General features: G+C 48.4%; 95 protein-coding genes and 8 tRNA genes (2 of these 103 running past the window's edge). 65 read left to right on the top strand and 38 right to left on the bottom strand.

From position 1 onward, the window contains the following. Nucleotides 1-630, top strand: partial view of a putative bifunctional diguanylate cyclase/phosphodiesterase gene (locus tag L2713_RS07050; RefSeq protein WP_248967399.1) — the 3' portion only. The gene continues 897 nt to the left of window position 1, outside the view; 630 of the gene's 1,527 nt are visible here — the last part of the coding sequence; its start codon lies beyond the left edge, outside the window; its stop codon occupies nt 628-630. Nucleotides 631-698: 68 nt separating this feature from the next. Here the strand turns inward: L2713_RS07050 and L2713_RS07045 are convergent, their stop codons facing one another. Then, nucleotides 699-1,112, bottom strand: coding sequence for a thioesterase family protein (locus L2713_RS07045; RefSeq protein WP_011625531.1), 414 nt, complete (start codon nt 1,110-1,112; stop codon nt 699-701). A gap of 187 nt (nt 1,113-1,299) precedes the next feature. Next, complete coding sequence (locus L2713_RS07040; protein ID WP_011716179.1) at nt 1,300-2,556, bottom strand: adenylosuccinate synthase; 1,257 nt, start codon at nt 2,554-2,556, stop codon at nt 1,300-1,302. Nucleotides 2,557-2,688: 132 nt separating this feature from the next. Between L2713_RS07040 and L2713_RS07035 the strand changes: the two genes are divergently transcribed. Beyond that, a complete protein-coding gene (locus tag L2713_RS07035) occupies nt 2,689-3,582 on the top strand; it encodes a LysR family transcriptional regulator (RefSeq protein ID WP_041408992.1) in 894 nt (297 codons plus the stop codon). A 15-nt stretch (nt 3,583-3,597) separates the two neighbouring features. Here L2713_RS07035 and L2713_RS07030 read toward each other — a convergent pair whose 3' ends face one another. Further along, nucleotides 3,598-4,416: a substrate-binding periplasmic protein gene (locus tag L2713_RS07030; RefSeq protein ID WP_109287381.1), complete on the bottom strand. Its 819-nt coding sequence runs from the start codon at nt 4,414-4,416 to the stop codon at nt 3,598-3,600. A 203-nt stretch (nt 4,417-4,619) separates the two neighbouring features. On the opposite strand from L2713_RS07030, the gene L2713_RS07025 reads away from it, so the two are divergent. Then, a complete protein-coding gene (locus L2713_RS07025; RefSeq protein ID WP_248967397.1) occupies nt 4,620-5,048 on the top strand; it encodes an OsmC family protein in 429 nt (142 codons plus the stop codon). Between the two features lie 88 nt (nt 5,049-5,136). Here the strand turns inward: L2713_RS07025 and L2713_RS07020 are convergent, their stop codons facing one another. Beyond that, nucleotides 5,137-5,757, bottom strand: a complete 621-nt coding sequence (locus tag L2713_RS07020) for a TetR/AcrR family transcriptional regulator (RefSeq protein WP_011716182.1) — start codon at nt 5,755-5,757, stop codon at nt 5,137-5,139. A gap of 360 nt (nt 5,758-6,117) precedes the next feature. Between L2713_RS07020 and L2713_RS07015 the strand changes: the two genes are divergently transcribed. The 7 genes from L2713_RS07015 (at nt 6,118) to L2713_RS06985 (ending at nt 16,564) form a co-directional block, all read left to right on the top strand. After that, nucleotides 6,118-7,356 (top strand): efflux RND transporter periplasmic adaptor subunit, encoded by a 1,239-nt coding sequence (locus tag L2713_RS07015; RefSeq protein WP_011716183.1) that lies wholly within the window; start codon nt 6,118-6,120, stop codon nt 7,354-7,356. Between the two features lie 13 nt (nt 7,357-7,369). Next, entirely contained in the window at nt 7,370-10,519 is a 3,150-nt protein-coding gene (locus L2713_RS07010; RefSeq protein WP_011716184.1) for an efflux RND transporter permease subunit, read from the top strand. Nucleotides 10,520-10,642: 123 nt separating this feature from the next. After that, the gene (locus L2713_RS07005; RefSeq protein WP_248967396.1) at nt 10,643-11,920 is read left to right on the top strand and encodes an HD-GYP domain-containing protein; all 1,278 of its coding nucleotides are present in this window, start codon (nt 10,643-10,645) and stop codon (nt 11,918-11,920) included. A gap of 269 nt (nt 11,921-12,189) precedes the next feature. After that, on the top strand, nt 12,190-12,837 hold the full coding sequence (locus L2713_RS07000; RefSeq protein WP_248967395.1) for a methylamine utilization protein: 648 nt from the start codon (nt 12,190-12,192) through the stop codon (nt 12,835-12,837). After that, nucleotides 12,827-15,124, top strand: a complete 2,298-nt coding sequence (locus tag L2713_RS06995) for a bifunctional diguanylate cyclase/phosphodiesterase (protein WP_248967394.1) — start codon at nt 12,827-12,829, stop codon at nt 15,122-15,124. The genes L2713_RS07000 and L2713_RS06995 overlap by 11 nt, the downstream gene beginning before the upstream one ends. A 73-nt stretch (nt 15,125-15,197) precedes the next feature. Then, nucleotides 15,198-16,076, top strand: coding sequence for a DUF3034 family protein (locus L2713_RS06990; protein WP_248967393.1), 879 nt, complete (start codon nt 15,198-15,200; stop codon nt 16,074-16,076). After that, complete coding sequence (locus L2713_RS06985; protein ID WP_248967392.1) at nt 16,073-16,564, top strand: group I truncated hemoglobin; 492 nt, start codon at nt 16,073-16,075, stop codon at nt 16,562-16,564. Before L2713_RS06990 ends, L2713_RS06985 begins: the two co-directional genes overlap by 4 nt. 55 nt (nt 16,565-16,619) lie before the next feature. Here L2713_RS06985 and L2713_RS06980 read toward each other — a convergent pair whose 3' ends face one another. Then, nucleotides 16,620-17,093 carry a LabA-like NYN domain-containing protein gene (locus L2713_RS06980; protein ID WP_248967413.1) on the bottom strand — a complete coding sequence of 158 codons (474 nt, stop codon included), beginning with the start codon at nt 17,091-17,093 and terminating at the stop codon, nt 16,620-16,622. A gap of 148 nt (nt 17,094-17,241) precedes the next feature. Further along, complete coding sequence (locus tag L2713_RS06975) at nt 17,242-18,009, bottom strand: AraC family transcriptional regulator (RefSeq protein ID WP_248967391.1); 768 nt, start codon at nt 18,007-18,009, stop codon at nt 17,242-17,244. A gap of 144 nt (nt 18,010-18,153) precedes the next feature. Between L2713_RS06975 and L2713_RS06970 the strand changes: the two genes are divergently transcribed. Next, a complete protein-coding gene (locus L2713_RS06970) occupies nt 18,154-19,350 on the top strand; it encodes a multidrug effflux MFS transporter (RefSeq protein ID WP_248967390.1) in 1,197 nt (398 codons plus the stop codon). 82 nt (nt 19,351-19,432) lie between these two features. Here the strand turns inward: L2713_RS06970 and L2713_RS06965 are convergent, their stop codons facing one another. The 4 genes from L2713_RS06965 to L2713_RS06950 form a co-directional block, all read right to left on the bottom strand. Then, nucleotides 19,433-22,588, bottom strand: coding sequence for a multidrug efflux RND transporter permease subunit (locus L2713_RS06965; RefSeq protein ID WP_248967389.1), 3,156 nt, complete (start codon nt 22,586-22,588; stop codon nt 19,433-19,435). Further along, complete coding sequence (locus L2713_RS06960; RefSeq protein WP_248967388.1) at nt 22,588-23,700, bottom strand: efflux RND transporter periplasmic adaptor subunit; 1,113 nt, start codon at nt 23,698-23,700, stop codon at nt 22,588-22,590. Before L2713_RS06960 ends, L2713_RS06965 begins: the two co-directional genes overlap by 1 nt. A 199-nt stretch (nt 23,701-23,899) precedes the next feature. After that, nucleotides 23,900-24,694, bottom strand: coding sequence for a substrate-binding periplasmic protein (locus tag L2713_RS06955; RefSeq protein ID WP_109287371.1), 795 nt, complete (start codon nt 24,692-24,694; stop codon nt 23,900-23,902). A 293-nt stretch (nt 24,695-24,987) separates the two neighbouring features. Then, nucleotides 24,988-26,145 (bottom strand): metallophosphoesterase, encoded by a 1,158-nt coding sequence (locus L2713_RS06950; RefSeq protein ID WP_248967387.1) that lies wholly within the window; start codon nt 26,143-26,145, stop codon nt 24,988-24,990. A gap of 560 nt (nt 26,146-26,705) precedes the next feature. Between L2713_RS06950 and L2713_RS06945 the strand changes: the two genes are divergently transcribed. Next, a complete protein-coding gene (locus L2713_RS06945) occupies nt 26,706-30,377 on the top strand; it encodes a pilus assembly protein (protein WP_248967386.1) in 3,672 nt (1,223 codons plus the stop codon). Between the two features lie 22 nt (nt 30,378-30,399). Next, complete coding sequence (locus tag L2713_RS06940; RefSeq protein WP_086904354.1) at nt 30,400-30,735, top strand: TapY2 family type IVa secretion system protein; 336 nt, start codon at nt 30,400-30,402, stop codon at nt 30,733-30,735. 128 nt (nt 30,736-30,863) lie between these two features. Here L2713_RS06940 and L2713_RS06935 read toward each other — a convergent pair whose 3' ends face one another. Beyond that, nucleotides 30,864-31,517, bottom strand: a complete 654-nt coding sequence (locus tag L2713_RS06935; protein ID WP_248967385.1) for a DsbA family protein — start codon at nt 31,515-31,517, stop codon at nt 30,864-30,866. 127 nt (nt 31,518-31,644) lie between these two features. Then, nucleotides 31,645-32,544, bottom strand: a complete 900-nt coding sequence (locus tag L2713_RS06930) for an MBL fold metallo-hydrolase (protein WP_248967384.1) — start codon at nt 32,542-32,544, stop codon at nt 31,645-31,647. Between the two features lie 189 nt (nt 32,545-32,733). Here L2713_RS06930 and L2713_RS06925 point away from each other — a divergent pair, with 189 nt between their 5' ends. Together L2713_RS06925 and L2713_RS06920 are read left to right on the top strand one after the other, a co-directional pair. Continuing rightward, nucleotides 32,734-33,657 carry a LysR family transcriptional regulator gene (locus L2713_RS06925; protein WP_248967383.1) on the top strand — a complete coding sequence of 308 codons (924 nt, stop codon included), beginning with the start codon at nt 32,734-32,736 and terminating at the stop codon, nt 33,655-33,657. Nucleotides 33,658-33,916: 259 nt separating this feature from the next. Next, nucleotides 33,917-34,924 (top strand): TIGR00341 family protein, encoded by a 1,008-nt coding sequence (locus tag L2713_RS06920; protein WP_248967382.1) that lies wholly within the window; start codon nt 33,917-33,919, stop codon nt 34,922-34,924. Between the two features lie 76 nt (nt 34,925-35,000). Here the strand turns inward: L2713_RS06920 and ettA are convergent, their stop codons facing one another. Then, entirely contained in the window at nt 35,001-36,668 is a 1,668-nt protein-coding gene (gene ettA, locus L2713_RS06915) for an energy-dependent translational throttle protein EttA (RefSeq protein ID WP_011621884.1), read from the bottom strand. Between the two features lie 190 nt (nt 36,669-36,858). Between ettA and glyA the strand changes: the two genes are divergently transcribed. The 9 genes from glyA (at nt 36,859) to L2713_RS06870 (ending at nt 44,417) form a co-directional block, all read left to right on the top strand. Then, nucleotides 36,859-38,112, top strand: coding sequence for a serine hydroxymethyltransferase (glyA, locus tag L2713_RS06910; RefSeq protein ID WP_069454448.1), 1,254 nt, complete (start codon nt 36,859-36,861; stop codon nt 38,110-38,112). Between the two features lie 210 nt (nt 38,113-38,322). Beyond that, nucleotides 38,323-38,772 (top strand): transcriptional regulator NrdR, encoded by a 450-nt coding sequence (gene nrdR, locus L2713_RS06905; protein ID WP_011073317.1) that lies wholly within the window; start codon nt 38,323-38,325, stop codon nt 38,770-38,772. Nucleotides 38,773-38,871: 99 nt separating this feature from the next. Continuing rightward, nucleotides 38,872-40,017, top strand: coding sequence for a bifunctional diaminohydroxyphosphoribosylaminopyrimidine deaminase/5-amino-6-(5-phosphoribosylamino)uracil reductase RibD (ribD, locus tag L2713_RS06900; protein WP_248967381.1), 1,146 nt, complete (start codon nt 38,872-38,874; stop codon nt 40,015-40,017). Nucleotides 40,018-40,024: 7 nt separating this feature from the next. Then, the gene (locus tag L2713_RS06895) at nt 40,025-40,681 is read left to right on the top strand and encodes a riboflavin synthase (protein ID WP_011621887.1); all 657 of its coding nucleotides are present in this window, start codon (nt 40,025-40,027) and stop codon (nt 40,679-40,681) included. A 67-nt stretch (nt 40,682-40,748) separates the two neighbouring features. After that, nucleotides 40,749-41,852, top strand: a complete 1,104-nt coding sequence (ribBA, locus tag L2713_RS06890; protein ID WP_011621888.1) for a bifunctional 3,4-dihydroxy-2-butanone-4-phosphate synthase/GTP cyclohydrolase II — start codon at nt 40,749-40,751, stop codon at nt 41,850-41,852. A 140-nt stretch (nt 41,853-41,992) separates the two neighbouring features. Beyond that, nucleotides 41,993-42,469: a 6,7-dimethyl-8-ribityllumazine synthase gene (gene ribH, locus L2713_RS06885; RefSeq protein WP_011073313.1), complete on the top strand. Its 477-nt coding sequence runs from the start codon at nt 41,993-41,995 to the stop codon at nt 42,467-42,469. 14 nt (nt 42,470-42,483) lie between these two features. After that, nucleotides 42,484-42,888, top strand: coding sequence for a transcription antitermination factor NusB (gene nusB, locus L2713_RS06880; protein WP_011621889.1), 405 nt, complete (start codon nt 42,484-42,486; stop codon nt 42,886-42,888). 78 nt (nt 42,889-42,966) lie between these two features. Next, entirely contained in the window at nt 42,967-43,923 is a 957-nt protein-coding gene (gene thiL, locus L2713_RS06875) for a thiamine-phosphate kinase (RefSeq protein ID WP_248967380.1), read from the top strand. Further along, nucleotides 43,923-44,417, top strand: a complete 495-nt coding sequence (locus L2713_RS06870) for a phosphatidylglycerophosphatase A family protein (protein ID WP_248967379.1) — start codon at nt 43,923-43,925, stop codon at nt 44,415-44,417. The genes thiL and L2713_RS06870 overlap by 1 nt, the downstream gene beginning before the upstream one ends. A gap of 83 nt (nt 44,418-44,500) precedes the next feature. Here L2713_RS06870 and L2713_RS06865 read toward each other — a convergent pair whose 3' ends face one another. The 3 genes from L2713_RS06865 to L2713_RS06855 form a co-directional block, all read right to left on the bottom strand. After that, complete coding sequence (locus tag L2713_RS06865) at nt 44,501-45,376, bottom strand: universal stress protein (RefSeq protein WP_248967378.1); 876 nt, start codon at nt 45,374-45,376, stop codon at nt 44,501-44,503. A 447-nt stretch (nt 45,377-45,823) separates the two neighbouring features. Then, a complete protein-coding gene (gene recN, locus L2713_RS06860; RefSeq protein WP_248967377.1) occupies nt 45,824-47,482 on the bottom strand; it encodes a DNA repair protein RecN in 1,659 nt (552 codons plus the stop codon). Between the two features lie 129 nt (nt 47,483-47,611). Further along, nucleotides 47,612-48,574, bottom strand: a complete 963-nt coding sequence (locus tag L2713_RS06855; protein WP_248967376.1) for an AEC family transporter — start codon at nt 48,572-48,574, stop codon at nt 47,612-47,614. Between the two features lie 233 nt (nt 48,575-48,807). On the opposite strand from L2713_RS06855, the gene lldR reads away from it, so the two are divergent. Continuing rightward, entirely contained in the window at nt 48,808-49,707 is a 900-nt protein-coding gene (gene lldR, locus L2713_RS06850) for a LysR family transcriptional regulator LldR (RefSeq protein WP_248967375.1), read from the top strand. A 5-nt stretch (nt 49,708-49,712) separates the two neighbouring features. On the opposite strand, the gene L2713_RS06845 is transcribed toward lldR, so the two are convergent. The 3 genes from L2713_RS06845 to barA form a co-directional block, all read right to left on the bottom strand. Continuing rightward, on the bottom strand, nt 49,713-49,946 hold the full coding sequence (locus L2713_RS06845) for a DUF3319 domain-containing protein (protein ID WP_011625558.1): 234 nt from the start codon (nt 49,944-49,946) through the stop codon (nt 49,713-49,715). Between the two features lie 98 nt (nt 49,947-50,044). Continuing rightward, a complete protein-coding gene (locus tag L2713_RS06840) occupies nt 50,045-50,644 on the bottom strand; it encodes a YjaG family protein (protein WP_011625559.1) in 600 nt (199 codons plus the stop codon). After that, entirely contained in the window at nt 50,619-53,426 is a 2,808-nt protein-coding gene (gene barA / locus L2713_RS06835) for a two-component sensor histidine kinase BarA (protein WP_248967374.1), read from the bottom strand. Before barA ends, L2713_RS06840 begins: the two co-directional genes overlap by 26 nt. Nucleotides 53,427-53,527: 101 nt before the next feature. Here barA and rlmD point away from each other — a divergent pair, with 101 nt between their 5' ends. Both rlmD and relA read left to right on the top strand, forming a co-directional pair. Further along, the gene (rlmD, locus tag L2713_RS06830; RefSeq protein ID WP_248967373.1) at nt 53,528-54,877 is read left to right on the top strand and encodes a 23S rRNA (uracil(1939)-C(5))-methyltransferase RlmD; all 1,350 of its coding nucleotides are present in this window, start codon (nt 53,528-53,530) and stop codon (nt 54,875-54,877) included. A 189-nt stretch (nt 54,878-55,066) separates the two neighbouring features. Continuing rightward, nucleotides 55,067-57,274, top strand: coding sequence for a GTP diphosphokinase (relA, locus tag L2713_RS06825; protein ID WP_248967372.1), 2,208 nt, complete (start codon nt 55,067-55,069; stop codon nt 57,272-57,274). Between the two features lie 129 nt (nt 57,275-57,403). Here the strand turns inward: relA and L2713_RS06820 are convergent, their stop codons facing one another. Further along, nucleotides 57,404-58,345, bottom strand: coding sequence for a leucine-rich repeat domain-containing protein (locus L2713_RS06820; protein WP_248967371.1), 942 nt, complete (start codon nt 58,343-58,345; stop codon nt 57,404-57,406). Nucleotides 58,346-58,409: 64 nt separating this feature from the next. After that, a complete protein-coding gene (locus L2713_RS06815) occupies nt 58,410-59,033 on the bottom strand; it encodes a suppressor of fused domain protein (RefSeq protein ID WP_248967370.1) in 624 nt (207 codons plus the stop codon). Between the two features lie 379 nt (nt 59,034-59,412). On the opposite strand from L2713_RS06815, the gene mazG reads away from it, so the two are divergent. The 11 genes from mazG to rpoS all read left to right on the top strand — a co-directional run bounded on the left by mazG (nt 59,413) and on the right by rpoS (nt 69,900). Continuing rightward, entirely contained in the window at nt 59,413-60,351 is a 939-nt protein-coding gene (gene mazG, locus L2713_RS06810; protein ID WP_248967369.1) for a nucleoside triphosphate pyrophosphohydrolase, read from the top strand. Between the two features lie 116 nt (nt 60,352-60,467). Next, the gene (pyrG, locus tag L2713_RS06805) at nt 60,468-62,108 is read left to right on the top strand and encodes a CTP synthase (protein ID WP_248967368.1); all 1,641 of its coding nucleotides are present in this window, start codon (nt 60,468-60,470) and stop codon (nt 62,106-62,108) included. A 213-nt stretch (nt 62,109-62,321) separates the two neighbouring features. Beyond that, nucleotides 62,322-63,617, top strand: coding sequence for a phosphopyruvate hydratase (gene eno / locus L2713_RS06800; protein ID WP_248967367.1), 1,296 nt, complete (start codon nt 62,322-62,324; stop codon nt 63,615-63,617). Nucleotides 63,618-63,717: 100 nt separating this feature from the next. Further along, complete coding sequence (gene ftsB, locus L2713_RS06795) at nt 63,718-64,017, top strand: cell division protein FtsB (RefSeq protein WP_011625569.1); 300 nt, start codon at nt 63,718-63,720, stop codon at nt 64,015-64,017. Nucleotides 64,018-64,027: 10 nt separating this feature from the next. Beyond that, on the top strand, nt 64,028-64,777 hold the full coding sequence (gene ispD, locus L2713_RS06790; protein WP_088210809.1) for a 2-C-methyl-D-erythritol 4-phosphate cytidylyltransferase: 750 nt from the start codon (nt 64,028-64,030) through the stop codon (nt 64,775-64,777). Between the two features lie 51 nt (nt 64,778-64,828). After that, complete coding sequence (gene ispF / locus L2713_RS06785; RefSeq protein ID WP_248967366.1) at nt 64,829-65,308, top strand: 2-C-methyl-D-erythritol 2,4-cyclodiphosphate synthase; 480 nt, start codon at nt 64,829-64,831, stop codon at nt 65,306-65,308. A gap of 29 nt (nt 65,309-65,337) precedes the next feature. Then, nucleotides 65,338-66,465 carry a tRNA pseudouridine(13) synthase TruD gene (truD, locus tag L2713_RS06780; protein ID WP_248967365.1) on the top strand — a complete coding sequence of 376 codons (1,128 nt, stop codon included), beginning with the start codon at nt 65,338-65,340 and terminating at the stop codon, nt 66,463-66,465. Beyond that, a complete protein-coding gene (surE, locus tag L2713_RS06775) occupies nt 66,462-67,211 on the top strand; it encodes a 5'/3'-nucleotidase SurE (protein WP_248967364.1) in 750 nt (249 codons plus the stop codon). Before truD ends, surE begins: the two co-directional genes overlap by 4 nt. Further along, nucleotides 67,208-67,843: a protein-L-isoaspartate(D-aspartate) O-methyltransferase gene (locus tag L2713_RS06770; protein ID WP_011621910.1), complete on the top strand. Its 636-nt coding sequence runs from the start codon at nt 67,208-67,210 to the stop codon at nt 67,841-67,843. Before surE ends, L2713_RS06770 begins: the two co-directional genes overlap by 4 nt. A 99-nt stretch (nt 67,844-67,942) precedes the next feature. Next, nucleotides 67,943-68,839 carry a peptidoglycan DD-metalloendopeptidase family protein gene (locus L2713_RS06765; protein WP_248967363.1) on the top strand — a complete coding sequence of 299 codons (897 nt, stop codon included), beginning with the start codon at nt 67,943-67,945 and terminating at the stop codon, nt 68,837-68,839. Nucleotides 68,840-68,919: 80 nt separating this feature from the next. Then, nucleotides 68,920-69,900 carry an RNA polymerase sigma factor RpoS gene (gene rpoS, locus L2713_RS06760; protein WP_011621912.1) on the top strand — a complete coding sequence of 327 codons (981 nt, stop codon included), beginning with the start codon at nt 68,920-68,922 and terminating at the stop codon, nt 69,898-69,900. Between the two features lie 154 nt (nt 69,901-70,054). On the opposite strand, the gene mutS is transcribed toward rpoS, so the two are convergent. Next, nucleotides 70,055-72,640: a DNA mismatch repair protein MutS gene (gene mutS / locus L2713_RS06755; protein ID WP_248967362.1), complete on the bottom strand. Its 2,586-nt coding sequence runs from the start codon at nt 72,638-72,640 to the stop codon at nt 70,055-70,057. Between the two features lie 382 nt (nt 72,641-73,022). Between mutS and recA the strand changes: the two genes are divergently transcribed. The 13 genes from recA (at nt 73,023) to L2713_RS06690 (ending at nt 80,256) form a co-directional block, all read left to right on the top strand. Next, on the top strand, nt 73,023-74,096 hold the full coding sequence (recA, locus tag L2713_RS06750) for a recombinase RecA (protein WP_011621914.1): 1,074 nt from the start codon (nt 73,023-73,025) through the stop codon (nt 74,094-74,096). Between the two features lie 17 nt (nt 74,097-74,113). Continuing rightward, nucleotides 74,114-74,581 (top strand): regulatory protein RecX, encoded by a 468-nt coding sequence (locus L2713_RS06745; protein WP_380823165.1) that lies wholly within the window; start codon nt 74,114-74,116, stop codon nt 74,579-74,581. 275 nt (nt 74,582-74,856) lie between these two features. After that, a complete protein-coding gene (gene alaS, locus L2713_RS06740; RefSeq protein WP_248967361.1) occupies nt 74,857-77,481 on the top strand; it encodes an alanine--tRNA ligase in 2,625 nt (874 codons plus the stop codon). Between the two features lie 9 nt (nt 77,482-77,490). Then, nucleotides 77,491-78,747 carry an aspartate kinase gene (locus L2713_RS06735; RefSeq protein ID WP_109287347.1) on the top strand — a complete coding sequence of 419 codons (1,257 nt, stop codon included), beginning with the start codon at nt 77,491-77,493 and terminating at the stop codon, nt 78,745-78,747. 118 nt (nt 78,748-78,865) lie between these two features. Continuing rightward, the gene (gene csrA, locus L2713_RS06730; protein ID WP_006082602.1) at nt 78,866-79,063 is read left to right on the top strand and encodes a carbon storage regulator CsrA; all 198 of its coding nucleotides are present in this window, start codon (nt 78,866-78,868) and stop codon (nt 79,061-79,063) included. A gap of 203 nt (nt 79,064-79,266) precedes the next feature. Further along, nucleotides 79,267-79,358: transfer RNA gene (locus L2713_RS06725), tRNA-Ser, on the top strand. Nucleotides 79,359-79,376: 18 nt separating this feature from the next. Beyond that, nucleotides 79,377-79,453, top strand: a tRNA-Arg gene (locus L2713_RS06720). A gap of 28 nt (nt 79,454-79,481) precedes the next feature. Then, nucleotides 79,482-79,558: transfer RNA gene (locus tag L2713_RS06715), tRNA-Arg, on the top strand. A gap of 82 nt (nt 79,559-79,640) precedes the next feature. Beyond that, nucleotides 79,641-79,717, top strand: a tRNA-Arg gene (locus L2713_RS06710). A gap of 43 nt (nt 79,718-79,760) precedes the next feature. Continuing rightward, a tRNA-Arg gene (locus L2713_RS06705) sits at nt 79,761-79,837 on the top strand. 43 nt (nt 79,838-79,880) lie between these two features. Then, nucleotides 79,881-79,957, top strand: a tRNA-Arg gene (locus L2713_RS06700). A 36-nt stretch (nt 79,958-79,993) separates the two neighbouring features. After that, nucleotides 79,994-80,085: transfer RNA gene (locus L2713_RS06695), tRNA-Ser, on the top strand. A 94-nt stretch (nt 80,086-80,179) separates the two neighbouring features. After that, nucleotides 80,180-80,256 (top strand) — tRNA-Arg (locus L2713_RS06690). 403 nt (nt 80,257-80,659) lie between these two features. Here the strand turns inward: L2713_RS06690 and L2713_RS06685 are convergent. The 3 genes from L2713_RS06685 to hpf (L2713_RS06675) form a co-directional block, all read right to left on the bottom strand. Beyond that, on the bottom strand, nt 80,660-83,536 hold the full coding sequence (locus L2713_RS06685; protein ID WP_248967360.1) for a valine--tRNA ligase: 2,877 nt from the start codon (nt 83,534-83,536) through the stop codon (nt 80,660-80,662). 15 nt (nt 83,537-83,551) lie between these two features. Next, the gene (locus L2713_RS06680; RefSeq protein WP_248967359.1) at nt 83,552-84,016 is read right to left on the bottom strand and encodes a DNA polymerase III subunit chi; all 465 of its coding nucleotides are present in this window, start codon (nt 84,014-84,016) and stop codon (nt 83,552-83,554) included. 1,205 nt (nt 84,017-85,221) lie between these two features. After that, entirely contained in the window at nt 85,222-85,578 is a 357-nt protein-coding gene (gene hpf, locus L2713_RS06675) for a ribosome hibernation-promoting factor, HPF/YfiA family (RefSeq protein WP_248967358.1), read from the bottom strand. Nucleotides 85,579-85,875: 297 nt separating this feature from the next. Here hpf (L2713_RS06675) and L2713_RS06670 point away from each other — a divergent pair, with 297 nt between their 5' ends. Next, nucleotides 85,876-86,565 carry a cytochrome b/b6 domain-containing protein gene (locus L2713_RS06670; RefSeq protein WP_248967357.1) on the top strand — a complete coding sequence of 230 codons (690 nt, stop codon included), beginning with the start codon at nt 85,876-85,878 and terminating at the stop codon, nt 86,563-86,565. A 65-nt stretch (nt 86,566-86,630) separates the two neighbouring features. On the opposite strand, the gene L2713_RS06665 is transcribed toward L2713_RS06670, so the two are convergent. Next, on the bottom strand, nt 86,631-87,080 hold the full coding sequence (locus tag L2713_RS06665; RefSeq protein WP_011625579.1) for a c-type cytochrome: 450 nt from the start codon (nt 87,078-87,080) through the stop codon (nt 86,631-86,633). A gap of 189 nt (nt 87,081-87,269) precedes the next feature. Here L2713_RS06665 and trpR point away from each other — a divergent pair, with 189 nt between their 5' ends. Continuing rightward, the gene (gene trpR, locus L2713_RS06660) at nt 87,270-87,545 is read left to right on the top strand and encodes a trp operon repressor (RefSeq protein WP_011621923.1); all 276 of its coding nucleotides are present in this window, start codon (nt 87,270-87,272) and stop codon (nt 87,543-87,545) included. 30 nt (nt 87,546-87,575) lie between these two features. Here trpR and L2713_RS06655 read toward each other — a convergent pair whose 3' ends face one another. Both L2713_RS06655 and slyD read right to left on the bottom strand, forming a co-directional pair. Beyond that, on the bottom strand, nt 87,576-87,953 hold the full coding sequence (locus L2713_RS06655) for a hypothetical protein (RefSeq protein ID WP_248967356.1): 378 nt from the start codon (nt 87,951-87,953) through the stop codon (nt 87,576-87,578). A 192-nt stretch (nt 87,954-88,145) separates the two neighbouring features. Beyond that, on the bottom strand, nt 88,146-88,808 hold the full coding sequence (slyD, locus tag L2713_RS06650; RefSeq protein WP_248967355.1) for a peptidylprolyl isomerase: 663 nt from the start codon (nt 88,806-88,808) through the stop codon (nt 88,146-88,148). A 642-nt stretch (nt 88,809-89,450) separates the two neighbouring features. Between slyD and thrA the strand changes: the two genes are divergently transcribed. The 6 genes from thrA (at nt 89,451) to L2713_RS06620 (ending at nt 99,297) form a co-directional block, all read left to right on the top strand. Then, nucleotides 89,451-91,919 carry a bifunctional aspartate kinase/homoserine dehydrogenase I gene (gene thrA / locus L2713_RS06645; RefSeq protein WP_248967354.1) on the top strand — a complete coding sequence of 823 codons (2,469 nt, stop codon included), beginning with the start codon at nt 89,451-89,453 and terminating at the stop codon, nt 91,917-91,919. Next, a complete protein-coding gene (gene thrB / locus L2713_RS06640; protein WP_248967353.1) occupies nt 91,916-92,854 on the top strand; it encodes a homoserine kinase in 939 nt (312 codons plus the stop codon). Before thrA ends, thrB begins: the two co-directional genes overlap by 4 nt. A 65-nt stretch (nt 92,855-92,919) precedes the next feature. Continuing rightward, a complete protein-coding gene (thrC, locus tag L2713_RS06635) occupies nt 92,920-94,203 on the top strand; it encodes a threonine synthase (protein WP_109287881.1) in 1,284 nt (427 codons plus the stop codon). A gap of 290 nt (nt 94,204-94,493) precedes the next feature. Further along, the gene (locus L2713_RS06630) at nt 94,494-94,763 is read left to right on the top strand and encodes a hypothetical protein (protein ID WP_041412956.1); all 270 of its coding nucleotides are present in this window, start codon (nt 94,494-94,496) and stop codon (nt 94,761-94,763) included. Between the two features lie 133 nt (nt 94,764-94,896). Further along, the gene (locus tag L2713_RS06625) at nt 94,897-95,808 is read left to right on the top strand and encodes a substrate-binding periplasmic protein (RefSeq protein WP_283105232.1); all 912 of its coding nucleotides are present in this window, start codon (nt 94,897-94,899) and stop codon (nt 95,806-95,808) included. A 207-nt stretch (nt 95,809-96,015) separates the two neighbouring features. Next, nucleotides 96,016-99,297, top strand: a complete 3,282-nt coding sequence (locus tag L2713_RS06620; RefSeq protein WP_248967352.1) for a S41 family peptidase — start codon at nt 96,016-96,018, stop codon at nt 99,295-99,297. Nucleotides 99,298-99,672: 375 nt separating this feature from the next. On the opposite strand, the gene L2713_RS06615 is transcribed toward L2713_RS06620, so the two are convergent. The 5 genes from L2713_RS06615 to L2713_RS06595 all read right to left on the bottom strand — a co-directional run bounded on the left by L2713_RS06615 (nt 99,673) and on the right by L2713_RS06595 (nt 103,164). Further along, complete coding sequence (locus tag L2713_RS06615; RefSeq protein WP_248967351.1) at nt 99,673-100,098, bottom strand: hypothetical protein; 426 nt, start codon at nt 100,096-100,098, stop codon at nt 99,673-99,675. 129 nt (nt 100,099-100,227) lie between these two features. Beyond that, complete coding sequence (locus tag L2713_RS06610) at nt 100,228-100,665, bottom strand: OsmC family protein (protein WP_011621933.1); 438 nt, start codon at nt 100,663-100,665, stop codon at nt 100,228-100,230. A 99-nt stretch (nt 100,666-100,764) separates the two neighbouring features. Beyond that, nucleotides 100,765-101,115, bottom strand: coding sequence for a DUF3325 domain-containing protein (locus tag L2713_RS06605; protein WP_011621934.1), 351 nt, complete (start codon nt 101,113-101,115; stop codon nt 100,765-100,767). Beyond that, nucleotides 101,112-102,794, bottom strand: coding sequence for a PepSY-associated TM helix domain-containing protein (locus L2713_RS06600; RefSeq protein WP_248967350.1), 1,683 nt, complete (start codon nt 102,792-102,794; stop codon nt 101,112-101,114). Before L2713_RS06600 ends, L2713_RS06605 begins: the two co-directional genes overlap by 4 nt. 1 nt (nt 102,795) lies before the next feature. Next, on the bottom strand, nt 102,796-103,164 hold the full coding sequence (locus L2713_RS06595) for a DUF3649 domain-containing protein (protein ID WP_089068215.1): 369 nt from the start codon (nt 103,162-103,164) through the stop codon (nt 102,796-102,798). A gap of 423 nt (nt 103,165-103,587) precedes the next feature. Here L2713_RS06595 and L2713_RS06590 point away from each other — a divergent pair, with 423 nt between their 5' ends. Together L2713_RS06590 and hpf (L2713_RS06585) are read left to right on the top strand one after the other, a co-directional pair. Continuing rightward, entirely contained in the window at nt 103,588-105,156 is a 1,569-nt protein-coding gene (locus L2713_RS06590) for a methyl-accepting chemotaxis protein (protein ID WP_248967349.1), read from the top strand. Between the two features lie 231 nt (nt 105,157-105,387). Continuing rightward, a complete protein-coding gene (hpf, locus tag L2713_RS06585) occupies nt 105,388-105,744 on the top strand; it encodes a ribosome hibernation-promoting factor, HPF/YfiA family (RefSeq protein ID WP_011716246.1) in 357 nt (118 codons plus the stop codon). A gap of 139 nt (nt 105,745-105,883) precedes the next feature. On the opposite strand, the gene L2713_RS06580 is transcribed toward hpf (L2713_RS06585), so the two are convergent. Continuing rightward, nucleotides 105,884-106,561 (bottom strand): response regulator transcription factor, encoded by a 678-nt coding sequence (locus L2713_RS06580; protein ID WP_248967348.1) that lies wholly within the window; start codon nt 106,559-106,561, stop codon nt 105,884-105,886. A gap of 44 nt (nt 106,562-106,605) precedes the next feature. Beyond that, nucleotides 106,606-107,766 (bottom strand): sensor histidine kinase, encoded by a 1,161-nt coding sequence (locus tag L2713_RS06575; protein WP_248967347.1) that lies wholly within the window; start codon nt 107,764-107,766, stop codon nt 106,606-106,608. 341 nt (nt 107,767-108,107) lie between these two features. Here L2713_RS06575 and L2713_RS06570 point away from each other — a divergent pair, with 341 nt between their 5' ends. Next, complete coding sequence (locus L2713_RS06570) at nt 108,108-108,653, top strand: cysteine hydrolase family protein (RefSeq protein WP_248967346.1); 546 nt, start codon at nt 108,108-108,110, stop codon at nt 108,651-108,653. 55 nt (nt 108,654-108,708) lie between these two features. Here L2713_RS06570 and L2713_RS06565 read toward each other — a convergent pair whose 3' ends face one another. Further along, the gene (locus L2713_RS06565) at nt 108,709-109,431 is read right to left on the bottom strand and encodes a YebC/PmpR family DNA-binding transcriptional regulator (protein WP_248967345.1); all 723 of its coding nucleotides are present in this window, start codon (nt 109,429-109,431) and stop codon (nt 108,709-108,711) included. Between the two features lie 390 nt (nt 109,432-109,821). On the opposite strand from L2713_RS06565, the gene L2713_RS06560 reads away from it, so the two are divergent. Both L2713_RS06560 and L2713_RS06555 read left to right on the top strand, forming a co-directional pair. Continuing rightward, the gene (locus tag L2713_RS06560; RefSeq protein WP_248967344.1) at nt 109,822-111,393 is read left to right on the top strand and encodes a methyl-accepting chemotaxis protein; all 1,572 of its coding nucleotides are present in this window, start codon (nt 109,822-109,824) and stop codon (nt 111,391-111,393) included. A gap of 315 nt (nt 111,394-111,708) precedes the next feature. Then, nucleotides 111,709-111,933, top strand: a complete 225-nt coding sequence (locus L2713_RS06555; protein WP_011621944.1) for a TIGR02922 family protein — start codon at nt 111,709-111,711, stop codon at nt 111,931-111,933. Between the two features lie 104 nt (nt 111,934-112,037). On the opposite strand, the gene L2713_RS06550 is transcribed toward L2713_RS06555, so the two are convergent. Beyond that, a complete protein-coding gene (locus L2713_RS06550) occupies nt 112,038-112,619 on the bottom strand; it encodes a TetR/AcrR family transcriptional regulator (RefSeq protein WP_248967343.1) in 582 nt (193 codons plus the stop codon). Nucleotides 112,620-112,748: 129 nt separating this feature from the next. Here L2713_RS06550 and L2713_RS06545 point away from each other — a divergent pair, with 129 nt between their 5' ends. Further along, a complete protein-coding gene (locus L2713_RS06545; protein ID WP_248967342.1) occupies nt 112,749-113,816 on the top strand; it encodes an alkene reductase in 1,068 nt (355 codons plus the stop codon). A 67-nt stretch (nt 113,817-113,883) separates the two neighbouring features. On the opposite strand, the gene L2713_RS06540 is transcribed toward L2713_RS06545, so the two are convergent. Then, a protein-coding gene (locus L2713_RS06540) for a Lon protease family protein (RefSeq protein WP_248967341.1) crosses the window boundary here: on the bottom strand, nt 113,884-115,343 show its 3' portion. The gene runs 958 nt beyond the window's last position; 1,460 of the gene's 2,418 nt are visible here — the last part of the coding sequence; its start codon lies beyond the right edge, outside the window — the gene reads right to left on this strand; the stop codon is at nt 113,884-113,886.

Genomic DNA, 115,343 nt, shown 5'->3' with positions numbered 1-115,343 from the left:
GAGTGCGCCGGGATGATCGATTTAGTGAGCCATTGGGCGCTGGAGCAAGTGTTACAGCAGCAGGTAAAGTGGCGTGCGGCGGGCGTGTCTGTGTGCGTGGCGCTTAATCTCTCGACTCGAGATCTCGACAGTGAAACCTTGCCCCATGATATCGCGGCTCGCCTCGAGCATTATAAATTACCGCCAGAATGCTTGATGATTGAGATCACCGAGAGCACTCTGATGGCCGATTTAAACAAGGCCGTGGATACCTTAGAACAGATCCGTCGTCTTGGGGTGAAATTGGCAATCGATGACTTTGGTACGGGCCATTCATCGCTGGCGTATTTAAAGCATTTACCCGCCAATGAAGTCAAAATCGATAAAGCCTTTCTTCGGGATCTAGAGCCGAATCAGCCTTCAGAATATATCCTTGAGGCCAGCATTAATATTGCGAAAAAGCTCGGCTATGAGGTGACGGTCGAAGGTGTTGAGACTGTAAATATCCACGAAATGTTAGTGAAGATGGGCGTCGACCGTATTCAAGGGATTTTTTATGCCAAGCCGATGCGGGCCGCAGAGCTTGAAATGAACTGGAACCAGCTAAGACCCAGACCCGAAATGCTCTGCGTTAATGGTTCACATTCTTAGACTTGGCTTTACATCCTTAGGCTTGGCTTTACATCCTTAGGCTTGGCTTTACATCCCTTGGCTTAGCTTCACATCCCTAGGCTTAATTGGGCGATTAAGTCGGCGGGCATGGGCGCAAGTTGGCGCGCCTGATTCATGCACACCATTTCAATGGTGGCGGTGACCGCGGGTTTTTTACCATTTGGGCGCCAAATTTCCTGATGCCAGACGGTACGATATTTACTCTCAAAGTAGAACTTAGTGCGGATATCGATGATATCGGCAAACTCCACCCCTTCGTGGCACAACATGTCGCTGCGATACACCGCAAAACCCAATTGCTGCTGTTGCCAGAGGTCGCGTAAGCGCTCGGCGCCAATCACATGCTCACGGGCGCGCTCGAAGTATTTCAAAAAGTTCGGGTGATACACCACGCCAGAAAAATCGGTATCTTCATAGTAAATTTGCACAGGGAAAGAATAGCTTGGGCTAAATTGCGGCATGGCATTGTCGATATGAAGTGTGTTGAGTGAGCGCAGTCTAGCGGTTTATCGGGCTAAACAAAACCCAAGGTGCGGGTAAATTCGGTGGTTAGGATTGAGAATATCTAGACGACACAAAGTAAAAAGCCATATTCGCCGAAACGAATATGGCTTTTTTGTAGGGTAATCGGTGGCTAAAGCCTAGCGCTTAGCGAATGATCATCTGGTCGCGTTCAGGTCCCACAGACACCATGCTCACACGCACGCCCATTAAGGCTTCGATGCGCTCAACATAATGTTGCGCCGCCTTTGGCAGGCTTTCGAAGGTGCGACAGCCAGTGATGTCTTCGCTCCAGCTTTCCATTTGTTCATACACTGGGCTTAATGCCGCAGTTTGAGGCCAAATGGGGTTTTCAGTGTGCTCACCTTCGTAGGCAACACAAATCTTAAGATCTTTCATGCCAGTCAGGCAGTCAATCTTGGTCAGGGCGATTTCAGTCGCTGCTTGCAGTTCAACACCGTTACGAGTTGCAACCGCATCGAAGTAACCCATATCACGTGGACGACCCGTAGTAGCACCAAACTCGTTGGCGTTTTTACGGAAATCATCCTGCTCTTCCATCGCAGTCACTAAGGTGCCAGTACCGACAGATGAGCTGAAGGCTTTCGCTACCGCAATCACACGCTCTGGGCGCAGAGCTGGTAAACCACTACCCAGACCTGCGAAAGCCGCCGTCACGTTAGAAGAGGTTGTGTAAGGATACTCACCGTAAATCAAGTCACGACCCGCGCCTAATTGCGCTTCAAATAACAAGTTAGCATCTTGTTTTTGTAAGGCTTTTAATGGCTCTGTCACGTTGCAAATAAATGGACGCCATGGGGCGGTCACATCCAACAACCATTGGGTCATTTCGGCAGCCGTTTGGCTAAAGTCACAGCTTGGGTACAGTGCTTTTAACTGGGGCAGTTTCCAGTCGAGCATAAATTGAATGCGTTCTTGCAGCACTTCGGGTTGGTTTAACCAGCCAACCAGAATACCTTTCTTCATCACGCGGTCGCCATAGGCTGGGGCAATCCCTTGACGGGTTGAACCATAGGCCAGATCGCCTAAACGTTGTTCTTCTAAGGTATCTTCCAGTGCATGGATAGGTAAGCACAGGGTCGCACGGTCAGAAATGCACAGTTTAACTTCAATGCCTGCCGCTTCGACTTCAGCGATTTCAACACTGAGTTTTTCAGGGCTGATCACCATGCCAGGGCCAAGTACTGCAACGCAGTTTGGATTGAAAATACCGCTAGGTAATTGGTGTAATTTAAAGGTGCCAAAGTCGTTAACGACCGTATGGCCTGCGTTGTTACCGCCTTGGAAGCGGACACTCGCTGCAGCATCTGCGGCTAAATAATCTACGATTCGGCCTTTGCCTTCATCACCCCAATTTGCACCAACAACTACGATAGACGGCATAACATCATCTCCACAGGAATTAAGCGATTATGCTAGACCTGCTTAATGAATAAGAGAAATTAATTATAGTTATCGTCGTGATAAGGAAATCATATATCATAGGGCGAGCTGATATGGATGGAGATGAATGCGATGCTGGAACTTCATTGGTTAAAGACCTTCGTAACCTTAGCCGAGTGTAAGCACTTCGGAAAGGCGGCAGCGGCGCTGCATATGACGCAGCCCAATGTCAGCTTGCATATCAAACAACTGGAGCAGAATACTCGAGTTAAGTTGATTGAGCGCAATCCGTTTAGGCTAACTCAGGCGGGGTTTCGTTTGCTCGAGAGCAGCCAGAAGACCTTGATGGAACTGCAAGTGTGTCAGGCGGATCTCAATGCTATCAACGATCTCAGTCAAGGCACCTTGACCATAGCGGCCAGCGATATCATTTCGCGTTTGCTGCTTATTCAGCCATTTCAGTTATTTAAAGCGGAATTCCCCGGGATTGATTTTTCCCTACTTAATACTACGTCTTCCCAAGCCTCTGAATTGGTGACTAATGCCGAGGCGGATTTAGGCTTTGTGATCGCGCAAAAGGAGAGTCAGCCGCTGCATTTTACCGAGTTACAGCAAATCAAATGGTGTGCCCTTGGGGATAATTTGCAGCTGTGGCAGCAAAGCCAAGCCAGCCATGATATGCCCCACGCGGAGCGGCCGACTTTGATTCTGCTCGGCCATGATACCCGTACCCGTGAGTTGCTCGATCCCGCATTACCGACCTTAAATTTACCCCGTTATCGGATCATGGAAGTCGGCAGTGTGGATGCGCAAATCGATTGGGCCGAGGCGGGCTTTGGGGTGGCGATTGTGCCTGAGTTTTCGATTTACACTAAGACGCACTTAAAGAGTAAAGTCACGCCATTGCCACAGTTTCCGAGCACCAGTTTGGGTTACATAGTGCGGCAAAATCAGATCCTATCGAAAGCGATTAAGCAGCTGCTACATTGGGTGAACCAAGAGATTATCCGTACCCAAGGCAGCTAATGGCGGTTTGAAGGGTTACTTAGTGCTAAGCAGTTGTTGATACTGTCCATTGGCTTTTAACTGGGTTAAGCCCAGATCCAGCTCTTTAGCGAGTTGTGCGGCTTTGGGGTTTTCCTTCGAAAAGGCTAGATAAATCTCGCTGCTGTGGTTGTTAAATGCGGGGATCACATCGTCACTGACGCCCATTTTTTGCAGGTTTTCCTGTGCGACTAAATCGAACATGACCGCCGCATCGACTCGGCCAATCATCAACAGATTAATCAGTTGCTGTTGGTTGGCGACCGTGATGACATTCAGTTGGCGCTGTTTCACCAGTTCGGGAAACTCATCGCCATACTCATAACTTTTTATGACCCCGACTATGCTGCCTTTGGGAATTTCCCATTTATTGGCGGCGATGAGCGGGCGTTGTTTACGTTGATAAAAAGAGGCTTTCGCCACAAATAGCGGCGTGTTACCAAACACAAAACGTTGCTCGGTACTCGCTTCGCGGGTCACGTTAAAGACTCCATCGACGGCACCTTTTTCGGCCATCATAAGGGCGCGGCTATAGGGTACGACTAGGCTGTTGACTTCCACTCGAGATTGTTTGAATGCCGCTGCGATAAGGCGATGGGAGATCCCTTGGCCAAACTGATTGGCAAACGGCGGCCAGCTGTCTTCGGCGGCTAAGGTGATGCTATGGCCTACGGCTTGTGGGCTACTTTGGCTTTCTTGGGCAAAGGAGGAGTGGCTTGTGGCAGAGAACAAAAATAAGCAAGCCGCAGTCAACAACGTCAACGGGTTATTTATTACTCGCTGAAATTCATTCCTTGTTGGGCTGCAAACACGCATCTTATTTCCGTATCATCCTATTCCTAATCGGAAATTTATATCATAAGTGCCTATAACGAACCTAATGATTTTGCGATTTGTGATGTGGCCGAGATTGTTTATGACAAAACGAGTTAGGCCATAAAACTGTGATCTTAAGTTGTGACTTTTGGTTTTTTAATTATTAGAATAATCTGATTGAAAAAAAACTAATGGAGTAAGTCATGGCGGATAAAGTCGTTGAAGTCACCACACATATGGGAAGCGGTTGGAAGGTTACGGCGCAGGTACGTGAGCATTTGCTGATTATCGATCAACCCAGCGCGTCCAATGAAGGCGCTAATCCCTTAGAGACCTTTTTATTTTCGCTCGGAGGCTGTATTTCGGCGATTGCTAAGATGGTTGCGCGTGAACGCAATATCACCATTCACCAGTTTGATGTGCATGTCAGAGCCGTGATGAATTCGGCGGGATTACTAGGCCAGCCTTCGGATGATCCTGTGGGATTTAAAGAAATTGCCATCAATGCCAGCATTGATGCTGACTTAACCGATGCACAAAAGAGCGAGTTTTTAGATACTGTGTGTAACCGTTGTCCTGTCCACGACAATCTGCTGCGTCCAAGCTTAGTCACTCACCAAGTTCAGCACTAATCTCAAGATTAATTTCGATAGCGGCTTAAAAGCATAAACCCCAGTGTTTGCTGGGGTTTATGTCAATGGGTATCAGCTAGTCGCACTATCACGCATTATTTTTCGGAAAGTTGGCTAACACTAGCTCGGCGACTTTGCGTAATTCTCCGGGGCATATGCCATTGGTGGCTTGCACTGCCATGCCTTGCAGCACTGTGCCTATATATCGAGACAGCAGCAGCGGATCGGCATCTGCGGGTAAATCGCCTTCATCCTTTGCCCGTTGCAGGCGTTGGCATAGTGCCTGTTCACCATCACGGCGGCGGGTAATTAAAGTATCTTTGATCGCTTGTCCGGCTTCGCTACAGGCGAGGGCGCCTTGAACAATCAAGCAGCCTTGGGGGTGACTCTCATCCACTAAAGATGATGCTGCGCCATAGAGCATGGCCTCAACCACTTGATAGGCGGTTTCTTTTTCAAGCGAAGGATAGAAAAATGCACAGGGTCGCTGCTCGTATAACTCGATCGCTTTCAGAAACAGCTGCTCTTTGTTACCAAAGGCGGCATATAGGCTGGGTTTGTTGATGCCCATGGCCTGAGTCAGATCGGTTAACGATGTACCTTCAAAACCTTTTTGCCAGAAGACTTCCAAGGCTTTAGCTAATGCATCGTCGGCGTCGAAGGCTCGTGGGCGACCTACGCAGGGCGTCTGGGTGACGGTTGACATCATTAGGCTCCTCAATTCTCAATTGCCCCTAGGATAGACATGGGTTTAGTTCATGTCCAGCCACTCTTGCCTGCTGTCTGCGGGTTAGGTGAGTAACTCACCAAAATATATCGTCCATTCAAGCCCACATAGCACGCTATCGGCGGCTAATCACCTCAAAGGCTTAACTAGCTATTTATTAAGCTGTCACAAAAATTAAATACTCATCGGTACAAAAAGCTGTTGACAGGGTCATTTTACACTATATATTACCGCTCAGTACATAATATTTTTTACCAATCGGTATTTATTGATTTTGACTGAGTGCCCATCACTGATGTCTGTCTTAAACGAGATAAATGCCTGCCACATGAGGATTGTAAGATGAAAAGTAACCAACCTTTACGGATATTGATGTTGACTGCCGTGGCGGCTTTTGTCCTTTCGGCCTGTGGTGAACCCGAAGCCCAGCAGGGGCAAGCACCGGGTGCACCTAAGGTCGATGTTGCGCAGGTATTGCATGAGCGCGTTACCGAGTGGGATGAATTTACCGGCCGTTTGCAGGCGCCAGAGAGTGTGACCTTAGTGCCACGCGTATCTGGCTATATCGCGTCGGTAAACTTTAAAGAAGGCGCCTTAGTGAAAAAAGGCGATGTGCTCTTCCATATCGATGCGAGTGTGTTCGAAGCGGAAGTGGCCCGGTTAAGAGCAGATCTTGCTAGCGCGCTCTCTGCTGAGCAACTGGCCACTAACGACTTAGAACGCGCCCGCAAACTCTTTGCCCAAAAGGCGGTATCTGCAGAATTACTCGATACCCGTGAGTCTAACAAACGTCAAACCACGGCGGCCGTAGCCTCTGTGAAAGCGGCGCTGCTGCGCGCCGAGTTGGACTTAGATTACACCCAAGTGCGCGCGCCGATTGATGGCCGAGCCTCCTACGCCAATGTCACCGCGGGTAACTATGTGTCTGCGGGGCAGAGTGTATTAACCAGCTTAGTGTCGACCGCCAGCATGTATGCCTACTTCGATGTGGATGAGCAAACCTATCTGAAATACGTCAAGTTAACCGCCGAGAAAAAGCGTAAAGACCCTCGTGCCGGCGACAATCCCGTGTATATGGCGCTGGCTAACGAGCGCGAATATCAACACATAGGTCTAGTGGACTTTGTCGATAATTCTATGGACAGACAGACGGGCACTATTCGAGTACGCGCCACGTTTAGCAATGAAGACAACAGCTTGCTCCCTGGTCTGTTCGCCAGATTACGTACCGCTGGTAGCGGCGCCTATGACGGCATCTTAATTGACGATAAAGCCGTGGGCACGGATCTGAACAACAAGTTCGTCTTAGTGGTGGCAAACGATGGCACTGTTGAGTATCGCGGCGTCACCCTAGGTGAAAAAGTTCAAGGTTTACGCATTGTTAAGCAAGGTTTAGCGGCAGACGACAAAATCGTCGTCAATGGCATGCAAAGGGTTCGTCCTAAGATGCAAATTGAGCCACATCTGGTTGATATGGCCGACAGCGAACAGCTAGAGGCGCTTCGTCAAGCTCAATTACTGCTTGATAAACATCAAGAAAATATCACCACCCCAGACGTTGAAGTAGCGAGCCGCGGTTAAGGAATCCAACAGAATGTTGTCGCAGTTTTTTATTAAAAGACCGATATTTGCAGCCGTTCTCTCGCTGCTGTTTTTTATCACAGGGGCGATTGCCGTCTGGCAATTACCCATTACCGAATACCCAGAAGTGGTGCCTCCGACGGTCGTGGTAACCGCCAACTACCCTGGCGCTAACCCTAAAGTCATCGCCGAAACGGTTGCCTCGCCCTTAGAGCAGGAAATCAACGGCGTCGAAGACATGCTGTATATGTCATCGCAGGCGACGTCCGATGGACGCATGACCTTGACCATCACCTTCGCCATTGGCACCGATGTGGACAGGGCGCAAACCCAAGTACAGAGCCGGGTTGACCGTGCTATGCCACGTTTGCCGCAGGAGGTTCAACGCCTTGGGATTGTGACCGAAAAATCCTCGCCAGACTTAACCATGGTGGTGCATTTACTGTCGCCGGATAACCGTTATGACATGCTGTATTTGTCTAACTACGCGGCGCTCAACGTAAAAGATGAGTTAGCACGCATCAAAGGCGTGGGCGCGGTGCGTTTATTCGGTGCGGGCGAATATAGTCTGCGGATCTGGCTTGACCCCAATAAAGTCTCGGCGCTTGGCATGTCACCAGCTGAGATTATCGCCGCGGTACGTGAGCAAAATCAGCAAGCGGCAGCGGGCAGTTTAGGGGCGCAGCCTAGTGGTAATGCCGACTTCCAACTCTTGATCAACGTTAAGGGTCGTCTGACTGAACTGTCAGAATTCGAAGACATTATCATCAAGGTTGGTCAAAACGGTGAGGTTATCCGTCTTAAGGATGTGGCGCGTGTTGAACTCGGTGCAACCAGCTATGCGCTGCGTTCATTGCTGGATAACAAGGACGCGGTAGCAATTCCAGTGTTCCAAGCATCAGGCTCGAATGCGATTCAAATCTCCGACGATGTGCGCGCCGAAATGGCAAGACTGGCGAAGTCTTTCCCCGAAGGGCTGCAATACGAGATTGTGTACGATCCGACCGTGTTTGTGCGTGGCTCTATCCATGCGGTGGTGAAAACCCTGCTCGAAGCCGTGCTCTTAGTGGTGCTCGTGGTGGTGCTATTCCTGCAGACTTGGCGCGCCTCGATTATTCCGCTGGTGGCCGTGCCTGTGTCTTTGGTGGGTACCTTCGCCTTTATGCACTTGATGGGCTTCTCGCTCAATGCGTTGTCGCTGTTTGGTTTGGTGCTGGCCATCGGGATTGTGGTGGACGATGCCATCGTAGTGGTAGAAAACGTGGAGCGAAATATCGCCTCGGGTTTAAGCCCCATTGCCGCAACACAAAAAGCCATGAAGGAAGTGACTGGGCCGATTGTGGCAACCACCTTAGTGTTGGCCGCGGTGTTTATTCCGACCGCCTTTATGAGCGGATTAACGGGGCAGTTTTATAAGCAGTTTGCACTGACTATCACGATTTCGACCTTTATTTCGGCCATTAACTCGCTCACCTTGAGCCCAGCGTTATCGGCGTTGTTACTCAAGGGCCATGATGCGCCTAAAGATGCGCTCACTCGGTTAATGGATAAGCTGTTTGGTGGTTGGTTATTTACGCCATTCAATCGCTTATTCAACCGTGCATCAGAGGGTTATGGCTATTTAGTGCGTAAAGTGATCCGTTTTGGCGGCATTATCGGACTGGTGTATCTGGGCATGGTTGCGCTGACGGGCGTGCAATTTGTAAATACCCCAACGGGCTATGTGCCAGGACAGGATAAGCAGTATTTAGTGGCATTTGCCCAATTACCGGATGCGGCCTCACTCGAGCGTACCGATGCGGTGATCAAGAAAATGTCCGACATCGCCTTGAATCACCCCGGTGTGGCGCACTCTATTGCCTTCCCCGGTCTGAGTATCAACGGTTTTACCAATAGTCCTAACTCGGGCGTGGTGTTTGTTGCCCTAGATGATTTTGAGTTACGTAAGAGTCCTGAACTGTCGGCGAATGCGATTGCCGGCCAATTAAATCAGCAATTTGCTGGTATTCAGGATGCGTTTATTGCCATCTTCCCGCCGCCACCTGTGCAAGGCCTCGGCACTATTGGAGGGTTCCGTCTGCAAATTCAAGACAGAGCCAACCTTGGTTATGAGGCCTTGTATCAGGTGACCCAACAAGTAATGTACAAGGCGTGGGCCGATCCACAATTAGCGGGGATTTTCTCTAGCTATCAAGTGAACGTGCCACAACTTGAACTGGATATCGATCGGACTAAAGCGAAACAGCAGGCAGTGTCGCTCGATCAAATTTTCCAGACATTACAAACCTATATGGGCTCGACCTATGTCAACGACTTTAATCGTTTCGGTCGAACCTATCAGGTGAATATGCAGGCCGACGAAGCATTCCGTCAAAGCCCGCAGCAAATTAGCCAGCTAAAAGTGCCTAATGTGAATGGCGATATGATCCCACTTGGCTCCTTTATTAATGTGAGTCAGAGCGCGGGACCCGATCGTGTGATGCACTATAACGGTTTCACCACGGCTGAGATTAACGGTGGCCCAGCACCCGGTGTGAGTTCGGGCCAAGCGCAGGCAGCGATTGAGAAAATCCTCGCCGAGACTTTGCCGATAGGCATGACCTACGAGTGGACTGAGCTGACCTATCAGCAGATCCTCGCCGGTAACACAGGCTTGTTAGTGTTCCCTCTGGTGATACTGCTGGTGTTTATGGTGCTGGCGGCGCAGTACGAGAGTTTGAGTTTACCATTGGCGATTATCTTAATTATCCCAATGACCTTACTCTCAGCGCTCAGTGGTGTGCTTATCTATGGCGGCGATAATAATATTTTCACCCAGATTGGTCTTATCGTCCTTGTGGGCTTAGCGACCAAGAACGCGATTCTGATTGTCGAATTTGCCAAGGAAAAACAAGACCATGGTATGGAAGTCATGGAGTCGATTCTCGAGGCGGCGCGCTTACGTTTACGCCCCATCTTGATGACCTCTATCGCCTTCATCATGGGGGTGGTACCTATGGTGTTCTCAACGGGCGCGGGCGCCGAGATGCGCCAGGCCATGGGGGTTGCGGTATTTGCAGGCATGATAGGGGTGACACTGTTTGGGTTAATCCTGACACCGCTATTTTACTATGCCCTCGCTAAACGCGGTCGCCGTAAAGCGGAAGCGCTAACGGCACAATAATTAAACCAGTTCAATCTGTTATCTCCTTAAAAGACCTGCAAATGCAGGTCTTTTTTTATTTTTGCGGGTAAATATCGACGAAGTAACTATAGTTAGATTAGTGCGTTAAATTAGGAAAATGCGATGAATGCTTTTCAGCCCCAGGAAATCAGCATCAAAATTGATGTGCGGCATGCGCTGTTAGCCGTGGCGACGGCATTGGATTTTGTCGGCGTGGATGATTTACACCACGGTCATCGAGTGGCCTATATGGCCTACGAATGCGCCAATGTGCTGGGCTGGTCAGATGAAAAGAAGCAGTTTGCCTATTTTGCGGGGCTTATCCATGACTGCGGCGTGTCTTCCTCCGAGGAGCATCTACGCCTACTCAAATTAATGCAGCCAGAAGATGCCACTTCCCACAGTCGCCGTGGGTATGAGGCATTAATGAAGTGTCCTATCCTAGATGTCTTTGCCCTCACTGTGTTTTATCACCATACACCTTGGCTAGAGTTGCAAACCGCGGCAATCTCTGAGTTTGACCGTGACCTTGCTGCGTTGGTGTTTCTGGCCGATCGGACCGATTTTCTGCGGGCGCGCTATACCCATGGTTGTCATCAAGAGCTAATCACCCTCCATGAGGGGTTAGTTGCGAATAATTTGCTAGCCCACAGTGGCGTGCTCTTCGAGCCGAATATGGTGGCGGCCATGTGCCAATTAGTCAGCAAAGACGGTTTTTGGTACAACATGGAGGCTGCCCATATCGAGCAAATGGCCCTCGAGTTTGAGGCGAATCAACTGTACGACAAACAGCTGGATCTCGAAGGCGTTAAGCAGATATCAAGATTTCTGGCGCGGATTGTCGATGCCAAGAGTCCCTTTACTTTTCATCATTCGGACAAGGTTGCACTGCTGGCAAAACTGGTTGCTAAGGATTGTGGCATATCGGATACCGATGCCGAGTTATTGTATGTGGCTGGGCTGTTACACGATGTTGGTAAGCTCAAAACCCCCGATTTATTACTCCATAAGGAAGGCAAGCTGACTAGGGAGGAATACTCGATTATGAAGCGCCACACCGTCGATACCGACCACACCTTAAAGAGCTTTTTTCCAAAGTCTGTGATTGGTGAGTGGGCGTCAAACCACCATGAGCGTCTCGATGGCTCGGGCTATCCCTTTAGAAAAAGACAAGAACAGTTAGATTTACCTTCGCGTATCCTTGCTCTCGTCGATGTATTTCAAGCCTTAACCCAACATCGGCCTTATCGAGGTTCAATGTCCTTAAGTGAGGTGCTGGAGATTATGTTGCCTATGGTTCAACAAGGTAAGTTGGACTCGAACGTTTATGATGTGTTGCTAGCCGATGCCGATAATTTTTACCAACTCTCGACACAAGAGTATGAGGACATTAAGTTATAAAGCGGAGCAAATGGTGACTCTAGATTAGTCACTGTCGGTGCTTCAGCAGTATTTAAGTGTGGTGTTTTCATTTTTCTGCTGCCTGTTAGCACAACGGCCGTTGGGCGATAAGCCTTGCTTCTGTTTTAATTCTGCTAGATTGGGGCGGATTTTCGGTAAATGAATGATTTTCAACACCACACAGATCCAAATCCTATACTGATATCGTATGACTAGATATGCCTATGTCTTGCTGCACTCTTGCCGTCACCTTTCGTTTGGGGTAACCAATGATATTAAATCGCGCTGTATTTACCTTGTTTGTCTGTATGGTGCTGCCCATGAGTATGGCCGCAGACCTCCAGATTCAGGTGGTAGACTCGCAACAAGTGGCGCTGGCCGATGCGGTTGTGGAACTTATCCCTGATGTGATGCCCGATAAAACGACCATTACTGATCATTATGAAATGTCACAAAAAAACCGTACCTTTATCCCCTTTGTGCTGGCAGTTCCTAGAGGATCAAAAGTAGATTTTCCTAATCTGGATCGTACCCGCCACCATGTGTATTCCTTTTCCGAGGCCAAACCGTTCGAGTTGAAACTCTATGTGGGTAAAGCCGAAGCGCCTATTATGTTTGATAAACCTGGCCTAGTGGCGCTTGGCTGCAATATTCACGATTATATGCAAGCCTTTATTTATGTTGCAGATAGCCCCATTGTGGCGGTGGCGAACGAAAAAGGAGAGATCCAATTCAAGGCACTTACGGCCGGTCATTATAAAGTCAAACTTTGGCATCCATGGCAGAAGGCCATTTCTGAGCCTAAGGACCTCAATTTGGCTGCAGAGACTCAAACACTCACGCTGGCATTAGATGTCGAGCGTCAGGCAAAACCTTCGGCTCCGCCATCGGGGTTTGGATCCTTTGATGCTAAATAGTTTCCGTGCTCGACTGATTTTAGTTTTCTTTACTGTGCTGACCCTAGTGCAGTTAGCCACGGCATTTTCAGTGTTGACGGCAACACAGAGAGATAACTTTTTACAGCAACAAAAGAGCCTTGAAATCGGCGCGAATGTGTTTCTCGAAGTGTTGTCTAATCGCGGTACTCAACTCAGTCAAAGCTTATCTGTGCTCAGCGCCGATTTTGGTTTTAAGCGTGCGATTGCGACAAGAGAGCAAGAAACGATAGAGTCGGTATTATCCAATCATGGTGCCCGTATCGGTGCTGATGCAGCCATATTATTGTCACCCAAGGGGGAACTGTTAACCTCAAGCCTGCCAGGGCTTACGCAGGATGATATTCAATCCCTATTTGAACTGGCCACCAGCAATACCAATGCCTTGGCGATTCTCGATTTTGACCATGCGAGTTATCAGTTTGTCCTTCAACCAGTCAAGGCGCCAACTCTGATAGCCTGGGTTGGTATGGGCTTTTTGTTAGATGAAAAAGTGGCTAGCCAAGCCAAAGCCATCACTGGGATTGATGTTAGCTTTGTTAATAAGACCAATGGCCGGACTGAAATCGCCTCCACCTTATCCAGCGCCGAACAACAGAGTGTGCTTGCGCAGAAAAACCGATTCCCCAGCCTGTTAACTATGCCCAGCGAGTATATTCCTGCGGACTACTTATCCATGGCAATCAAGCTGTATGAGCATAATGGTCGCCAGTTGGCGCTGCTGCACCAGTCAAACCTCAAGTGGCAGCAAAGTTATCTGCATTTACGCAATAACATGCTGCTGATCTTTGCGTTGACGCTGGCATTGGCGATTGCCATTGCCATTTGGTTGTCGGGCAGTTTGACCGAGCCCGTTCATCGATTGGTGCAATATGCCCGTAAAATTGGTCAGGGGCTGCAGCCTGAGAGCATTCAGGGGGCGCCTGCGGAATTGCGGGTATTGGCCAACAGTTTGTCTTTGATGCGGGAGGATATTGAGGCGCGCGAAAAGGATTTACTGTATCAGTCGCGCCACGACAGTTTGACAGGCTTGCTGAATCGTTTCGCGGCAAAACAGCATTTAACCGATCTTAACCAAGATCTCTCCGGCACTATCGTATTGCTGGATATCAAGCATTTTCGCCATATCAACGACATTATCGGTTTTGCTAACGCCGATAGCTTATTGCTGCTGTTTGCCCGCCGTTTGGAGCAGCTGGCGCCCACAGCCGATATGCTGGCGCGATTGGATGGCGATTCGTTTTTGCTCTTGTATCGCCAAGGGATTGGGGGCGATCAATTACTGAAATCCTTGGATATGCTAGAAGCTCCCTTTCCTATCCAAGGTTCCAATATTTCGCTGACGGTGCGAGCAGGGCTGCTCGAAATTGATGGCAATGGTGCCGACATTGATGTGTTGCTGCGCCGCGCCGAAATTGCCCTCAACCAGGCCTGCCTTCAGGAACTGCGAATCGTTAGTTATCGTGAGGGCGACGATGAAAAGTACCAGCGAGAACTCACTCTTATCCGTGATTTGCCTATCGGTTTGGCGCTGGACCAGCTCTATTTGGTGTTTCAGCCCAAGGTTAATTTGCCGCTCAATCAATGTACTGGCGCCGAAGCACTTATCCGCTGGCAACATCCTACTCTGGGTTTTATCCCGCCGGATGAATTTATTCAACTCGCTGAAAACTCAGGCAACATTGATATTGTCAGCCAATGGGTATTGAAGCAGGCCATCAAACAGTTGGTGACATGGCAGCAGCAGGGCCTAGCGCTGAAGTTGGCGATTAACCTGTCTGCCCACGATTTACTGGATACACGTTTACCAAATCAAATTGCCAACCTGTTAAAGGACAATCATCTGCAACCCGGCGCACTCTGCATCGAGGTCACTGAAGGCGCCGTGATGAAAGATGCGCAAACCGTTGTGGGGGTCTTGCAACGATTCCGCGATATGGGCGTCTCGGTTGCGATTGATGATTTTGGCACCGGACATTCATCACTGGCGTATTTGAAACTATTACCCGTTGATGAAGTGAAGATTGATCGTAGCTTTATCCAGAATATGCACTTGAACAGTCAGGATGCCATGATAGTCAATACCAGCATTCAATTGATCCATGGCCTCGGCTTTAGCGTTGTGGCTGAAGGTGTTGAAGAGCGAGAAGGTGTTGATATTCTTCGTCATCTCAACTGCGATCTGATCCAGGGCTATGTGTATTCCAAGCCGTTAAAAGCGGCTGAGTTTGACCAATGGTTTGAAGCATTTAACAGTAGCAGCAAATAAGAAAACACCGAATGGCGTCTGGCGTCATCATCGCCCTCTAATGCAATCAATCGCGTATTGAGTGAGTATGTCCATGAACACAATGAAGTTGAGCTTATCGACTCGGCGCTATACTAGGGCGCTGCTTTGTCTGTTTTGCCCGCTTTGGTTAGGGGGCATTGCGCCAGTTGTGGCTGAGGGTAGCCGTGTGATCGCCACTGGCGGCGCGTCAATGACTGAGGGCAGTGCTGGCGGTGGTATAGTGCCTTGGGCCGTGATCAACGGTTATGGCAGTAGTGAAGAGTGGTCGGCAACGGCCATGGCCACGGGTGTTTATGTCGATGATTTTACGCTAAAAGTGATGGGCGTCTCGTTAAGTTATGACAATCGGTTTGAGCTCAGTTTGGCAAGGCAAACCTTTGATTTGGATACTCTTGGCGGCGAGCTTGGCCAGGATATCGTCGGGTTCAAATACAAGCTTGCCGGCGAGTTGTTATATACCGCCATGCCACAAATCACCTTGGGCGCACAGTATAAAAAAGTGGATGACTTTAGCCTTCCTCAGGCGGTTGGCGCGCGGGATGATTGGGGTTTAGATATATATGTCGCTGCCAGTAAAGTGTTTTTTGATACGGTAGCGGGTCGTAATTTGTTACTCAATGCCACAGTGCGCGCGACCAAAGCCAATCAAACTGGCTTATTAGGGTTTGGCACTGAGGCCAGTAACGATTACCACTTTATGTTGGAAGCCTCGGCTGCGTTACTGCTCACCGATAATCTGGCACTGGGTATTGAATATCGTCAAAAACCGAACGAACTGGGATTTGCTCGAGAGGATGATTGGCAGGACATATTTTTAGCTTGGTTTATCAATAAGCATCTGTCAGTGGTCACAGCCTATGCCGATTTAGGCAGCATTGCGGGTTTTGAGCATCAACGGGGCTGGTATCTGTCGTTGGAGGGCGCGCTATGAGTCATTTTCGCAAGTTTCTCGCACACTTAACCACGGCACTTTTAATCACAGCACTTCCAATCTCGACAGTTTTACTTGCTGGCTGCGCCCTATCTGATCCTGACACCCCAGTATCTAGTGCGAACGCCAGTCCTACAACCCTGTATCAGGCCCTCGGTGGTGATTCGGGCGTTTCGGCTATCGTTGATGGCTTGCTTGCGCATATCGCGCGGGATCCCCGCATTGTCCACCACTTCGATGAAACGGATATTGCCATCTTTCGCGAGCGTCTTATCGAACATTTGTGCGCTGTCACGGATGGAGGCTGCGTCTATCAAGGCGAAAATATGGCAGACAGCCATAAAGGTTTGAATATCACTCAGGCCGATTTTGATGCTTTAGTCGGGCATTTGATTGAATCGATGAAGGAACTGCATATTTCAACATCGACCCGCAATGCGCTGCTGAAGCGCCTTGCGCCCATGTATTCCGAGGTGACGTATCAGTAACGGCTCGCTAACTCGTGCGTGTGGGTGATGCAGTTAGGCTGGGGATATACTGGCATTAACGTAACAATGACTCTTCTATCGGATTAAAGCAGCTAGCCGCCTCCATCAGAGATTTTGCCGTGAGGGAGGGCACGCCATACACCTCAGCCTCGATGGCGTATTTTTGCCTTATCTTATCGAGCAAGAGGGCAAAGTCCCCATCGCCAGACAGCAAGATCACTGTATCCACCTCGGGCGCCATCTCCAGCACATCTATGGTGATGCCCACATCCCAATCACCCTTTGCCGAACCATCACTGCGCTGAATAAAGGGCTTAAGTTTTAGCTCAAAACCAATATGTCTCAGCGCATCTTGAAACTTTAATTGACCATCGTCCCCGCGATGAATGGCGTAGGCGATGGCGCTGACAATCTCACCCTGCGCGCTTAACTGTTGCCAGAGTTTGCGATAGTTAAACTGGCGCTGATAAGCCTCACGGCAGGTGTAGTAGATGTTTTGCACGTCGACAAACAGGGCGATTTTTTTCAAGGGATTATGGCTATCAGTTGGGTGACTCTGCGCACTATAGCACAGCAAGGCGGCGAATGGCGCGAGCAGGCAAAACTGCAATGGGTCTAATCGGGAATTGCCGTGTGTAGCTGCGCTTAATGGATTTTTAGCTAGGTTAACGGATTGATTATCTAAAGTATTGCGCCGGGGTGATGCCAGTATATTGTTTAAAAAAGCTGATAAAGGCGCTGTCGCTGGAAAACTGTAAGTTAAATCCTACCTGCGCCACCGAGGCGCCCGCAGCTAATTGCTCAATAGCTGAGAGCAAGCGCCATTGCTGCCGCCACGCCTGATAAGCCATGCCCGTTTCGTTGCTAAAGATACGGCTGATGGTGCGTTCGCTGGCGCCGATTTCAATGGCCATGTCCTGCAAGCTGGCAGGTTTTTTTTGCTGTTGTTGCAATTGCTTAAGCCAAGTTTGTAGCCGTTTGTCCTTGGGCAGGGGTAAGCTTAAATTCTGTGCATCTGCATGGAGTAACTCTTCAATCAGCAGGGCAAAGGCATTGTGCTGGCTGTCTCTGGGTTTGTCCCAAGGCCAAAAGGACATAGTGTCGATTAACGCTTTGAGTAATGGATTCACATGGAAAATCGTGACTTTATCCGGCAAAGACGCCACGGTTTCAGGCTCAAAGTAGAGTGAACGATAGGCGACAACATCACGCATTGTGACTTGGTGTACGACGCCAGCGGGCAGCCAAGCTGCACGGGTTGGCGGCAATACGACTTGAGTATCGGCTAAGGTAAACCGCATACATCCCGCCGATGAGTAGAGCAGCTGAGCCTTGCGATGCTGATGTACGCCTGAGTCATGTTCGCCAATTTCGGCGGCAATGCCTATCACTAGGTTGTCTAAGGCATCGGGATTAAATTGCTGCTCGGGTTGAATAAAGGCCATATTGTCTTATTTTTGATGTTTTTTGTCTAAGTGTCGTTAATTGTCACTTAGGTATCCTATCTATACTGCGCCCTCTTTGACAAGTATGGAGCGCCGTTTTGGTTTATCGGTTAACACTGAAAGGCTAAAACGTACCTAAAAATCATGAAAATAAAACCACCACTCTGGCTGTGCGTGCTGTTGATGATGTTTCCGCAAATTATGGAAACCATCTATAGCCCGGCTTTGCCTAATATTGCGGAAAACTTTGCGGTGTCTGTTGCCAGCGCCTCGCAAACCTTATCCGTGTACTTTATCGCCTTTGCTGTGGGCGTATTTTGCTGGGGGCGTTTAGCCGACATCATTGGTCGCCGCAACGCCATGCTTGCGGGATTAGTCTGTTATGCCATTGGTTCAGCCTTCGCGTTGATGATTAGTGACTTTACCCTATTGTTGCTGGCGCGCGTATTATCGGCCTTTGGTGCGGCAGTGGGGTCTGTCATTACTCAAACCATGATGCGTGACAGTTACAGCGGGGAGGAATTGGCCAAAGTCTTTTCGGTGATGGGCATGTCTCTTGGGATCAGTCCCATTATCGGATTGCTATTGGGGAGTCTCCTCAGTGCTTATTGGGGGTATCAAGGTGTGTTTGTCGCCCTGATGGCTTCGGCAATTGTGTTGTTGTTTTTGTCGTTAAAGTCTTTGCCCGAAACGAGGCCTGCACATACCCAAAAAATCGCGATAGTTGAGTTAGCTATCAAGATGCTTACCGACAGCGGGATAATTAAAAACACCTTGCTGGTGGCCTCATTTAACTTGATGTGGTTTAGCTACTTTTCATTAGCGCCATTTATGTTTGAGGCGCAAGGGTTGTCGACGCTTGCCTTCGGGATGAGTGGGTTGTTATTGGGCTTTGGCGCATTCCTTGGCAGTTATTTTAATAAACTATTACTAGGCAGAGGTTACTCCAGTGCGCTATTAGTGCGGTTAGCAAGCTTTATTGCACTATTCGGAGGACTCGGTATTTGGCTCATCCAACCGACTGACATTGGCGTGAATAATGTTTACTTCTTACTACCCATGCTGTTGATTGTGATTGCTTATGGGATAGCGATTCCGAACATACTCAGCTCGGCGCTGGCAAACTACCGCGCTTATGCAGGTTCTGCGGGTGCGCTGTTTGGACTGTTTTATTACATTCTGTTGGGGCTAGGTTTAGGCGCTGCAGGCATGGTAAGCCATCTTGGGGGCGTGATTAGCTTCGCGGCGCTGCTTTGTGTGGGGCTTGGTTTGACGAGCTTGACTAACTTGACTAACTTGACGAGCTTGACTGGGCGCAGAGGGAGCGGTTCTCAGACTTAAATAAAAAAGCCAAGGGGCAATGACTCCCTTGGCTTTATGGTTTTAACAAACATCCTATGCCGTTTAGTTTTACTGTATCGCGCTAGGCTTTGGCTGTTTGTTCCTGTTGTTTAGCCGCCTCTTGCGCTGCTAATTCTTGAGCCGCTAATTCTTGCGCTTTGATGGCCGCCTCGAGTTTCGCCTCAACATAACCCGGTGAATGGGTCGCGGCCGAGATTAAGCGGTACATAGCCGGGATCACGAACAGGGTCACAAAGGTGGCAAAGGCCATACCGAAGAACACTACAGTACCTACGGCAATCCGGCTTTCAGAGCCTGCGCCCGATGAGAAGATCAGCGGCACAGCACCTACTAAGGTGGTGAAAGCTGTCATCAGAATGGGGCGTAAGCGACGAGTCGAAGCGTCGATAATGGCTTTGTCTAAGGCTAAACCTCGGTCACGCAATTGGTTGGCAAACTCGACGATTAAGATACCGTTTTTAGTCACCATACCAATCAACATGATCATCCCAATCTGGCTATAGATGTTAATGCCTTGACTGGTAATCAACAGGCCAAGGAAGCCACCGAATACCCCCATAGGCACGGTAAACATCACCACTAAGGGGTTGATAAAGCTTTCAAATTGCGCCGCCAAAACCAGATAAGCCACTAGGAGCGCTAAACCGAACACGATTAAGATGCTGCTCTGGTTTTCTTTAAAGTCCTTAGATTCGCCGGTATAACCGATGGAAATATCCTTAGGTAATAGCTCAATCGCCTTATTATCTAAAAACTTCAAGGCTTCACCCAAAGTGTAGCCTTTACTGATGTTGGCCTTAAGGGTGATCGATTTTTGCTTATTGGTATGGCTAAGTTTTTGTGCCGATGCGACTTCTTCGATATGGGTTAGGGTATCGAGCGTCACTAATTCGCCCTTGGCCGAGCGCATATAGATTTGGCTTAAATCGCCGACGTTGTTAAAGCTGTTTTCATCGCCGCGCAGATACACATCGTACTCTTCACCTCGGTCGACATAGGTTGTTTCTTTACGACCGCCGAGCATCACTTCTAAGGTTTGCGAGACTTCATCGACGCTGATCCCAAGCTCCGCCGCCCGTTCTTTATCGACGGTGACGATAAGCTCTGGCGTGGTTTCGGCATAATCTAAGTCCGCGCCTTCCATCATAGGACTGGCATTGGCTTCTTCTTTTAATACCTGCGCCCATTTAAACAGCTCGGCGTAATCTGAGCCGCCGAGGACGAATTGTACTGGCTCACTCGATTGGCCCCTAAAGCCTGGCATCATAGGGCGAACCATCACGTCGGGAATATCTTTTAAGGCGTTGCTGATAATGCCAAGGGCTTGCTGCGCCGTGACATGGCGATGTTCCCAGTCCTCTAACTGCATGATCACAAAGCCAGTTTGATCGCCAGCGCGGCCACCGAAGGCTGGGGCTTGAACGCTAAAAGAACGTAACACGCCTTGGCCGAGCAGGGGCATCAGTCGGTCTTCGACTATGTCCATGTTCGCCGTCATACGGTTATAGCTGGTGCCTTCGGCGCCTTTTACGAAGGCGAACAGTACGCCGCGGTCTTCCTGCGGTGCTAACTGTGAGGGCACTTGTTGCATTAACCAGGCACTGCCGCCAACGCAGGCGAGGATCACCAGTGGCGCCAACCATTTAAAACGGATCGCCTGAGTCACGCCAACACGGTAAACCTTTTCCATGCGGGCAAAACCACTGTCGACGAAACGGTTAAAACGGTTCGGTTTAACATTGGCTTTAAGCAGTTTGCTACTCAGTACTGGCGTCAGCGTCAGGGCGATAAGTGAAGAAAACAGCACGGATACTGCCAGCATCACCGAGAACTCGGTAAAGAGTAAACCGACCATGCCCTCCATAAAGGAAATCGGCAGGAACACCATGACTAACACGGCTGTGGTGGCCACAACCGCAAAGCCCACTTCCCGCGTGCCTTTGTAAGCGGCGAGTAGTGGCTCTTCACCGCGCTCAATATGGTGGAAGATGTTCTCTACCACGACGATGGCATCGTCAACGACAAGACCGATGGCGAGAATTAATGCCATCAGCGTCAATAGGTTAATCGAGTAGCCGAACATGTTGGCGGCAATAAAGGCCGAAATGAGCGACACAGGTACTGTCACCGCAGGGATGAGGGTCGCTCTGGCTTGGCCGATAAAGATGTACAGCACTAATACCACAAGGGCGCCAGTCACATAGAGGGTGTTGTATACCTCGTTAATTGAGCGGTCGATAAAGACGGTCGAGTCAAAGTCCACCACAAGGCTTGTGCCTTCGGGGAGAAAATCTTGAATTCTATCGACTTCTTTATGGACTTCCTGCGCCACAATCAAAGGGTTCGCATCGGACTGAGTGATAACGCCTAAGCTTAAGTTAACGATACCATCGCTCTTAAAGGTGGAGTTTTCGTTCTGGGCACCAACGGCCACATCCGCCACATCCTTTAGATAGATAGGCGTGCCATCGCTGGCGGTGCGAACCACTAAATAGTCAAAATCCTTCGGGGTGTAATAGAGTCGCTTAGTGCGCACCGACATCACAGTGGTATCGTTACGTACTTGACCGCCTGGGGTTTCGACGTTTTCTTTACGCAGTGCGTTAATAATGTCGGTGACTGTGACATTGCGTCCCGCCATTTGCTCGGGTCTGAGCTTAACGTACATCACCTTGTACAAACCGCCCGAGATGCTGATGGAACTCACGCCGCTGATGAGGCTAAATCTGTCTTCTAATACGCGCTGGGCGTAATCGGTCAGCTGAGTTCTGTCCATTACGCTGGAGCTTAAGTTGACATAGACAGAGGGTTCGCCAGAGCCATTGTCCTTAGAGACCACTGGATCGTTGGCATCTTCAGGCAGGCGGCGCTGGGCACGGGCCACGGCGTCACGCACATCACTCACGCCTTCGGTTAAGTTCCAACCGAGGAGGAATTTTACTGTGATCCGCGAGCTGCCATTACGGGTGGTTGAGGTGATTTCATCGATGCCGCTGATCCCCGTGAGTTCATCCTCGAGGGTCTTAGTGATTTGGCTCTCCATAATCGCGGCCGAAGCACCAGAGTAGCTGGTACTGACGGTCACCACTGGGCTTTCGACATCGGGCATTTCCCGTACCGACAGTTTAGTGAAGGACACTAAACCAAAGACGCACAACAATAAGCTTAAAACGATCGCGACGACGGGGCGCTTAACGGAAACATCGGACAGCCACATTATTTCGTCTCCGCGGTGTTGACGTCTGATTTAGCGGCAGGACCTTGAGTCTTGTTATTGGCTTCGAGCACGACTTCATTGATCTTTAAGCCATCGCGCATGTTCACTAGCCCTTGCACTACCACTTTGTCGCCAATCTTGAGGCCAGAATCGATAAGCACTTGATCACCCACGCGGGCGCCTAAAACCACTTCGGTGCGATGGGCGATTTTATCCTCGCCAACCACATACACGTAGCGCTTAGTGCCTGAATATTCTAAGGCTTGTACTGGCACAATTGGGGCGGAAATCGGTGGGAAGGTGATGGTCGATGACATCATCATGCCGGGCTTTAAGCGGTTTTTCGCGTTTTCAAATTGCACGCGGATCTTCAAGTTTAAGGTTTCTTCATTGACGCGGGGATCGATGGCAACCACTTTGCCGATAAAGGTTTCCCCCGGCCAGGCGCGGCTGGTTGCCGATACTGGCATACCAATGCTCAGCTGTGACAGAAAATGTTCGGGGACTTGCAGGTCGAGTCGCATGCTGGATAAATCATCCAAGGTCATCAGCTCAGTGCCTATGCTGACCATTTTACCTTCGCTGAAATTAATCAGACCGGTTTTGCCAGCAAAGGGGGCAATCAGCGAATGGTAATGTAAATCCGCCTGCGCCGAGGCGAGTCGTGCTCTGGCGATATCGACGCTGGCCTTTTGCGCATCGATTTCGGTTTGGGTGATGGCATTGCGGCTGATGAGTTTTTCAAATTCCCTGAGTTTACGGGTTTCATCATTTAAAAAGGCATTGGCTTCGGCCACTGCGGCTTGGGCTTTCATATCGTCGAGTTCGATAAGTAGCTGGCCCTTTTTGACCGCTTGGTTTGATGTCACTGCGATTTGCTTAATTTTTCCTGTGACTTGCGGCGCAATGACCACAGCGCGATCGGCGGCGAGTTTACCTATGAGTGAAATCGATTGTGCCAGCGGATGTTCAATCACTTCTCCGGTTACCACAGGTACAGTGCGCATTAAATGGGGTGCGCTTTCGGGTTTGGCCGCTTGCAGTACATCACTAAAACTCACAGCGGCGGCAACCGCAGCGACTAAGGCAATGGCTATTATGGTTTTTTTCATTGGAATGATTATCTCGCACAAAGACGGTTAACAGGCGTACGCACTAATGGCGCTATTCTAGTGAATAACCGTCATCAGGTGGGTAAAAGTTTGTAAAGTTAAGCACTCGAAAGTGAAAGAAATTGTGTTTTGTGTCGAGATACCCCATGGCAATCTCATCCGTCCCGTTCGAAGTGGCTAAGATAGCCGAGTTATCTTGCTAAGGATGTGCTTGTGTTCGTATTTTCTCTATCGGATCTAAGCTGGATTGAATTTGCGGATATTGGCTTAAAATCGCGTCAAGGCGGCCATCCTGGGCCATGCTTTCAAGGCCTTTATTAAACTCATCGACTAAGGTGGCCTGATCGGCAACCGCTAACGATACCCCTAAATGGAATACCTCAGTTGCTATGGGGTCGCCAACTTGTTCAAGGGCATTAAGATACTCATCGCCATGTTGCTTGATTAAATATTGGGCAAGATTGTAACCAATCAGCACTAAGTCGATGCGTTTTAGAAACAATTTCTTAAGATTCATCTCATCGGAATTGCCTTCCTCTGTGGTTAGCCCAGCTGCGGCAATCTCGGGCGGATTGGCGTAGCCGCGACCAATGCCTATGGTGAAGGGCTTAAGCTCACTCAATTGACTAAAATGTAAGGGGTTATCTTTACGTTTAAAGAAAACTATCTGTACGGCTTGTATGGGATCGGAATAGTGCGCCCATTGCTCACGTTCTTTGCGATACCAAAGGCCAATAATGCCATCGGCTTGGCCGGTTTTGACTAGCAAGGCTGCCCGCGCGAAGGGATAGAATTTTACACTGGCATGGTAGCCGCGACGTTTAAAGGCTTCTTTGACGACGAGAGCGACGCCGCCTTGATCGGCTAACTCACTGGTATAAAAGGGAGGATAGTTAGTTGCGACCAGTGTTAACTCTCGCCCCGCTAAACTGGGTGCGGATAATCCTAAGAGCTGTAATACAAGGCTAATCTTGATTAGCGACTTGAAACCCATACTTATCCTTTAAATATACAGAGCCACTTTGCTGAGTATAGGGGCAGTTTAGGCCTTGAGCGGGAATTTTGTGTAATGGTTCCGCTGTGTTGAAAACGGTGGAAGCGAATGGTGGCAACAGCGATGACTAAACTGGATGTGGCTCTTTAACTAAAGGGGAAGTGAAGTTATTGCTTTGACCAATAAATAGGGCTTATGGGGAAAGCCCATAAGCCCTTAATCATCTTGCTCTGTGCTTATCTTCGAGTTGTGCTTATTTTAAAGTTTGCTCTTGTTTAACGCGCTACTGGTATTTAAAGCTTTACCTGTTCACCTTGGTACAGACCACGGGTGAGCTTGTCTTGATCTATCAGTAATAGCTCGCCAGATTGACCATTCTTAATGCTGCTATCAATCGCAATGATTTTATTATGATAAAGCCCAAGAACCCGATCCTGCGAGGTGTGGCCAACTATGATGTGGTCAACCTTAAAGTAGTTAAGGATCTGGTCAATCTCTTGTTCGTTAAGCGCGTCTTTAAAATAGCCACGGTACCAAGTCGGGCCGTTGGTGAAGAACAGGAAATTCAGCAGATCGTTTTGTTTTAAATCTTCTTTTTTATCGTCTAAATGTTGGCGGAATAACTGATTGGCATCACTGATATTGAGTTTACGCTCGACCCATTCAGGGCTTATTCCGCCGTGCATAAACAGCAGATTATTGATTTTCACCAGCGTGTTTTTACTGCGAAGCCAACGGCCGATTTCGGTGTCTTTGTTGTAGAGCGCATCATAGCTGCGATTGAGTAATTCCGCCGAGGTTTGATAGCGCTCATTCACATAACGTAAGTCGCCGCGAAACACCATTTGCTCGTGGTTGCCCATGAGTAAATGTAATCGACCACCGGCGGCTTGGGCTTGCTTATCTAACTCATATAAAAACCACAGAACTTCGTTAACTTGATGACCGCGGTCGAACATATCGCCCGTCATCACCATATGGCCATCACCAAAGGCCCAACGATTTTGGTCATCGATAATTTTGTGCGCCTTGAGCAAGTTAATCATCACATCAAATTGGCCATGCACATCGCTCAGGGCCACAATTTTACCCGCGTGGGTATAAGTGTCGGCTTCAACTTGAGGCGCTTCGCTATGACGTAAGGGCTGTGGCAAGTTGCCGCAATCATTTGGGCGAGCCAATTGATTGTTTGCGATAGGGGTTTGTTTTAACTGACTCTGGCAGATCCAATAGGCGGTATTTTCTTGCCCTTGATTGAGAAACACATAGGGGCCATCTGTGACCGGGGAGCTTGGCTCTGCACTATAACTGGCAACGGAAAATAAGCTGAGCAGGGAGAATAAGACTCCCTGAGCGGCGAGCGTGAGACGTTTTGGGGTTGATTCGGACGAATACACATCCTGCGATGGGCTGTTGGCATGGGGGAGGCCAGATTCAGAGACTAAGTGCATTCGATGTTCCTTATATCGTTTTACGCCGCCTATTTAGGGGTGGTTAGCATAATGTTAATAATTAGATGCAGCAAGGGGCATAAAGATGGGATATTTTCATGATGGACTCACTGAATGCCCAAAATACCGCTAAAGGGATAGCGATAATTGAGCATCGAAATCGGATAGCAAGATAGAGAGTTGAAATGGCCTGATCATATTTTACGCATATTTAAATGCGTTATTTTGGAATTGATTTTAAACGGGAGGTATACGGTTACTTTTAAATAAATTATTTCTGAAACCTTTTAAATGATGACTTTTAAGTGATTATTTTTAGTGCGCATCATTGTGATCTTGTTGATACATATTTATCAGTTTAAATAGTTTTGTTTATTTATTGCCAAAGAAGTGTTGATAATGGTAAAAGTCAGTTCGTGTTACCTAATGCTATGATTTTACTGGTTTCCATTCGGTAATGGTGTTGGTCGTTATGGCATCGGCTTTATTGTTAATCTGTGGATTAATAATAAGGCGCTAGGTGAAAGTGTTTTTATCTAAATAACAGATATGCGTACTGTATGATTCCGTCTTTATTAACATGCCAGCCTAATAATAGGGTGGCGTCCTCCCTTGCTCGTGTTTCTTCACTGATATCCCTGAACGCTCGACCACAAAACGTTCGCCATACGTTAACGTCAGTCATTTCTCTTATTCTGTCGAGTGTAATTGTGAGTGCGGCCAGTTTATTTATGGCGCCGACTCACGCCGATGACACAGAGCTTTATGTTTTCGAAGCGTCCGCCCGTAATGGCTCGCGTCCGCAGGTGCTGATTATTTTCGACAACTCGGGCAGCATGAGCAGTCTCGCCTATGATGTCGAGGCGCCCTACGAGAATAAGCGCGATGTAAATTATGCCCAATCGGGTAATTTATTCTATAGCCGAGGCTCATCGGAAAACGAGGCTGCGCCCAACCCTAATTCAGGGCGGGAAAAACGTAAGTTCAAAGGAAATCTCAATGGCTGCGAAAGCTCATGGGAATATCTGAATCGTTACGGCACCTTTACGGGGTTCTTTAGGGAATATGGTTTTTCGGGAAGCTCGGGGTCTTGGAGAGAGTTTTCAGAGCTTAACGGCAGTTCCATTTCAGCCGTCGACTGTTTTGAGGATATTCAGGAAAACAAGTTCGGTAACGCTACAGGCGAAGCTCAAGGTTTACCCGTGGATAGCCTAGGGACGGCGAGCAAACCGGTTCGTTACACTAAAGCCAGTATTAACTCGTCAGACAGTGTAAAGTCCGCGGCCAAGGCGAAGGCGGAAAAGACCGCGTTTGGTACTGGTAAAGTGGTTACCGTCTATACCGAAGATTACTTAAACTGGCTGCATGGTCCTAAAACTAGGGTCAATAAAACGCGACTGGCCTTGGCTAAAGATGCGATTGAAAGTGTGATTTTAACCACGCCGGGTGTGGATTTTGGTCTAGCGATTTTCAATATGAATGGCCCCTATGATGGGCAGCGTGACGGTGGGCGGATTATCTCTGGAATTAAGCCGATGTCCGCTGCAGCTAAAATTGATCTGCTCAAAGGGGTTAATGGCATTAACTATGCTCAAAATACTCCCTTATGCGAAACCCTCTATGAGGCGTACCGCTATTTCGGCGGGCAGAGTCAGTATTTTGGTGACGACGACAGCGATTACCATTATTACGACCGCTGGGGGCGCTATCAGGGGACTTACCAAGCGAACGTCAACCCTTTTACCGATCCCAATGCATTGGTAAAGTTTACAAATAACTATAACTCGCCCTTCAAACCTTGCCAAAACGACGCCTATATCATCTATATCACCGATGGTGAACCCACCTTGGATAACGCGGCCGATGGTTTGGTGGAGCAGTTAACCAAAGGTGAGGGAAAACATACCTCAAGCCTCGTCAGTTACCTCAGTGCACTTTCGGGCTGGATGAGAAACGAAGACGTCAATCCTAATTCAGCGGGTAAACAAACCGTTAGAACCTTTACCATTGGTTTTAGTGAAGGTGCTGCAAGTGCCGAACATTTGCTGAAACAGACCGCCGAAAATGGCGGCGGTAAGTATTTCGATGCGACCGATGCCAGTAAATTACGCTCTTCATTACAAACGGCCCTGAACAATATCCTCGAAAAAAATGCCAGCTTTACCTCTCCCTCGGTGGCAAGTAATAACTTTAACCGAACACAAACCTTTGATTCCGCTTATTACTCTATGTTTTTGCCGAACAAAGGACCGAGATGGTTAGGCAATATCAAGAAATTCAAAGTCACCAGTAGTGGTGATGTTGTCGATAGTAAAGGCAACAATGCGATAGGCGAAGATGGCAACATCAAAGCCGAGGCCTGTTCCTATTGGACCTCGGCCGAAGAGTGCGGTGCGAGTGGCGATGGTAACGATGTGAAGCGGGGTGGTGTGCTAGGAGCAATGCAGCAGGCGAGCAGTCGCACCTTGTACAGTAATTTAGGCACGGGATTAAGTCCGTTTACCCTGTCGAATGCTTCTCGCAAAGCGGGGGGCGATGCACATTTGGCCTTGTATATGGGGGTCGATGAAACTGAGCTTAGCGAGCATTTTGATTGGGCCAAGGGCATCGATGTCGATAATGACAAGAATCAGGACCTCAGTGCCGCGAGTGGCGCAACCCCCAATTGGCGCGCCGATATTATGGGGGATGCTTTACATTCCAAACCCTTAGCACTCAATTTTGGCTCTGAAGACAAGCCCGATATTCGGATTATCGTGGGGACTAACCATGGGTTCCTGCATATGTTCAAGGATGAAGGCGATAGCGTGTCTGAGACTTGGGGTTTTATCCCCTATGAGTTACTGCCGAATTTCCGCGATCTGAAGGCAAACGCGCCAACGGGCGTGCACTCGGTATACGGTATTGATGGCTCGCCAGTCGCTTACACCAAAATGCAGGGCAAACGTATTGAAAAAGCATGGCTCTTTGTGGGGATGCGCCGTGGGGGAAATGCTTATTATGCCCTCGATATCACCTCCCCTGATAATCCTACTTTTATGTGGAGGATTGATGCTAGTTCTCCGGGAATGGGCGAGTTGGGTCAATCCTGGTCGACGCCTGTCGTCACCACGATTCCGAGTGCCACTGGGGATAAACCTGTGCTCATCTTCGGTGCGGGATATACCCCCGCGACCAAGGATGGCGCCGAGATTGGCAGCGACGATAGCCAAGGCCGAGGTGTGTTTATTGTCGATGCCGAAACGGGCGCATTAATCCATCAATTTGGTGGCAGTGGCGCAAACACCCAACTGCCGGGGATTGCCAACAGTATTCCGAGCAGCGTTGCCGTGTTAGACGGTAATGGCGATGGCCGAACGGATAGGATCTATGCCACAGACACACAAGGGAATGTGTGGCGAATGGATATGCCTTCTGCAAATACCTCGACCTGGTCGGGATTTAAATTTGCCGCATTAGGGGATAGGAGTTCGGTGGCAAGTGACAGACGATTCTTCTCCGGCCCCACGGTCGCGCAGACCATTATCACCAATACCTTCGAGTTGACTCAGGTGGTCAACGGAAAATCGACCAAGACAGTGACGAAGCAGAATATTCCCTACGATGCCGTAGTGGTGGGTAGTGGTCACAGGGCAAAACCTAACGATGTGTCCCGTTCGGATATGTTTTTTGCCTTGCAAGATAGGAATGTTGTGACCCAATCATTCCAAGGTAAGTCTAATCAAAAGCCAGTGCCGAGTGCCTTAACCTTAAGTGATTTATACGATGTGACTACGGCGGCGCCAAGCAACCAAGCTAGTGAAATCGCCTTTGGCAAAAAACGGGGTTGGTACTATCAGTTCCCTCTGAAAGGTCAAAAGAGCCTTTCGTCTGCAATTATTGTTGGCGGTGCTGTCCAGTTTACTAGCTTTGCGCCTGGCAGTGATGCTTCGGAGGACCAATGTTTAAGTTCGGGTAGGGGATTTCTTCATAAGAGAAATTTACAGAAGGGAACAAATGGTTACAGAACCGATTTTTTATATGCCGGTGAACTGGTTTTGGATACGCCACAATTGGTCATCCCCCCCGCTGCGCCGTCCGATGACCCGAATGCTAAAGCTCCTACGCAGGATATGTTTTTGATTGGGATTGGTAATGCGGTGCCTGAGGAGGCGACCTGCGAGAGTGGTAATCCTAAGTGTATCGGCAGTTGGCCAAAGGCTCGTAAGATTTACTATTACGTAGATCAATGATGCAAAGCCTTAATAAATCAAGATGAGTGATAGCTTAATGATGAAATATGGTGCCATTTTTTTGTTGCTGTTATGGGGGCTTCAATGGCCTGCAATGGCGGCAGAAAAAGAGAAACGACAGGATTACAAATGCTATTTAGAAACGAATCAAGGAGCTAAGTTGATGCGTTTCTCCTGGTTTGAATCTAAAGCTGAGCAGTATCAACTGTCTTTACCCGGAACAAAATTACCCCGTTTACCACAGGATAAGCCGATAGCACTCTATGTTAAGACGGTGCTGGAATGCGTGAAAAAGACGGAGAGTTTTACCCTTGAAGAGGCCAAACAGGCCGAGCTTGCTCCTGAAAATCAAGGTTAACCGATTATCTAAGTCTTTAAAAAGATTTAGATAATCGCTTTGTGCTCAGGACTAAAATATTACGCCTTAGGTAGTAAACTTCCTAAGGCGTATGCTTTTAAGCACCAACTTGATAAGAAAGCTGCCGATTAGGATAGCTGCTCATTCAGATATTCAAGCCACTTCGAGGGTTGACCGTAAAAGCGGCTGTGATTGAGAAGCTTTAAGTGACCTTCACTGGTCTCTAGCGCCACGGAGGGAAAACCTTGTGCGCCGAGCTGATTCATTAATGCCCGCGAAGCAACGATATGTTGATAAAGGGCTTCTTCATTTTCGGCGTATTCTTGGGCAAAGGCGGCGCTATCTATGCCCAATTTTTCCGCTAAAAGATGCAGGTTATTTTCATCGCTTGCGCACTGGCCATCACGATAATGGCCGAGCTGCATCGCATGTAAGTAGGCTAAATCATTGCCACCTAAGGCAGTCACTGCGAGTAACGCCCTGATGGGCAGCGCCGAATCCAATAGGATACTCGTGTCACGCAATAGGCCTTCGTAGTAGTTTTCACCAAAGACTTGTCCGGTTAGTGCGGCAATACGTTGATCATGGGGCATGACATAGTCGCGCCATTGATTATCAATCTGTTTGCGTCTTGGCCCTGTGAGCATGCCGCCTGCGTGGAGTTTGATGCTAAATCCGGCAGCGGCTGCGGCATCAAACAGTGGTGCGGCGGCATAACACCAACCGCACAGAGGGTCGATAATGGCGTGTAAAACGGCCTGTGGATCTTCATTGGTATTCATGGGGACTTCCTATAAAACGGGCTGAACTGAACTGAACTGAACTGAACTGAGCTTTGGCTTTTGCTTGAGTGCTAAGCAAGGCTTACATCAGAGTGAATGGGGCAGGGAATACCGTGCCCCGATGCGCTTACATGGGCCAGCGCATTTCGCCCATAATCACTTTGGCGCTGATCTCAAGGCCCACATCGCTAGGGATTGGTGGGTAGAGTGCGAGCATCTTGGCAATTAAGTCCGTAGAATTTTTTGCTGTTTTTGCCGCATTTTCAAAGGCATGAATATAGTCGCGGGTAAAGCTAATCGCGCGCTGATCAAATCTTGCCTTGCCAAGATAATGGCCAGGGATCACTGTTTCGGGGGAGAGGGCGCTCATTTTATCCAAATGGGCTAACCAAGCCTGGCGAGACTCGATACTTTGGGTATCAGCTATCCAAACATGGGTATTATCAAATACTTCAACTCCGCCAGTGATGGTCTTAGCCGAAGGTACCCACAGGAAGGTATGCTTAGGATGAGCATCCTCTAGACCTTCAATCAGCACTTGTTCGCCGTCGATACTAAAGCTATTGGTTGTCACCACCTTTGGCAACACTAATTGGCTCGGCGCATTGTCCTTTAAAATCGGTCCCCAGTAGGCGAGTTTGCCTTCCATCGAGGCTTTAATATCATCGACCGTGGTTTGGGTGGCGACGATTTCTACCTCGGGGAAGTTTTGCTTAATCACATCCAACCCAAAGTAAAAGTCTGGATCGCTGTGGCTGATATAAACCAAGGTGAGTTTTTTACCGCTGGCCTTAATGGTATCCACTAAGGTCTGGGCATCATTTTTTTGGAACTGAGCATCGACCAGCATCATTTCATGCTCGCCACTGATAAAGCTGGAGGACACGGCAAAGATGCTGTTTTCACCCGGATTAAAATGGCTCACTTGCAAAGGTGCGGCCTGCGCCGTAGCCATTCCTGCCACAAGCATTGCAGCGGCGAATTGGGGTTTGAAGCTGGCTAAGCTTAGGTTATTCAATAGTGTCATTTCAGTTCTCACTTATTCATTCAAATAGGCATTCGGTGATTTGCACTGCTGCAAAAGTGAGCTTAGTTTAGGTTGCAAAAAACGTTAGATAAACACGGAAAATTGCGCTTATTTGTTGCATAATTCGGATGAAGTGGCGTTGAAAGCCGGGAATCTAGTGCAAGCTAATCAACAAGGGGCGAATAAACCATGGATAGACTCGAAGCGGCAAAGGTGTTTGTGACTATTGTCGAACGAGGGAGCATGATTGGCGCCGCCGAGGCGTTAGATATGTCGCGCTCCATGGTGACCCGTTACTTGGCCGAGATGGAAGAATGGTCAGGCGCCCGTTTATTGCACCGCTCTACGAGACGTTTGAGCCTGACCGATGCGGGTGAACAGGTGCTCGATTATTGTCAGCGTTTACTTGAGTTGGCGCAGGAAGTCCCCGCCGTCAGTCATGCTCAGAGTGCCCAGCCCCGAGGGCTACTGCGGATCAGCTGCTCGCAATTTATGGCGCATTTACTCCTCCCCAGCGTCGTACGTCCTTATTTAGCCCAATACCCGCAGGCGAGTGTGAACTTTCATGTGACGAGTCAAACCGTTGATTTAGTGGCTGAACGTATCGATCTTGCCATTCGTATCACCAACGAACTCGACCCTACGCTTATCGCCAGACGTTTAGGCGAGTGTGAGTCTGTGGTGTGCTCGGCACCGAGTTATCTTGCCAGCCATTCGGCCATCACGCATCCCGAGGATTTAACTCGGCATAACTGCCTAACCTATTCCTACTTTGGCGATGTGATGTGGCGATTCACTCAAACGCCTATCGCCGCGAAGGCAACGTCAACGCAGGAAGTCGGGCAGATATTCAATATTCCGGTGAAGGGCAACCTAAGTGCCAATGACTCTATGGTGGTGCTAAATGCCACCTTGGCGGGGGAGGGAATTGCCATGCAGCCCCTGTGGGCGGCTAAACCGCACCTCGATTCGGGGGCATTAGTGCCATTGCTGCGGGAATTTAAACCTCAATCCCTAGGCGTGTACGGGGTGTATCAATCCCGCAAACATATGCAGCCCGCATTAAGGGTGATGATGGATATGCTAGTGCAGCATTTTAATGGGGCAATTTAAGGGTGTGATCTTGAATGCGCAACTTGCGCTTGCATCTCTATGAGATAACGGTGACAGGGTTGCGTTGTTCGTTCGACTTTGTCCCTCGGTTTACGTCACTTTGTAATCGTTAATCAACCCAAGCTCCTTCCTTCGATTTATATTTTGCGCCAGACGCTTAAACCCCATTGCGGCGATTTTCTGTTCAGCTATATTGGTTGGGATATTTTTGTTTTAAATGTGCAACTTAGGTCCCATCCTCCCTTGCTGAGCAGACGATATGAGCGAAGATATTAAAGATCACAAAGAAATTACCCGCGCGAATATTCGCGTCAATGCCCAGCTCGATGTGCCCTTTTTGGCGATGAACACCCTAGCGGCCATCATCGCCAGCTACGGACTCTTGGCCAACAGCGCTGCGGTGGTCATTGGCGCCATGATTGTCGCTATGTTGTTTTCCCCCATTTTAGGCTTGGCATTAGGACTGGTTGAAGGGGAAAAGTTGCTAGTTCGCCATGCCATTAAAAGTTTGATTGTGGGGAGTATTCTGGTTTATTTCACCGCCTTTTTAATTGGCTTTCTGCATTCCGATATTCCCATCACGCCGGAGATCATGGCGAGAACGGCGCCGAACTTTCTCGATTTAATGGTCGCGTTTGCGGGCGGTGCAGCGGGCGCCTATGCGACTATTTCGCCGCGGTTAAGTACTTCCTTTGTGGGGGTAGCGATTGCTACCGCATTAGTGCCGCCCCTGTGTGCATCGGCGATATTGCTAGGTCATGGGAATTTTGAACTCGCCCGTGGTGCCTTCTTACTGACGTTTACCAACATAGTCGCCATCCAATTTGTGTCCTCCGTGGTGCTGTGGTTGAACGGTTTCCACGGATTTTATTTTTGGCAAAAAAGCTCGCTGTGGGAGTTGCTGAAACGTAACTTCATAACATTGATTCTGTTGGTTATTTTGGTTATTGCCCTCAGCGTGAATCTGCATAATGTGGTGGCAAGGCAATTGTATGAGAGCAAAGTGACTCGCATTGTGAGTGAGCAGCTACTCAAGTTCCCCAATATGCGGTTGATTAAAGTCGGCATTGAGGAAGAGGCGAGTCAATGGATAGTGCGGGTCACGGTTGGCGGCATTAAAAAACCAGATGCCAGCTTTGTACGACTACTTGAGAGTGAGTTGACGCAGACGGGGCAAGTAAAACCGGCGACCGTGCGCGTACGTTACTTTCCGGTCGATGTGATTGACCGCGATGGTGATGTAAAAGCGATTCAGGAACAGGATTAGTCGGCATAACCTTTTGTGCATAAAAGAAAAGCCCCACAATTGCGGGGCTTTTTATGTAGCTGTAAACGCATCGCGCTTATTTAGTCATACGCTTGTATTTTAAGCGGTGTGGCTCAACCACATCGGCACCATAGGTGTTCTTCAACCACGCCGAGTATTCGGTGTAGTTACCTTCGTAGAAGTTCACTTGGCCTTCGTCGCGGTAGTCCAGAATATGGGTCGCGATACGGTCTAAGAACCAACGGTCGTGCGAGATCACCATAGCGCAACCTGGGAATTCGAGAATCGCTTCTTCCAGTGCGCGCAGGGTTTCAACGTCTAAGTCGTTGGTAGGTTCGTCGAGGAGCAGTACGTTACCGCCAGCCTGTAGCAGTTTAGCTAAGTGAACACGGTTGCGCTCACCGCCCGACAGTGTGCCAATCACCTTTTGCTGATCCGCACCACGGAAGTTGAAGCGGCCCACATAGGCTCGGCTTGGGATTTCCATGTTGTTGATACGCATGATGTCTTGACCACCGGAAATTTCTTGCCAAATGGTGTTCTTGTCATTCATCGAGTCACGGAACTGTTCAACCGACGCCAGTTGCACGGTTTCACCCAGTTCGATGGTGCCGCTATCAGGCTGCTCGCTGCCAGACAGCATGCGGAACAGGGTCGATTTACCTGCACCGTTGGCACCGATAATACCGACGATCGCGCCCTTAGGAATGGAGAACGACAGGTTATCGATCAGAACGCGGTCACCGTAGGATTTGGTTAAGTTCTTCACTTCGATGACTTTATCACCTAAACGCGGTCCGGGCGGAATAAACAGCTCGTTGGTTTCGTTACGTTTTTGGTAATCAGTGGTGTTCAGCTCTTCGAAGCGCGCCATACGGGCTTTGCCCTTAGACTGACGACCTTTCGCGCCTTGGCGAACCCATTCTAATTCTTTCGCAATGGTCTTTTGACGCGCGCTTTCTGCGGCAGATTCCTGCTTCAAGCGGGCATCTTTTTGCTCAAGCCATGAAGAGTAGTTGCCTTCCCATGGGATACCCTCACCACGGTCAAGTTCTAAAATCCAGCCAGCAGCATTGTCGAGGAAGTAACGGTCGTGGGTAATCGCCACTACGGTACCCGAGTATTCCTGCAGGAAGTGCTCGAGCCAAGCGACTGATTCGGCGTCCAAGTGGTTGGTGGGTTCGTCGAGTAGCAGCATTTCTGGCTTTTCCAGCAGCAGACGACAAATTGCCACACGGCGGCGCTCACCACCCGATAAGACTTCAATCTTTTCATCCCAATCTGGCAGACGCAGCGCATTCGCCGCACGCTCAAGGATGTTGTCCAGATTATGGGCGTCCTGTGCCTGAATGATGGCTTCGAGTTCACCTTGCTCTTTGGCAAGTGCGTCGAAGTCTGCATCGGGATCGGCGTAAGCCGCATAGACTTCGTCTAAGCGTTTGAGGGCATTTTTGGCTTCAGAAACCGCTTCTTCAATCGCTTCACGCACGGTTTGCGTCGGATCGAGTTTCGGTTCTTGCGGCAGATAACCAATCTTCAGCCCTGGCATTGGGCGCGCTTCACCCTCAATCTCGGTATCGATACCGGCCATGATGCGCAGTAGGGTGGATTTACCTGAACCGTTAAGACCTAACACACCGATCTTAGCGCCGGGGAAAAAGCTTAAGGAAATGTCTTTAAGGATCTGCTTCTTAGGAGGAACAACCTTGCCCACCCGCAGCATGCTGTAAACAAACTGAGCCATTTTTCTGCATCTATAAGTGACTAATGATGCGGCTAATTCTACTCGATTGCGCGCCGAACTCAACTCGGCATTGAGGCGAGTTCAAGGTAAAACTGTAGGATTTTCATGTTTCAGAGACTGGGATTGTCGGCTCGTTACGAGTAGAATACCGCGCAACCCTACCTACAAGAATTGGCAGCTGGAGTAAGCAATGCTGAAAAAAGATATGAATATCGCAGATTATGATCCGGAACTGTTCAACGCAATTCAGAACGAAACTCTGCGTCAAGAAGAGCATATTGAGCTGATTGCTTCTGAAAACTACACCAGTCCACGCGTGATGCAAGCGCAAGGTTCACAATTAACCAACAAGTACGCCGAAGGTTACCCTGGCAAGCGTTACTACGGTGGTTGTGAGTATGTGGACGTAGTTGAAACCTTAGCGATTGAGCGTGCAAAACAACTGTTTGGTGCGACTTACGCAAACGTACAACCTCACTCAGGTTCTCAAGCAAACAGCGCCGTTTACATGGCATTGTTAAAACCAGGCGATACCGTTTTAGGTATGAACCTCGCTCACGGTGGTCACTTGACCCACGGTTCGCCAGTAAACTTCTCCGGTAGACTGTACAACATCATTCCTTACGGCATCGATGAATCAGGTAAGATCGACTATGACGAAATGGAACGTCTGGCGGTTGAACATAAGCCTAAGATGATGATCGGTGGTTTCTCTGCTTACTCAGGCATCGTTGACTGGGCAAGAATGCGTGAAATCGCAGACAAAATCGGTGCTTACCTGTTTGTCGACATGGCGCACGTTGCGGGTCTTATCGCCGCGGGTGTGTATCCAAACCCTGTGCCACACGCGCACGTTGTGACCTCAACTACTCACAAGACCTTAGCCGGTCCTCGTGGCGGTATCATTCTGTCTGCTGCAGATGATGAAGAGTTATACAAAAAGCTGAACTCTGCGGTATTCCCAGGCGGTCAAGGCGGTCCTTTGATGCACGTTATCGCGGGTAAAGCGGTAGCCTTCAAAGAAGCTTTAGAGCCAGAGTTCAAAGCTTACCAACAACAAGTGGTTAAGAACGCTAAAGCCATGGTTGAAGTGTTCTTAGAGCGCGGTTACAAGATCGTTTCTGGCGGTACTGACAACCACTTAATGCTAGTGGACTTAATCGGTCGCGACCTGACGGGTAAAGAAGCCGACGCCGCTTTAGGTAGCGCGAACATCACAGTAAACAAAAACTCTGTGCCAAATGACCCACGTTCTCCATTCGTGACCTCTGGCGTGCGTATCGGTACGCCTGCGATTACTCGCCGCGGCTTTAAAGAAGCTGAAGCGAAAGAGTTAACCAGTTGGATCTGTGACATCCTCGACGATGCTCACAACCCAGCGGTTATCGAGCGCGTAAAAGGCCAAGTATTGGCACTGTGCGCCCGTTTCCCTGTTTACGGTTAATTCGTTAATTTATCTGAATATGACGGCTGAGTTCACAACTGCTTAGGGTGTTACTCTCAGGTGGTTAACCTCAGCCGATAAATAGGATAAAATCCCATGGCCGCATTAAGCGGCCATTTTTATTGCTAAAATCTTAGACTTAAACCCGCTCGGTTTAAGCGAGAAACAGCGAAAGCCATAGGCTTTATTCCATTCACGGCAGGAGGCTCAATGCATTGTCCATTTTGCAGCGCGACAGATACTAAGGTGATCGATTCCCGATTAGTGGCGGAAGGCCATCAAGTGCGTCGTCGCCGAGAATGCACCGAATGCCACGAAAGATTTACTACCTTCGAAGGGGCCGAATTAGTGATGCCACGGGTGATTAAACGCGATGGCACGCGCCAACCCTTTGATGAAGAAAAGCTGCAGGCAGGTATGTTACGCGCGGTCGAAAAGCGCCCCGTGTCTATGGATGAAATCGAGCAGGCCTTAAGTAAAATCAAGTCAACGCTGCGGGCTACCGGCGAGCGCGAAGTGCCATCCGAGATGATAGGTAACTTGATGATGGAGCAGTTAATGAGCCTAGATAAGGTTGCCTATATTCGTTTTGCCTCGGTTTATCGCGCCTTTGAAGACGTCTCCGAATTCGGTGAGGCGATTGCGAAACTGCAAAAGTAATGTGGGTTATCTTAAGTTAGTGCTTAGGTTAGTGCTTAGGTTAGCGCCTCGTTATGCGCCGCATTCGGGCATGCTTTCTAAAGATTTCATAGGGTTTATATGAATTGGTCAGAACTCGATAGCCAGATGATGAGCCGAGCCATACAACTGGCTCGCAAAGGATTTTATACCACTCGCCCCAATCCCTGTGTGGGCTGCGTTATCGTAAAAGATAATCAGATTGTCGGTGAAGGTTATCATCAAAAAGCCGGCGAGCCACATGCCGAGGTGCATGCACTGCGCATGGCTGGCGAGCTTGCCCGTGGCGCGACCGCCTATGTCACCTTAGAACCTTGTAGCCATTATGGCCGCACACCGCCGTGTGCCTTGGCACTGATCAATATTGGTGTAAAACGAGTCGTGGTGGCGGTTGAAGATCCCAATCCGCAGGTCGGTGGCCGAGGTATTCAAATGCTGCGCGATGCGGGTATTCAAGTGGATGTTGGCTTGCACCGCGACGAAGCTTACGCTTTAAATCTTGGTTTTATGAAGCGCATGGAATCAGGCCTACCTTGGGTGACGGTAAAGCTTGCCGCGAGTCTCGATGGTAAAACCGCGTTATCAAACGGTGTGTCCAAATGGATCACAGGCCCCGAAGCTCGCCGCGATGTGCAGCGCTTACGTTTACGCGCCTGCGCACTAGTGACAGGGATTGACACTGTGCTAGCCGATGACCCTTCGCTCAATGTGCGTTACTCAGAGCTTGGCAGTCTTAGCTCACAATTGAGTGAAGCGCAGATTTTACAACCGTTGCGGGTGATTTTAGACAGTCGTTGCAGGATGCCGATTACGGCAGCCTTGCTTGCGATTGAATCGCCGATATTATTAGTTTCAACTGAGCCTTACTCGCCAGCCTTTATGGCGCAGTTGCCCGCCCATGTGACTTGTCTTCAATTACCGGCCATCGAAGGTCGAATCTCGCTGCCTGCACTCTTAAGCTATTTAGGCAAAAGCTGTAATCAGGTGCTTATCGAAGCGGGCGCGACCTTAGCCGGCGCCTTTATCGGTGACGGATTAGCCGATGAATTAGTGTTATATCAAGCGATGAAAATCCTTGGCGCACAAGGACGTAATCTACTCGAATTACCCGATTATCAAATGATGGCAGATATTCCGATCCTCAAACTGGTCGATGAGCGTAAAGTGGGCGCGGATACGCGTTTCACCTTGAGACTCTCGTCCAATCCATCTTTAGCGAATAAGTGAGTTAACCATGTTTACTGGGATTATTGAGGCCGTTGGCACGCTGCGAAAGCTTGAACGTAAAGGCGATGATATTCGTTTGACGGTCGCCAGTGGCAAACTGGATTTAAGCGATGTGCGTTTAGGCGACAGTATCGCCACCAATGGGGTGTGTTTGACTGTGGTTCAGCAATTAGCCGATGGCTATGTGGCGGATGTGTCGGCTGAAACTGTCAGTCTCACAGGCTTTGCTAACTATAAAGTCGGCACTAAGGTTAATCTTGAAAAAGCCGTTACCCCGACAACTCGCCTCGGCGGGCATATGGTCAGCGGCCATGTGGATGGCATTGCCACCGTAGAGCAGCGTCTTGCTCGTGGGCAAGCAATCGAATTTTGGTTAGCGGCGCCTGCTGAGCTGGCTCGCTATATCGCCCATAAAGGTTCTATCACCATCGATGGCGTGAGCCTGACGGTAAACGAAGTCGATGGACACCGTTTCCGATTAACTATAGTGCCCCATACTGCGGGTGAAACCACGCTGGTAGATTTGAAAGCCGGCGATAAGGTGAATATTGAAGTGGATTTAATCGCCCGCTATTTAGAGCGTTTAATGCGCTTTGATACTAAAGAAACTCAAGGCGGTGGGGTGACCATGGAAATGTTAGCCCGTGCTGGCTTTGTGCGTTAGGGCACTGGCACTTAGCTCACTTAGGTATAGAATTTCATAACAACAGTAAAATCATAAAGGTCCTACAATGGCGCTGCACAGTATAGAAGAGATCATCGAGGATATTCGTCAAGGCAAAATGGTTATTTTGATGGATGACGAAGACAGAGAAAACGAAGGCGACCTGATTATGGCGGCCGAGCTGGTCACGCCTGAAGCGATTAACTTTATGGCGAAATACGGTCGTGGACTCATCTGTCAAACGATGACTAAAGCCCGTTGCCAGCAGTTAAACCTGCCCTTGATGGTGACTAATAACAATGCGCAGTTCTCGACTAACTTTACGGTATCGATTGAAGCGGCAGAAGGCGTAACCACAGGGATTTCGGCCCACGATCGCGCCGTAACGGTAAAAGCTGCCGTGGCTAAAGATGCCAAGGCGTCGGATTTAGTGCAGCCGGGTCATATCTTCCCATTAATGGCGCAGGACGGCGGCGTGTTAACCCGCGCAGGTCACACGGAAGCGGGTTGTGATTTAGCCCGTTTAGCAGGGCTTGAGCCATCGGGAGTGATAGTTGAGATCCTCAATGAAGACGGCACTATGGCCCGTCGTCCTGATTTAGAGATTTTCTCTGAATTACATGGGATTAAAATCGGCACTATTGCGGCGCTCATCGAATACCGCAACACCAAAGAAACCACAGTCGTGCGCGAAGCCAAATGTAAACTGCCGACCCGCTTTGGCGAGTTCGACATGGTGACCTTTAGGGACACTATCGACAATCAACTACACTTTGCCTTAGTGAAGGGCGAGGTGAAGCCAGATTGTTTAGTGCGCGTACACTTACAAAATACCTTCAACGATTTACTCCACTCAGAGCGCGATCAGCAGCGCAGCTGGCCGCTTGAAAAAGCCATGGAGCGTATTTCTGCCGAAGGTGGTGTGTTGGTGTTGCTGGGCAATCAAGAGCATCCTTGTGAAATCCTCTCTAAAGTCAAAGCCTTTGAGGCGGAAGATCAAGGTCAAGCGCCAGCCTCTGCAAAATGGCAAGGCACTTCACGCCGCGTGGGTGTGGGCTCGCAAATCCTTGCCAGCCTTGGGGTGACCAAAATGCGCCTCTTGAGCTCACCTAAGCGTTATCACTCGCTCTCGGGCTTTGGTCTTGAAGTGACTGAATATGTGGCGGAGTAACAGGCTGAGCTTGTTAGACGTTGTACTAAGGTAAAATTAATTATTTGTATAATTTGCATAGGGCTGTGGGCGATTGACTGTGATATCATGTCGCCACTTTTCGCCCAGAGCCGGGTGCTTTAGCTAAATTAGGTAAGAAAATGAACGTAGTTCAAGGTAATATCGAAGCGAAGAATGCCAAAGTTGCGATTGTAATTTCGCGTTTTAACAGCTTTTTAGTTGAGAGCCTGCTTGAAGGTGCACTTGACACGCTGAAACGTTTTGGCCAAGTCAGTGACGAAAACATCACTGTCGTCCGTGTACCTGGTGCGGTTGAGTTACCGCTGGCTGCACGTCGTGTTGCCGCAAGTGGTAAGTTTGACGGTATCATCGCACTCGGTGCAGTGATCCGTGGTGGTACCCCTCATTTCGATTTTGTTGCAGGTGAATGTAACAAAGGTCTAGCTCAAATCGCATTAGAGTTCGATCTGCCCGTTGCTTTCGGTGTATTGACTACAGATACCATTGAACAAGCCATTGAGCGTTCAGGTACTAAAGCGGGTAACAAGGGCGGCGAAGCTGCACTTAGCTTGCTAGAAATGGTCAACGTTCTGCAGCAGCTAGAACAACAGTTGTAATAGTAGGAAAAATAATGAAGCCTTCTGAGCGCCGCAAGGCCCGCCGTTTAGCCGTACAAGCCATCTATTCATGGCAACTAAGCGGGAATAATATTGCCGATGTCGAGCATGAGTTTTTAACTGAACAGAGTCTCGATGGTGTAGACGTAGCTTATTTTCGTGAGCTATTTGCAGGCGTAGCAACTAAGAAAACCCAACTGGATGAGTTGTTCATTCCACACTTGGACCGCCCCATTGATGAGGTGTCGCCAGTGGAGAAGGCCATAGTTCGCTTAGCGGCCTATGAGCTGACTTTCCGTAAAGATGTGCCGTTCAAAGTCGCGATTAACGAGGCGATTGAACTGGCTAAAGCTTTCGGTGCGGATGAAAGCCATAAGTTTGTTAATGGATTACTCGACAAACTGGTTGCACGTAAGTAATAAGGACAAACGGTATCTTAGGATACCGTTTTTCATTGCTAACAAAGGTGGCCGATGTGAGTCGCGCCAAACTGTACAGTGAAAGAATTCCAACTTATTGAATGTTATTTCAATCACCGCGGCCCCACGCGCCGTGATGTCAAACTGAGTATTGGCGACGATTGCGCCCTAGTGCAGCCCGCCGAAAACAAGTCGATCGCCATCTCCTGCGATACCTTAGTCGAAAACGTTCACTTCTTCCCCGATATTCCCCCTCAAGCCTTAGGTTACAAAGCCTTAGCAGTGAATCTTTCAGATTTAGCCGCCATGGGGGCAGAGCCTGCGTGGATGACGCTTGCGCTTACCTTACCAGAGGTTAACGAAGCGTGGCTGAGTGGGTTTAGTGAGGGACTCTTCGAAGCGGCTGAATACTATGGTATTGCCCTCATTGGCGGCGATACCACCCGCGGCCCTAGAGCCATTAACATTACCGTGCATGGACAAGTGCCACAGGGTAAGGCATTGACTCGTCACGGTGCAAAAGCGGGTGACTGGATTTATGTGACCGGTACGCTCGGCGATTCAGCATTAGGACTGGATTTGATCCGCGGCGTGCAGCATGCGCGTACGGAGCATAAAGAGTTCTTAATCAATCGCCATTATCGTCCAACACCTCGAGTGTTAGCGGGTCAGTCGTTACGGTCTTTAGCATCCAGCGCTATCGACTTATCCGACGGTTTTATCTCGGACATTGGCCATATCCTCAAAGCATCGCAGGTAGGCGCGGTTGTGGATGTAGGCTCGATTCCGTTGTCCCGCGCCATGCAGGATACCGTGAGCGAAGAGCATGCCTTAGGTTATGCGCTAACGGGGGGCGAGGATTATGAGCTGCTCTTTACCGTGCCTGAGGCGCAAAAAGGTGCGTTAGAAACAGCACTGAGCCACGCGGGGACTAAGTTTGTGCGGGTTGGACAAATCTGTGCGGGCAGTAAACTTAAGTTGCAACTCAATGGTGAGCCGTTTACGCCGCCATATCATGGTTTTGAGCACTTTTAATGAAGTTGTTATCCCAAGATCAGGCGCTGTCGCGCCTGTCTCTTAAAAATCCAGTCCATTTTTTAGCATTAGGCTTTGGCAGTGGTTTAGCGGCTAAGGCGCCCGGCACCTTTGGCACCTTGGCGGCCGTGCCGCTCTATTTGTTATTGGCCCAATTGCCCTTGAGTTGGTACTTAGCTGTAACCTTAGTATGCGTACTCGCGGGGATTTATATCTGCGATAAAGCTGCTAGGGATATGGGTGTACATGATCATGGTGCAATCGTTTGGGATGAAGTGGCAGGCCTATTAATCACAATGATTGCCGCGCCTGCCGGAGTGCTCTGGTTAGTCGTTGGTTTTGTGCTGTTTCGTCTCTTTGACATTATCAAGCCTTGGCCAATCCGTTGGCTCGATGCCAAGGTCGAAGGTGGCTTTGGGATTATGATCGACGATGTATTAGCAGGCATTTTCGCGCTTATTGGTGTGCAGGCTCTCGCAGCTTTTATCCATTAACGAAACCGATTTGTGATAATCAAGCAGCCTTTAGTGAATGCTAAAGGCTGTTTTTATTTGCGAGATTGTTGAGTGCTGAGCTATTAGTGCGGATGCCGCGGTTTGACAATAAAGAGATCGGTTCGTAGCTTGTTAATAATATTTCGCGCCGCATTACCTTTGAATGCGCTCAACATGCCTTTGCGTTCGGCGCTGCCCATCACCAGCATATTGACGTTGAGCCTACGGGCCTCATTGGAAATCGTATCTTCGGGCAAGCCTTCTTCTACGTGTAGGTTGCGGGTATTGAGATTGTGCTGCCGTGCCACAGTGCTGAGCTTCGCTTTATATTTTTCCCGCTCTGAAACGGATTCTTGCTGCTGATGATTAAAGCTCATGTAAAAGGGATCGGGTAAGTAGCTATTAATTAAATGCAAATCGTTTGAGAGCAAGCTCGCTATCCGCTTACTTTCTTCTATTAGGGTTTCATTAAACTCGAGGTGAGTCATATTTTCATTATCGAGTTCCAATGCGGTGAGAACATGGCCGTTCTCATGCCAATCCTCAAGATCCACAAACATCACTGGAATATGGGGTAATCGTAGCAATTGCCATTCATCTGCAATTAAAAATTCATTGAAGAAAGGTGGATAGAATTTGTGACTGACGATGATGAGATCATAGTCAAACTGATTACATTCGTTGACGATAGCATTGTGTATTGAGTGGGATAGGCATTCTTTTATGTGGATTGGATATTGTTTATCTGGATAAGCCAAGATGGGCTTTCGTCTTTCATCTGGCATCTGCTTAGATTTATCTCTATGAAATAAAAGGTTGAGATTAAAATTGTGGGTACGTTTTACCTTGAGAACGGTTAAGGACGCATGGCATTTTCTAGCCAAGACAACGGACTTTTTGAGTACGGCATTGGGCGGAACTGAATCATCTACTGCTGCGAGAATGTGCTGGAAAGGCATGATCAACTCCTATTGACCAGAGAGGTAATTAAGTCTAGGAGAGCGGGTGTTATTCGATAATATTAAATATCACTATCAAATTTGCAATCTAGCCAATAATAATCTAACTGAAATTAATATTTAAATTTCATTAGGTTATTGAAAATGGTGACAGGACTATTGATTATTTTTTTATAAATATGGCGATTAATATAAAAAATTATTCATTCATCCTTCACGGAGGGCGATTGTTATCGTTATCAGTTATTTTGCATTCCGCGAGTCAGTATCTGGGGATATCAATATTCTAACGTCTTAAAATGTCTAATATTGTGAATGCCTCTGCTTAGGTTTATCCCTTGTAAATAAGATTAAAGGCTCCCTTGGAGCCTTTAATCTGTGTACGACTTTATTTACAGCGGGGTAGCGTGAGTGACTACTGTAATAATTACCTAGTGCAATAGCTCCCTACTGCAATAACTCCCGCGCATTGGCTAAGGTGTTGGTGGTAATAGTGTCGCCACCGAGTAATCTGGCGAGCTCTTGGATACGTTGATCCCTATCTAAAGGTGTCATAGTGGTTTCAGTGCTTCCGGCCTTGTTGAATTTATTCACAAACATATGTTGATGGCCATTACCGGCAACTTGCGGCAAGTGGGTCACACACAGTACTTGGGTCGATTCGCCAAGGCTACGCAGCATGCGTCCAACGACGGCTGCTGTGGGGCCTGAGATCCCAACATCCACCTCGTCGAAAATCAGGGTAGGGGTAGCAACCTTTTTCGCGGTAATGACTTGGATACCTAAGCCAATACGTGACAATTCGCCGCCTGAGGCAACCCTTGATATAGGTTGTAATGGTTGGCCTGGGTTGGTGGTGACCATAAACTCTATATTATCGCTGCCGTTCATCGACATGATTTCTGGATTGAAATTCACTTCAATGGTGAACTTACCCTTGGGCATGTTGAGCTCATGGATGGATTGAGTCACCAGCTTGTCCAGCTCTTTCGCATAACGGGCGCGGCTTTGACTTAGCTTTTGCGCGTTAGCGAGGTAGGCTACTTTACTGGCCTCCACTTGGCGTTGGATATCTTCTAGCTTATTTTCATCATCATCTAGGGTCGTGAGTTCGGCTCTGAGGGCGAGATGATGTTCGGCTAATTTGTCAGGGCTGACATGGTGCTTACGGGCCAGTTGCATGGCTTTAGAGAGCCTTTCCTCTAAATAGGCAAAATGTGCGGGATCGAGCTCAAGTTTACTCAGGTAGTGCTGCAATTCGCCGGCGCTCTCTTGCACTTGAATAAGCGCCTCGTTCAGCATAGTGCTGACATTGGTTAGTGCTGGGTCATAACTTTGCAGATTTTCGGCAAGGCCGACGGCTTTGTTCAGCAATGACTCGATATTGCTCTCTTCACCATCCGTGAGTAAAAACAGGCTGGCTTGGCAGCTATCTACCAACTCGGTGCCATTAGCCAGGCGTTTATGTTCCTGTTCAATCTCTTCAAATTCACCAACCTTGAGATCAAACTCATCTAACTCTTCAACTTGATATTGCACCAGCTGTTTACGGGCAATACGTTCCTGCTGGGAGGCTTCTAATTGTTTGAGTTCGGCTTCAATTTGTTTACAGCGCTGATAGCTTGCCGCGACAGTGTCTATCAGTAGTCTGTGATTGGCGTAGCTATCGAGCAAGGTGAGCTGATGCTCACTCTTTAACATGGCATGGTGGGCGTGCTGGCCATGGATCCCCACAAGTAATTGCCCCAGTAATTTTAACTGAGTCAAAGGGACGGGATTGCCATTGATATAGGCGCGTGAGCGGCCGTCACTGCCAATGGTTCGACGCAGAATGCACTCATCATCGAGTTCGAGATCGTTATCTTCGAGCCAGCGTTTTGCCAGAGGCACATCCTCGAGCGAAAATCGGGCACTGACTTCGGTTTTGTTCGCGCCAGGGCGAATACTGCTGGCATCGGCACGGTTACCTAGGCATAAGCCTAGCGCGTCAATGGCGATGGATTTTCCCGCGCCAGTCTCACCGGTAATGCTGGTCATACCGGGGCGAAAGTCCAGTTCAAGGAAACGTACGATAGCGAAATTGTTGATGCTGAGTTGGCAAAGCATAGTGAGTTCCTGTCGAAAAACTTACCAAATCACTGTATTGATAAACAGTATATACTGAATTTATATACAGTAAAGTGGCTTTGGGTGAATATTCGACATATCGCGATAATCTAAAGTCTAATTATTTGTTTATGAATAGGTTTTAACGAGCTGTTCCAAAATGGGCAAGCTGAAAAAGGTCACTATAGTGCCAAAGAGTATCCCTTGAGCACTGGTGGAGGCCTGAGTGTTATAGCGCTGCGCCAACAGATAGACGCTTGCCGCCGTGGGCAAGGCACTAAGAATGACACCCATAACGAGGTAGTCGCCCGTGACACCTACGCCTTTTAGCATGAAGTAAACCAAGGCGGGTTGCAGAATAAGTTTAAACAGGTTGATAAGACTCAGTTCGATGAAGTTTGTCAGGCTAAATACCTTGCTATCTTTTTGATAGCGCATGGCTTTCGCCAGTACCATGCCGACGGCAAAGAGGGCGCAGGGGCTGGAGGTATTGCCTATCTGCTGGATCATCATTGCCAAGCCTGCTGGTAAGGTTATCCCTAATGCCGAAATGGCCACGCCAATAAAACAACCTATCACAATCGGGTTTTTCACCACGGCCAGCAGCATGATCACTGCGGCGTGATGTTGTCGCTGTTTATTGGTGGCGAGTTCTAATGAGACCAAGGCCACGGCAAACATGAGTACGGACAATAAACTGGCAATCGCAGCGGCAACTAAGGCGCTTTGTTGCTGGGGGAATAAGATGACAAGGAGTGGAATACCGATAAATGCGGTATTACCAAAAGTGGCATTTAAGGCGCGCACGGCGGCAATCGCAGGCTGTTTAGGATTCACCAGCAGGGAGATGCCGATACAAACGAGGTAAATCACCAACATGGCTGCGCTGTACCCGGCGATAAATCCCCACTGCAGGATCTCTTCAATGGGCTGTTGCGCCAGTGCTATCAAGAGGATGGCCGGAAACGCAATATAATAAACATATTGATTGAGAACTTGGTCTGTTTCTACTGGAAGAAAGCGCAGCTTTTGCACTAGTGTGCCCAGTAGCATGATCCCGAAGACGGCAAACAGAGGGGTTAAAATGGTCATGTCCCTCACTCATCCTTTTGTGTTGCTTATCCCGTAAACGAGTCTCGGGATATTCTCTCAGCCAATTAACGATAATCGGCGCTAGCGCAGTAAATTTATCGGCAAAATAGCATAGCATTCCCCCTAGAGGCTATTGCGCTATGGTCGTAGAAGTGAATAATTCTACGTTTAAAACACAATGAGTTAGTGCGCGTTATGGATGCAGGTACTCACATAAACGATTGGGATTGAAAATGGCTGATGATATAGGCGGCGAGCTGCAGTTAATTTATCTGTTTGTGCATTTAGTGAATGCGGGGAGTTTTTCCCAAGCGGCTAAAGAGCTCGATATGCCCATCGCCACCGTGAGCCGCAAGCTGGCCAAACTTGAGGAGAAGCTCGATAAGCAATTGTTTATGCGTAGCACCCGTAAGCTGCGGTTAACCGAAGAAGGCCTAGCGTTATTCCAACGTTATCAGAGCGTCATTGCCCAATTTGATGAACTCAGCGGTGTCGGCAGTGATAAGCCCGAAGGGACATTGCGGATTGCGGCGCCGATTTCGATTATTTCTATCATCTTTATCCGCGCATTGAACGAGTTTGGGCGTTTATATCCCGATATCCGCTTACATATTTCCCAAAGCAATGAGTTAGTCGATTTAATTGATAAAGGGATCGATGTGGCGATTGTGGGCGGTGCTCAGCCCGATTCCTCTTGGGTGTCGAGCACCTTAGGCGAACTCGATTATCGCCTGTTTGCGACGCCGGAATATTTAGCCTCGGCACCAAAGTTAACCCATCCCGATGATCTTGAAGCCCACCAGTTAATTAAAGTATGGCCACTGTTTAATTGGCACTTAAAGCACCCTAATGGCGAGTCATTTTATTTTAATGGCCCAACAAAGCTCACGCTTACGGATCTACACGGGGCGATTCAGGCGACACTCGACCACGGCGGCATACTTTATGGCCCTGAATTATTTGTAAAGCAGCAAATTAAAGAGGGGCAGTTAACAGTACTCTTGCCCGAATGGATTGGTGAGCAGCGCAGAATATCGATTCTGTATCACCAGCGGAGTCAGCAGCCGCAGAAGGTGAGGGTGTTTATCGAGTTTATGCAGTCTAAGGCGCCCGAGCTGTTTTCGATGGCGTAAGCCAGTTAGCGTTTGCGAGGCTTTAGCGGATTTTTACTCATGGAGTTTTGGGTCTGCTTCGCCTCTTGCAGGCTGGCGCGGGTGGCGGGCACGATACCCAGCTCAAGGTAGTAATTGACTAAACGGCGCAGTTCAAACAAGGACCCAATACGGCTTTGCTGACCTATGGTGAGTTTCCAGGTATCGGTGCGGCCTTCGCTATTGGTTAAGATAAATCCTTGATAAACTAGTTTTTTCATATTGAATGGATGCTTGGCTAAGTCCTATCCCCTCGTGCAGTATTCCCCAGTATAAGATGCTACCTAAAAGCCAAATCTCTTAGGTAGTCAGTTCCTATTTAGGCCACGCTGATGCCGATATTCGATACACCCGCTTCGATAATCTCTTTGCGTAACCCTTTCACTAACTCGGCGGTGATCTTAGGATTTTCTTCGATGATTTCCAGCAGCGTATTTTGCAGCGCGCGCTCTTCTTCCATCACTTCATGGGCGAAGACGTAGTCATCTAAGGCATCATCGGTTAAATCCACATCGCTGATGGTTTCAATGTAGTTCGCCACAGTGCTTGAGGATAACTTGCTGATATTGGTGATATCTTCCTCAAGATTGGTTTGAATCGCCCCAAGTAATGTCGAGAGGGCCACCACGGCGTCCATCGCCGGGTACACACCATAGCTATCAAAGTCGGCAGGTTCTGGGGTGTTATCTTCTAAACGCTGCAAATGCACATCGATGTTGAATTTCAGCTTGTTGTCGTACTGGGATTGCCAAAGAAGCTCGAGCACAGTGCTTAATACCGCAGGATCGCCAAACTCGCAAACCTCTGAAAACAATTGATAGTTAGGTAACATTCGTTGGCAAAGGGCAATGGCAAAGAGTTTTTTCTGTGGTAGTTCTAGCGCCTTTAAACGCTTAAAGAAGCCCGTTTTTTTGGTCATCTGTTATTTCCGCTGATAGCTGTGATAGCACTTGTTTTGCCGCCGATTCTACCTTAGTTAGCTCATCAAGTAACTCTAGTATTTCCGGTTCGAGATCTTCGACACGGGCATCACGTTTCAATGCCGATTCAATCTCTTGGCATAATCGCTGTGTCGTTGGCACCCCACAATAGCAACTAGCACCATGGAGCTTATGGATTGTGCTGAGCATAGTCGCTTGGTCATCTTGACTCAGCGCCGTCTCGATTGCCGAGACGGTTTGAGGCAGTGAATCCAATAACATGCGCAGCATGTCTAAGGCTAAATCCGACTTATGGTTTGCTTGGGTTAAGCAAAGATCCCAGTTGAGGGTGTGTAAATCGAAGTGGGTGAACTTGGGCCGAGTGATCCAGCGGTTTATCTCCGCTTTGAGGGCGGCTTCATCTATGGGTTTAGGCAAGTACCCATCCATACCGCTGCCTAAAATCAGTTCACGTTCCTCGGCAATCGCGTGGGCGGTCACGGCAATAATCGGCGTGTTTCGGTTCATCGACCCTTGGCGGATTTGCTTAGTGGCGCTGATGCCGTCGGTACCCGGCATTTGAATATCCATAAATATAAGGTCGAAGGTGCGGCTCTTGGCTTGTTTGACGGCTTCTTCACCGCTATTAACGGCGATGACGGTCGTCACTAACTCGTTAAGCAGGGTATCAATTAGTTTTAAATTGGCAAAGTTATCGTCTACCGCCAATACGGTCAGTGATTGGCGCGCGGCGGGCACTGTGATGCTGGCAGGTGGTGAAATGTCATATTCTATTGGCGGATAAAGCATATTGCGCGCCAGTTGGTGCTCGCTCACCGGCAGTGACAACACCACATCGGCATTGGGGCGAATAAACTGGCTTAGCACTTCCTGCTCTTGGCAATCGAACAGCACGATTAAGCAATCCGTTTTGGTCTTGGCTTGGTTTAAGGTGCTGACTAATTGATTGGGATTGCTAAATCCATGGCAGCTTAATAGCACATAATCGAATTGATGCTCGGTGGTCGAGAGCGTCGTCTGTAAACTCGGAATGTGTTGATGGTGGGTAACTTTGGTATCCCACAGTTTTAGTTGGCGACTAATCACCGAATGAGTGAGCACTCTTGGCTCATAAAACAGCACGGTTTTATCTTTAAGTTTTTCAAAGGGCAGTGAGTCACCAATTTGGAATTGGCCGAGCCCTAATGGCAGAGTGAACCAGAAGTTTGAACCCTTATCCAACGCCGAGGTAAAGCCAATTTGGCCGCCCATCTGGTTGACGAGACGCTTAGTGATGACCAGTCCAAGCCCAGTACCGCCAAAGCGGCGAGAAATCGAAGAATCAGCTTGACCAAAGGCTTGAAAGAGGAAGTCCTGCTGGCTGTCGTCAATCCCTATCCCGGTATCAATCACATCACAGCGCAGCACCACTTGCTCGTCGGTCTGATTTTGTAATTCTAATTTGACTAACACGCTGCCCGAATCGGTAAACTTGATGGCATTGCCTACTAAGTTATTGATAATTTGGCAAACGCGCATCGCATCGCCGTTAACGTTGTCGGGGACGTTTGGCGCAATATCGACGACCAATTCCAGCCCTTTCGCCTGCGCGCTGCCCGAGATTAAGGTAATCGTCTCACCTAAGGTTTCCCTTAAGCCGAATGGCATTTTTTCTAACACCATTTTACCGGCTTCGAGTTTCGAGAAGTCGAGAATATCGTTGATAATCGCCAGTAGGTTGGTGGCGCTGCGCTCGATGGTATTAATGTAATCGACTTGGCTCGAGTGTAGCGGGGTTTTAACGAGTTGACGGGCAAAGCCTATCACGCCGTTTAAGGGGGTGCGCAGCTCGTGGGACATGTTCGCCAAGAATTCCGACTTAATGCGACTGGCCTCCAGCGCGCGTTTTTTGGCTAAGTCGAGCTCGACGTTTTGGATCTCAATCTGCTCTAAGGTTTCCCGCAGATCCGAGGTGGCCTGATCGATATTTTGCTGCATTTCATCGTGATATTCCGATAGCGAACCCGCCATGGCGTTAATACCGCGTTTAAGCAAATCCAGCTCACCGATAAGATTGCCCTCGAGCCTCGCATCGAGTTTACCCTCACGAATTTTGGCCACCACTCGCACCATTTCGGTAATCGGCTGGGTGACGTTTTTCACCAGACGAAAGGTAAACAGCAGGTTTAATTGCACCCCAATCAAGACGATAATAAAGGCGGCCACGGCGGCCCTGTGTTGCTCGAGCAGCGCACGTTCTTTATTGATAATCACCGAAATATAGCCGAGCAACTCGCCATTATCGGTTTGGATATCAAAATTGATGGGCGCGCCCGGCGCCGGAGGGGCGGTGGCAAAAATCGGCGTTCGAAGGATAAGGCTATCGCCCACATGCTCGATTTCGGTTTTGTGCAGATTACTCAGCGCCTCTTTATAGCGCATGATTTCGAAATCTTTGTGGTAATGCGATGTGACAAAGAGTTGATTTTGAATGTCAAAAATAGCGATGGATTTCACGAGCGTGGATTTATTCAGCTGCGCGGCGGCAAGGAGCCGTTTGGTGGCCTCTCTGTCATTGCCCACGAGTCCCACTTCACTGGCAATCGCTAGAGGCTCGATAATATTGCTGCCCTGTTCAATCAGCGTATCTTCGAGTTCATAGAAGCGATTTATGGTAAAGTAGCTGCCCAGCAGAATACCGACTAAGATCGTCGGCGCAAGCGCAAGCACCAGAACCCAGGAACGTAAGCTGTATTTGGTCATGTTGTTGACAGGGTTCATAGCCGCAGCGCAGTTTCCTAAGTTCTAGGGACGATATAATTTTATAAGACTGCCAGAAAAAGGGCGGTCTTTACCAGTTTTTTATTGATTTAGAGGCCGAAATGGCACAATTTTTTAAAGCAAAACCAAATAGTTCCAAGCAATTGTCGGCGAAGCAGTCCTTTAGCGTGCATCAGCTGGATCATCTAGGGGCAGGTATAGCACAACATCAGGGAAAAGTCGTATTTATCCCTGGGGCCTTGCCCAGTGAAACCGTGCAGGCGCAGCTGACCGAACAAAAGAAAAACTATGCCCGAGCCAAGCTAATTAAAGTCGAGACACCGAGCGCTGAGCGAGTCACGCCACTATGCCCACATTACCAAAGCTGTGGCGGCTGCGATTTACAGCATATGTCATTAGCCGGCCAGCGCGAGCATAAGTCAGCGGCCTTGGTTGATATTATGGCTAAATTTGCTGGCGCCGAAGGCAACTCAGTGCCCGCATTGACGGGGGAGGGGTGGCACTATCGTCGCCGTGCCCGCCTTGCGACTCTATTTGATAAAAATACCAAGCAGTTGAGCTTAGGGTTTCGTGCCTCGAGCAGCAACCAAGTCGTGCCTATTGATAGCTGTTTAGTCTTGGCGAAACCCTTAGCGGATTTAATCGCCCCGTTTGCTAAGTTGCTCAATCAACTGGCGGCCAAATCGAGTCTTGGTCATTTAGAGTTGATTGACGCCGACAATGGCCATTTTGCGGTAATTCGGATCACTAAATCCTTAAATGATAAGGACATGGCTAAGCTTGCGCAGTTTGCCGAGCTGCATCAAATCCATATTTGTTTACAAGACAACGACGGCGAGTTCCATGGGGTAAATGGCACGCTGTTATTGCCCGTTTACCAGTTGCTCGATGATACAGCCGATGTAAAGCCTGTGAGCCTCACCTTTACCCCGGGTAACTTTGTACAAGTGAATGCGCAAATTAACAAGGCTATGGTGGCGCAGGCGTTAGACTGGTTAGCGCCGCAGCCGGGTGAGCGTATTCTCGATCTCTTCTGTGGAATGGGGAACTTCAGTTTGCCTTTAGCTAAACTGGGCGCCGAAGTGATTGGGGTTGAAGGCGTGCCAGAAATGGTTAGCCAAGCCCGTGAAAACGCGGCGGCAAATGGCTTAAGCAATTTAACCTTTTACCATGGCGACTTAAGTGCCGATTTATCCTGCGAGCCTTGGATGGGCAAGATTGATAAGTTGCTACTCGATCCTGCCCGCGCGGGTGCGTTCGAGAGTTTGCAATGGCTTAAGAAGATGAAACCTCGCCAAGTGGTGTATGTGTCGTGTAATCCGGCGAGCTTGGCCCGCGACAGTGCGGTGCTGCTTGAACGTGGCTACAAGTTACAAAAGTTAGGCTTAATCGATATGTTCCCGCAGACACATCATATCGAAGCCATGGCGTTGTTTGAGCTTGCAAAATAAGGCTTATCGGTTGGGCAAGGTTTCTTCACTTGCCCGCGTTATTCGAGTGTAAAGTAAGCAAAGCGTTTGAATAACGTAAAAAATGTGAAGTTTCGTCTCGTTGGGTTTGACAAGTCCGTGCCAATGCTGAAGATAGGAGTGCCGAGGTGGTGCCACTTTTCTCTGAGCACGAATAAGGAAATAAATTAGATGGTCTCTGTTCGCGAAGCGCACTTTAATGATCCCGATTTTCATCTTGAAGATTGGGTGGCTCGCTATGTCAGTCATGTCGAGGAGGCGCAAACCTTACTCACCCTGATTGCACAGGTCGAAGCCTTACCCGCTAAGAGTCCTGCCGCGAAAAGAGAACTGCTCGAACGTGCCCGCGAGATGATTGAAATCCTCGCACCGCTGAATATGGATATCGAGACGCTGCAAGCGGCCATCCTGTTTGTGGTGTTTGATGCAGGTTTATTAAACGAAGAAGCAATCAAAGAAAAATTTGGCGAGTCCCTCGCGCGGTTAGTCGCCAGCGTGGTGACTATGGATGCCATTGGTGCGTTAAAAATCAATCCCAATAGCCGCTCAACCGAGCCGCAAATCGACAATATCCGCCGAATGTTACTGGCGATGGTCGAAGACGTACGCGCCGTGGTGATCAAACTGGCCGAGCGTGTTTGTTTGCTGCGCGCGGTGAAAAATGCCGACGAAGAAACCCGCGTCTTGCTGGCCCGCGAAATTGCCGATATCTATGCGCCGCTCGCTAACCGTTTGGGGATTGGTCAGTTAAAGTGGGAATTAGAAGATATTTCCTTCCGTTATCTGCATCCAGATACCTACAAGGACATTGCCAAACAGCTAGACGGTAAGCGGTTAGACCGCGAAGTCTATATCGAAAAATTTGTCGAGCAGTTGCAGCAGCGCCTCGATGAGGATCAGATCCGCGCTAAGGTGTATGGTCGTCCAAAACATATCTACAGCATCTGGCGCAAGATGAAGGGCAAACATCTCAAGTTTGATGAGTTGTTTGACGTGCGCGCCGTACGTATTGTCACCGAACGTTTGCAGGATTGCTACGGCGCCTTAGGGGTCGTGCACACTCTTTGGCACCATATTCCGCGCGAGTTCGACGACTACGTGGCCAACCCTAAACCTAACGGTTATCAATCGATTCATACCGTAGTGGTGGGGCCTGAAGGTAAAACCGTTGAAATTCAAATTCGTACCCAAGATATGCATGAAGATGCAGAGCTGGGGGTTGCCGCGCACTGGAAATATAAAGAAGGTAATCACTCCGGCAAACAGAGCGGCTACGAAGAAAAAATCAATTGGCTGCGTAAAATTCTGCAATGGCAGGAAGACGTGGTCGAAAGCGGCAACTTGGTCGAAGAAGTCCGCAGCCAAGTGTTTGAAGATAGAGTCTATGTCTTTACCCCAAGCGGTGAAGTCGTCGACTTGCCGCTCGGTTCAACCGTGCTCGACTTTGCCTACTATATTCACTCTCAGGTCGGCCATAAGTGTATCGGTGCCAAGGTCGATGGCCGCATTGTGCCGTTTACCTATCAGGTCGAAACGGGCGAGCGTATCGAGATCATCACCTCGAAGCATCCTAATCCTAAGCGCGATTGGCTCAATCCCAACTTAGGTTATATCCGCACATCGCGGGCGCGCTCGAAAATTCAGCATTGGTTTAAGCAGCAGGACCGCGATAAAAACATTATCGCCGGTAAAGAAATGCTCGAAGCAGAGCTGGCGCGAGTCAGCCTTAAAATTAAAGATGCCGCCATCGCCGTTGAGCGTTTTAATATGGCGAGTATGGATGACTTGCTTGCGGCCATCGGCGGCGGTGATGTGCGTTTACATCAGGTCGTTAACCATATCCAGAGTAAGTTGCGCCTCGATGAGGTGAGCGAAGAAGATGCGGTAGAAGAATTAGTTAAGAAGAGCCAACCTAAATCTGGCACCAATAGCCGTGGGCAGGTGGAAGTGAATGGCGTGGGTAACTTACTCAGCCATATCGCCCGTTGCTGCCAGCCCGTACCTGGGGATGAAATTTTAGGTTTTATCACCAAAGGGCGCGGTATTTCGGTGCATCGCTCCGACTGTGAACAGGTGAAAGAGTTGATGCGCGTTCACCCAGAACGTGGCGTCGATGTGGTTTGGGGCGAAAATTACTCAGGCGGTTATCGCATGCGCCTGCGTGTCTTAGCCCATGACCGCAGCGGCTTATTGCGGGATCTGACCTCGGTACTCGCCGCCGAAAAATCCAATGTGCTCGCCATGAGCTCCTCATCGGATATTAAGAATCAGACGGCGGCCATTGAGCTGGAATTAGAGCTATATAATCTCGATGGCTTATCGCGGGTGTTATCTAAGCTCTCCCAAGTCGATAGCGTGATAGAAGCGCGCAGATTGTAATTCTCGATTCTATGATTATGCGTTGTAAAAAGCGGTAGGGCATAAAGCGCTATTGCTTTTTTATTCAGGTGAAATCGGTTTGCACAATCGCCAGCAAGTTAACAATCCCACTTGTTGAAGTTTATCCCGCTAACGACAGTACTCTATTCGAGAGCCATTACTATTGGGCGTATAGATTAAGTCGTTAAGCGTCCCACATACTACCTTGCTATCGAAGAAGCTAAGCGCTTCCTTGGTTTTTCCTTTGGAACTCAGACCAAGTAGGAGCCGTTGCAATGATGGTAGGCTATTACTAAGCGGTGAAAATATAAAAGGATCGATCCGTGAATTAATAACGGTTAATTCACGGATTGAGCAGCCTTTTAGGCCTGATAAAGAAGAAAGCCCATTCATGGTATCCATAAACACGCTTTTAAGATGACAAAGATGCGCAATTTCTGGGATGCTGGTGACTTGCTTCAGTGTACTTAAATGTAAATGCTCAAGCGCATCTAGATGCGTCAGCGCGCTGAGATCGTGTAACTTTTTCACCCAAAGTATTTCGAGACTTTTTAGTTTAGACAAGCCTTTTAGTGCATCTAATTCTTCAAAGGTGCCAAAACCTAGATATAGCTCTTCTAACTTATCTAGATTAGCCAACAGTTCAATTTGTGCTTGTTGATAGCCGGTCAGGTAAAGCTCTTTAAGATTAGCTAGGTCGCTGATCGAGTCTATATCTTTGTTATTTCTGTTTAAGTCTAGGTGTTTTAGTTGGTGAAGAGACGATAATGGCTTTAAAGAGACTGATTTTTGATTGAACTCACCCAAGCTTAAAAACTCTAGATTGCTAGCATATTCTGCGATAGCTTCAATGTTTGTTATCGCTGGCAGTTGGATCTCTAAAGCTCTGAGTCCTGAATAGTGTTTCAGGAAATCTAACGAGTAATCTCTATCCGCAGACCAAGTTGGACCGAATGCACCTCCTAAGTAAGATAGAGAAATGCCATCTATTTCGCCTTGGCGTAACGATTCAGCAATTAATGTATGTTCGTCAGTGGTTAGCGTATCGGCAATTTTTTGTAGTTTTATCATCGTCTTTTATCTTGATAGCAGTAAGCTGCGTGAGCGAGGCCGTGTTTAAGGCGAATCTAATGGGTTACACAACACTTTCTCGTTCTTTGCTGGTCACTAGAGTGCCTAACTTGCTGATAAGTTGAGTGCGAATTTCATCCGATGAGGTTTGTTTTGCGACTTGTAATTCAGCAGGCGTGATGCCGACCACTTGCAATAAATCGACGCGGCCCGATTTGATGTTAAAACAGTGAGGAAAGGAAACGGGCTCGGTAAACATCATAGTGCGAATAGCGTCAGATAATGCGAGGGGCACTCTGTCGCCATCACCTAGTAAGGGGAAATCTCCCATCTGTCCAGCTGCGAGTAATAAGTTATAGGCCATAAGCATTTGTAGAACTTCAACTGCCCACGTTTCGTCTTTTTCTGTTTCCATTAGAAATTCGACACCAAGACCTGAGTATTCCTCGGGTTCGTCGGTTTCCCAAGGATTAGACATCCCAGAGGTGATATATGCCCATGTGTTTCTGTTGCTATTAGGGGGAGACTTAAAAACACCATGGGTTAGCCAACGAGGGGCGATATCGCTTGCATTCATGCGCTTAAAGAGAGCATGGGATAGCGGAAAAATCCCCGGTCCAGTGTCACCTAATAGGGCTTTATACGATGTTGTTTCTCTTTCTTCCCAAGATGCTTCAAGAAAGCTCATGTTTATTCCTTTAAACTTCGCTGTATCATCCAAACTGGTTCCATAAGTCGGTATGGGCAGAGGCAATACAGTCGATTAACTCATTAAAATAGCGAAATAAATTACCATTTTCGCTTAGTATTCTACAAAGCTTTTTGTATTGATAACGAGATTTTACCGATAAAGACTGACATCTATGATGAGGGAGATAATAAGAAGTACCTATCGTGGGAGAGCAGATTCAGTTACGTCCATCTCAACCCTAAATAGCACTTTGAGCTTGGCTACTTTATCATTAGCGCTTTATTGCCCTTATTACAGCCTTAGTTGCGACTCAGCTTGAGTGTATTCCTGTTTACGCATCCTGCACCTGTGTCGACTCTCTTGAAAGGATATCAGCATGACTTCCCATACCACGCCTTCTATTACTGAGCTTTCAACAGCAGATCTATCAACCAAAGAACCCTCTTCAAAAGTGCCATCAGCAAACGAGCTTTCCGCAGCAGCACTTTCAGCAACCGATGTTGCGCCGTTACTCAAGATTATGGAGAAGCTGCGCGATCCGCAAACGGGTTGTCCTTGGGATAAGGCGCAGACCTTTCAAACCATAGTGCCTTTTACCCTCGAAGAGGCCTATGAAGTGGCCGACACGATTGAACGTTTAGCCTTAGACGAATTGCCCGATGAGCTGGGGGATTTATTATTCCAAGTGGTGTTTTATTGCCAGCTAGGTAAAGAGCAGGGCAGGTTCGATTTCAGCACAGTCGTCAATAAAATCACCGACAAACTGACCCGCCGTCATCCCCATGTGTTTGGCGAAGCCACGTTTGAGGCCGATGCCAGTAGTCAGCAGATGAAGGCCAATTGGGAAGCAATCAAAGCCAGCGAGCGTGAACAAAAGGCATTGGCGGCTGGGGTGACTTCACCAAGCGAAGTTTCTGTGCTTGATGATATTCCGCGTGCACAGCCGGCGTTATCCCGTTCAATCAAAATTCAGCAGCGGGTCGCTCGTGTCGGGTTCGATTGGCCTGAGCTTGAGCCCGTTGTCGCAAAAATCCATGAAGAAATTGATGAAGTGCTGGCGGAGGTGAATCAGCCAGCGCTCGACCAAGCCAAAGTGCAGGCCGAAATGGGCGACTTATTATTTGCAGTGGTGAATTTGGCGCGTCATTTAAAGGTGGACCCAGAACAAGCGCTGCGCCAAGCCAATGTTAAATTTGAACGCCGTTTTAAAGGTGTTGAGGCATTTGCAAGACAAAATAATAAAGCATTAGAAGAACATAGCTTAGAAGAGTTAGATGCCTACTGGGATAAGGTTAAACAGGGCGAGCCAAGATAAAGGGCAAATTATCCGGATTGGTGTTTGTCGAATGGCAACACCTTTGGTATACTACTGCCCCGTCCTAGTGCTTTCTTACAAGCACGTATTTTCAAACTCATTTTCTCAGGTTCAGCATGACTACAAGGTATATCTTCGTTACTGGTGGTGTGGTTTCATCACTAGGTAAAGGCATTGCAGCCGCTTCATTAGCCGCAATTTTAGAGGCCCGTGGTCTCAATGTAACCATCATGAAACTGGACCCATACATTAACGTTGATCCAGGTACCATGAGCCCAACGCAACATGGTGAAGTGTTTGTGACTGAGGACGGCGCAGAAACAGACCTTGACCTAGGCCACTATGAGCGTTTCATCCGCACTAAGATGAACCGTCGCAACAACTTCACTACGGGTCGTATTTACGAGGAAGTGCTGCGTAAAGAGCGTCGCGGTGATTACTTAGGTGCGACCATTCAGGTGATCCCACACATCACTAACGCGATCAAAGAAAAAGTGATTGCAGGTGGTGAAGGTCACGATGTGGCTATCGTTGAAATCGGCGGTACTGTGGGTGATATCGAATCACTGCCATTCCTTGAGTCTATCCGCCAATTAGGTGTTGAACTGGGCCGCGATCGTACCCTGTTTATGCATTTAACCTTAGTGCCATTCCTTGGCGCTGCGGGTGAAGTGAAAACCAAACCGACTCAACATTCAGTCAAAGAATTGCGTTCTATCGGTATTGCACCAGATGTGCTGATCTGCCGTGGCGACCGCGCGATTCCTGCCAACGAGCGTGCGAAGATTTCGTTATTCTGTAACGTTGAAGAACGTGCGGTTATTTCATTAAAAGACGTCGACAGTATCTACAAGATCCCTGCGCTACTGCGCTCACAGGGTTTAGATGACTTAGTGGTTAAGCGTTTTGGCTTAGAGTGCCGCGAAGCCGACTTGTCTGAGTGGGAAAACGTCATTTACCAAGAAGCCAATCCAAACGGCGAAGTCGTGATTGGTATGGTAGGTAAATACATCGAACTGCCTGACGCCTATAAGTCAGTCAACGAAGCATTAAAGCACGCTGGCCTTAAAAATCGCGTATCTGTGACTATCAAGTATATCGATTCACAAACCGTAGAAGCGAAAGGCGATGAAGTTCTGCAAGGTTTAGACGGTATCTTAGTCCCTGGTGGCTTCGGTGAGCGCGGTGTGGAAGGTAAGATTCAAGCGGCTAAATTTGCCCGTGAAAACAACCTGCCATACTTTGGTATCTGTTTAGGTATGCAAGTGGCGCTGATTGAATTTGCCCGTAACGTTGCAGGCATGGCCGATGCACACTCAACCGAATTCAATAAAGCAACGCCATTCCCAGTGGTTGGCTTAATCACTGAATGGGTTGATGAAGAAGGTAACGTTGAACAACGCCATGAAGCCTCTGACTTAGGTGGCACTATGCGTTTAGGTGCGCAGTTATGTCACCTGCTTGAAGGTTCAAAAGCCGCTCAAGCATATAAAGGTAACAGCTGTGTTGAGCGTCACCGTCACCGTTATGAGGTGAACAACAAGTACAGAGAACGTTTAGAGCAAGCGGGTCTGGTATTTAGTGGTTTATCTTCTGACCGTAAACTGGTTGAGATGATTGAGCTGAAAGATCATCCTTGGTTTGTTGCGGGTCAATTCCACCCAGAATTCACTTCGACCCCACGCGATGGTCATCCATTGTTCGAAGGTTTCGTTGCTGCCGCAAGTGCACATCAAAAACGTGATCTGAAGAAATAAATTTTAAGGCCGGACCCGCGACAGTGGGCCCGGCCTTTTGTTACACTCAGGCCGCGTAATCATGAGTCAAAACTCATACCCATGTGTATAAACGACATGCGTATAGACGGAAATAGTAAACGGAATTTAAAGATTTTGGTCGTACTCTACATCTGTTAATTCCCATTGGTATTGGTTTTTTCTTTTCTCTTTTAAACTTAAATCGAGGGTAATATGGCTAAGATTATTAACGTGATTGGTCGCGAGATTATGGATTCTCGTGGTAACCCAACAGTTGAAGCCGAAGTGCATTTAGAAGGTGGTTTTATCGGTATGGCGGCTGCGCCATCTGGTGCTTCTACCGGCAGCCGCGAAGCGCTGGAACTGCGTGATGGCGACAAGAGCCGTTACTTAGGTAAAGGTGTTTTGACTGCTGTGGCTAACGTAAACGGCCCTATCCGTGCAGCGTTAATCGGTAAAGATGCGACTGCACAAGCTGAACTCGATCAAATCATGATCGACTTAGACGGCACTGAAAACAAAGACAAGTTAGGCGCTAACGCGATTCTGGCTGTGTCTTTAGCGGCGGCTAAAGCGGCTGCAGCATTCAAAGGCATGCCTCTATACGCTCACATCGCTGAATTAAACGGCACACCTGGCCAATACGCTATGCCAGTGCCTATGATGAACATCCTTAACGGTGGTGAGCACGCTGATAACAACGTTGATATCCAAGAGTTCATGGTTCAACCTGTTGGCGCGAAAAACTTCCGCGAAGCTTTACGTATGGGCGCTGAGATTTTCCACACCCTGAAAAAAGTACTGCACGGTAAAGGTTTAAGCACTTCTGTGGGTGACGAAGGTGGTTTCGCACCTAACCTGTCTTCTAACGCTGATGCATTAGCGGTAATCAAAGAAGCTGTTGAATTAGCGGGTTACAAGCTGGGTACCGACGTGACTCTGGCATTAGACTGTGCGGCTTCTGAGTTCTACAAAGACGGCAAATATGACCTGTCTGGCGAAGGCAAAGTATTCGATTCAAACGGTTTCTCTGACTTCCTGAAGTCACTGACTGAGCAATATCCAATCGTCTCTATTGAAGACGGTCTGGACGAGTCAGATTGGGACGGTTGGGCATACCAAACTAAGATTATGGGCGATAAGATCCAATTAGTGGGCGACGATTTATTCGTGACTAACACTAAGATCTTAACCCGTGGTATCGAGAACAGCATCGCTAACTCAATCCTGATCAAGTTCAACCAAATCGGTTCATTAACTGAAACCTTAGCGGCTATCCGTATGGCAAAAGCAGCGGGTTACACTGCGGTGATTTCACACCGTAGCGGTGAAACTGAAGACGCTACTATCGCTGATTTAGCGGTAGGTACTGCGGCTGGCCAAATCAAGACGGGTTCACTGTGCCGTTCTGACCGTGTTGCTAAATACAACCAATTGCTGCGTATCGAAGAGCAATTAGGTGAAAAAGCACCATACCGCGGTTTGAAAGAAATCAAAGGTCAGGCGTAATTTAGTCGTCTGATGTAAAAAGGCCACCACTTGGTGGCCTTTTTTGTTGTACTATCTGCAGTATATTTTTTTAATTCAAGATACTGACGCTAATTCCTCCATGAAATTCTTTGTCATTGCACTCATAGTGCTTCTCGGTTTGCTGCAATATCGGCTGTGGTCGGGCGATAACAGCCTGCCCGAATACTTTGTTCTGCAAAAACAGATCGCGGCTCAGCAAGAAGGTAATGCAAAACTCAATGAGCGTAATCAAGTGCTTAAAGAGGAAATTATCGATCTTAAGAGCGGTACCGAAGCGATTGAAGAGCGGGCGCGTAACGAGCTAGGCATGGTGAAAGAAGGCGAGACCTTCTATCGCGTGGTGGGCGGTGACCGTTCAGTATCGAGTCCCTCGCAATAACGGAGCGCTTATGGATACCGTATTAGAAGCCGCGCCGCAGGTCGAAACCCAAGTTGCAGTTCAAATTGATCCTTTCTCGCACCATGTGGTCGCGATTGTACCCGCCGCGGGGATTGGCAGTCGCATGGGTGCAGGCAAACCCAAGCAATATTTAACCTTGCTGGGGCAAAGTATTCTGGCCCATACCTTAGATAAGTTATTGTCCCATCCGCAAATTAACCAAGTGATTGTGGCACTGCATCCAGAGGATACCGAGTTTGCTGCGTTACCGCAGGCTAAGCATCCCAAGCTGGTGACTGTCATTGGTGGCTCTGAGCGCGCCGACTCGGTATTGGCGGCACTCGATAAGGCGCCTGATAATGGTTGGGCTTTAGTACACGATGCGGCCAGACCCTGCCTGACGGCGCAAGACATAGATAAATTGCTGGCATCGCGGGTGCACTTCCCCCAAGGGGCGATTTTAGCCATGCCTGTGCGGGATACCATGAAGCGCGCCAATAGCTTAGGTGAAATTAGCTCGACCGTTTGCCGCGATAATCTCTGGCATGCGTTGACGCCGCAGTTATTTCCAACCTCCTTGTTGCGATTACATTTAAAAGCCGCGCTTGCCGCGGGTGCTGTTGTAACCGATGAGGCCTCGGCGATGGAGTGGGCGGGCATTTCCCCTGGTTTGGTCGCCGGGCGGGCGGATAACATTAAAGTCACCCATCCCGATGATTTGGAGTTGGCAGAGCTCTTTTTACTGCGCGCGAATGCTTGAATGCAAGTTGAGTGAATTGCGCAATTTATTAAATACGTTAGGAATTAAGTAATGAAAATCCGAATCGGCCATGGTTTTGATGTCCATAAATTTGGTGAAGCGCGCCCGTTAATTTTATGTGGGGTCGAAGTCCCCTACGAAACCGGACTGGTGGCTCATTCCGATGGCGATGTGGTGCTGCATGCCATCTCCGATGCCATTTTAGGGGCGATGGCCCTTGGGGATATTGGTAAACATTTCCCCGATACCGATGCCGCCTATAAGGGCGCCGATAGTCGCGTCTTGCTGCGCCATTGCTATGCGTTAGCGCGGGCGAAGGGATTTGAGCTGGGTAATCTGGATGTCACTATCATTGCCCAAGCGCCTAAGATGGCGCCGCATATCGAGGATATGCGCCAAGTGTTGGCGGCCGATCTTAATGCTGACGTTGCCGATATCAACGTTAAGGCAACCACTACCGAAAAACTCGGGTTTACCGGCCGTAAAGAAGGCATTGCGGTCGAAGCCGTCGTATTACTCAGTCGCCAATAGCCTGAAACTTTAAGAGATAAGAAAGACCCATGAGCGAACTACATTACCTGTACGGCAAACCGACGGGCACCGCAGATTTAAGAACCGTTAACAGCGACTTTATCGTGAAAGAGATTTTGCCTTTTAGCCCGTCGGGCGAGGGCGAGCATCATTTAGTCCATATTCGTAAGGATGGGCTGAATACGGTGCAAGTGGCTGAAATGCTCGCGAAGTTCGCTAAGGTTCATCCCAAAGAAGTGACCTATGCTGGACAAAAAGATAAAAATGCCATCACAGAACAGTGGTTTGGTATTCGTATCCCAGGTAAAGAAACCCCTGCGTGGAGCGAACTAAACAGCGAGCGCTTAACCATTTTATCCAGCAGTCGCCACAGCAAAAAACTACGTATTGGCGCGCTCTTGGGCAACCGTTTTATTCTTACCTTGCGCAATGTCACAAACGTAGAAGACATTATCAGCCGCGTTGAAAAAGTCAGCCAGGTTGGTGTGCCTAATTATTTTGGTGAGCAGCGTTTCGGTCACGATGGTAAAAACCTAGTGATGGGACGGCAAATGCTGGCGGGCAAAAAGGTGAAAGACCGTAATAAGCGCAGCATGTATCTGTCTGCGGTGCGCTCCAATCTGTTCAATACCGTTGTCTCCTATCGTTTAGCGAATCATGGCACTAAACCCTTAGCGGGGGATTGCGTGATGCTGGCGGGCAGTAAGAGCTTTTTCGTTACGCCAGAATGGGATTTAGTGGTATTAAAACGCTTGATTGAGAAAGATATTCAGCTTTCTGCCCCACTTTGGGGGCGCGGAAAAATGCTGCCGCAGGGCGAAGCCGCCGAGGTTGAAACCCTCGCCATGGCAGAGCTGAGCGAAGATTGCTACGGCCTTGAGCACGCGGGGCTTGAGCAGGAGCGTCGTCCATTGCTGCTCGAACCTCAAGGTCTTAAATACGAGCAAACTACGGATGGATTAGTGCTCGAATTTATCTTACCTGCGGGCAGCTTTGCGACATCGCTGTTAAGAGAGTTGGTTGATTATCAAGATGTGAAAGAGCTGCAATGGCAAGCGACAGTCTCGCCCGAGGCTAATACTGCAACAGAGAGTCAGACGGCAGAGCTCGATACACCAGAAACCAGCGCGCCAGAGCATGATGAGTCCGCTTCATGATCCGCATCCTTGTCAGTAATGATGATGGTGTGAATGCGCCGGGGATCAGAGCTTTAACCGAGGCGCTCGCCGAAATCGCCACTGTGATGACGGTCGCGCCCGATCGTAATTGTTCCGGCGCAAGTAACTCTTTAACCTTGACTAACCCATTAAGAATTAATAGGTTAGATAATGGTTATATTTCGGTTCACGGTACACCCACGGATTGCGTTCACTTAGCCATACGTGAGCTTTGTGATGGAGAGCCGGATATGGTGGTATCGGGCATCAATGCTGGCGCGAATATGGGGGATGACACTTTATATTCGGGCACAGTAGCGGCGGCGATGGAGGGGCGTTTTTTAGGTTTCCCCGCCGTTGCGATTTCGCTTAATGGTAAGGCATTAAAGCATTATCACTCTGCGGCTGTGTATGCGCGGCGGATCGTGCAGGGGTTGTTAGCGCATCCGATTGCGAGCGATCAGATCCTCAATATCAATGTGCCCGATTTGCCGCTGGATGAGATTAAAGGGATTCGGGTGACGCACCTAGGTGCACGGCATAAGGCCGAAGGCATAGTGCGAACGCAGGATCCTGCGGGGAAAGAGATTTTTTGGCTTGGCCCACCGGGTGTTGAGCAAGATGCGAGTGAAGGAACGGATTTCCATGCGATTGCCCATGGTTATGTGTCGATCACTCCCTTAACCGTGGACTTGACCGCGTATAGACAATTATCGGTATTGCAAGATTGGGTAGATAAAATATGACTCGAGTTGCCTTAACATCGGCGGTGAATTTAGCAAAAAAGCTTCAGGAGGCGGGGATCCGCCATCCAGCCGTTCTTAAGGCAATATCCCATACCCCGCGCGAGTTGTTTCTTGATAATGCGCTGGCCCATAAAGCCTACGAAAACACCGCCTTGCCCATAGGCCAAGGACAAACCATTTCTCAGCCTTATATCGTGGCGCGTATGACAGAGTTACTGCTCCAACATCAGCCGCAAAAGGTACTTGAGGTGGGAACGGGCTCAGGCTACCAAGCGGCGATCCTCGCGCAATTAGTGCCAGAACTGTGCACCATTGAGCGTATCAAAGGTTTACAGATCCAAGCTAGACAAAGATTAAAGCGACTCGATCTGCATAACGTGTCATTCAAATATGGCGATGGCTGGCAGGGCTGGCCGAATCGCAGCCCCTTCGATGGCATTATGGTCACGGCGGCAGCGGCTAAGGTTCCCGAAGCCTTGTTGTCCCAGCTAGCCGAAGGCGGCGTGCTGATCATCCCTGTGGGGGAAGAAACGCAGCAACTGATGCGCTTTACCCGCCGCTCGGACCGTTTTAGTTCTGAAGTAATAGAAACCGTCAAATTTGTTCCCTTGGTCAATGGCGAGCTCGCTTAAGTTATTCGCTGAAGTATTTAGCTTTAGGTCACTTCGTTAAACACTTGGCGTTTTATGATTATGGTAAAACAGTAAGATAGCCCTAAAGAGGAGTTTTTATTGTTGAATGCGGGTTTACTCTTAAACCTCAGTTTAGTGTTGTTGCTTGCGGGCTGTAGCTTTCAGGCGAGTCGCCCCGCACCTGTCGAAAGTCTCTCCCACAGTTATTCCAAACATAACAAAGGCCACATTAAATCTAATTCATATAAAGTTAAGAAAGGTGACACTCTTTATTCGATTTCTTGGGCAGCGGGTAAAGATTTCGCCGAAATTGCCAAAATTAATCAATTAGATAAATCGTACACCATCTACCCTGGACAGATTTTATATTTAACGAATGACACAGGGAAAAATGGCAAAGGCTCTACAACTTTAGGTGGAAGCAATTCAGCGTCTAAAGGGCAAAATAAAGCTAATTCTCTTGATAAACAATCAGCTAGTAACAATTCCTCCGCGAAAAACTTGTCAAGTGAACAGCAGAAAAAAACACTTGATCAGAAAGCGAAGCCTGCGTATTCTGCAACAAGCTCTCAACAAAATGTTAACCCTTCGGTCGTCGCCCCGACATCAACACTGCCAGACAGTGTCAGTCAGTGGCAATGGCCAGTAAGAGGTAAATTGATTGGGACATACTCTGCCAATGAGCAGGGAAATAAAGGAATTAAGATCGCAGGAAAACGCGGAGATATCATCAAAGCCGCTGCAGATGGGCGGGTGGTATACGCAGGTAGTGCTCTTAGGGGTTACGGTAATTTAGTGATTATTAAACATAGTGACGATTACCTTAGTGCCTATGCTCATGCAGATCAGATCTTAGTCGAAGAAAAGCAACATGTCCTTGCTGGACAGACAGTTGCAAAAATGGGCAGTACAGGTACCAATCAGGTAATGCTTCGCTTCGAGATCCGTTACCACGGTCAGTCTGTTAACCCACTTAACTATTTACCTAAGCAATGATTGTTTAGGGCCTTGTTGGCATGGAGGATAAAAAATTGCAGTAATTCAAGCAGTTTACATTAGGTTTGGGAGATTTGATCATGAGCCGCATAAATAGCACTGCCGCAGAAGAACTAGTAGATTTTTCCGTAGATACCGCAGAGTTTGATCTCGATAAAGAGGATATTGCCGCTGATTTAGTTCAAGAACTAGGACTTGAACAACAGGTTCAAGATGACCTGCAAAAAAATCTTGATGCCACCCAGCTCTATTTAGGTGAAATAGGGTTTTCCCCACTGCTTAGCGCAGAAGAAGAAGTTTACTTTTCCCGTAAGGCCTTAAAAGGCTGCGAAAAATCCCGTAATCGCATGATTGAGAGTAACCTGCGACTCGTGGTTAAAATTGCCCGTCGTTACAATAATCGTGGCCTAGCGCTGCTGGATTTAATCGAAGAGGGTAATCTTGGCTTGATCCGTGCGGTGGAAAAATTCGACCCAGAAAGAGGCTTCCGTTTCTCAACCTATGCGACTTGGTGGATCAGACAAACGATTGAACGTGCCATCATGAATCAAACCCGCACGATTCGCTTGCCAATCCATGTGGTAAAAGAGCTCAACGTCTATTTACGTACGGCTCGGGAATTAGCGCAAAAACTTGACCACGAACCTACGGCAGAAGAAATTGCCGAGAAACTGCAAGTATCCAGTGTTGACGTCAGCCGGATGCTGAAGCTCAACGAGAAGATCACCTCTGTCGATATTCCCTTAGGTGGTGATAACGATAAGGCGTTACTCGATGTGCTTGCCGATGACGACAACGTAGGCCCTGACTACAAAGTACAAGATGAAGACATTTCAAACTCAGTGGTGAAATGGCTCAACGAACTCAATACCAAGCAAAGAGAAGTCTTAGCGCGCCGCTTTGGCTTATTGGGTTATGAACCCTCAACCCTTGAAGACGTAGGTGCAGAAATTGGCCTCACCCGTGAACGTGTTCGCCAAATTCAAGTGGAAGCCCTTAAACGCCTACGTGATTTGCTGGGCGCTCAAGGTCTCTCTGTAGAGGCACTATTTAGAAACTAAGGTTTAGAGATTAAGTTTTAGAGATTAAGGTTTAGAAACTTTGGCTTGGATATTTAGCCCTAAACCCGTTCAAAAAGTCATAAAAAACGCCCAATATTCAGGGCGTTTTTTTATGCTTTCGCGTTTATGTTATCGCGAGTTTTCACTCTATGTGTTAACTCAAGCGTTTTAGCTCGTAGAGTAAATCCAGCGCCTGTTTTGGGGTCAGGTTATCGGGATTGATGGCTTTTAATTTACTAACAGCGGGATTCTCCACCGGCTCTGGCAGAGCGAGCAGGGTTTGGATTGGTGCCCTAGTGCCGTTAACATTAGCACCTTCTACTTGATGATCGCGGCTCTCAAGCTGATGTAACTTGTGTTTTGCCGCCTTAATCACTCGTGCTGGCACCCCAGCAAGGGCCGCAACCTGCAAACCATAACTCTTACTGGCCGCACCTTCTTGCACTGCATGCATAAAGGCGATAGTGTCTTCGTGTTCAATCGCATCGAGGTGCACGTTATAGACGCCAGCCATGAGTTCCGGTAATTGTGTTAACTCGAAATAATGGGTCGCAAACAGCGTCATTGCGCCGACTTGCTGTGCTAAATATTCAGCCGCTGACCAGGCTAATGACAGGCCATCGTAGGTTGATGTGCCGCGGCCAATTTCATCCATCAAGACTAAACTTTGCGCGGTCGCATTATGAAGGATATTTGCCGTTTCAGTCATCTCCACCATAAAGGTTGAGCGACCAGAGGCGAGATCATCTGAGGCGCCAATCCGAGTAAAAATCCGATCGATAGGGCCAATGATGGCGCGATCAGCTGGTACAAAGCAGCCAATGTGTGCCATTAGGGTGATAAGCGCCACTTGGCGCATGTAGGTCGATTTACCGCCCATGTTTGGACCTGTAACAATCAACATCCGGCGTTGATTGTGCAGGGTAACAGGGTTGGCGATAAAAGGCGTTTGACTCACACGTTCAACCACTGGATGGCGACCCGCTTCGATTTTTACGCCGATTTCGCTGCTCAGTTCTGGGCAGGTATACCCTAAGGTTTCGGCACGTTCGGCAAAGTTACTCAACACATCGAGTTCGGCTGCCGCTCTGGCGAAGGCTTGTAGTTCAAGCAACTTGGGGAGGATTAAATCAAACAATTCGTCCCAAAGTTGTTTTTCAAGGGCGAGCGCCTTACCTTGGCTCGACAGCACTTTTTCTTCGTATTCCTTAAGTTCGGGCGTGATGTAACGCTCCATATTCTTAAGGGTTTGACGGCGCTGATAATTTAACGGCACTTGCTGCGATTGCAGGCGACTAACTTCGATGTAGTAGCCATGCACTCGGTTGTAGCCAACCTTCAGCGTGGCAATACCAGTGCGCTCTTTTTCCCGCGCTTCGAGCTGAACTAGATAATCAGTGGCTCCTTCACTTAAGCCTCGCCATTCATCTAACTCGGCATTGTAGCCTTCACGGATCACGCCGCCATCACGGATAAGCATGGGCGGGTTATCGACAATGGCGCGCTCAAGCAGTTGTTGCTCTTCGGGAAACTCACCTAAGAGTTGGCCTAGTTTCACCGTATGGGGCGCACTTAACTGCGCGAGTGATTGCTGCAACTGAGGCAAGAGGTTTAATGCTTGGCGTAGGCGGGCAAAATCCCTTGGACGAGCGGTACGCAGCGCCAGCCTTGCCATGATACGTTCGATATCGCCTAGGGCTTTAAGCTGCTCATGCAATGACTCATGGGCCGTGGTCTCGAGTAATTCATTTACGGCCGTTTGGCGAGCAAAAATCTGGGCATGGTCTCTTAGCGGCTGATGGATCCAGCGTTGCAACATCCGGCTGCCCATGGCTGTGGCGGTATTGTCGAGCACGGCTGCTAGGGTGTTATCTCGACCACCACTCAAATTTTGTGTCAGTTCGAGGTTACGGCGCGTTGCCGCATCCAAGACAATCGTATCGGTTTGATTGAAACGGGTAATGGCATTGATATGCGGCAGGGTGGTGCGCTGGGTGTCTTTCACATATTGCATCAAGCAGCCAGCCGCTTGTAGTGAAAGCCTTGCATCGGTAATCCCAAAGCCGTGCAAATCCTTAGTGCCGAATTGTGCCAGCAGCAGTTTAATGCTGGTATCGTAATCAAACTCCCACTCGGGGCGGCGACGCTTGCCTTTAAAATGATGCAATAGCTCCATCGCGCCAAAATCTTCGCTATAGAGAATTTCGACTGGATTGGTACGTTGCAGTTCGGCTTCGAGGGACTCTTTTGTCTCTAATTCAGCAATCACGAAACGGCCGGAAGACACATCCAGGGTCGCGTAGCCAAAACCGACTTTACCTTGATAAACCGCGGCTAACAGATTGTCTTGTCTCTCCTGCAATAACGCTTCGTCGGTCAAAGTACCTGGGGTGACGATGCGCACCACTTTTCGCTCAACCGGGCCTTTTGAGGTAGCAGGGTCGCCAATCTGCTCACAGATCGCGACCGATTGGCCAATTTGAACCAATTTGGCCAGATACCCTTCAACTGCATGGTAAGGAATACCCGCCATAGGGATAGGATCTCCACCACTTTTGCCGCGGGCCGTAAGAGAAATGCCCAATAATTCAGAGGCGCGTTTTGCGTCATCATAGAAGAGTTCATAGAAGTCACCCATACGATAAAACAGCAGCATGTCGTGATGCGCTGCTTTCATGGTCAAATATTGACGCATCATAGGGGTATGTTTTTCTAAATCATCGGTATCTATAGGATTCATTAAATCGTTTTCGTCCGTTATGCCGGCCCAAAGCGGGGAAAAAAGTCGTACAGTAATGGGATAAAAAATCAGTGGATATGCACTATTACTGTCTAAAATAAATTGACGCCAATCTTAGCAATAATTTTCTGAAAATTGACCCTTAAACCATGCATATTCACTGATATCCTGACAAATCTGCAGCACGAGTCGGTAAAAGCTTGTCTCAACGGGAAAATTTTCTGACTTAAAAATAAATCATTCACAGGTCTTGATACTGTATGATTGTACAGTATACTAGTCAGCAGATTATGACAAAGAGCCTCGCTTTTTGTATTACCCGCTTTATTAAATTGAATATCACTTTTGACAGTACTGATACTGTCTAGATGAGGGAACAGGAATGAAGGTCGATCCAAACAAAGAGAAAGCACTTGCTGCGGTATTGAGCCAAATTGAAAAGCAATTTGGTAAAGGCTCCATCATGAAGCTGGGCGAAGACCGCTCTATGGATGTTGAGACTATTTCTACTGGTTCACTTTCCCTTGACGTCGCCTTAGGTGCTGGCGGTTTACCAATGGGACGTATCGTTGAGATTTATGGTCCAGAATCATCAGGTAAAACGACGCTGACATTAGAAGTGATTGCTGCCGCTCAGCGCGAAGGTAAAACCTGTGCCTTTATCGACGCCGAGCACGCGCTAGACCCTATCTATGCTAAAAAGTTAGGCGTTGATATCGATAACTTACTGTGTTCACAACCCGATACGGGTGAACAAGCCCTTGAGATCTGTGATGCGTTAACCCGTTCTGGCGCGGTAGATGTGATCATCGTTGACTCGGTTGCGGCATTAACACCCAAAGCGGAAATTGAAGGTGAAATTGGTGACTCACACATGGGCTTAGCTGCGCGTATGATGAGCCAAGCGATGCGTAAGCTAGCGGGTAACCTCAAGCAATCGAATACACTGTTAATCTTCATCAACCAAATTCGTATGAAGATTGGTGTGATGTTTGGTAACCCAGAAACCACAACGGGTGGTAACGCGCTGAAGTTCTACGCCTCTGTTCGTCTCGATATTCGCCGTACAGGTGCTATCAAAGAAGGCGATGAGGTGGTAGGTAACGAGACGCGCGTTAAAGTGGTTAAAAACAAAGTCGCTGCACCGTTTAAGCAAGCTGAGTTCCAAATTCTTTACGGTCAAGGTATCAACCGTACCGGTGAATTAGTCGATTTAGGTGTGGCTCATAAACTTATCGAAAAAGCCGGTGCATGGTACAGCTACAAGGGTGACAAGATTGGTCAGGGCCGTGCAAATGCTGGCAAATATTTGACTGAAAACCCAGCGATCGCAGCTGAAATTGATAAAACGCTACGTGAGCTATTATTGAGTAACCCTGCAGCCTTGTCATCATCAGCTTCTGATGATGAAAATAGCGAAGGTAATGTTGACTTCGAAACAGGCGAAGTATTCTGAGCCAGTCAGCCCGTCAAATCGCGGTCGCGCTGTTAGCGCGCCGCGACTATTCCCGCCAAGAAATCCGCTCCAAACTGCTCGAAAAAGGCTTTGAAATCGTTGATATCGATCCCGTGCTCGATGATTGTGAAGCATCGGGTTTTATCAATGATAAGCGCTATGCTGAGCTGCTCGTAAGAAGCCATATTGCCCGTGGTCATGGGCCTATACGTATTCGTCAAGCCATTGCCCAAAAGGGGCTTTCAAAGGATTGTATCGAAGCCGCGTTATCTGCAAATGATCATGATTGGTTTGAGTTAGCAAAAGCCACAGCCATCAAAAAATATGCTATCCCTAAAGTCACCGAGATTAAGGGTTCACACTCTCGCGAGCTGCTGGCGAAAGAAAAAGCCAAACGGGTGCGGTTTTTACTGAGCCAAGGCTTTAATTACGAACAAGTCTCCTACGCCTTAGATTACGACCCTTTGGAAGATCATGATGACTAACGTCATGGCATAAACTCGCAGCCCTTGGCTTGTCTGGCCATTGTCTTTTGCGTTCGGCCGCTCTGCTGGTTAGCCCCATCGACTCCTCTTTACCGCTTGGCTTTTGTGATAAGCCCCGTCATACCCGCAAACTCACCGAAAATATGAGATTCCTAAGCCTATATCGCTATTCAAGGCTGGTCGTCTTTCCTCAGTCTGCTTATAATGCTGGGCAAATAGAAATACGGCTACCTTATGGTGTAGCTGGTCATGCTTACCCAATTCAGGACGATTTCATGTATCAAACGACAGCAGCGCTTAGAAGTGCTTTCCTCGAATTTTTCCGCAGCAATGGTCACCAAGTTGTGGACAGTAGTTCTCTTGTACCAGGCAACGATCCAACGCTTTTATTCACCAACGCCGGTATGAACCAGTTCAAGGACGTGTTTCTTGGCATGGACAAACGTAGCTATACACGTGCGACCACTGCTCAACGCTGCGTCCGTGCGGGTGGTAAACACAACGATTTAGATAACGTTGGTTACACCGCGCGTCACCATACTTTCTTCGAAATGCTGGGTAACTTCAGCTTTGGTGATTATTTCAAAGAAGATGCGATTCGTTTTGGTTGGACATTCCTGACTGAAGTCTTGAAGCTACCAAAGGAACGTCTGTGTGTGACTGTTTACCAAACAGACGATGAAGCTTTTGAAATTTGGAATAAAAAGATTGGTGTTGCCACTGAAAACATCATTCGCATCGGCGATAACAAGGGCGCGCCATACGCTTCAGATAACTTCTGGCAAATGGGTGACACAGGCCCTTGTGGTCCATGTACCGAAATTTTCTACGATCACGGCGATCATATCTGGGGCGGACGTCCCGGTAGCCCAGAAGAAGATGGCGACCGTTTCATCGAAATCTGGAACATCGTATTCATGCAATACAATCGCCAAGCCTCTGGTGAAATGTTGCCGCTGCCAAAACCTTCAGTCGATACCGGTATGGGGATTGAGCGTATCGCTGCGATTATGCAGGGCGTTCATTCAAACTACGAAATCGATATTTTCCGCGCCTTGATTGCTAAAGCAGCAGAAATCATCGGCGTGACTGACTTATCTAACAAGTCACTGCGCGTTATTGCTGACCATATTCGTTCATGCGCCTTCTTAGTTGCCGATGGTGTAATGCCATCGAACGAAGGTCGTGGCTATGTGCTGCGTCGTATTATTCGCCGCGCAGTGCGTCATGGTAACAAGTTAGGGGCAACTGAAGCCTTCTTCTACAAGTTAGTTCCGACGCTAATCGAAGTGATGGGCGATGCCGCTAAAGGTCTTGCCGATACTCAAGTGATTGTTGAAAAAGCCCTTAAAGCGGAAGAAGAGCAGTTTGCTCGTACGCTTGAGCGTGGTTTAGGTATTCTAGATAGCGCATTAAACGAATTGCAGGGAGACACCTTAGACGGTGAAACTGTGTTCAAACTGTACGATACCTATGGCTTCCCAGTGGATTTAACCGCTGACGTATGCCGCGAGCGCAACATTATCGTCGATGAAGCGGGTTTCGAAGTGGCGATGGCTGAACAACGTAGCCGCGCTCAAGCCGCGGGTAACTTCGGCGCCGATTACAACGCGGCACTGAAAATTGATGCTGAAACTGCATTCTGTGGTTACTCAGAACTCACTGGCAATGCCAAAGTCACTGCACTTTACCTAAACGGTGAGTCAGTTCCTGCAATCAATGCGGGTGATGATGCCGTAGTCGTGCTCGATGTGACGCCATTCTATGCAGAATCGGGCGGACAAGTGGGTGACAAGGGCGTATTAGTGGCTCAAGGTATTGAGTTTGCTGTTAGCGATACGCAAAAGTTTGGTCAAGCTTCAGGCCATAAAGGGACGTTAACGGCTGGCAGCTTAAGCGTTGGCCAAGTACTTGAAGCAAAAGTGGATAAAAAACTGCGTCACCGCACCCAGTTAAACCACTCTGTGACTCACTTATTACATGCTGCGCTGCGTCAAGTGTTGGGCACTCACGTAACTCAAAAAGGTTCGTTAGTTGATCCTGAGCGTTTACGTTTCGACTTCTCTCATTTCGAAGCGGTCAAACCTGCTGAATTGAAACAGGTTGAAGAGTTAGTCAACACCCAAATTCGCCGTAACCATGAGCTGAAAGTCGCTGAAATGGCGATTGATGAAGCCAAAGAAAAAGGCGCTATGGCGCTCTTCGGTGAGAAGTACGATGCACAAGTGCGTGTCGTCACTATGGGCGATTTCTCTATCGAGCTGTGTGGTGGTACTCACGTTGGCCGTACCGGTGACATTGGTCTGTTCAAAATTACTTCTGAAGGTGGTATCGCTGCCGGCGTTCGCCGTATCGAAGCGGTAACCGGCGCTGCGGCGATGGCCTATGTGGCACAGCAACAAGCACAACTTGAAGAAGCGGCTGCACTGCTGAAAGGCGATCCTCAATCCGTTGTGGCTAAGCTGAAAGCGCAACTGGATAAAATGAAGCAGCTTGAAAAAGATATGCAGCAACTGAAAGATAAGTTAGCTGCGGCAGCGAGTGCGGATTTAGCTGGTGATGCGGTTGTAGTTAATGGCGTAAATGTGCTGATTAAGAAACTTGAAGGTGTTGAAGCAGGTGCACTGCGTGGCCTGCAAGATGAGTTAAAGCAAAAGCTGAAATCTGCCGTTATCCTGCTCGGTGTGGCTCAAGAAGGCAAAGTGAACCTTATCGCGGGCGTGAGCAACGACTTAGTCGGTAAAGTGAAGGCCGGTGAACTGGTTGCTATGGTTGCTGCCCAAGTGGGTGGTAAAGGCGGTGGTCGCCCTGATATGGCCCAAGCGGGTGGTAGCCAACCAGAAAATCTGGATGCGGCACTGTCTCAAGTATTACCTTGGATTACTGAGCGTTTAGCTTAAGAGGTTGCTGTGCTCGAAAAACGAAAGCTTAGTGGTAGCAAGCTTTTTGTGAAGAAGTTTGGTGGCACTTCGGTGGGTTCGATTGAACGCATCGAAGTGGTTGCCGAGCAAATTGCAAAGTCCGCTCACAATGGTGAGCTGCAGGTCTTGGTACTTTCTGCGATGGCAGGGGAGACCAACAGACTATTTGCGCTCGCGGCGCAAATCGATCCCCGCGCTAGTGCGCGGGAACTCGATATGCTTGTCTCGACGGGAGAGCAAATCAGTATTGCGTTAATGGCGATGGCGTTACAACGTCGAGGCATAAACGCGAGATCCCTGACTGGCGATCAAGTCCAAATTCATACAAACAGTCAGTTTGGTCGTGCGAGTATTGAGCGTGTCGATACGGCATACTTAACCTCTTTGCTAAACGACGGCATTGTACCGATTGTGGCTGGTTTTCAAGGTATCGATCCCAATGGTGATGTAACAACCTTAGGGCGCGGTGGTTCTGATACTACGGCTGTGGCACTCGCTGCGGCGTTAAAAGCCGATGAATGCCAAATCTTTACCGATGTGCCCGGTGTATTTACGACCGATCCAAATATCGATAGTAGTGCCAGACGCCTCGATGTGATTGGTTTTGATGTGATGCTAGAAATGGCAAAACTCGGCGCTAAGGTGCTGCATCCCGACTCGGTTGAATACGCACAACGTTTTAAAGTGCCACTGCGTGTATTGTCGAGTTTTGAGGCTGGCCATGGGACATTAATCCAATTTGGTGATGAATCAGAGCTGGCGATGGCCGCATCGGTGCAAGGTATTGCAATTAATAAGGCACTTGCGACCTTAACCATCGAAGGTTTGTTTACTAGCAGTGAGCATTATCAAGCCCTGTTAGCCTGCTTGGCACGGCTTGAGATTGATGTTGAGTTTATTACCCCGCTCAAGCTCAATGAAACCTCAGCAGCCGAATGTGTCAGTTTTATGCTGGCCGAAGCCAAGGTCGATATTTTATTGCATGAGCTAGAGCTTTTAAGTGAAAGTCTTGATCTAGGCCAATTGATTGTTGAGCGTCAACGTGCAAAAGTGTCTTTAGTTGGCAAAGGTTTACAGGCAAAAGTTGGATTATTGACTAAGATGTTAGATGTATTGGGTAATGAAACAATCCATGCTAAGTTACTTTCGACATCGGAGAGTAAATTGTCAACTGTGATCGATGAAAGGGACTTACACAAGGCGGTTCGAGCGTTACATCACGCCTTCGAGCTAAATAAGGTGTAATTAAATAACTGTTTGAGTATTGAATACTATTAATTTGTACTCAGCTGACCCTATAATATGCCCATCTACCGGATGAGTGCCGTGTGTAAGCTGAATTAAGACATAAAGGAGCTATCGAATGCTGATTTTGACTCGTCGTGTTGGCGAAACACTGATGATTGGTGATGAAGTCACAGTTACAGTGCTAGGGGTAAAAGGCAATCAAGTGCGTATTGGTGTTAATGCACCGAAAGAGGTTTCTGTCCACCGTGAAGAAATCTATCAACGCATTCAATCTGAAAAATCAGGTACACCTTCAGAAGGTGGTAACTTTTAATACGGCGCTTAGGCGAGTATTAGCGACATAGAAGAGTCAGTTTTTTAACTGGCTTTTTTATTTTTTGAGCCGAAAGATTGGCGCAAATCAACACATTGGATTGATATAACAGCAATGTGATTAAAAACGCTTCAAACAGAAGTGGTTTCAGAAAAAGGGTTTGACTTATTTTCGTCAAACAGTAATATGTGCGCCAAGAAAACGGAGAGGTGGCCGAGTGGCCGAAGGCGCTCCCCTGCTAAGGGAGTATGGGCTTTATCTCCCATCGAGGGTTCGAATCCCTCCTTCTCCGCCATTTCTTACCGATAAAAGTGCGCGTGTAGCTCAGCTGGATAGAGTACCTGGCTACGAACCAGGCGGTCGGAGGTTCGAATCCTTCCACGCGCACCATTTTATTGAAGCAAGATAGATACAAGTCGCGCATGTAGCTCAGCTGGATAGAGTACCTGGCTACGAACCAGGCGGTCGGAGGTTCGACTCCTTCCATGCGCACCATCTCTGCATTAGTTATGTTTAACTCATCAGGTTTGAATTTCAGACGAAATTTTGTAATTAGTGCTTCAAGTAAGTGTTTTAAGCGCGTGTAGCTCAGCTGGATAGAGTACCTGGCTACGAACCAGGCGGTCGGAGGTTCGAATCCTTCCACGCGCACCATATTCAATCTTAATGCGAATGTGTTGAGATAACAGTTTAAAATGCGCATGTAGCTCAGCTGGATAGAGTACCTGGCTACGAACCAGGCGGTCGGAGGTTCGACTCCTTCCATGCGCACCAATTCGCAGGCAAAGCCTTAGCTTTGTTAGCAAACGCAAAAATCGCGCGTGTAGCTCAGCTGGATAGAGTACCTGGCTACGAACCAGGCGGTCGGAGGTTCGAATCCTTCCACGCGCACCATTTTAGTAAGCAATAGCTTACAAATGCAGATTTTGCGGAGAGGTGGCCGAGTGGCCGAAGGCGCTCCCCTGCTAAGGGAGTATGGGCTTTATCTCCCATCGAGGGTTCGAATCCCTCCTTCTCCGCCATTCTATTCCTAGTGAATAGATTTAATTTGCGAGGCTTAAGTGCTTCTTCTAGACTCAAGTCTATCGGTAAGGTGGCAACTTACCCAGTATTTAAGCGCGTGTAGCTCAGCTGGATAGAGTACCTGGCTACGAACCAGGCGGTCGGAGGTTCGAATCCTTCCACGCGCACCATCTACTTAGTTAGATTTAGATAAGCCCTGCAAGTAATTGCAGGGCTTTTTTAATGGAATTTTTCCGCTTAATCTCGCATCAATCCTTATCCCTTCCCATGCTTTGTAACCTTGATAATCCGTGTCTTACGCTACGTTATGTTCAATCCAATACCTATGCCTTAAGCGATGATGTTCTCGCGCTGGCTTACTGTTTAGCGCCTGATAAAGAGATAGCTAAGGGTTATCTTGACTCGCAAGCTGAGCCGTAAAAGAGACGAAGAGATAAGCATGGAACAAGGGGGTGATGAGTGACTTCGCGTCTTAGGGACGAGTCCTGAGAGAGGTTTGAAGAGTGTTAGCGAGCAATTTGGGGAAATAAAAAGGGCTGTAAAATACAGCCCTTTTTAGCGTAGATATCGTGATTAGGCTTCTAGCTTAGCAAACTCGGCTTTTTGCTCTTTTAGTTTGTCCATATCACGGCTCAGATCGGCCATCTTGGCGCGTTCTTTATCAATGACGGCTGGCGGTGCTTTCGCCACGAAGCCTTCATTCGATAATTTACCTTCGATACGGGCAATCTCTTGAGTCAGCTTCTCAAGCTGCTTGTCGATGCGAGCCATTTCAGCCGCTACATCCACCAGACCTGCCATCGGAATCAATAATTCCATTTCGCCAATCAGACCTGTGGTCGACATTGGCGCCGTTTCACCTTCGCCAAGAATCGTCATGCTCTCTAAGCGCGCAAGCGTTGTGAAGAAGGCTTGGTTCGCTTCAACACGGGCTTGGTCTTGGGCACTCACGCCACGCAGTAGGGCATTTAATGGCTTAGAAGGCGCAATATTGAGTTCGGCACGGATATTACGAACCGCAACAATCACTTGCTTAACCCACTCGAGATCGGCCATCGCGGTCGCATCTACTTTGGCGGAATCATAGCTTGGGAATGGTGCCAGCATGATGGTGTCGCCTTGAGCGCCAGTCAGCGGTTTAACGCGTTGCCAGATGGTTTCAGTGATGTACGGCATCATTGGGTGCATCAGACGTTGCATCGCTTCTAACACATTGACCAGCGTATGGCGGGTGCCACGCATTTGCGCTTCATTACCGTTTTGCAGTACAGGCTTAGTTAACTCTAAATACCAATCGCAGAACTGGTTCCAAGTGAACTCGTACAGTGTGTTCGCTGCAAGGTCGAAACGGAAGTTTGCCATGTGGTCGTCGTAGGTTTTTACAGTTTGGTTGAATAAACCGATGATCCAGCGATCCGCCAGTGACAGTTCCATTTCACCGCCTTGGTAATCCGGTGAGTTCGGGCCGCAATCTTGGCCTTCGGTATTCATCAGCACGTAACGTGACGCGTTCCAAAGCTTGTTACAGAAGCTGCGGTAACCGTCTAAACGCTTCATGTCCCAGTTGATATCACGGCCAGTTGAGGCCATTGCCGCTAGGGTAAAGCGCAGGGCATCGGTACCGTGGGCTTCAATACCGTTTTCAAATTCTTTACGGGTGCTCTTTTCGATCTTGGCGGCGAGTTGAGGTTGCATCATGTTGCCGGTGCGTTTTTCAACTAGGGCTTCTAGATCGATACCGTCAATCATATCCAATGGGTCAAGTACGTTGCCCTTAGATTTTGACATCTTGTTACCCGCTTCATCGCGGATAAGGCCGGTCACATAAACGGTTTTAAATGGTACCTGTGGCTTACCGTCTTCATCTTTGATGAAGTGCATGGTCATCATGATCATACGGGCAACCCAGAAGAAGATGATGTCAAAACCCGTGACCAACACGTCGGTCGGGTGGAAGGTTTTTAAATCTTCAACATTGTCAGGCCAGCCTAAAGTCGAGAATGTCCACAGGGCTGAGCTGAACCAGGTATCCAGTACGTCTTCATCTTGGCGCAGGGCGATAGCATCATCGATATTGTGCTTAGCACGCACTTCAGCTTCGTTACGGCCAACATACACCTTACCGTTCGCATCGTACCAAGCGGGGATGCGGTGACCCCACCATAATTGGCGAGAGATACACCAATCTTGAATGTCGCGCATCCAAGAGAAGTACATGTTTTCGTATTGCTGCGGCACAAACTTAATGTCGCCATTTTCAACGGCTTCGATTGCGGTTTTCGCCATAGGTGCAACGGCGACGTACCATTGGTCGGTCAGCATTGGTTCGATTACCACGCCAGAGCGGTCACCGTAGGGCACTTTTAGGCCGTGTGGCGCGATTTTTTCGAGCAGACCTAAGCTTTCAAATTCGGCCACGATGGCATCACGAGCTTTGAAACGATCAAGGCCTGCGAAACGCTCTGGCAGGCTGCCATCTAAGCTAGTGTTGATGGTGCCATCGGTATTGACGACTTCAGCGGATGCACGAATTGCTGCATCTAAGGTCAACACGTTGAACATAGGAAGCTTGTGACGTTTACCGACTTCATAGTCGTTAAAGTCGTGGGCAGGAGTGATCTTCACACAGCCTGTGCCAAACTCCATGTCTACATAGTCATCGGCAACGATAGGGATGCGACGATTAACGATTGGCAGCAGAATAAATTTGCCGATCAGTGCTTGATAACGCTCATCGTCTGGATGAACTGCAACCGCGCTATCGCCCAGCATAGTTTCTGGACGTGTGGTGGCGACTTCGAGGTAATCTTTACCGTCGGCAGTTAGCTCGCCATCGGCTAATGGATAACGCAGGTGCCACATGTGGCCTTGCTTTTCTTTGTTTTCCACTTCGAGATCAGAAATCGCGGTGTGTAGTTTAGGATCCCAATTCACTAAACGTTTACCACGGTAAATCAAATCATCTTCATAGAGACGGACAAACACTTCTTGAACGGCTTTAGACAAGCCTTCGTCCATGGTAAAGCGTTCACGGTCCCAATCCACTGAGGCGCCCATACGACGCAGCTGCTTAGTGATGGTGCCGCCAGATTGCGCTTTCCATTCCCATACTTTTTCCATGAAAGCATCGCGGCCAAGGTCATGGCGGCTCTTGCCTTCTTCGGCTTCAAGCTTACGCTCAACCAGCATTTGAGTCGCAATACCTGCATGGTCAGTACCGACTTGCCACAGGGTGTTTTTACCCTTCATACGTTGGTAGCGGATCAGTGTATCCATGATGGTATCTTGGAAAGCGTGGCCCATGTGCAGACTGCCCGTCACGTTAGGTGGCGGGATCATGATGCAATAGTTGCCCTGTGAGGCATCGCCGTGGGGCTTAAAGTAACCTTGCTCTTCCCAGTTTTGGTAAAGAGTCTGCTCAATGGACTGAGGATCGTATGTTTTTTCCATGGGAACGTATCTGTCTCAAGCTAAATTAAGTGGATGTGTTGCTAAATTTTGGGTTGTTAATTCAATCCCTAAGCCACGATATTGGCGGTAGCGTTCACGTGCTATCGCTTTATGTTGGTCGTCATTAGCCACAAAATCGAAGATTTGACCAAAGTTTACCGCAAACGGAGGTACTTGGTCTGCAAGATTAATCAGAAGTTGGCGACTTTTGTTTGGGCCGAGTCTGTCAAAACCGATTTCAACAGGTGAGCCTGTGGTGTGGCCTTCACCTTTGAGGTTATGGGGGACAAATGCACTGGGTTCAAACTGCCATAGTAACTCGTCGATTTCGAAGGCGATGTTCTTGTCCTGACAGTGAATATAGACCTGCTGCTGGTTTATAAATCCCTGTTGGGCTAGACGGCAAGCCAATTGATACATGTCATTAAGGGCCGTGTTCACGCCCATCGGCGGCAGTAAATAAAACAGCGCTTGAGTCATGATTTCAATGCCTTGCTTTAAGTTATAGACGAACGGGTAAGTCTACACTAAAACTCAAGCTGGGTTAACGCTTAGCACTGTGGTTTTTCGCGGGAGATTGAACGGCGGGGACAGGGGGTGGCTTAAGCCGTTACTGTGCCAAATGTGCACAGCTTAAGTACTCGCTTAAGGCTAAGAGTAATGGTTAAACGACTATGGGGTCTGGGGATATAAAAGCAAAGCGCACCCGAAGGTGCGCTGGTTGAAAGACTGGTCAAACAAACTATTCCTCCTAGGTTATTGAGCATTGTTATTAAAGGATTTTATTGACGCTTTGTGAATAAACAACACATATCGCATTAGATTTTGTTTATTCAGCAGGTTAACTCACTTTCAACTTACAATTTCAACTTACATTTTCACTTACGATTACACTACAGAATATAAATAAAGGAATCTGGCTGATATTAGTACTCAAAAAGGTACTGGGTATTTTGCTGTTAAGCAGCTCGCCTTGTTCCGTGTTATCTAAATTCTTTTTTACTCACTATTTGTAATATGCCCACTTGCTCATATTACCGATAACGCTATTAACCTCCTCATATTGTTTGACTGTTAAGAAGCTAATTCACCTAAAGTGGTCTTTCATGGTACCTATGGTGGCTCTATTGCTGACGTCCTCCTCTTGATTGTTACATTTGGGCTCAAAGAGTGTGTAAGACTAAAATTGGCAATATGATGTAGTAGGTTACTCCTTTATGATCGACTCGTGTGTTAACACCCATTTAGTGCGTTTGTCGTTAGTTGTTGGTCATCGGTCTCTATTTTTTAGTAACCTCGCATCTCATTTGATCATCAGAGGGAAAACGCATAAATATTACAGCTTGGCGTTACTTAATTTATGTGGCCGTCTTAAGATGACTGCCGTAATGTGACTGTTTTAATGTAGCTGTCTTAATGTTACTGCCTGTGTCACTGTTTTTGAGAGTGAGTTTTGTGTGGCGGCGTACTCCTTCTTATGGTGATATTTAACGCTTTTAAGTTGAAATTCACATCACTTCGATTCTGCTGTCACTTAGTAAAGTGTAGTAGTTATTTAAAGGTTCACACTCTTTTTACTGACCATTAGGACGGTCTATCAAACTTTTGCTAAAAAATGTGACCTATTAAACCTTATCTACTTTATGCTCTCGAAGTGATGTGGTCTCGCACTAACATCGAGTAACTTAAGCTGCATCTTCCTCATCGTAATCATCCTCGACATTAACAGCGTCTTCGGGATGAGCAATGGATGCGAAACGTTGGGCTTCAGGTTTATGGGTTAATCGATTGAGTTGTTTCTCTAATTTTTGACCCATGGCCGTAATGGCTGCATAAAGATTGTCGTGTTTTGCTTGAGCAAAAAGTTCTCCATTTGGGATGCCAACCGATGCTTCAATTTTGAAACCAGGTTTCTCCTCTGTGATGATGACATGGGGATTAATCAACTGCACATCGTGCCTAGAAAGTTTGTCAAAACGGCTTTCAATGCGTTCACGGATTGGGGCAGTGACTTCTAGTTGTTTGCTCGTAATCTTTAGCATATGTTGCACCTTCTATTTGTTTCCTTCGATTTCAGATTACCAATCTACACCCTTAAAAACGAGATCTAAATCACATTTTTTACCCTGTTCAGTTCTGTTCGTTGGTTATTTGATCGCTTAGACAAATCTCGCGGATTCTTGGTCGAAAAGGCTTGAATTGGTTATCGGAACAGGCCATATTTGATGGGATAACTACGCAGTCTTTCCCATCATTTACCTATCTTTACTTTAAGTTTTTCATTAGATCCCGATAAAATACCTTCACTTATTTCATTGCTCAGTCGAGTGGCAGGTATTATGGAAACCGAACATATCAAAGTTAAAGTCTGGGATTTACCCACACGCTTTTTTCACTGGGGCATGGTGGCCCTCATGGCCTTACTCTGGTGGAGCGCTGAAGTGGGCGAAATGCAATGGCACCAGATCTTTGCTTATAGTTTGTTGATCCTGATTGGCTTTCGGCTTTTATGGGGCTTGATTGGCAGTGATACTGCGAGGTTTAGTCACTTCGTGCATCATCCCAAGGTGGTGTTTGAGTATTTGAAAGACGTTCGCGCAAAGGGCGTATCAGTGGTTTTAGGGCATAATCCGATGGGCGGTTATATGGTGATTGTGTTGATTGCCATTATTAGCTTACAGCTTATCACTGGACTCTTTGCTACCGATGATGTGTTTACCGAAGGTCCACTGTACAGCTATGTGAGTGCTGATACTGCTTCGTTTCTCACTTGGTTGCATAAAATGAATTTCAACCTCATCTTAGCCTTGAGTGCCGTGCATGTGTTGGCTGTCGTTGTACACGCGCTTAAAGGTGACAAATTAGTGGGAGCCATGCTCAGCGGTTATAAACGGGTGTCTAAGGTTGAGCACGCCGAATCTGAAACTCAGTTGGTGTTTAAATCACAGTGGTTGGCCTTAATCGTGCTGTTAATCATCGCTGGAGTGGTGTTTACCTATTTGATGTGGCCCATAGTACAAGTGCTCTAGCAAGTGCTGAACATTAAAAAAGCCTGCATGTAGCAGGCTTCTTTATTAGACATTACAACGCGTAATTAGTCTTTTTTGTACACGTCGTGGCAGCCTTTACAGCTCTTGCCTGTGTTCATAAAGGCTTGCTTGATTTCAGCTTGGTCACCTTTTTGAGCCACAGTCGCTAAAATAGCGGCATTTTCTTGGAAGGTTTTCATCTTAGCGTCGAAGTCAGCCTTGTCTTGCCATACTTTGGCTAGCGCTTCGGTATCGCCTTTATCTGAACCTTCAATAAAGCCTTCGAAAGGAATGTGTGAAAGAGCAGCAACATTGTTGGCGCGCATTGCGAAGGTTTCAGCTTCGAAAGGTTTCTTGCCTTTCATCATTGCGCCCATATCGCCAAAGTTATAAGCAATCAGGCCAAATGCAGATTGGCGATATTCAATCGCGTCCTTCGCATCTTCAAAATTGTGTGCTTGTGCAGTTGAAGCCAATAAGGTACCGGCAACGAGAGTCAGGAGTAATTTTTTCATCGTATTCTCACAAATTAGCGTCGAAGTGTGACATTGCGCTCCTATTGTACACAAATTAACTCAATGTACTAGAAGCATTTTTGTCAGTTTTTGTCTAGGCAGGAAGGATAAACGTAACAAGTTATTTGTTGGTTGAGTAAATCTGCTAAACTGCCGTTGTAATGCTTAAACAATACTACTGGGGCGATTATGCGAGCCAATTGGGACTTAGTTTTAGAGAAAATCTTGAGCCATGGAAACTATGAAGAACTCTCAGTGTTGTTCCATTTATTGCTGACAGAAGAAGAGCGCAGTGCGATCGCGGGACGATTAAAGGTTTTCCAATTATTACTGGATGGCGAGATGAGCCAGCGGCAAATCGCGGCGGAATACGAGGTCAGCATCGCCACGATCACACGCTGTTCAAACTATTTAAAGAATATGGCACCCAGCCATAGAGAAAAAATTCAACAGCTCATCAAATAAGGTCGCTGTGGTGCCTTTATCCTTAATAGCCTAAAACATTGGGGTGGCAGGCAACTTATGACGACGATAAAGCGTACGTCTTACCAGAATGTAGAAGCTGTAGCTTAAGAGTAATATGGCTAATAATGGGTAAAACTTTTCGGGTAAAAACTTAAAGATGGACAATGCACCTAGCAAGTATAAGAAGGGTAATAGGTCATAAATCATCTTAGGGATCCCGCCTGATTTCCTACGTTTGATAGGGTCGGTACGACGGTTTTGGGAGCGCATAGTGTAAATTCTTGCGCCAAGCACAAACATGACAGCTGAAGCAATCAAAGCATAATTGGGTTCGAGCAGCATAAAGCTTGCGATGCCTAATGCCATATAACCATAAGGTAAAGCTTCGTATACAGGTTTTGTTAACATATGCACTCCGTCGCGTGATATCGAAATAGGTTTAAAACCCTAATATTCCAGTTAAAAATGCTAAATCTATCTAAAACTTCCGTGTTTACCTTTGGATTATAAACATTTGTTGATAAAAAAAGCACCTCCTTATGTAAGGAAGTGCTTCATTATCTTGCTCGGGTTAGTGAGCTTTAGGCGTTACGGCCTAGATTAGCCGCGGCAACCGCAACCGCCATTGCCATCACAACCTGTTTTTGGTGTGTCGCACGCTTCATGATCGTGGTCATGGTGATGATGACCATGATCATCAGAACCGCCACAACAGCCACCCGCATCTTGGCTTGAACCACCACAGCATCCGCCGCCGTGGTCATGATCATGGTTGTGACCATGGCTGCCACATCCGCCGTGGGCATGGATATGGCCATGGGCAACTTCTTCTGCCGTTGCAGCGCGAACATCGATAATTTCAATGTTGAAGCTCAGTGCTTGTCCCGCTAAAGGATGGTTGCCATCAACGATGACCACATCATCTTTGACTTCGACAACTTGCACTGGGCGTTGACCCATTTCTGTCTCGGCAATAAAGCGCATACCAGGAACGATATCTTCGATATCACCGAATGCTTCTAATGGCACAGCTTGACGCAGACCATCGTGGTAAGGACCGTAGGCTTCTTCGGCACTAATAGTCACATCCAGTGTTTCGCCCTTGGTTTTACCTTCTAATGCAGCTTCTAATCCTGGGATCAGGTTTTCTGCACCGTGCAGATAGAGCATAGGTTCGGCATCAAAAGAGTCTTCTAAAAGTCTGCCGTCTTGATCTGATAAACGGTAATGAATGGTTACCGCGCTGTGTTGGGTGATCTTCATATCGCCTCCGGTTCGGAATGTGCGCGCATAATAACGTGCTTTTGGGGCGCTGGCGATAATTTGAAGTTGCTTATGTTAGATATCGCACAGCTTTTTGTTGGCGTGATGAACAGCCATTTGGAGAGGAATTTACGCCAAATTGTTGATGGATATCGCTTGCGGTTTGTTGGCCTCGAAAGTGGATTTACATAGCCTAATCTAAAGGCATTACGACATGCTTGATATAATTGATTGAATTTAAATGTTTAAAAATAGATGCATTTGTGCGGCATTACGTTTACGTCAACAGTTTTCTATTGATGAAATCGCATTTTTACCCTAGGAAAACTTGATATTAATGAATGTTAAGAAGCGAATTTGAGGCTGTGAAAGATTTGTTCATAAATAATCCAGTTAGGGGGTTGACAAGGCTAGGTGAAAAAGGCAATTCTGTTTTACATCACATTGACATGGATTAGCCCAAACGTATGCATAGCCTAGGTTTTGTAGTAACTACCATTATTACAACCACCACTACAACCAGAGTGGGGGCGGGCTGATACACCCTAAAGAATTTTAACGACGAGCCCGCTTCCCACAAAGAAGCGGGCTTTTTTGTTTCTAGCTTATGTTTCTTAGTCGGGCGCGGTACAGGAGATCAAGATGAAAGTAATGAAATTTGGTGGTACCTCGCTTGCAAATTGGCAGCGATTTTCAATGGCGGCAGATATCGTGGCCAACGCGGCGAAAGCAGAACCGGTGGCTACAGTGCTCTCTGCGCCCGCGACAGTAACAAACGCCTTGCTAGAAATGGTGGATGTGGCGGTGAAAGGGGAAGATTATTCGCCAGTCATTCAACACGTTGAGCGAGTGTTTACTTCGCTCTATCAGGATGCGGTCAGTTCTGGACTCTCGAGCAGTCAAAGCGAAGTGCTGTTCGCCGGACTGAGTGCGCAACTTGCACGTTGGCAGGACAGATTACGCGGTATTACGCTGCTGCAGGAATGCCCTGACGGGGTGCGCGCCGAGATCGTGGTTGCTGGCGAGCGTTTGTCTGCTGCTTTGATGGAGCAAGTCATGCTGGCAAAAGGCATCACTTCGGCTCAGCTAGACCCGCGTGAGCTGTTTTTAGGCCGTGGTCGTCCGCTCGAATCCGTGGTGGATATTGCCGTCAGTAAACCGCGATTCAAAAATCTTGCCCTCGATGAGAAGCGGGTTTGGGTGATGCCCGGCTTTACCGCCGCCGATGAAGACGGCAAGGTCGTGACCTTAGGCCGTAACGGCTCTGACTATTCCGCTGCCGTGCTGGCCGCTTGTTTAGATGCCTCAAGTTGTGAGATCTGGACCGACGTTGACGGCGTATACAACACCGATCCTCGGGTTGTCACCGATGCTAAATTATTGTCACAGCTCAGTTATCAAGAGGCGATGGAGCTGTCTTACTTTGGGGCTAAGGTGCTGCATCCTAAAACCATTGCGCCCATCGCTCAGTTTCATATTCCCTGTTATATCAAGAACAGCTTTAATCCCGATGCGCCTGGCACTCTGGTATCGAATCAGGCCGATGAAAGCGGTCTGCAGGTGAAGGCCATTTCTAATCTGGATAATCAAACCATGTTTGATGTATCAGGCCCCGGCATGAAGGGCATGGTCGGCATGGCGAGCCGCACACTGGCGGCAATTTCCCGTAGTGGCGTTTCCGTGTCACTCATCACCCAGAGTTCTTGCGAATACAGCATCAGCTTTTGTGTGGCGACAAGCGAGTCCGCCAAGGTGAAATCGGCGCTGGAGCAAGAGTTTGAGCTAGAAATCAAAAGTGATTTACTCGAGCCGATTGAAATGCGCCATGACTTAGCAATCGTCTCGTTAATCGGTGATGGCATGCGTACCCATAAAGGTGTGGCGGCGCGGTTCTTCCAAGCGTTAGCGCAGGCGAGTGTGAATATCATCGCGATTGCGCAAGGCTCTTCTGAACGTTCTATTTCAACGGTAATCGAGCAGCGAAAGACCAAGCATGCGGTTGCCGCCTGTCATCAGGGCTTTTTCGATGTGCAGCAATATTTAGATGTGTTTTTAGTGGGTTGCGGCAATGTTGGTGCAGGCTTACTCGAGCAAATCAAACATCAGGCGAGCGTGTTAAAAGAGCAGCACATTAGCATTCGTGTCTGCGGCATCGTGAATTCAAGCAAGATGTTACTCGATAGTGCGGGTATCGATTTAAACAATTGGCAAAACCTGCTTGCCGACAGTCAGCAGCCAAGCGATCTGCCCGCGCTATTGGCTTGGGTGAAAGAGCAACAGTTATTAAACCCTGTACTGGTGGATTGTACCTCAAGCGATCAAGTGTCGAACCAGTATTTAGAGGTGATGAATGCGGGCATGCACGTGGTGACGCCCAATAAGAAGGCCAATACGCGAGACTACGCTTACTACCAAGCACTGCGTCAAACAGCCTTGAAACAACGTCGTCAGTTCTTGTATGAGACTAACGTTGGCGCCGGATTGCCCGTTATCGACAACTTGAAAAAACTGTTATTTGCTGGCGATAAGTTGCACAAGTTTAACGGTATTTTATCAGGCTCCTTATCCTTTATCTTCGGTAAACTCGATGAGGGCATGACACTGTCAGAAGCGACTAAACTGGCGCGGGAAAAATGCTTTACCGAGCCCGATCCCCGTGATGATTTAAGTGGTATGGATGTGGCGCGTAAAGTGCTGATCTTGGCCCGTGAAGTGGGTTTGAAACTTGAGCTAAGCGATATCGTTGTCGACTCAGTTCTGCCTGACGATTTTGATGATTCAGGCGATGTGGAAAGTTTTATGGCGCGTTTACCCGAGGCCGATGCCGCGATTGCGGCACGAGTGGCAGAGGCGAAAGCGCAGGGTAAAGTGCTGCGTTATGTGGGGCAGATTGAAGAAGGCGCGTGTTATGTGCGTATCACCGAAGTCGATGCTACCGATCCGCTCTACAGCGTAAAAGGAGGTGAAAACGCGCTGGCATTCTACAGCCGTTATTATCAGCCGATTCCTTTTGTATTACGTGGATACGGTGCGGGTACAGAAGTGACAGCGGCCGGCGCCTTTGCCGATGTATTAAGAACCTTAAATTGGACTCGTGAGGTGAGTGTATGAGTTTGACCGTTTACGCTCCCGCCTCTATGGGTAATGTGGGTGTGGGCTTTGATTTATTGGGCGCAGCACTTGCGCCCATCGATGGCAGTTTACTAGGCGATAGAGTCACGATTGCGGCGGCGGATGCGGGGGTGAGCCTCACTCAAGTGGGAGCTTGGGCGCATAAGTTACCCAGCAATCCCGAGGAGAATATCGTCCATCAATGCGCGGTGTTTTTCTTAAAAGCCCTTGGGAAAGAAAACCAAGGCGTGGCATTAACCCTAGAAAAAAACTTGCCCGTCGGCAGTGGCTTAGGCTCGAGCGCCAGTTCTGTGGTTGCAGCGCTTTACGCGCTTAACGAGCATTTTGAGCGTCCATACGATAAGCAAGCACTACTCGAACTCATGGGCGAGTTTGAGGGCAAGATCAGTGGAAGTGTGCATTACGACAACGTCGCCCCCTGTTATTTGGGCGGCATGCAGCTGATGCTCAATGTGCCTGGCGCTATCTGTGAGCCGATACCCAGTTTTAAACAATGGTATTGGGTGGTGGCGTATCCTGGGATTTCACTCTCGACGGCGATGATGCGTAAACTCATGCCAGAACAATACGATAAGTCCGTGGTCATCGATTTTGGGCGTTATTTGAGTGCCTTTGTACACGCCTCTTATCAGCAAAACGCCAAGCTTGCGATTCAAGTCTTGAAGGATGTGCTGGCCGAACCTTACCGCGCGGCGGCGATACCGGGTTATGACAACGCCAGAGCGGCGCTCGCCGAATTAGGCATGTTAACCACTGGCATCTCGGGTAGCGGGCCAACGCTGTTTTCGGTGACAGACGATCTTGCGACCGCTAACGCCGCCAAGGCGTGGTTAGAGGCTCATTATCTGACTGAAGCGGGGGGCTTTGCCCATGTGTGCCGCCTCGATGAGCAAGGTACGCGCAGAGTCGATTAATTTTCTTACTTTTAAAAGCATTAAGCCCAAGCCTAAAGGCTTGGCACTGATAAGGTCGAGTGAGCATGGAACTATATAATTTAAAACACCCTTCGCAGAAAGTGAGCTTTAAGGAAGCGGTGCAATTAGGACTCGGTAAAGACAGAGGGTTGTTTTTTCCTACTCAAATCCCAGTGTTGCACGATATCGAGGCGCTGCTGGCGATGCCTTTTGTCGAGCGGAGTAAAAAAGTGCTTGGCGCTTGGCTTGCCTCAGAGCTTGGACAAGACGCGGTAGATAAACTGGTCGAGCGTGCCTTTAATTTCGATTTGCCCTTGGTGGCGGTCGATGAGCAGCGCTCGTGCCTTGAGCTTTTCCATGGGCCAACTTTAGCATTTAAGGATTTTGGTGCGCGCTTTATGGCGCAATGCATCAATGCCTTTGCCCAAGACTCGCGCTTAACCATTCTAACCGCGACCTCGGGTGACACAGGGGCGGCGGTGGCAGATGCCTTTTACGGCCTAGATAAAGTCAATGTAGTCGTGCTCTATCCTAAGGGCAAAATCAGTGAGCTACAGGAAAAGATGTTCACCACCTTAGGTAAGAACATCCACACTGTGGCAGTAGCGTCCGATTTCGATGCTTGTCAGCACTTAGTCAAACAGGCTTTTGAAGATAGCGATGTGCGTGATGGCTTGCATTTAAACTCGGCCAACTCAATCAATATCAGCCGTTTGCTGGCACAGATTTGTTATTACTTCGAAGCGGTCGCCCAATCGAAACAGCGCCATGAGGCCGATCCTGTGATTGCCGTGCCCAGTGGTAATTTTGGTAATCTCACCGCGGGCTTATTTGCCAAAGCCATGGGCTTACCCGTCAAACGTTTTATTGCCGCCACCAACGCCAATGACACTGTCCCACGTTATTTAGAGAGTGGTGATTGGCAACCCAATCCCACTCAAGCGACTATGTCCAATGCGATGGATGTGAGCGAGCCAAGTAACTGGCCCCGCGTCGAGGCAATTTGCGAGAAACTCGGTTGGCCATTGGCTGACCTAGTGGGGATACGTTTATCAGAGGCGCAAACCTCGGAGGCGCTGGCTGAGTTACATGCCAAAGGTTATGTGTCCGAGCCCCATGCAGCCATTGCAGCCAGAGCCTTAACACTTAACTTAGTGCCTGATGAAGTGGGAATATTTTTAGGTACGGCGCATCCTGCCAAGTTTAAGGACGTCGTGGATAGAGAGCTTAACCTCGATTTACCTCTGCCTGCAGAACTTAAAGCGGTGAAGCATAAACCCGTACTCTCGGCTGAATTAGCCGCCGATTTTGCTCAGTTAAAGTCACATTTATTTGCGGTGTTAAGCTGAGGCGGCGAATCGCCATTAAGCAACAGGTAAAAGGGAGTCGATTGACTCCCTTTTTTACAAGTGTAAATGAGGCTCGAGAGAATTAATCAAAGCTTATCATCCATGGTGATTATCAAACCTTTATATAACTATATGAAATCAAATTAATATTTGTAACTTAGTGTATTGGTTGTCGTTAAAGGGATGTGAGTTGCTTCACAATTAAGTTGAATCGAATTCGTTATGTTCGCCCGCCTATTTAGGATTTAACAATTGGATAAACTGTTTTGTTTAAATGTGCCTTATCAGGGATTTGCCTTATCTTTTTTCTCTCAAGTTGCGCCCTAGAACCCCCTCAATTACCACGGCGCATTAACGAAGCCTATGATTTTGAAGTGACTCACTGTGACAGTTTTGCGCTAGTCACTGGTGTAAGTCGCCATGCCAATAACCTTGCCGAAGCAAAACAATCCGCCGCCTTACAAGGGGAGGAGTTAGGAGGCACCCATATAGTGTGGCTTCAAACGGATATGGGCGAACCAACCAAAGTGGTGGCGATAGTGTATAAGTGCCTGCTTTAAATCGGATACTTAAGCGATGGCTTGCTTACGGGAGTTCAAGCCGATGGCATCCTCAGTTGATGCAGACTAAGCTTAGGAAGGCGATGGGAACGCCGCGGCTCTAACGGTAAACTCATTGCGTTAGACATTCTCGATGAGGACGAGAACAACCGATTATGGGGCGACTATTGTGCCTAGGTTCGTTTTTCAGCTTAGCCATATCCTGCTGTTATGTATTTTTATTTTCCCCGCTTTAGGTGTTCCATCTGAGGCCGGAGCGCCCGTTTGCTTAAATCCCCTCAAAGTGGGTTATAACGATTGGCCGCCCTATGCCTGGGAAGATCCACAGGGGGAGGCGCAGGGGTTAGATGTGGAGCTGCTTCGCGCCTTTGCCGAACACTTAGGCTGCGAGGTCACTTTTATCAATGTGCCGGCTAAGCGCTCGCATCAAATGCTGAAAAGTGGCTCCTTAGACATGATGATGGGCGCCACTAAAACCGCTGAGCGTGAAGAGTATGCCTTATTCTCCGCCGCCTACCGTGATGAAACCGTGCGTTTATTTGTGTTGGATGAAAACAAAGACAAGATCCGCTTAACCCAATGGCAGGACATTTTTAGCCAGAAACTGCGTTTGTTAGTGCCTATCAGTGGTTGGTATGGGGTGGATTATGAGCAGACTCGGCAGCGCTTGGAGCAAGAGCACCTGTTAATACTCAGTCCCGATGCCGATAAGTCGGTGCAAATGCTCACCTATGGCCGTGCGGACCTGATTATTGGTGATGCCATGGCCATGCCTTATATCGCCAGTCAGCATCAAGGGGTGAGGTTATCACCGCTAAAGCCAGTGTTGGACCGCAACCAAATTCACTTAATGCTTAGCAAGCAAACCCTTTCATCAGCGCAATTAAAGCAATTTAATGCTGCAATTAAGGCGTTAAGTACTAACGGTGAAATTGCCCGAATTGTATACAAATGGCAGCAAATTTCGTTGGCGCAGCAAACGAAAACCAGCCATCAGTTTAATTCGCTCTCCGCGCAATATGCCAACTTACTCACCTTCGATTAAACCTGAGAAATACCTTTAGGATTATTGGTATAGCAAATGGTAAGCCTATGACACATTTGCTAAAACTTCTGTTGCCTTCAGTTACTGCTCTCTCTATCAATTTCTGCTAGCTTGTGGGATTACTTTGCCAGACTTTGGGTCATCATTCGTCAATCACGCCCACTAGAAAGTCCATTGCTAACAATAACAATAGGATAGAGATTACACATGAAACTTCGTCATTCTGTTGCCTGCTGCATGCTCGCCCTTGGCACTTTGTCCGCAGCCCACGCCATCGCTCAACCCGCCAACAATCAAGGTTATTACCGTGCGCCAGCATTACATGACCAGACCTTAGTCTTTACGGCCGAAGGCGATCTTTGGACTCAAACGATCGGGCAAAAGGCGGCGACGCGCCTGACCACTTTACCCGCCGAAGAGTTAGGTGCGGCCATCTCCGCCGATGGTAAATGGGTGGCCTATGTCGCCAATTATGAGGGCGCGAGTGAGGTTTATGTCATTCCTGTGGCGGGTGGTGTGGCCAAACGAGTGAGTTTCGAAAACAGCCGAGTGCGCGTGCAAGGCTGGACTGCAAAGGGCGAAGTGCTTTATTCCACCGACAGTGGCTTTGGCCCTGCGAACAATTGGATGTTGCGACTGGTGAATCCAGAAACCTTGGCGACGACCGACTTACCACTTGCCGATGCGGTGGAAGGGGTAGTCGATGCCAATAATCAATATGTGTACTTTACCCGTTTTGGCCTGCAGGTCACCGGCGATAACGCTAAGGTTTATCGCGGCGGCGCTAAGGGTGAGTTATGGCGCTTTAAACTCGGTGGCAAAGACGAGGCGCAGTTGCTCAGTGGTCAGCATCAAGGTTCGGTGCGTCAGCCTATGCTATGGCAAGACAGACTCTACTTTATCAGCGACAGCGATGGTAACGACAATCTCTGGTCCATGGCTCTGGATGGCAGTGACGCAAAACAGTTGACCCAATATAAAGATTGGCAGGTGCGCGGCGCGCGCATGGACCAAGGCAAAGTCGTGTTCCAGCAGGGCGCCGATATTCATGTTTTTGATATCGCTTCAGCCAAAGACTCATTATTAGATATTGAATTAACATCCGATTTTGCCCAGCGCCGCGAGCATTGGGTAAAAGATCCTATGGATTATGCGACCTCAGCGAACCTTGCGCTTGCGGGCGATAAAGTGGTGATTACCGCCCGCAGCCATGTGGCGATTGCGGGAATTGATGGTTCACGTTTAGTGCAAGTGGCACTGCCTGGTACCTATCGCGTGCGCAATGCGATTATGAGTCAGGATGGTAAATCGGTTTATGCCATCAGCGACATGAGTGGCCAACAGGAAATTTGGCAATTCCCTGCCGATGGCAGCAGCGGCGCGAAGCAACTCACCAAAGATGGTCATACCTTAAGAATGACGCTGAGTCTGTCAAACGATGGCCGTTACCTTGCCCACGACGATAACGATGGCAATGTGTGGTTGCTAGATCTGAAGAAAAATTCCAATCAAAAAATCATCAGCAACGGTGAAGGACTCGGCCCCTATGCGGATATTCGCTGGTCGGCAGACAGTCGTTTTATCGCGTTAACTAAATCCGAAATCGGCAAGCAAAGGCCACAAATCGTGCTGTATTCAGTGGACGAAAATAAGACTCAAACGCTCACTAGCGACAAGTATGAGTCCTATTCGCCGACCTTTAGCAGCGATGGCCAGTGGCTATATTTCCTCTCCAATCGCCAGTTTACTGCGACACCAAGCTCACCTTGGGGCGACCGCAATATGGGGCCAGTGTTTGATAAACGCAGCCAGATTTTTGCGATTGCCTTAGTGAAGAATGCCAAGTTCCCCTTCAGCAAACCCACAGAGCTGACGGCTAAGACGACGGAAAAGGCAGACTCTAAGGATAAACCTACGCCGGTAAAAATTGATTGGGCGGGAATTGGCGAGCGTTTATGGCAAGTGCCTGTCGATTCAGGCAATTACAGCCAGTTAACTGCCATTGATGGTCGTCTCTACGTGCTCGACCAAGCGATTGGCGATGACACCGAGCCTAGCTTAATGACGATTAAGTTTAGCGAGCAGCGCCCTAAAGCCGAAGTGTTTGCCGAAGATGTGGCGAACTACAGTGTGTCCGCCGATGGTAGCAAGTTGTTGCTGCGCAAAAAAAGCAATGAAAAGTCGCTGCTGATCGTCGATGCGGGCGACAAGTTGGGCGATACCGAAAATGCCAAGGTACAAACGGATCAGTGGCAATTAGCAATTTCACCCACTCTAGAATGGCAACAAATGTTTGAAGATGCTTGGTTAATGCACAGGGACTCCTTCTTCGATAAGAAGATGCGCGGCCTCGATTGGCAAGCGACCAAGGCCAAGTACCAACCGTTACTTGACCGTTTGACCGACCGTAACGAGTTGAATGATATCTTTATGCAGATGATGGGCGAGCTAGACTCGTTGCACTCGCAAGTGCGGGGTGGCGATCTGCCAAAAGACCCTGACGCGGCCAAAGGCGCGAGTTTAGGCGCTCGGCTACAACAAACTAACGATGGAGTAAAAATTGCCCATATCTATCGTAATGATCCTGAACTGCCAAGCCAGGCATCGCCCTTAAGCCGTATCGAAGTCGATGCGAAAGAAGGCGATATGTTACTCGCCATCAATGGCACTCCTGTGACCAATGTGGCCGATGTGACTCGTTTATTGCGTAATCAGCAGGATAAGCAGGTATTACTCGAGCTTAAACGCGGCAGCCAAAACCATAAAACCGTGGTGATGCCGGTTAGCACTCAGGTCGATAGCCAATTACGTTACTTAGATTGGGTTAACCACAACGCAGGTGTCGTGACCGAGGCGAGTAAGGGCAAGATTGGTTACCTGCATTTATACGCCATGGGCGGCGGCGATATTGAGAGTTTTGCCCGTGAGTTTTACACCAATTACGACAAGGACGGTTTGATTATCGACGTGCGCCGTAACCGCGGTGGCAATATTGATAGTTGGATCATCGAAAAACTGTTACGCCGCGCTTGGGCATTCTGGCAGCCAACCCATGGCACGCCTAATACCAATATGCAGCAAACCTTCCGTGGCCATTTAGTGGTGTTAACCGACGAGCTAACGTACTCAGATGGTGAAACCTTCTCGGCGGGGATTAAGGCGCTGGGCATTGCTCCGCTCATTGGTAAGCAAACCGCGGGCGCAGGCGTGTGGTTATCGGGTCGTAACTCTCTCACAGATAAAGGTATGGCGCGGGTCGCCGAATATCCGCAATATGCGATGGATGGTCGCTGGGTACTCGAAGGACATGGGGTGACACCGGATATCGAGGTGGATAACTTACCCTTTGCGACCTTTAACGGCCACGATGCGCAGCTCGAAACGGCCATCAGCTATCTTAAGGATGAGTTGATTAAGCAGCCTATCCCCGCATTGAAGGCGCAGCCTATGCCGGCGAAAGGAATGGCAGAAGACATAAAAGCTAAGTAATTAGCTTAAAAAATAGAAATTTAACTAAGGTTTAAGTTAGCCGAGTTAAGCTGGCTTGGTTCAATGTTAGGGTGTTGTCTTGTGGTTCCCGAGACAACACCTTTTTTTATGCCCACTCATTAGGACGTGTTGACGTTTCGAGATTAAATTTTGTTCGCTCTGGCAAGCTCGTGATCGCGAAACGAGGAGTGAGGTGTAGTTATTCTACTCAAATAACGAGTGACAAAGAGCAAGAGCTTGCCAGACGAACCCTTCGGGCAGCGTTTGGCTGGCATTTCTGCTGCGTTATCGCCCGTTTATGTAGAATAACTAGACTGCACGGGCTTTGCCTTGCATAAAAACCAGCCAAGTCGCTGCAAAAATAACCCTGAAACGTCAACACGCCCTAGTGCTTTCGCTGGCATCAACATAGGCTTGCAGGGTGTTGACCTGTTGTTGATTCGCCATTTGCCCCACAGTTGCAGCCCTAGCCGAATCGTTGTGACTCAAATAGTATGCCGTGGGAGCCGAAATTTCATCGTTCGTTCCCATCGCGATATTGACCATGTCCGATGCGACCTGATACTTCATTTTGGTCGCTTGAATATGGGCATATTGCTCAACACCCGCCTTCACTTTGCTTAAGTCTGGCGCATGAGGTTGTGGGATCGGGTCCACCTGCGACAGTTGTTTTGCTTCATTAGATAGGGTCACAGTGTTCGCGCTGGCGGGGGCGGCTGTGGCTGCTGCCGTACTCGTCGTGGTTGCTGCTGCAGGCTGTTGATAGGGGGGGGCGGTATTACGATAGGCTTGGATTTGCATAGCTTACCTCGAGTGTGAGCGTGCGATATGGCGCTATCATACGGTAACTGAGCTTGAGCTAAGCTGAACGGGTGGGGAGATAGGTCATCGGAGAGGGCAAGTTCATCGCAATAAACTTGCCCCAAATCGTTAAAACTTAATTTGAATGTCTGTCGCTAACGTATTGGCGATAAAGCAGTTTGCGTGTGCTTTTTCGTGAATTTTCTCAAGAGTCTCAGCAGAAACCTCGACACCTTCGGCAAACACTACCTTAGGATTTAAGACCATTTTTGTGACCGCAAGCTTGCCTGCCTCATTTTTCCCCAGTTCAGCCGAAGCCTCGTCGACATAGGAGGCGACTGGGAGACGTTTAAGATGAGCAATGGCGAGGAAGGTCAACATATGGCAGGAGGACAACGCTGCAAGCAGGCTTTCCTCTGGATTAACCAAATGTTCATTGCCCTTGTACTCGGGGGCAGAAGATGCCTGAATCGTTTGACCGCTGCCAAACGTAATGCTGTGGTCACGGCAGAATTCGCCTTCTTCGGCTGGAGAGGTTTGCCAATTCACCGTTAAGTTAAAGCCCATGTTTTTCTCCTCATTGCAGGACATCAGGGCACTATAGCTTAGCTAAAAAGACTTCTCCAGCATGGGGCGCACAGTTTAGTGCGCCGCCTAAGAAACGGTTTAGATCCCACCCGTTAACAGTAAGCTGCAAGTCAATACACTGCCGGTGACTATGCCGATGGGAAGATGGCGCGGGCTGTAGCTTAGGGTCAAAATCACAAGCATCGCGGCCAGCGATATAATCCCCATAAACAAAATGCTGCCATAGGCCCAACCTTGTCCCTGGGCGCAGGTACTTAGGCTGATGATTAATAACAGCCAAGCAAACAGGGTTAACAGACGGCTCTGCCACTGCGATGGTGGGCGCTTAAACACATCCTTAAAATGGCCAAACTTGGCTAACGCAAACAGCGCAAGGGAGAGATAACTGAGCCCGAGAATGCCGAGCACTGGGATAAATTCTGGCATCATGATTTTGCTTCCTCCAAGGGAGACGACGAGGCAAGTTCGTTAGCATAACTCGGATCAGGTTGTTTTCTCCTGACTTTTTCAACGGCTGTGGTATTTTTTGGACTCGGTTTTTGCAGTGTTTTCACCACGGCCGAGAGTCGAGTGCTCGCAAAAAGCATGGCACAGCCCAGTAACAGCGCGAGCACATCAAACCCCACCAGTGCCCATTGTTGGCTGCGGATATTATCAATTAAGTGGCTTGGAGACGTGGCCGCATTTAACAGCGGCAGTGCGCAATAAAGCGCTCCGATAAGCATCAAGGCGAATTGCCAATGGCGTCGGCTTCGACCGAAAAATGCCCATACGCCCATCAATCCTAAGGCGATAAAGAAACTGTGTACTTCCCAGGCTGATCGGGCGGAAAAATCCGTTGGTAATAGGCGGTTTGCATAGAAAAATGCCGCCGCGCCCAAGGGCAAGCCTAAGATAAACATGAAGTTTAATCCTTCGACTAAGCGCAGGCCACGGCTTGCTTTCTCGCCTTTATCGATTGCCTTTTGCTGTTTCTGGCGCAGACGAATCGCCCACATTAAGGTGCCCGTTGCGACCATGGCGCAGCCGAGTAAGCCGCAGAAGAAGAACAAAATACGCAGCAGTGGCGCGGCAAAACGCGCGGTGTGCAGTGACATCATAGTGTCGTAGGTCACGACGGTTGCCGACATCTCATGGGGGCTGGCGTACTTGAGTTCACCCGTGACACCGTTAAACACTAAGAGTGTTGATTCATCGGTGACGTCTTTACCGGTATTTTGGTAGAAGGTCACTTGGCTATTTTGATCTTTCGGATAGGAAACAATCACCTGCTTGATAGGTGCATCGCCCCATTCAGCCTGAACTTGCGGCAGCAGTTGGCTTAAGCGCACTTGCTCTGCCTGAATGCCCGAGGCTTTTTCTGTTTGTCTTGCCGGATTGAGTTCTTTTAAAAAGGCTTGATTATCCTCAGGATAAGCCGTGCTTACCGTCCATGGGATATAGATCAGCATTAAAGTGATGAGGCCGGTATAGGTGATCATTAAATGGTAGGGGAGGGCAATCACAGAGCTGACATTATGGGCATCTAACCAAGAGCGAGCGCCCTTGTTCTGACGAAAGCTAAACAAGTCTTTAAAGATACGCTTATGGATAACGATGCCGCTGATAAGGGCAATCAACATAAACATAGTGCAGACACCCACAATGTAGCGCGCCGTAATGGCTGGCATGTAGTGCAGGTCGAAATGTAAACGGTAGAAGAAGTCACCGCCGCGGCTATCGCGGACATCGGTGATCATGCCACTGCCATCGGCCTTGGTGACATGCTGCTCGATTTTGCCTCGGCGTTGACCCTTTTCAGGCGGCAGTTGCCACGCAAAGCTCAGCATGGGGCTTCTTTCGGTTGGGAAATTGATTAACCAGCGTTGGGTTGCCGCAGCGGAATGCGCTTCAATGTAGTCTTGACCTTGGTCAAGCTGACTCGCTACTTGATTCGTTTGATAGTCTTGAAAGGCGCCGCGGTGGAGTTCTGGCTCGGCCCACAGGCTCATTTCATGGCGGAAATAACTCAGGCTACCAGCAAAAAAGATCAGCAGTAATACCCAGCACACGAGCAAACCCGCCCAAGTGTGCAGCCATGAGAGGGTTCTAAAAAAAGTTTCTTTCATCTTACTGTCCACACACCTTAAGCAGAGCAAAACACAGGAGGCTAAATAGGCTTAAGTCACGCCACGCATGCCACGTTTTACGCACACAGAAGGCGTAAATGATGGCGATGGCATAAAACAAAAAGGCCAGCATATTGGCGGTTAAGGTGCTTTCAAATCGAGACATTGGCAGGACTTGGGTCAACATACAGGCTAGTGTTGCCGCAGCGATATAACCCGCTAATAAAGCGGCAGTGGCGCGCACAAACACCTGCAAACCAAACTGGGTCTGGTCTTGCTTAATCCAGCGAATGACGGCGTGATAATAACTCGTCACAGCGGAAGCTGAGGCTGCCGATGTTGGTGTATTGGAAACTGGGATATGAGACATAAGTGCTGCTTATTTCAGTCAATATTAAAACCGTTATGGCGATGTGCCATATCATGCATACCACTCCATTGATTGTTCTTATGCCTAACCCAGTCCACTTGGGTGCATGAGCAAAGGAGAGTCGCTACTCAGCTTGGAGTATAACCTAGTTTATTTAAATGATAAACAATATCATTTGCGTTTATCTGTGAGATCCCTAACGAATTTGTGACAGCGTAAACATCACGCTGGAGTCGTTTACGCGGCAAACATTTCATAATGTGCAATTTGTCACAAATGTTTGGTTTTATTGATGTGATTGATCTTGCTTGTTTAGAATTTGGTTAATTTTTATGCTGTCACTGTGAGCTTAATCAAAGCAGGCGTTCTGTGCTTTTGGCAAAATGCGGCGCAACTTTCACATGGAATCCGTTAGTGCGCCCTATGCAAACACATTCAAAAAATGGTGAAAAACACCTATCCGAAAACGCTATTCTCCTCTCGACGACCGATCTGAAAGGCAACATTAAGTATGTCAATCAAACCTTTTCGCAGATCAGTGAATATAGCGTTGCCGAGTTGCAGGGGAGCCCGCATAACATAGTGCGCCATGGAGATATGCCATCAGCCGCCTTTAAAATGCTTTGGGAGCGGATAAGAAGCGGCAAACCTTGGATGGGGATTGTCAAAAATAGAACAAAAAACGGTGGCTATTACTGGGTGAATGCCTACGTCGCCCCAGTGTACGAAAATGGCAAAATTCATGAATATCAATCCGTTCGCCGCCAAGCAACTCCAGAACAAATCAAGGCGGCCGAGGAAATCTATCAAGGGATCAATCAAGGACAACAGCCCAAGGTGCTGAAAAAAGACCGCTTAGGATTTCGCGGAAAAAACCTCGTAGCGATGTTGTTTACCATCGCTCTAACCGCCTACTTGGCAATGTATTCGCCCATTTTAGCCGCCCTTGCTGGTGGACTGCTTGCTTTGGGTCTGTGGTACATGCTCATGCAGCCTTTTCAGGCATTAGTACAGGTGGCCAGCAATATTATCGATGATCCCGTTGCTATGGGGATTTACACCGGCAGGCAAGATGAAATCGGTAAGCTAGATCTGGCGCTGCGATTTTTGATCACCGAAATTGGCGGCGTAGTGGGCCGAATGGCGGATTCTGCCAGTGAGATCCAAGAGCAGAGCGTGAATCTGAAACAAACCATCACCAATACGTGGGAGCATGCCGATAGCCAGAGCGCGCAAACCACGCAGGCGGCAACGGCGATGGAGCAAATGAGTGCAAGCTTTGCCGAGGTAACGGATAATATCCATCGCACCGCATCCGAGATGGTTTCTAGCCATGAGGCGGCGCAGCGTGGTCATTCACGGCTTGAAACCGTTATCGAGGCGATACATCAGCTGAGTGTGCAGGTGAGCCATTTCTCCGATGTGGTGCAAACGATTGAGCAGGACAGCCAAGCGATTCATCAAGTGCTAGAAGTGATCCGCGCGATTGCCGATCAAACCAATCTGTTAGCGCTGAATGCCGCGATTGAAGCGGCGCGGGCAGGGGAAAGCGGTCGCGGTTTTGCGGTCGTTGCCGATGAGGTCCGGCAGTTATCTAGCCGAACCAGTCAGTCGACCTCACAAATTGAGCTGATTGTAAGCCGCTTTAAAGACAGCACACAAAAAGCAACCTCAACCATGACGGCCGGACAGGAACAGGTTAAGCGCTCTGTGTCTTTGGCGCAGGATGCCAGCATTGCCTTTGGCGAGTTGTTATCTTCTATCGCGCGCATCAACTCCTTAAGTGATGACAATGCGGCCGCAATGACTCAGCAGACCTCCGTGGCGGCGGAAATCAGCCGTGCTATCCATGTGATCAGCGATTTGGCTCAGCAGAGTTTGCAGCAGACCCAGGATGCGGCGGCGAGGGGCGATCAGGTTTCGCGATTATCGACTAAAACCCACCACCTATCGCAGCAATTTTGGCAGCAGAGCGTACAACGTAAGTATTAACCTTTGTTATTTGACTGGTTGGTTTATATTTTTGTTGCTGATTATAAATCAACCAGTTAGCTGTTTTTTTAGTTCCCTTCGCGTGTCATTTCTTTGATTAGTCTCACATTTAGCGACTGCTAATACCCGTTTAGCTCGAAATATTTGTCTAGGGGGCTTGTGTTTTATTTGCCATGCCCCAAGCTCTAATAGTGAAGCGAAAAAAAGTAAAGACACTAAAAGGGACACCCTATGAAAATTAATCTTTCTGGTCACCATGTCGATGTTACTGATTCTGTAAAAGAACACGTTAACGAAAAGTTTTCTAAAATCGCCACTCATTTCCCCACACTCATCGGCCTCGATATCATTATTGCTAAGGAGCATGGCGAGTTTCAGGTTGAAATTCGAACAAATTACGAAGGTAGTCGCATCTCAGCATCGGGTACGGATGAAATCATGTATCCCGCGATTGCCGCCGCAGCCAAAAAACTGGATGCAGCACTAAAACACCGTAAGGGTCAGTTGAAGGCGGACTTACATGAAAAGCCAACCTGCACCACGGCACCTATCGCCCATGAAATTATCCAAGAGATGGATTTGCGCTAGGAATTAAGCTTTAGGATGCAATAAAAAAGGGCCAATTGGCCCTTTTTTATTGGCTGCGATTTGTCTTAAATCAAATGGTTAAAGGCAGAATATTTTGAGCCTGGCATTTATAAGCCAACCCTTAAACTTGCCGCATTTCTTAAATCAAAGAGAGCTGCAACCCCTTAAGCACGGCTTGGGTGCGGTCACGGCAATCGAGTTTAGCCAGTATGGTGGAGACATGGTTTTTTACCGTGCCTTCGGCCAAAAACACTGCATTGGCAATTTCTTTATTGGAAAATCCCCCCGCCATAAAACCTAAGATCTCCCGCTCGCGTTGGGATAATAAGTCGTGAGTCGGGCCGCTTTGCGCTGTTGCAGAGGATTGCTGCATCTGTTCTAACACAGATGGTTCAATCAAGTGTCCGCCCTGGGCCACGGTTTCGATGGCCTCAAGTAATTTATCCAGAGAGACATCTTTCAATAAGAAGCCATTCGCACCCGCCTGCAGGCTATTTAAAAACAATTCACTGTCATCAAAGGTGGTTAACATAATGACTGGTATGGGGTTTTGTGCGGCGCGAAGCTGTTTTAGCAGACTGATACCATCGAGCACTGGCATACGTATATCGCTTAAAAGCACATCTACGGCATCGGTTTGCAGTCGTTTTAGCGCCTCTTGACCATTCTCGGCCTGCCAGCTCACCTCGATATGCTGTGAGATGGCAATCAAGCTGGCGATACCCTGACGCACAAGCTGCTGATCTTCCACTAATCCTACTCTGATAGTGCGCGCCGTGGGTTGACCATAGGTTGTGACTGTATGCTGAGATTCCATGGGAGATTCATTCCTTGATTAAGCGTGTCGGTTTATATGGCGCATTACAATGCGTTGCCGCGCGGTAGACGAATCATTAGCGAGCAGCCTTGAGTACGCGAACTGTCTACGCCTGCGTGATTGGCTTGCAAACGCGCACTGCCGTGAAAGGGGGATAACCTTTCTTGCATGCTACTTAGCCCAACGCCCTGAGAGGGGCTTTGGCTAATTCCTTGGCCATTATCTTTAAGGCAAATGATAAGCTCAGCTTGCTCTTCATGCATCGACAGCGTGAGTTGATTGGCATGGCCATGGCGCACTGCATTACTGATCCCCTCCTGCAGCACGAGCAATAAGGCTTGTGCCAGTTCAGTCGACTGGAGCGGCATTAACGATTCGTACCGCAAGCTAACATTGGGCAAACGGCTTGCAATGGCATCGAGCGGCGGCGTTAAATCGAGACCAATATTCACCCGCTGCGCCCGAACCACGGCGCGGATGCTCTCTAATAATTCCTTGGCAAGCGATTTACTCTGATTGACTGTGGGTTTGAGTTCCGTAGGCGCTTGATGACTTAAGAGCTCAAGTTGTAATGATAATGCCGTGAGCTGGTGGCCGAGAATATCGTGCAGATCCCGTGAGATCCTCAGCCTTTCTTGCTGCTCGCTCGTTTGGCTCAGCAAGGCTCTGGTGGCGATAAGCTGTTGATTAAGATGTTCCTGTATCCGGCGAGACTCGCGCTCGGATAATCTCGCTTGGCTACTGCTGTAGGCAAACAGTTGAAACCCCATGTAAATAAGCACATTAATCATCACACTGCTTGCGGTTTGTGCGTGCAGGAGCAGGTAATAACCAAGATTGGCCAATAGGATCTGTGCTATTGCGACGCGGCGATTAAAAAATTCTGGCAAGAGCGAGGCCCAAATCACCAGCAGAATGGGGAGCAATGGATGTTGACTCAACAGCATCAATCCGAAGACGCTGCCGACGAGTGCGGTACTTAACCGCCTGCTTAGATTGAGGTTTTTTCGGGGGAAGTCCTGTGTCGTTAATAACAAGAAGAGCAAGATAAACAAGGAATACAGGGTGATATGGCTAAAGGTCGCGAGTGTGGGGAGCTTTGCTTGCATATCCTGATTGAGCCCTAGCCAAGCGACGAGCGCCCAGGTGAGGCTGCCTGCGCCAATCAGCATAGTTTCTGCTCTGATTAATCGATTTCCCTGCACTGATTGGTTTCCTTTTATTCATGTTGCACCCATTCTAAGGCAAGAATGCAATAAGTCACTAAACCACTGTGGCAAAGATGACACAGTTTCAATGTTAGCCGCCTCATAAGCAATTTGATTTATTTCATTAAATTGTCATCAAACTTGACTTGATCTTCTTAAGCGGCTGGCATAATTTTGCCTTATGCACAAATTTGCCGTTTACTTCACCCACACTACGACCACAACTGCTTCGGCGGTGCGTGCGTAGCGATTTGTGCTTAAAAAATCGATTACTCAACCCCGCCCAAAGTGGCGGGGTTGTTTTTTCCGTCTTTTGGGCAATAATGCTGGAGAATGTGATGGATAACATGAGCTTGCCTAAAACTGCGCTGTTAATTATTGATATGCAGCAGGGACTGTTTTACGCCGATGCGCCGCCCTTTAATCGGGAACAGGTGCTAAATAACATTAATCTGTTAATTGCCAATGCCCGCGAGGCAGGGGCACCGATTTGGGCGGTTCGCCATACCGGGCCGGAAGGTTCCCCCATTGCTGCCGGAACGGCAAACTGGCAATTGATAGAATCCTTAGCAATTAATCCGCAGCTGGATAATATCTTTGATAAAACTAAGCCAAGTTGTTTTTATCAAACCGGATTGGCAGAGGCGTTAACCCATGAAGGGGTCAGCGAGTTGGTGATAGTGGGGATGAAAACCCAGTATTGTATCGATACCAATTGCCGGATTGCGGCTGAACTTGGCTGGCAGGTGGTATTAGCCGACGATGCGCACACTTGTATGGATACGGCGCAGCTCTCGGCAGAGGCGATTATTGCTCACCACAATGCCACGCTCCAAGGCGCCTTTGTGCGTTTAGCCAAGAGTGCGGATATCGTATTTCGTTGATGTCCACAAACAAAAACGCAGCCTTTAGGCTGCGTTTTTTGATATCAGAATCAACTTATTCTTGAATGTCTGCGTTGTGATACACGTTTTGTACGTCGTCACAATCTTCTAATGCGGCGATAAACTTATCGAAGGTTGCAACATCTTCACCTGACACTGGGGTCATGCTTTGCGGTACGAAGGTGATGTTTTCCACTTCGAAGTTGATGTCTGGCATCGCATCGGTCAGTGCGGTTTTCACTTTGAAGAACTCAGTGTGTGGCGCGATAACGCTGATCATGCCGTTTTCCACTTCCACGTCGTTTACATCGGCATCGGCCATCATCAGGATCTCGAGGATGGCATCTTCGTCTTCACCTGGGAATACGAAAACAGCAGATTGATCAAACATGTGACCTACAGTGCCTGGGGTGCCGAGTTTGGCATCGTTCTTCACGAAGGCTTGACGCACTTCGGTGAAGGTACGTTTTACGTTGTCGGTTAAGCAGTCCACGATAACCATGCAGTTACCTGGGCCGAAACCTTCATAACGGGCTGTATCATAATCTTCACCGCCGCCACCTTTGGCTTTATCGATTGCACGTTCGATAACGTGTGCTGGCACTTGGTCTTTCTTAGCGCGTTCGATTAAACGGCGAAGTGATAAGTTGCCGTCTGGCTCAACGCCACCTTGCTTAGCGACTACGTAAATTTCTTTACCGTAGCGCGAGTAAAGGCGGGTTTTCTGGCCAGCTGTTTTCGCCATGGATTCTTTACGGTTTTGATATGCTCTGCCCATCTTGATCTCGTTAGCTCAAAAAAATTGCGCCGATATTAGCAGTTTTAAGTCTGATTGTGCAGTCACTCTCGCGGGAATTATTGCGGATAAAGCGATGGATACCACATTTTAAGATGGCATTTATTGCTGACACTTTTGACTTGGGGAAATAGGCAATTCGGTAATATCTATACTAAGGTCTAATGCCATAAGCGCGATAGAGTGCTGATGATAGCAAGATAGTTTATATTTCCTATGGGCGAATAGTTCAATTTAGTCAGAGGGATAGACTCACTTCATCGTTCTCGATCTTGCCTATTTCGCAAAGCTTTGCGAATCGGATGGCAAAGGATAGCCAGTGAATGTCCGCTTCTCTCACTCCCCTAGTGCGTGTATTCAGTGAGAAACATTATGGAATTACAACATAAAGTCGCCATTGCGCTCAGCTTTGTTTTAGTCGTACTCAGTAGCCTTCTTCTCAACGCGATAGCACTGTCTGGTTTCACGCAGGCGCTGATCTTGGGGGGAATTGTCTGTGCTTGGGTGCTGTGGATAGTGCAGCGCTTAGTGAGCCATTACACGCCCAAAGCTGAGCAAGTAACGAAGGCATTCAAATCAGTTAACTCGCCAGAGCATGAGATCAGCGTACAAACCAGTAAGATTGCGATTGGCTCGGCCGAGGTATCGCATTTTATTGACCTATTAAATAAATCCATCGAGTCCAATGGCGAACATGCCAGTGCCATTGCGGTGGCGGCGTCACAGTTAAGCCATACCACGGCACTGTTAGGCGACAATGCCACGCATATTTTAGGGCAAACTCAAGAGGCGGAGCGTTTAAGTGTGCAGGGGCGTACCCAAGCACAAAAGGGCGTATCGGCGATAGAATCCCTCAGTGGCGACATCAATACCGCTGCACAGCAGGTGCAAGCATTAAAATCTAAAGCCGAACAAATTCAAAAGATTACCGAGGTGATTAACTCGGTTGCCGAGCAAACGAATTTACTCGCCCTCAATGCTGCCATTGAGGCCGCTCGAGCGGGAGAGCAGGGGCGTGGCTTTGCCGTGGTCGCCGATGAGGTCCGCAGCCTTGCGGGCAAAACGGCGGGCGCAACCAAAGATATTGGCAAGATGCTGCTCGAGATCCGCGCCGAAACCGATAAAACCTCGGGACTGATGGAGCGGGTAGTCTCGCAAACCGCCGATGTGGTGATGGCGATGGGGACACTCGATGGCCACTTTACCGACATTTCGACATCCGTTACCCATTCGGCGCGGGCTCTGGGTGATATGGAAGATTCACTCAAACAATATAACCATACCACCAACGAGATAAGCGGTTCGGTGAGCCAGATCCGCGACTCCCTTAACGTCACAGGCAAGCAAAGCCACAAACTCTCGGAACAGGCGTTTACTCTGTCATTAACTACTGAGGGTATTTTCAGAGCCCTAGCGAATTGGGATACCCATACCTTTGACCAACAAGTGTTATTACTCGCCAATGAAGCGGCTAAAGCCTGTGGCGAAAAACTCTCCCAGGGATTAGCTAATCGTAGTTTTACCGAGACTGAGTTGTTTAATCCACAATATCAACCAATTGCGAATACTCAGCCACAAAAGTACAGCACGGCCTTTGACCGCTATACCGATCAACATTTTCCAGCCATACAAGAGCCGATCCTCGCCAAGCACAGTGAGATAGTGTATGCCGGCGCCGTGGATAGAAAAGGTTATTTCCCGACCCACAATAAACGCTTTAGCCAAGCCTTAACTGGTAAGGTAGAAATTGATATGGTGCATAATCGCACTAAGCGTTTGTTTAACGACCCGACCGGAATACGCTGCGGCGCCCATACTGAGCCTGTGCTGCTGCAAACCTATAAGCGAGATACCGGGGAAGTGATGCATGATTTGTCCGTCCCGATTTATGTCAATGGCAAACATTGGGGCGGTTTTAGGGTCGGATTTAAGGCGAAATCTTAATTAGTGTGTTTATTCTAAATTTGTTGCATAACGACGCAGAATAAAATGTTGACTAGTTGTGATCTTTGGCGCGTATTTGCTTAACAGAATAGAAATAGTTTGGCATCTATTTGCCGAAGTGCTTAAATAACTGGATATTCATGGCGCTAAGATTTTCCTAAGGGTTGTATTTAGGCTTGTCGCATGATGTTTTTATAGTTTTTTGATTTTAAAAGGTAAAATGCATCTTGGAGTTTTGTTGTTATAAGAGATGAAGGGAGACTCTTGCCACTTTGATCGATAGCAGTAGATTCTGCTTAATGTGAGTTAAAAGTTATGCAAGCAACACAAGCGACAGTTACCGTTTTGTATTATGACGCGCCAGTCGGGTTAATTATGCACAACGCGGTGTTAGAAGGTTTACCTGTGAGCGATTCCGGTCGTGTGATGATACCTGCGAGTTTTCGTAAGGGAAAATCCATCATCGCCGTGCTTGAAGGTGAGTGTAAAATATTGAACTCACTCGGTGAGCGGGTATTTGCGCAGGCTAATATAGGTTAATAAAAACGAAAAATAGCACTGGCAACACTTGAAACTTAAAGGACGATAAGTGGATTTATCGTCCTTTTTGCGTTTTTGGGGCTGCCTAACTAAGCACGCCGTTTTTATCTGCAGACATCATCAAACAATTTATCGGCCAATTGCTGCAGGATTTCCGCCTGCGGATGGGTATGGGCAAAGGTTCTTAACCCATAAATGCCCATCATCAAGTATTGCGCCCGCTGCACACTGTTAAGCTCGCCTTGCAACATCTCTTTGGAGGCTGCTAATTCAAATTGTGCCGTCAGCGCATTCTGCCAAAGCATGAGGTTTTGACTGATAATGTTTTGGATTTCATCATCTTGCTCTGCAATTTCATTTAAGGCTTTAGTGAGCAAACAGGCTTGCTGGCTATCGCAGCTTAAACATTCGACCACGATATTGTCTAAGTAGGTCTTTAAATTACCCAGCACGGGACGGCTATTGGAGAAGATAAGTTTGAACTGCTCGTTTCTATCCTGCTGATATTGCTCGATGGCGGCGATCAGCAATCCACGTTTATTGCTAAAGGCACAATAAATGGAGCCGGGATGTAACCCCGTCGCTTGGGTCAGATCCTGCATGCTGGTTTTGGTGTATCCCTTGTGCATAAAGGCGGCCATCGCCCCCCTGAGCACCTGCGCCCTATCAAACTCTGCGTTTCGCATTGCAATCTCACCTCTCACCGATACTTGCGGCTGATTCTAACTAATTTTGAACAAACATTCAAAAATGTTCTTGAATGATTGTTCAAATAAGAATATCTTGAATGCACATTCAAGAATGGGACAACACCAATGACGATTGAACATGCAGCGAATTCCGTGGGTAATTTATTCGATACCTACAAACTTAATGACACTATTACCTTAAAAAACCGTATTTTAATGGCGCCATTAACGCGCTGTATGGCCGATGTGGATTTAGTGCCGACCGATGACATGGTGGCTTACTATGCTCGCAGGGCCGAAGCGGGATTGATTATCTCCGAAGCGACGATCATTCGCCCTGATGGTCAAGGTTACCCAAATACGCCCGGCATTTTTAATCAAGCGCAGATCGCCGGCTGGCGTAAAGTGACCAATGCTGTGCATGCCAACGGCGGCAAGATTTTTGTGCAGTTATGGCATACAGGCCGTGTCGCACACCCACATTTCTTCGGTGGCGGCGATGTACTGGCGCCTTCGGCTGAAAAAGTAGAGGGCAGTGTGCCCAGAATGCGTGAGCTGACCTATGTCACTCCAAAAGCGGCAACTCTTGAAGATATTCAGGGCTTAGTCCGCGATTATGCGAAAGCGGCCGAAAACGCGATTGAAGCTGGATTCGACGGGGTTGAGATCCACGGTGCAAACGGATATCTAATCGATGCATTCTTACACCATGACAGCAACCGTCGTACCGATGAATACGGCGGCACACCTGCCAATATGTCACGCTTTGCCTTAGAAGTGGTTGATGCGATTGCGGCGCGTATTGGTAAAGACAGAACCGGTCTTCGAATTTCTCCCGGCGCTTATTTCAATATGGCTGTCGATAACCGTGACCGTGCCGTATTTGACTACCTATTACCTGAGCTCGAAAAACGTGAACTTGCCTTTGTGCATATCGGTATCTTCGACGACAGCATGGAATTTGATTACTTAGATGGCCGTGTTTCTAGCTATGTGCGTGCTAACTATGGCAAAACCTTAGTGGGTGTAGGTGGTTACAGCGCCCAATCGGCCAGTGAAGCGATTGCCGCTGATAAGTTTGATTTAATTGCGATTGGTCGCCCCTTTATTGCCAACCCAGATTATGTGGCAAGAGTGCGCCAAGGTCATGAATTGGTGACCTATAGCGATGAAATGCTAGCAAGCTTGGTGTAACTCAGAGCAGCAATTACCGATAAGAAAGGGTTAGCTTAGCTAACCCTTTTTGCTTTTGGTCCAACGATCAATTGGCTTTAGGGAGCGCCCTCAGGGCATTAAGTTTCTGCTGGGCAATCCCAAATACGCACTCTGGGGCATAATGGCCTGTGTGTTTCCCATCATCGCCTCCTAAGGTCGCCGCCGCCTTGCCCAGGAGTAGTGCCATCGCTTGGGTGACATGGCTAATCGCCCAAATATGGAATTCTCCACGCTCAACCGCTTCTACAATGTCTTGGCGTAACATGAGATTGGCGATATTCGATTTGGGAATAATTACCCCTTGGCTCGATGAGCGGCCCTTAATCTTACACACATCGAAAAAGCCTTCGATTTTTTCATTTACGCCGCCGATGGGCTGGGCCTCACCAAACTGATTCATCGACCCAGTAATGGCAATATCCTGCCTCAAGGGCAACTCACTGATGGCGGAGATGATGGCGCAGCATTCGGCCATCGAGGCGCTATCACCATCGACACCGCTGTAGGATTGCTCGAAGGTGAGATAGGTGGTGAGGGGGATTTGCGCGGTTTTTCCAAGGACCGAAGCCAAATAAGCCGTCAGGATTAACACCCCTTTAGAGTGAATGCGGCCGCCGAGCTTAACCCTATGCTCAATATCCAGCACTTCACCCTTACCGAAGGCGGTGGTGGCGGTAATACGATTCGGCAGACCAAATTGATGATCTGAGGTTGATATCACTGATAACGCATTGATTTGGCCTACAACTTTATCGTGGGTATTGATTAATGTCGTGCCGTTGATAAAGCTCTCCATAATATTGTCGTGCAGGCGTGAGACCCGTTGCTCTTGGTTTTTTAGTGCCTGCTCAACGTGCTGTTTTTCAATACATTGACTTGCGGCGGCCTTAGCGCAGAAGTTTGATTCCCTAAGCAGATTGGCGATGTTTGCCGAATGCAGCGACAGCTTTTGTTGGTCCTGCGCCTCACGGGAGCTGTATTCGATGATGCGTGCGATGGCGCTGCGGTCACAGTGCAACATATTGTTATCGTGGACTATGCTGGAAATAAATCGTGCATATTGCGCCTCCGAGATATCGGTTCTGTCCATCACATCTTCAAAATCGGCCGTAACCCTAAATAACTCACTGAAATCAGGATCATAATGCTGTAAAAGCTGATAGGTTTCGTGATCCCCAAACAGAATGATCTTCACATCTAAGGGAATAGGTTCCGGCGCCAATGAGATAGTGCCTGAGAGTGAGACTTCCCGCTCTAAGGAGCTTAAATCTAACTTGCGCGAACGCAGTGCGCGTTTCAAGCCGTCCCACACATAGGGGCGCTCCAGTACTTTGATGGCATCCATCAACAGCACGCCACCATTGGCCTTGTGTAAGCTTCCTGGGCGGATGAGTGAGAAGTCGGTAAACACTGTGCCCCTAAAGGTGGCGTTCTCAACATAGCCAAACAGGCTGTGGTAGCTTGGGCTTTCTTCGACCACAATCGGGAATTTTTGCTCCCCTTGGC

Origin of the sequence: Shewanella seohaensis (assembly GCF_023283775.1) — a bacterium.
Lineage (GTDB): Bacteria > Pseudomonadota > Gammaproteobacteria > Enterobacterales > Shewanellaceae > Shewanella > Shewanella seohaensis.
The sequence above is the reverse complement of the archived record's forward strand: the minus strand, read 5'-3'. Positions and strand labels throughout refer to the sequence as shown.

Bases quoted from the DNA above. Each gene is read 5' to 3' on its own strand.
- L2713_RS06815 (WP_248967370.1), bottom strand. From the start codon at position 59,033: ATGAGCTTTCTTGAAGCATCTTGGGAAGAAAGAGAAACAACATCGTAT.
- rlmD (WP_248967373.1), top strand. From the start codon at position 53,528: ATGGCACAATTTTTTAAAGCAAAACCAAATAGTTCCAAGCAATTGTCG.
- L2713_RS06565 (WP_248967345.1), bottom strand. From the start codon at position 109,431: ATGGGCAGAGCATATCAAAACCGTAAAGAATCCATGGCGAAAACAGCT.
- ettA (WP_011621884.1), bottom strand. From the start codon at position 36,668: ATGGCTCAGTTTGTTTACAGCATGCTGCGGGTGGGCAAGGTTGTTCCT.
- L2713_RS06625 (WP_283105232.1), top strand. From the start codon at position 94,897: ATGAGGACGAGAACAACCGATTATGGGGCGACTATTGTGCCTAGGTTC.
- L2713_RS06985 (WP_248967392.1), top strand. From the start codon at position 16,073: ATGAGTCATTTTCGCAAGTTTCTCGCACACTTAACCACGGCACTTTTA.
- lldR (WP_248967375.1), top strand. From the start codon at position 48,808: ATGGCTGATGATATAGGCGGCGAGCTGCAGTTAATTTATCTGTTTGTG.
- L2713_RS07005 (WP_248967396.1), top strand. From the start codon at position 10,643: ATGAATGCTTTTCAGCCCCAGGAAATCAGCATCAAAATTGATGTGCGG.
- relA (WP_248967372.1), top strand. From the start codon at position 55,067: ATGGTCTCTGTTCGCGAAGCGCACTTTAATGATCCCGATTTTCATCTT.
- L2713_RS06600 (WP_248967350.1), bottom strand. From the start codon at position 102,794: ATGAAAGAAACTTTTTTTAGAACCCTCTCATGGCTGCACACTTGGGCG.
- L2713_RS06770 (WP_011621910.1), top strand. From the start codon at position 67,208: ATGACTCGAGTTGCCTTAACATCGGCGGTGAATTTAGCAAAAAAGCTT.
- L2713_RS06940 (WP_086904354.1), top strand. From the start codon at position 30,400: ATGAGTGATAGCTTAATGATGAAATATGGTGCCATTTTTTTGTTGCTG.
- mazG (WP_248967369.1), top strand. From the start codon at position 59,413: ATGACTTCCCATACCACGCCTTCTATTACTGAGCTTTCAACAGCAGAT.
- truD (WP_248967365.1), top strand. From the start codon at position 65,338: ATGAGCGAACTACATTACCTGTACGGCAAACCGACGGGCACCGCAGAT.
- L2713_RS06605 (WP_011621934.1), bottom strand. From the start codon at position 101,115: ATGATGCCAGAATTTATCCCAGTGCTCGGCATTCTCGGGCTCAGTTAT.
- surE (WP_248967364.1), top strand. From the start codon at position 66,462: ATGATCCGCATCCTTGTCAGTAATGATGATGGTGTGAATGCGCCGGGG.
- L2713_RS07010 (WP_011716184.1), top strand. From the start codon at position 7,370: ATGTTGTCGCAGTTTTTTATTAAAAGACCGATATTTGCAGCCGTTCTC.
- L2713_RS06955 (WP_109287371.1), bottom strand. From the start codon at position 24,694: ATGGGTTTCAAGTCGCTAATCAAGATTAGCCTTGTATTACAGCTCTTA.
- eno (WP_248967367.1), top strand. From the start codon at position 62,322: ATGGCTAAGATTATTAACGTGATTGGTCGCGAGATTATGGATTCTCGT.
- thrB (WP_248967353.1), top strand. From the start codon at position 91,916: ATGAGTTTGACCGTTTACGCTCCCGCCTCTATGGGTAATGTGGGTGTG.
- L2713_RS06920 (WP_248967382.1), top strand. From the start codon at position 33,917: ATGAGCGAAGATATTAAAGATCACAAAGAAATTACCCGCGCGAATATT.
- L2713_RS06925 (WP_248967383.1), top strand. From the start codon at position 32,734: ATGGATAGACTCGAAGCGGCAAAGGTGTTTGTGACTATTGTCGAACGA.
- L2713_RS06870 (WP_248967379.1), top strand. From the start codon at position 43,923: ATGAAGTTGTTATCCCAAGATCAGGCGCTGTCGCGCCTGTCTCTTAAA.
- L2713_RS06855 (WP_248967376.1), bottom strand. From the start codon at position 48,574: ATGACCATTTTAACCCCTCTGTTTGCCGTCTTCGGGATCATGCTACTG.
- L2713_RS07000 (WP_248967395.1), top strand. From the start codon at position 12,190: ATGATATTAAATCGCGCTGTATTTACCTTGTTTGTCTGTATGGTGCTG.
- L2713_RS06665 (WP_011625579.1), bottom strand. From the start codon at position 87,080: ATGAAAAAATTACTCCTGACTCTCGTTGCCGGTACCTTATTGGCTTCA.
- L2713_RS06960 (WP_248967388.1), bottom strand. From the start codon at position 23,700: ATGAAAAAAACCATAATAGCCATTGCCTTAGTCGCTGCGGTTGCCGCC.
- L2713_RS06560 (WP_248967344.1), top strand. From the start codon at position 109,822: ATGGAATTACAACATAAAGTCGCCATTGCGCTCAGCTTTGTTTTAGTC.
- L2713_RS06555 (WP_011621944.1), top strand. From the start codon at position 111,709: ATGCAAGCAACACAAGCGACAGTTACCGTTTTGTATTATGACGCGCCA.
- L2713_RS06935 (WP_248967385.1), bottom strand. From the start codon at position 31,517: ATGAATACCAATGAAGATCCACAGGCCGTTTTACACGCCATTATCGAC.
- rpoS (WP_011621912.1), top strand. From the start codon at position 68,920: ATGAGCCGCATAAATAGCACTGCCGCAGAAGAACTAGTAGATTTTTCC.
- ispF (WP_248967366.1), top strand. From the start codon at position 64,829: ATGAAAATCCGAATCGGCCATGGTTTTGATGTCCATAAATTTGGTGAA.
- L2713_RS07045 (WP_011625531.1), bottom strand. From the start codon at position 1,112: ATGCCGCAATTTAGCCCAAGCTATTCTTTCCCTGTGCAAATTTACTAT.
- L2713_RS06895 (WP_011621887.1), top strand. From the start codon at position 40,025: ATGTTTACTGGGATTATTGAGGCCGTTGGCACGCTGCGAAAGCTTGAA.
- recN (WP_248967377.1), bottom strand. From the start codon at position 47,482: ATGCTTTGCCAACTCAGCATCAACAATTTCGCTATCGTACGTTTCCTT.
- L2713_RS06945 (WP_248967386.1), top strand. From the start codon at position 26,706: ATGATTCCGTCTTTATTAACATGCCAGCCTAATAATAGGGTGGCGTCC.
- recA (WP_011621914.1), top strand. From the start codon at position 73,023: ATGAAGGTCGATCCAAACAAAGAGAAAGCACTTGCTGCGGTATTGAGC.
- L2713_RS06865 (WP_248967378.1), bottom strand. From the start codon at position 45,376: ATGCCTTTCCAGCACATTCTCGCAGCAGTAGATGATTCAGTTCCGCCC.
- L2713_RS06970 (WP_248967390.1), top strand. From the start codon at position 18,154: ATGAAAATAAAACCACCACTCTGGCTGTGCGTGCTGTTGATGATGTTT.
- hpf (WP_248967358.1), bottom strand. From the start codon at position 85,578: ATGCTAAAGATTACGAGCAAACAACTAGAAGTCACTGCCCCAATCCGT.
- L2713_RS07030 (WP_109287381.1), bottom strand. From the start codon at position 4,416: ATGCGTGTTTGCAGCCCAACAAGGAATGAATTTCAGCGAGTAATAAAT.
- thrA (WP_248967354.1), top strand. From the start codon at position 89,451: ATGAAAGTAATGAAATTTGGTGGTACCTCGCTTGCAAATTGGCAGCGA.
- L2713_RS06590 (WP_248967349.1), top strand. From the start codon at position 103,588: ATGCAAACACATTCAAAAAATGGTGAAAAACACCTATCCGAAAACGCT.
- ribH (WP_011073313.1), top strand. From the start codon at position 41,993: ATGAACGTAGTTCAAGGTAATATCGAAGCGAAGAATGCCAAAGTTGCG.
- L2713_RS06550 (WP_248967343.1), bottom strand. From the start codon at position 112,619: ATGCGAAACGCAGAGTTTGATAGGGCGCAGGTGCTCAGGGGGGCGATG.
- ribD (WP_248967381.1), top strand. From the start codon at position 38,872: ATGAATTGGTCAGAACTCGATAGCCAGATGATGAGCCGAGCCATACAA.
- L2713_RS06990 (WP_248967393.1), top strand. From the start codon at position 15,198: ATGAACACAATGAAGTTGAGCTTATCGACTCGGCGCTATACTAGGGCG.
- slyD (WP_248967355.1), bottom strand. From the start codon at position 88,808: ATGAAGATCACCCAACACAGCGCGGTAACCATTCATTACCGTTTATCA.
- L2713_RS06680 (WP_248967359.1), bottom strand. From the start codon at position 84,016: ATGACTCAAGCGCTGTTTTATTTACTGCCGCCGATGGGCGTGAACACG.
- ispD (WP_088210809.1), top strand. From the start codon at position 64,028: ATGGATACCGTATTAGAAGCCGCGCCGCAGGTCGAAACCCAAGTTGCA.
- L2713_RS06995 (WP_248967394.1), top strand. From the start codon at position 12,827: ATGCTAAATAGTTTCCGTGCTCGACTGATTTTAGTTTTCTTTACTGTG.
- L2713_RS06610 (WP_011621933.1), bottom strand. From the start codon at position 100,665: ATGGGCTTTAACTTAACGGTGAATTGGCAAACCTCTCCAGCCGAAGAA.
- L2713_RS07025 (WP_248967397.1), top strand. From the start codon at position 4,620: ATGGCGGATAAAGTCGTTGAAGTCACCACACATATGGGAAGCGGTTGG.
- pyrG (WP_248967368.1), top strand. From the start codon at position 60,468: ATGACTACAAGGTATATCTTCGTTACTGGTGGTGTGGTTTCATCACTA.
- L2713_RS06975 (WP_248967391.1), bottom strand. From the start codon at position 18,009: ATGGCCTTTATTCAACCCGAGCAGCAATTTAATCCCGATGCCTTAGAC.
- nusB (WP_011621889.1), top strand. From the start codon at position 42,484: ATGAAGCCTTCTGAGCGCCGCAAGGCCCGCCGTTTAGCCGTACAAGCC.
- L2713_RS06595 (WP_089068215.1), bottom strand. From the start codon at position 103,164: ATGTCTCATATCCCAGTTTCCAATACACCAACATCGGCAGCCTCAGCT.
- L2713_RS07020 (WP_011716182.1), bottom strand. From the start codon at position 5,757: ATGATGTCAACCGTCACCCAGACGCCCTGCGTAGGTCGCCCACGAGCC.
- alaS (WP_248967361.1), top strand. From the start codon at position 74,857: ATGTATCAAACGACAGCAGCGCTTAGAAGTGCTTTCCTCGAATTTTTC.
- nrdR (WP_011073317.1), top strand. From the start codon at position 38,323: ATGCATTGTCCATTTTGCAGCGCGACAGATACTAAGGTGATCGATTCC.
- L2713_RS06965 (WP_248967389.1), bottom strand. From the start codon at position 22,588: ATGTGGCTGTCCGATGTTTCCGTTAAGCGCCCCGTCGTCGCGATCGTT.
- L2713_RS07035 (WP_041408992.1), top strand. From the start codon at position 2,689: ATGCTGGAACTTCATTGGTTAAAGACCTTCGTAACCTTAGCCGAGTGT.
- L2713_RS06930 (WP_248967384.1), bottom strand. From the start codon at position 32,544: ATGACACTATTGAATAACCTAAGCTTAGCCAGCTTCAAACCCCAATTC.
- L2713_RS07015 (WP_011716183.1), top strand. From the start codon at position 6,118: ATGAAAAGTAACCAACCTTTACGGATATTGATGTTGACTGCCGTGGCG.
- L2713_RS06655 (WP_248967356.1), bottom strand. From the start codon at position 87,953: ATGTTAACAAAACCTGTATACGAAGCTTTACCTTATGGTTATATGGCA.
- L2713_RS06620 (WP_248967352.1), top strand. From the start codon at position 96,016: ATGAAACTTCGTCATTCTGTTGCCTGCTGCATGCTCGCCCTTGGCACT.
- L2713_RS07040 (WP_011716179.1), bottom strand. From the start codon at position 2,556: ATGCCGTCTATCGTAGTTGTTGGTGCAAATTGGGGTGATGAAGGCAAA.
- L2713_RS06670 (WP_248967357.1), top strand. From the start codon at position 85,876: ATGGAAACCGAACATATCAAAGTTAAAGTCTGGGATTTACCCACACGC.
- L2713_RS06580 (WP_248967348.1), bottom strand. From the start codon at position 106,561: ATGGAATCTCAGCATACAGTCACAACCTATGGTCAACCCACGGCGCGC.
- glyA (WP_069454448.1), top strand. From the start codon at position 36,859: ATGCTGAAAAAAGATATGAATATCGCAGATTATGATCCGGAACTGTTC.
- L2713_RS06615 (WP_248967351.1), bottom strand. From the start codon at position 100,098: ATGCAAATCCAAGCCTATCGTAATACCGCCCCCCCCTATCAACAGCCT.
- L2713_RS06840 (WP_011625559.1), bottom strand. From the start codon at position 50,644: ATGACCAAAAAAACGGGCTTCTTTAAGCGTTTAAAGGCGCTAGAACTA.
- L2713_RS06845 (WP_011625558.1), bottom strand. From the start codon at position 49,946: ATGAAAAAACTAGTTTATCAAGGATTTATCTTAACCAATAGCGAAGGC.
- L2713_RS06545 (WP_248967342.1), top strand. From the start codon at position 112,749: ATGACGATTGAACATGCAGCGAATTCCGTGGGTAATTTATTCGATACC.
- L2713_RS06820 (WP_248967371.1), bottom strand. From the start codon at position 58,345: ATGATAAAACTACAAAAAATTGCCGATACGCTAACCACTGACGAACAT.
- trpR (WP_011621923.1), top strand. From the start codon at position 87,270: ATGCGAGCCAATTGGGACTTAGTTTTAGAGAAAATCTTGAGCCATGGA.
- hpf (WP_011716246.1), top strand. From the start codon at position 105,388: ATGAAAATTAATCTTTCTGGTCACCATGTCGATGTTACTGATTCTGTA.
- ftsB (WP_011625569.1), top strand. From the start codon at position 63,718: ATGAAATTCTTTGTCATTGCACTCATAGTGCTTCTCGGTTTGCTGCAA.
- thrC (WP_109287881.1), top strand. From the start codon at position 92,920: ATGGAACTATATAATTTAAAACACCCTTCGCAGAAAGTGAGCTTTAAG.
- barA (WP_248967374.1), bottom strand. From the start codon at position 53,426: ATGAACCCTGTCAACAACATGACCAAATACAGCTTACGTTCCTGGGTT.
- mutS (WP_248967362.1), bottom strand. From the start codon at position 72,640: ATGAATCCTATAGATACCGATGATTTAGAAAAACATACCCCTATGATG.
- csrA (WP_006082602.1), top strand. From the start codon at position 78,866: ATGCTGATTTTGACTCGTCGTGTTGGCGAAACACTGATGATTGGTGAT.
- ribBA (WP_011621888.1), top strand. From the start codon at position 40,749: ATGGCGCTGCACAGTATAGAAGAGATCATCGAGGATATTCGTCAAGGC.
- L2713_RS06685 (WP_248967360.1), bottom strand. From the start codon at position 83,536: ATGGAAAAAACATACGATCCTCAGTCCATTGAGCAGACTCTTTACCAA.
- L2713_RS06950 (WP_248967387.1), bottom strand. From the start codon at position 26,145: ATGCACTTAGTCTCTGAATCTGGCCTCCCCCATGCCAACAGCCCATCG.
- L2713_RS06570 (WP_248967346.1), top strand. From the start codon at position 108,108: ATGGATAACATGAGCTTGCCTAAAACTGCGCTGTTAATTATTGATATG.